The organism is Ralstonia pickettii, from assembly GCF_000607165.1.
GTDB classification, from domain to species: domain Bacteria; phylum Pseudomonadota; class Gammaproteobacteria; order Burkholderiales; family Burkholderiaceae; genus Ralstonia; species Ralstonia holmesii.
Map to the genome: position 1 here is coordinate 1 of NZ_JFZG01000002.1, position 113888 is coordinate 113888.

The 113888-nt window shown below is 64.6% G+C and carries 109 protein-coding genes (1 of these 109 running past the window's edge); 36 read left to right on the forward strand and 73 right to left on the reverse strand.

From position 1 onward, the window contains the following. Nucleotides 1–285: 285 nt before the first annotated feature. From BG83_RS0100005 to ubiA, 4 genes are all read left to right on the forward strand, one after another. Nucleotides 286–528: a hypothetical protein gene (locus BG83_RS0100005; protein WP_024974784.1), complete on the forward strand. Its 243-nt coding sequence runs from the start codon at nt 286–288 to the stop codon at nt 526–528. A gap of 174 nt (nt 529–702) precedes the next feature. Next, nucleotides 703–1203 (forward strand): Dps family protein, encoded by a 501-nt coding sequence (locus BG83_RS0100010; RefSeq protein WP_024974785.1) that lies wholly within the window; start codon nt 703–705, stop codon nt 1201–1203. A 127-nt stretch (nt 1204–1330) separates the two neighbouring features. Then, on the forward strand, nt 1331–3508 hold the full coding sequence (gene katG, locus BG83_RS0100015) for a catalase/peroxidase HPI (RefSeq protein ID WP_024974786.1): 2178 nt from the start codon (nt 1331–1333) through the stop codon (nt 3506–3508). A gap of 67 nt (nt 3509–3575) precedes the next feature. Beyond that, nucleotides 3576–4451 carry a 4-hydroxybenzoate octaprenyltransferase gene (gene ubiA / locus BG83_RS0100020; RefSeq protein WP_024974787.1) on the forward strand — a complete coding sequence of 292 codons (876 nt, stop codon included), beginning with the start codon at nt 3576–3578 and terminating at the stop codon, nt 4449–4451. 65 nt (nt 4452–4516) lie between these two features. Here ubiA and proC read toward each other — a convergent pair whose 3' ends face one another. Together proC and BG83_RS0100030 are read right to left on the reverse strand one after the other, a co-directional pair. Next, nucleotides 4517–5341: a pyrroline-5-carboxylate reductase gene (gene proC, locus BG83_RS0100025; RefSeq protein WP_024974788.1), complete on the reverse strand. Its 825-nt coding sequence runs from the start codon at nt 5339–5341 to the stop codon at nt 4517–4519. 30 nt (nt 5342–5371) lie between these two features. Further along, nucleotides 5372–6088 carry a YggS family pyridoxal phosphate-dependent enzyme gene (locus BG83_RS0100030; RefSeq protein ID WP_024974789.1) on the reverse strand — a complete coding sequence of 239 codons (717 nt, stop codon included), beginning with the start codon at nt 6086–6088 and terminating at the stop codon, nt 5372–5374. Nucleotides 6089–6210: 122 nt separating this feature from the next. Between BG83_RS0100030 and BG83_RS0100035 the strand changes: the two genes are divergently transcribed. The 9 genes from BG83_RS0100035 (at nt 6211) to BG83_RS0100075 (ending at nt 15656) form a co-directional block, all read left to right on the forward strand. Beyond that, the gene (locus BG83_RS0100035) at nt 6211–7254 is read left to right on the forward strand and encodes a type IV pilus twitching motility protein PilT (protein ID WP_024974790.1); all 1044 of its coding nucleotides are present in this window, start codon (nt 6211–6213) and stop codon (nt 7252–7254) included. Between the two features lie 66 nt (nt 7255–7320). Further along, on the forward strand, nt 7321–8460 hold the full coding sequence (locus BG83_RS0100040; RefSeq protein WP_024974791.1) for a PilT/PilU family type 4a pilus ATPase: 1140 nt from the start codon (nt 7321–7323) through the stop codon (nt 8458–8460). A gap of 197 nt (nt 8461–8657) precedes the next feature. Beyond that, nucleotides 8658–9095 (forward strand): type IV pilin protein, encoded by a 438-nt coding sequence (locus BG83_RS0100045; RefSeq protein ID WP_024974792.1) that lies wholly within the window; start codon nt 8658–8660, stop codon nt 9093–9095. An 8-nt stretch (nt 9096–9103) separates the two neighbouring features. After that, nucleotides 9104–9577 (forward strand): GspH/FimT family pseudopilin, encoded by a 474-nt coding sequence (locus BG83_RS0100050; RefSeq protein WP_024974793.1) that lies wholly within the window; start codon nt 9104–9106, stop codon nt 9575–9577. Further along, entirely contained in the window at nt 9574–10176 is a 603-nt protein-coding gene (gene pilV, locus BG83_RS0100055; RefSeq protein WP_024974794.1) for a type IV pilus modification protein PilV, read from the forward strand. The genes BG83_RS0100050 and pilV overlap by 4 nt, the downstream gene beginning before the upstream one ends. Next, nucleotides 10173–11210 (forward strand): PilW family protein, encoded by a 1038-nt coding sequence (locus BG83_RS0100060; RefSeq protein WP_024974795.1) that lies wholly within the window; start codon nt 10173–10175, stop codon nt 11208–11210. The genes pilV and BG83_RS0100060 overlap by 4 nt, the downstream gene beginning before the upstream one ends. Before the next feature lie 2 nt (nt 11211–11212). Next, nucleotides 11213–11782, forward strand: a complete 570-nt coding sequence (locus BG83_RS0100065; RefSeq protein ID WP_024974796.1) for a pilus assembly PilX family protein — start codon at nt 11213–11215, stop codon at nt 11780–11782. Nucleotides 11783–11812: 30 nt separating this feature from the next. After that, the gene (locus BG83_RS0100070; protein WP_024974797.1) at nt 11813–15061 is read left to right on the forward strand and encodes a pilus assembly protein; all 3249 of its coding nucleotides are present in this window, start codon (nt 11813–11815) and stop codon (nt 15059–15061) included. A gap of 97 nt (nt 15062–15158) precedes the next feature. Further along, on the forward strand, nt 15159–15656 hold the full coding sequence (locus tag BG83_RS0100075; protein ID WP_024974798.1) for a glutathione peroxidase: 498 nt from the start codon (nt 15159–15161) through the stop codon (nt 15654–15656). Nucleotides 15657–15663: 7 nt separating this feature from the next. On the opposite strand, the gene BG83_RS0100080 is transcribed toward BG83_RS0100075, so the two are convergent. The 11 genes from BG83_RS0100080 to BG83_RS0100130 form a co-directional block, all read right to left on the reverse strand. Then, nucleotides 15664–16362 carry a helix-turn-helix transcriptional regulator gene (locus BG83_RS0100080; protein WP_024974799.1) on the reverse strand — a complete coding sequence of 233 codons (699 nt, stop codon included), beginning with the start codon at nt 16360–16362 and terminating at the stop codon, nt 15664–15666. A gap of 41 nt (nt 16363–16403) precedes the next feature. Next, complete coding sequence (locus BG83_RS0100085; RefSeq protein ID WP_024974800.1) at nt 16404–16883, reverse strand: cupin domain-containing protein; 480 nt, start codon at nt 16881–16883, stop codon at nt 16404–16406. A 60-nt stretch (nt 16884–16943) separates the two neighbouring features. After that, complete coding sequence (locus BG83_RS0100090) at nt 16944–17339, reverse strand: VOC family protein (RefSeq protein ID WP_024974801.1); 396 nt, start codon at nt 17337–17339, stop codon at nt 16944–16946. A gap of 168 nt (nt 17340–17507) precedes the next feature. Further along, nucleotides 17508–18239 (reverse strand): LrgB family protein, encoded by a 732-nt coding sequence (locus BG83_RS0100095; protein WP_037031462.1) that lies wholly within the window; start codon nt 18237–18239, stop codon nt 17508–17510. Continuing rightward, nucleotides 18236–18613, reverse strand: a complete 378-nt coding sequence (locus BG83_RS0100100; RefSeq protein ID WP_024974803.1) for a CidA/LrgA family protein — start codon at nt 18611–18613, stop codon at nt 18236–18238. Before BG83_RS0100100 ends, BG83_RS0100095 begins: the two co-directional genes overlap by 4 nt. Before the next feature lie 52 nt (nt 18614–18665). Continuing rightward, entirely contained in the window at nt 18666–19910 is a 1245-nt protein-coding gene (glcF, locus tag BG83_RS0100105) for a glycolate oxidase subunit GlcF (RefSeq protein ID WP_024974804.1), read from the reverse strand. 12 nt (nt 19911–19922) lie between these two features. Further along, complete coding sequence (glcE, locus tag BG83_RS0100110) at nt 19923–21056, reverse strand: glycolate oxidase subunit GlcE (protein ID WP_024974805.1); 1134 nt, start codon at nt 21054–21056, stop codon at nt 19923–19925. 22 nt (nt 21057–21078) lie between these two features. Then, nucleotides 21079–22008, reverse strand: coding sequence for an ion transporter (locus BG83_RS0100115; RefSeq protein ID WP_024974806.1), 930 nt, complete (start codon nt 22006–22008; stop codon nt 21079–21081). Between the two features lie 11 nt (nt 22009–22019). Continuing rightward, nucleotides 22020–23519, reverse strand: a complete 1500-nt coding sequence (locus BG83_RS0100120) for an FAD-linked oxidase C-terminal domain-containing protein (protein WP_024974807.1) — start codon at nt 23517–23519, stop codon at nt 22020–22022. 161 nt (nt 23520–23680) lie between these two features. Beyond that, on the reverse strand, nt 23681–24571 hold the full coding sequence (locus BG83_RS0100125) for a LysR substrate-binding domain-containing protein (RefSeq protein ID WP_024974808.1): 891 nt from the start codon (nt 24569–24571) through the stop codon (nt 23681–23683). Nucleotides 24572–24598: 27 nt separating this feature from the next. Beyond that, entirely contained in the window at nt 24599–26017 is a 1419-nt protein-coding gene (locus tag BG83_RS0100130) for an FAD-binding oxidoreductase (RefSeq protein WP_024974809.1), read from the reverse strand. Between the two features lie 118 nt (nt 26018–26135). Between BG83_RS0100130 and BG83_RS0100135 the strand changes: the two genes are divergently transcribed. Beyond that, nucleotides 26136–26693, forward strand: a complete 558-nt coding sequence (locus BG83_RS0100135; RefSeq protein WP_024974810.1) for a cob(I)yrinic acid a,c-diamide adenosyltransferase — start codon at nt 26136–26138, stop codon at nt 26691–26693. A gap of 68 nt (nt 26694–26761) precedes the next feature. On the opposite strand, the gene BG83_RS0100140 is transcribed toward BG83_RS0100135, so the two are convergent. From BG83_RS0100140 to BG83_RS0100165, 6 genes are all read right to left on the reverse strand, one after another. Beyond that, nucleotides 26762–27664, reverse strand: a complete 903-nt coding sequence (locus BG83_RS0100140) for a mechanosensitive ion channel family protein (RefSeq protein WP_024974811.1) — start codon at nt 27662–27664, stop codon at nt 26762–26764. Between the two features lie 191 nt (nt 27665–27855). Next, on the reverse strand, nt 27856–30060 hold the full coding sequence (locus BG83_RS0100145) for a c-type cytochrome (protein ID WP_080693635.1): 2205 nt from the start codon (nt 30058–30060) through the stop codon (nt 27856–27858). 371 nt (nt 30061–30431) lie between these two features. Then, nucleotides 30432–31511: a 3-deoxy-7-phosphoheptulonate synthase AroG gene (gene aroG / locus BG83_RS0100150; protein WP_012762821.1), complete on the reverse strand. Its 1080-nt coding sequence runs from the start codon at nt 31509–31511 to the stop codon at nt 30432–30434. A 388-nt stretch (nt 31512–31899) separates the two neighbouring features. After that, nucleotides 31900–33363: a metalloprotease TldD gene (gene tldD, locus BG83_RS0100155; RefSeq protein WP_024974813.1), complete on the reverse strand. Its 1464-nt coding sequence runs from the start codon at nt 33361–33363 to the stop codon at nt 31900–31902. A 29-nt stretch (nt 33364–33392) separates the two neighbouring features. Further along, a complete protein-coding gene (locus BG83_RS0100160) occupies nt 33393–34262 on the reverse strand; it encodes a carbon-nitrogen hydrolase family protein (protein ID WP_024974814.1) in 870 nt (289 codons plus the stop codon). A 5-nt stretch (nt 34263–34267) separates the two neighbouring features. After that, on the reverse strand, nt 34268–38548 hold the full coding sequence (locus BG83_RS0100165) for a YhdP family protein (RefSeq protein ID WP_024974815.1): 4281 nt from the start codon (nt 38546–38548) through the stop codon (nt 34268–34270). A 175-nt stretch (nt 38549–38723) separates the two neighbouring features. Here BG83_RS0100165 and glnE point away from each other — a divergent pair, with 175 nt between their 5' ends. Together glnE and rrtA are read left to right on the forward strand one after the other, a co-directional pair. Continuing rightward, entirely contained in the window at nt 38724–41567 is a 2844-nt protein-coding gene (gene glnE / locus BG83_RS0100170; protein WP_024974816.1) for a bifunctional [glutamate--ammonia ligase]-adenylyl-L-tyrosine phosphorylase/[glutamate--ammonia-ligase] adenylyltransferase, read from the forward strand. After that, nucleotides 41564–42184: a rhombosortase gene (gene rrtA / locus BG83_RS0100175; RefSeq protein WP_024974817.1), complete on the forward strand. Its 621-nt coding sequence runs from the start codon at nt 41564–41566 to the stop codon at nt 42182–42184. The genes glnE and rrtA overlap by 4 nt, the downstream gene beginning before the upstream one ends. Nucleotides 42185–42272: 88 nt before the next feature. Here rrtA and mprA (BG83_RS0100180) read toward each other — a convergent pair whose 3' ends face one another. From mprA (BG83_RS0100180) to BG83_RS0100205, 6 genes are all read right to left on the reverse strand, one after another. After that, nucleotides 42273–44330, reverse strand: coding sequence for an MprA protease, GlyGly-CTERM protein-sorting domain-containing form (gene mprA, locus BG83_RS0100180; RefSeq protein ID WP_024974818.1), 2058 nt, complete (start codon nt 44328–44330; stop codon nt 42273–42275). A gap of 196 nt (nt 44331–44526) precedes the next feature. After that, nucleotides 44527–46506 carry an MprA protease, GlyGly-CTERM protein-sorting domain-containing form gene (gene mprA / locus BG83_RS0100185; RefSeq protein WP_024974819.1) on the reverse strand — a complete coding sequence of 660 codons (1980 nt, stop codon included), beginning with the start codon at nt 46504–46506 and terminating at the stop codon, nt 44527–44529. A gap of 190 nt (nt 46507–46696) precedes the next feature. Continuing rightward, the gene (gene mprA / locus BG83_RS0100190) at nt 46697–48340 is read right to left on the reverse strand and encodes an MprA protease, GlyGly-CTERM protein-sorting domain-containing form (RefSeq protein ID WP_024974820.1); all 1644 of its coding nucleotides are present in this window, start codon (nt 48338–48340) and stop codon (nt 46697–46699) included. A 263-nt stretch (nt 48341–48603) separates the two neighbouring features. Then, nucleotides 48604–49068, reverse strand: a complete 465-nt coding sequence (locus BG83_RS0100195) for a hypothetical protein (RefSeq protein WP_080693632.1) — start codon at nt 49066–49068, stop codon at nt 48604–48606. 93 nt (nt 49069–49161) lie between these two features. Next, entirely contained in the window at nt 49162–50868 is a 1707-nt protein-coding gene (gene recN / locus BG83_RS0100200) for a DNA repair protein RecN (protein WP_024974822.1), read from the reverse strand. Nucleotides 50869–51013: 145 nt separating this feature from the next. Further along, complete coding sequence (locus BG83_RS0100205) at nt 51014–51958, reverse strand: NAD kinase (protein ID WP_024974823.1); 945 nt, start codon at nt 51956–51958, stop codon at nt 51014–51016. Between the two features lie 111 nt (nt 51959–52069). Between BG83_RS0100205 and hrcA the strand changes: the two genes are divergently transcribed. Beyond that, nucleotides 52070–53128: a heat-inducible transcriptional repressor HrcA gene (hrcA, locus tag BG83_RS0100210; RefSeq protein ID WP_024974824.1), complete on the forward strand. Its 1059-nt coding sequence runs from the start codon at nt 52070–52072 to the stop codon at nt 53126–53128. Between the two features lie 41 nt (nt 53129–53169). On the opposite strand, the gene BG83_RS0100215 is transcribed toward hrcA, so the two are convergent. Beyond that, nucleotides 53170–53517, reverse strand: coding sequence for a carboxymuconolactone decarboxylase family protein (locus BG83_RS0100215; protein WP_024974825.1), 348 nt, complete (start codon nt 53515–53517; stop codon nt 53170–53172). A 131-nt stretch (nt 53518–53648) separates the two neighbouring features. Beyond that, complete coding sequence (gene hutC, locus BG83_RS0100220) at nt 53649–54362, reverse strand: histidine utilization repressor (RefSeq protein ID WP_024974826.1); 714 nt, start codon at nt 54360–54362, stop codon at nt 53649–53651. 154 nt (nt 54363–54516) lie between these two features. Between hutC and hutU the strand changes: the two genes are divergently transcribed. Genes hutU through BG83_RS0100250 form a run of 6 tightly spaced genes read left to right on the forward strand, consistent with a single transcriptional unit; the run spans nt 54517 to nt 61645 of the window. Continuing rightward, nucleotides 54517–56286: a urocanate hydratase gene (gene hutU, locus BG83_RS0100225; protein WP_024974827.1), complete on the forward strand. Its 1770-nt coding sequence runs from the start codon at nt 54517–54519 to the stop codon at nt 56284–56286. Nucleotides 56287–56312: 26 nt separating this feature from the next. Beyond that, nucleotides 56313–57869, forward strand: coding sequence for a histidine ammonia-lyase (gene hutH / locus BG83_RS0100230; RefSeq protein ID WP_024974828.1), 1557 nt, complete (start codon nt 56313–56315; stop codon nt 57867–57869). Between the two features lie 2 nt (nt 57870–57871). Next, nucleotides 57872–58849 carry a formimidoylglutamase gene (gene hutG, locus BG83_RS0100235; RefSeq protein WP_024974829.1) on the forward strand — a complete coding sequence of 326 codons (978 nt, stop codon included), beginning with the start codon at nt 57872–57874 and terminating at the stop codon, nt 58847–58849. Next, complete coding sequence (hutI, locus tag BG83_RS0100240) at nt 58842–60077, forward strand: imidazolonepropionase (RefSeq protein WP_024974830.1); 1236 nt, start codon at nt 58842–58844, stop codon at nt 60075–60077. Before hutG ends, hutI begins: the two co-directional genes overlap by 8 nt. A 57-nt stretch (nt 60078–60134) precedes the next feature. Next, the gene (gene hemH, locus BG83_RS0100245) at nt 60135–61250 is read left to right on the forward strand and encodes a ferrochelatase (RefSeq protein ID WP_024974831.1); all 1116 of its coding nucleotides are present in this window, start codon (nt 60135–60137) and stop codon (nt 61248–61250) included. Then, the gene (locus BG83_RS0100250; RefSeq protein ID WP_024974832.1) at nt 61247–61645 is read left to right on the forward strand and encodes an RNA-binding S4 domain-containing protein; all 399 of its coding nucleotides are present in this window, start codon (nt 61247–61249) and stop codon (nt 61643–61645) included. Before hemH ends, BG83_RS0100250 begins: the two co-directional genes overlap by 4 nt. 21 nt (nt 61646–61666) lie before the next feature. Here BG83_RS0100250 and BG83_RS0100255 read toward each other — a convergent pair whose 3' ends face one another. Next, complete coding sequence (locus tag BG83_RS0100255; protein WP_024974833.1) at nt 61667–61861, reverse strand: hypothetical protein; 195 nt, start codon at nt 61859–61861, stop codon at nt 61667–61669. 263 nt (nt 61862–62124) lie between these two features. Here BG83_RS0100255 and grpE point away from each other — a divergent pair, with 263 nt between their 5' ends. From grpE to rnk, 4 genes are all read left to right on the forward strand, one after another. After that, nucleotides 62125–62772, forward strand: coding sequence for a nucleotide exchange factor GrpE (grpE, locus tag BG83_RS0100260; RefSeq protein ID WP_024974834.1), 648 nt, complete (start codon nt 62125–62127; stop codon nt 62770–62772). Nucleotides 62773–62786: 14 nt separating this feature from the next. Next, the gene (locus tag BG83_RS0100265) at nt 62787–63212 is read left to right on the forward strand and encodes a thioredoxin family protein (RefSeq protein ID WP_024974835.1); all 426 of its coding nucleotides are present in this window, start codon (nt 62787–62789) and stop codon (nt 63210–63212) included. Between the two features lie 13 nt (nt 63213–63225). Next, the gene (locus BG83_RS28460; protein ID WP_235193141.1) at nt 63226–63366 is read left to right on the forward strand and encodes a hypothetical protein; all 141 of its coding nucleotides are present in this window, start codon (nt 63226–63228) and stop codon (nt 63364–63366) included. Nucleotides 63367–63542: 176 nt separating this feature from the next. After that, nucleotides 63543–63950 (forward strand): nucleoside diphosphate kinase regulator, encoded by a 408-nt coding sequence (rnk, locus tag BG83_RS0100275; RefSeq protein ID WP_024974836.1) that lies wholly within the window; start codon nt 63543–63545, stop codon nt 63948–63950. A 12-nt stretch (nt 63951–63962) separates the two neighbouring features. Here rnk and BG83_RS0100280 read toward each other — a convergent pair whose 3' ends face one another. Beyond that, nucleotides 63963–65258, reverse strand: a complete 1296-nt coding sequence (locus BG83_RS0100280; protein WP_024974837.1) for a phospholipase A — start codon at nt 65256–65258, stop codon at nt 63963–63965. Between the two features lie 264 nt (nt 65259–65522). Here BG83_RS0100280 and dnaK point away from each other — a divergent pair, with 264 nt between their 5' ends. The 3 genes from dnaK to BG83_RS0100295 all read left to right on the forward strand — a co-directional run bounded on the left by dnaK (nt 65523) and on the right by BG83_RS0100295 (nt 70802). Next, complete coding sequence (gene dnaK, locus BG83_RS0100285; RefSeq protein WP_024974838.1) at nt 65523–67478, forward strand: molecular chaperone DnaK; 1956 nt, start codon at nt 65523–65525, stop codon at nt 67476–67478. A gap of 134 nt (nt 67479–67612) precedes the next feature. After that, nucleotides 67613–68761: a molecular chaperone DnaJ gene (gene dnaJ, locus BG83_RS0100290; protein WP_024974839.1), complete on the forward strand. Its 1149-nt coding sequence runs from the start codon at nt 67613–67615 to the stop codon at nt 68759–68761. 151 nt (nt 68762–68912) lie between these two features. Continuing rightward, nucleotides 68913–70802: a bifunctional chorismate-binding protein/class IV aminotransferase gene (locus BG83_RS0100295; RefSeq protein ID WP_024974840.1), complete on the forward strand. Its 1890-nt coding sequence runs from the start codon at nt 68913–68915 to the stop codon at nt 70800–70802. Here BG83_RS0100295 and BG83_RS0100300 read toward each other — a convergent pair. The 9 genes from BG83_RS0100300 to BG83_RS0100340 all read right to left on the reverse strand — a co-directional run bounded on the left by BG83_RS0100300 (nt 70746) and on the right by BG83_RS0100340 (nt 78423). Beyond that, nucleotides 70746–71444, reverse strand: coding sequence for an energy-coupling factor ABC transporter ATP-binding protein (locus BG83_RS0100300; RefSeq protein ID WP_024974841.1), 699 nt, complete (start codon nt 71442–71444; stop codon nt 70746–70748). The genes BG83_RS0100295 and BG83_RS0100300 overlap by 57 nt on opposite strands. 51 nt (nt 71445–71495) lie before the next feature. After that, entirely contained in the window at nt 71496–72209 is a 714-nt protein-coding gene (locus tag BG83_RS0100305) for an ABC transporter permease (RefSeq protein ID WP_024974842.1), read from the reverse strand. A gap of 11 nt (nt 72210–72220) precedes the next feature. Then, entirely contained in the window at nt 72221–73039 is an 819-nt protein-coding gene (gene panB / locus BG83_RS0100310) for a 3-methyl-2-oxobutanoate hydroxymethyltransferase (RefSeq protein WP_024974843.1), read from the reverse strand. 56 nt (nt 73040–73095) lie between these two features. Beyond that, nucleotides 73096–73740 carry a deoxynucleoside kinase gene (locus BG83_RS0100315; RefSeq protein WP_024974844.1) on the reverse strand — a complete coding sequence of 215 codons (645 nt, stop codon included), beginning with the start codon at nt 73738–73740 and terminating at the stop codon, nt 73096–73098. A 29-nt stretch (nt 73741–73769) separates the two neighbouring features. Next, nucleotides 73770–74285, reverse strand: a complete 516-nt coding sequence (folK, locus tag BG83_RS0100320; protein ID WP_024974845.1) for a 2-amino-4-hydroxy-6-hydroxymethyldihydropteridine diphosphokinase — start codon at nt 74283–74285, stop codon at nt 73770–73772. Then, the gene (pcnB, locus tag BG83_RS0100325) at nt 74282–75844 is read right to left on the reverse strand and encodes a polynucleotide adenylyltransferase PcnB (protein WP_024974846.1); all 1563 of its coding nucleotides are present in this window, start codon (nt 75842–75844) and stop codon (nt 74282–74284) included. The genes folK and pcnB overlap by 4 nt, the downstream gene beginning before the upstream one ends. Before the next feature lie 12 nt (nt 75845–75856). Beyond that, on the reverse strand, nt 75857–76531 hold the full coding sequence (locus BG83_RS0100330) for an HAD family hydrolase (RefSeq protein ID WP_024974847.1): 675 nt from the start codon (nt 76529–76531) through the stop codon (nt 75857–75859). A gap of 51 nt (nt 76532–76582) precedes the next feature. Beyond that, nucleotides 76583–77284 carry a DnaA regulatory inactivator Hda gene (gene hda, locus BG83_RS0100335; protein WP_004631704.1) on the reverse strand — a complete coding sequence of 234 codons (702 nt, stop codon included), beginning with the start codon at nt 77282–77284 and terminating at the stop codon, nt 76583–76585. Between the two features lie 68 nt (nt 77285–77352). Next, complete coding sequence (locus BG83_RS0100340) at nt 77353–78423, reverse strand: AI-2E family transporter (protein ID WP_024974848.1); 1071 nt, start codon at nt 78421–78423, stop codon at nt 77353–77355. A gap of 164 nt (nt 78424–78587) precedes the next feature. On the opposite strand from BG83_RS0100340, the gene purM reads away from it, so the two are divergent. Further along, the gene (purM, locus tag BG83_RS0100345; RefSeq protein ID WP_024974849.1) at nt 78588–79643 is read left to right on the forward strand and encodes a phosphoribosylformylglycinamidine cyclo-ligase; all 1056 of its coding nucleotides are present in this window, start codon (nt 78588–78590) and stop codon (nt 79641–79643) included. A 71-nt stretch (nt 79644–79714) separates the two neighbouring features. Here the strand turns inward: purM and BG83_RS0100350 are convergent, their stop codons facing one another. The 23 genes from BG83_RS0100350 to mutL all read right to left on the reverse strand — a co-directional run bounded on the left by BG83_RS0100350 (nt 79715) and on the right by mutL (nt 98267). Then, complete coding sequence (locus tag BG83_RS0100350) at nt 79715–80155, reverse strand: hypothetical protein (protein ID WP_024974850.1); 441 nt, start codon at nt 80153–80155, stop codon at nt 79715–79717. 38 nt (nt 80156–80193) lie between these two features. Then, nucleotides 80194–80457 carry an Ada metal-binding domain-containing protein gene (locus BG83_RS0100355; RefSeq protein WP_024974851.1) on the reverse strand — a complete coding sequence of 88 codons (264 nt, stop codon included), beginning with the start codon at nt 80455–80457 and terminating at the stop codon, nt 80194–80196. A 6-nt stretch (nt 80458–80463) separates the two neighbouring features. After that, the gene (gene ada / locus BG83_RS0100360) at nt 80464–81549 is read right to left on the reverse strand and encodes a bifunctional DNA-binding transcriptional regulator/O6-methylguanine-DNA methyltransferase Ada (RefSeq protein WP_024974852.1); all 1086 of its coding nucleotides are present in this window, start codon (nt 81547–81549) and stop codon (nt 80464–80466) included. 95 nt (nt 81550–81644) lie between these two features. Then, entirely contained in the window at nt 81645–82544 is a 900-nt protein-coding gene (gene ccmI / locus BG83_RS0100365) for a c-type cytochrome biogenesis protein CcmI (protein WP_024974853.1), read from the reverse strand. Continuing rightward, entirely contained in the window at nt 82541–83011 is a 471-nt protein-coding gene (locus BG83_RS0100370; protein ID WP_024974854.1) for a cytochrome c-type biogenesis protein, read from the reverse strand. Before BG83_RS0100370 ends, ccmI begins: the two co-directional genes overlap by 4 nt. Further along, complete coding sequence (locus BG83_RS0100375) at nt 83004–83546, reverse strand: DsbE family thiol:disulfide interchange protein (protein WP_024974855.1); 543 nt, start codon at nt 83544–83546, stop codon at nt 83004–83006. The genes BG83_RS0100370 and BG83_RS0100375 overlap by 8 nt, the downstream gene beginning before the upstream one ends. Beyond that, nucleotides 83543–85561, reverse strand: a complete 2019-nt coding sequence (locus tag BG83_RS0100380) for a heme lyase CcmF/NrfE family subunit (protein WP_024974856.1) — start codon at nt 85559–85561, stop codon at nt 83543–83545. The genes BG83_RS0100375 and BG83_RS0100380 overlap by 4 nt, the downstream gene beginning before the upstream one ends. Then, nucleotides 85558–86028, reverse strand: a complete 471-nt coding sequence (ccmE, locus tag BG83_RS0100385) for a cytochrome c maturation protein CcmE (RefSeq protein ID WP_024974857.1) — start codon at nt 86026–86028, stop codon at nt 85558–85560. The genes BG83_RS0100380 and ccmE overlap by 4 nt, the downstream gene beginning before the upstream one ends. Next, nucleotides 86025–86177, reverse strand: coding sequence for a hypothetical protein (locus tag BG83_RS29625; RefSeq protein ID WP_200869016.1), 153 nt, complete (start codon nt 86175–86177; stop codon nt 86025–86027). The genes ccmE and BG83_RS29625 overlap by 4 nt, the downstream gene beginning before the upstream one ends. After that, nucleotides 86174–86959 (reverse strand): heme ABC transporter permease CcmC, encoded by a 786-nt coding sequence (ccmC, locus tag BG83_RS0100395; RefSeq protein WP_024974858.1) that lies wholly within the window; start codon nt 86957–86959, stop codon nt 86174–86176. Before ccmC ends, BG83_RS29625 begins: the two co-directional genes overlap by 4 nt. A gap of 4 nt (nt 86960–86963) precedes the next feature. Continuing rightward, nucleotides 86964–87632: a heme exporter protein CcmB gene (gene ccmB / locus BG83_RS0100400; RefSeq protein ID WP_024974859.1), complete on the reverse strand. Its 669-nt coding sequence runs from the start codon at nt 87630–87632 to the stop codon at nt 86964–86966. Next, nucleotides 87629–88261, reverse strand: coding sequence for a cytochrome c biogenesis heme-transporting ATPase CcmA (gene ccmA / locus BG83_RS0100405; RefSeq protein WP_024974860.1), 633 nt, complete (start codon nt 88259–88261; stop codon nt 87629–87631). Before ccmA ends, ccmB begins: the two co-directional genes overlap by 4 nt. Nucleotides 88262–88316: 55 nt before the next feature. Then, nucleotides 88317–88904, reverse strand: a complete 588-nt coding sequence (locus BG83_RS0100410) for a cytochrome c3 family protein (RefSeq protein ID WP_024974861.1) — start codon at nt 88902–88904, stop codon at nt 88317–88319. A 12-nt stretch (nt 88905–88916) separates the two neighbouring features. Further along, nucleotides 88917–89420, reverse strand: coding sequence for a nitrate reductase cytochrome c-type subunit (locus BG83_RS0100415; protein WP_024974862.1), 504 nt, complete (start codon nt 89418–89420; stop codon nt 88917–88919). A gap of 40 nt (nt 89421–89460) precedes the next feature. After that, the gene (gene napA, locus BG83_RS0100420; protein WP_024974863.1) at nt 89461–91977 is read right to left on the reverse strand and encodes a periplasmic nitrate reductase subunit alpha; all 2517 of its coding nucleotides are present in this window, start codon (nt 91975–91977) and stop codon (nt 89461–89463) included. Continuing rightward, nucleotides 91949–92293, reverse strand: a complete 345-nt coding sequence (locus tag BG83_RS0100425; RefSeq protein WP_024974864.1) for a chaperone NapD — start codon at nt 92291–92293, stop codon at nt 91949–91951. The genes napA and BG83_RS0100425 overlap by 29 nt, the downstream gene beginning before the upstream one ends. A gap of 89 nt (nt 92294–92382) precedes the next feature. Next, the gene (gene napE, locus BG83_RS28465; RefSeq protein ID WP_080693634.1) at nt 92383–92547 is read right to left on the reverse strand and encodes a periplasmic nitrate reductase, NapE protein; all 165 of its coding nucleotides are present in this window, start codon (nt 92545–92547) and stop codon (nt 92383–92385) included. A 159-nt stretch (nt 92548–92706) separates the two neighbouring features. Further along, the gene (locus BG83_RS0100435; protein ID WP_024974865.1) at nt 92707–93357 is read right to left on the reverse strand and encodes a DNA-3-methyladenine glycosylase family protein; all 651 of its coding nucleotides are present in this window, start codon (nt 93355–93357) and stop codon (nt 92707–92709) included. A 15-nt stretch (nt 93358–93372) separates the two neighbouring features. Further along, a complete protein-coding gene (gene alkB, locus BG83_RS0100440) occupies nt 93373–94029 on the reverse strand; it encodes a DNA oxidative demethylase AlkB (protein WP_024974866.1) in 657 nt (218 codons plus the stop codon). Nucleotides 94030–94039: 10 nt separating this feature from the next. Next, nucleotides 94040–94780 (reverse strand): 2OG-Fe(II) oxygenase, encoded by a 741-nt coding sequence (locus BG83_RS0100445; protein ID WP_024974867.1) that lies wholly within the window; start codon nt 94778–94780, stop codon nt 94040–94042. Nucleotides 94781–94860: 80 nt separating this feature from the next. Next, the gene (locus BG83_RS0100450; protein ID WP_024974868.1) at nt 94861–95385 is read right to left on the reverse strand and encodes a GNAT family N-acetyltransferase; all 525 of its coding nucleotides are present in this window, start codon (nt 95383–95385) and stop codon (nt 94861–94863) included. Further along, nucleotides 95382–96359 (reverse strand): tRNA (adenosine(37)-N6)-dimethylallyltransferase MiaA, encoded by a 978-nt coding sequence (gene miaA, locus BG83_RS0100455; RefSeq protein WP_024974869.1) that lies wholly within the window; start codon nt 96357–96359, stop codon nt 95382–95384. The genes BG83_RS0100450 and miaA overlap by 4 nt, the downstream gene beginning before the upstream one ends. Nucleotides 96360–96362: 3 nt before the next feature. Then, nucleotides 96363–98267 carry a DNA mismatch repair endonuclease MutL gene (mutL, locus tag BG83_RS0100460; RefSeq protein WP_024974870.1) on the reverse strand — a complete coding sequence of 635 codons (1905 nt, stop codon included), beginning with the start codon at nt 98265–98267 and terminating at the stop codon, nt 96363–96365. A gap of 126 nt (nt 98268–98393) precedes the next feature. On the opposite strand from mutL, the gene BG83_RS0100465 reads away from it, so the two are divergent. Continuing rightward, nucleotides 98394–99041 (forward strand): VTT domain-containing protein, encoded by a 648-nt coding sequence (locus BG83_RS0100465; protein ID WP_037031467.1) that lies wholly within the window; start codon nt 98394–98396, stop codon nt 99039–99041. Nucleotides 99042–99044: 3 nt separating this feature from the next. Here the strand turns inward: BG83_RS0100465 and BG83_RS0100470 are convergent, their stop codons facing one another. Both BG83_RS0100470 and murJ read right to left on the reverse strand, forming a co-directional pair. Next, entirely contained in the window at nt 99045–99890 is an 846-nt protein-coding gene (locus BG83_RS0100470; RefSeq protein WP_024974872.1) for a SirB1 family protein, read from the reverse strand. Next, nucleotides 99890–101443, reverse strand: a complete 1554-nt coding sequence (gene murJ / locus BG83_RS0100475) for a murein biosynthesis integral membrane protein MurJ (protein WP_037031472.1) — start codon at nt 101441–101443, stop codon at nt 99890–99892. Before murJ ends, BG83_RS0100470 begins: the two co-directional genes overlap by 1 nt. Before the next feature lie 315 nt (nt 101444–101758). Between murJ and rpsT the strand changes: the two genes are divergently transcribed. After that, entirely contained in the window at nt 101759–102025 is a 267-nt protein-coding gene (gene rpsT / locus BG83_RS0100480; protein ID WP_004631753.1) for a 30S ribosomal protein S20, read from the forward strand. 143 nt (nt 102026–102168) lie between these two features. On the opposite strand, the gene BG83_RS0100485 is transcribed toward rpsT, so the two are convergent. Then, nucleotides 102169–102492 carry a DUF3579 domain-containing protein gene (locus tag BG83_RS0100485; RefSeq protein WP_024974874.1) on the reverse strand — a complete coding sequence of 108 codons (324 nt, stop codon included), beginning with the start codon at nt 102490–102492 and terminating at the stop codon, nt 102169–102171. Between the two features lie 368 nt (nt 102493–102860). Between BG83_RS0100485 and argF the strand changes: the two genes are divergently transcribed. Then, nucleotides 102861–103787: an ornithine carbamoyltransferase gene (gene argF / locus BG83_RS0100490; RefSeq protein WP_024974875.1), complete on the forward strand. Its 927-nt coding sequence runs from the start codon at nt 102861–102863 to the stop codon at nt 103785–103787. Nucleotides 103788–103870: 83 nt separating this feature from the next. On the opposite strand, the gene argG is transcribed toward argF, so the two are convergent. From argG to murB, 3 genes are all read right to left on the reverse strand, one after another. After that, nucleotides 103871–105208 carry an argininosuccinate synthase gene (gene argG, locus BG83_RS0100495; protein ID WP_024974876.1) on the reverse strand — a complete coding sequence of 446 codons (1338 nt, stop codon included), beginning with the start codon at nt 105206–105208 and terminating at the stop codon, nt 103871–103873. Nucleotides 105209–105250: 42 nt separating this feature from the next. Beyond that, nucleotides 105251–105568, reverse strand: coding sequence for a pyrimidine/purine nucleoside phosphorylase (locus tag BG83_RS0100500; RefSeq protein ID WP_024974877.1), 318 nt, complete (start codon nt 105566–105568; stop codon nt 105251–105253). A 148-nt stretch (nt 105569–105716) separates the two neighbouring features. Continuing rightward, entirely contained in the window at nt 105717–106745 is a 1029-nt protein-coding gene (gene murB, locus BG83_RS0100505) for a UDP-N-acetylmuramate dehydrogenase (RefSeq protein ID WP_024974878.1), read from the reverse strand. Between the two features lie 106 nt (nt 106746–106851). Between murB and BG83_RS0100510 the strand changes: the two genes are divergently transcribed. Then, entirely contained in the window at nt 106852–107337 is a 486-nt protein-coding gene (locus BG83_RS0100510) for a YajQ family cyclic di-GMP-binding protein (RefSeq protein ID WP_009241389.1), read from the forward strand. A 66-nt stretch (nt 107338–107403) separates the two neighbouring features. Here the strand turns inward: BG83_RS0100510 and BG83_RS0100515 are convergent, their stop codons facing one another. Then, nucleotides 107404–109791, reverse strand: a complete 2388-nt coding sequence (locus BG83_RS0100515) for an acylase (RefSeq protein ID WP_024974879.1) — start codon at nt 109789–109791, stop codon at nt 107404–107406. Between the two features lie 159 nt (nt 109792–109950). On the opposite strand from BG83_RS0100515, the gene BG83_RS0100520 reads away from it, so the two are divergent. Further along, on the forward strand, nt 109951–110967 hold the full coding sequence (locus BG83_RS0100520) for a GlxA family transcriptional regulator (RefSeq protein WP_024974880.1): 1017 nt from the start codon (nt 109951–109953) through the stop codon (nt 110965–110967). Here BG83_RS0100520 and plsY read toward each other — a convergent pair. The 5 genes from plsY to BG83_RS0100545 form a co-directional block, all read right to left on the reverse strand. Then, entirely contained in the window at nt 110964–111584 is a 621-nt protein-coding gene (gene plsY, locus BG83_RS0100525) for a glycerol-3-phosphate 1-O-acyltransferase PlsY (protein WP_024974881.1), read from the reverse strand. The two genes, BG83_RS0100520 and plsY, sit on opposite strands and share 4 nt — an antisense overlap. 70 nt (nt 111585–111654) lie before the next feature. After that, the gene (ybaK, locus tag BG83_RS0100530; protein ID WP_024974882.1) at nt 111655–112146 is read right to left on the reverse strand and encodes a Cys-tRNA(Pro) deacylase; all 492 of its coding nucleotides are present in this window, start codon (nt 112144–112146) and stop codon (nt 111655–111657) included. Between the two features lie 22 nt (nt 112147–112168). Further along, complete coding sequence (gene xerD / locus BG83_RS0100535; protein ID WP_024974883.1) at nt 112169–113113, reverse strand: site-specific tyrosine recombinase XerD; 945 nt, start codon at nt 113111–113113, stop codon at nt 112169–112171. Beyond that, nucleotides 113110–113586 (reverse strand): methylated-DNA--[protein]-cysteine S-methyltransferase, encoded by a 477-nt coding sequence (locus BG83_RS0100540; protein ID WP_024974884.1) that lies wholly within the window; start codon nt 113584–113586, stop codon nt 113110–113112. The genes xerD and BG83_RS0100540 overlap by 4 nt, the downstream gene beginning before the upstream one ends. Nucleotides 113587–113646: 60 nt before the next feature. Next, nucleotides 113647–113888 carry the final stretch of a tripartite tricarboxylate transporter substrate binding protein BugE gene (locus tag BG83_RS0100545; RefSeq protein ID WP_024974885.1) on the reverse strand. The gene runs 736 nt beyond the window's last position, so only the last 242 of its 978 coding nucleotides appear in the window; its start codon lies beyond the right edge, outside the window; its stop codon occupies nt 113647–113649.

Here is a 113888-nt window from a genome sequence, read left to right on the forward strand (position 1 = left end):
CCGTCATTCATGGCGGTCATAGCGCACGCCTAATTGATAGATAAAAACAATCAAATATACGATTCGATAGCAAGAAGATAGACTGTCTTCCATCGTGAGCGCATCGCTTACTACTCAATCACCGTGGAGCCCGTCATGTCCTTGCCGCTTGCCTCGAACACCGTCGCGACCGTGCTGGAATGGCTCGCTGCCTATGGTGAATCGCACTGACCTGATGGATGCATGAAGCTGCCCGCGCTTGTCGTGCGGGCGTCAAGAACGCGCGGGGTCGCAAGGAGAAAAAGCATGGCAATGGTGCGGATGTTTGTTTCGGAATGGCAGGGGTTTGCGGGCACCGTGCGCGCGTCGCAGGCAGAGGTGCCGACGCTGTCCGGCATGCCCGGCAGCGCGGCCGGTAGGCTCGGCACCCGCGCTGCGGAATCCGCCCGCCTGCAACGCAAGTGGGTGCGCAAGCAGATCGGTCTAACGATCGTGGCTGCCGGCGCTATGATCGTGCTCCTGCACGGCATGGTGCAGCTCATGGTCTGATGACCGGCCTGATGCTCGGTTGCCATCCGCTCTGCGTTTCGTCATCGGACGCTGCGACGATCGGAACTTGCTGCGCGAGCGGCAACCGAAAGAAGGCTTGAAGCACGCGTGGCCCGACGCTGAATCAAGCGAAGGGCATCGCGTTTTTGCACACCACTTCATAGGGGAATCCAGATGGCAAAGAAGAACAACGGCGCGACTGCCGCAGCCCAGATCAACATCGGCATCGCCGACAAGGATCGCAAGAAGATCGCCGAAGGCCTGTCGCGCCTGCTGGCCGATACCTACTCGCTGTATCTGAAGACGCATTACTTCCACTGGAACGTCACCGGCCCGATGTTCAACACGCTGCATCTGATGTTCGAGACGCAGTACAACGAACTGTGGAATGCCGTCGACCCCGTGGCTGAGCGCATTCGCGCGCTGGGTTATCCCGCTCCGGGCTCGTATTCGGAGTTCGCCAAGCTGTCGTCGATTCCGGAATCGAAGGGCATTCCCGAGGCGATGGACATGGTGCGCGAGCTGGTAGCCGGCCACGAAGCCGTGACGCGCACCGCCCGCAGCCTGTTCCCCGATGTCGACAAGGCCGCCGATGAACCGACCGCCGACCTGCTGACGCAACGCATGGACACGCACGAAAAGACCGCGTGGATGCTGCGCTCGCTCCTGGCTTAAGGCTGGCTTGACGGCCGTTCGCCACGTTTGCGACAGGCGTTTCGACAGCAGCGAATTGCGCCCCTCCCGCGAACCCGTTGTGTTGCGGGTGGGGCTGCATCAACCCCATGACCTAAACGAGAGAATCATGACGACTGAAGCCAAATGCCCGTTTCCCGGCCATGCTCCCGCTGCTTCGCACGCCTTCGGTGGCGGTACGGCCAACAAAGACTGGTGGCCCAATCAGCTGCGCGTTGATCTGCTGAACCAGCATTCCGAGAAGTCTGATCCGCTCGGGTCGAAGTTCGACTACCGCAAATCATTCAATGCGATCGACTACGACGCGCTCAAGGCCGATTTGCGCCGCCTGATGACGGATTCGCAAGACTGGTGGCCGGCAGACTTCGGTCGCTATGGCCCGCAGTTCATCCGCATGGCGTGGCACGCCGCCGGCACGTACCGCACCGGAGACGGCCGTGGCGGTGCAGGGCGCGGCCAGCAACGATTCGCACCGCTCAACTCGTGGCCCGACAACGTCAACATCGACAAGTCGCGCCGCTTGCTGTGGCCGATCAAGCAGAAGTACGGCCAAGCCATCTCGTGGGCCGACCTGCTGATCCTGACCGGCAACGTGGCACTCGAAACCATGGGTTTCCGCACCTTCGGCTTTGCCGCAGGCCGTGAAGACACCTGGGAACCGGACAACGATGTGTACTGGGGCAGCGAGACCGCTTGGCTCGCGCCCACCAACAACCCCAACAGCCGCTACTCGGGCGACCGCAATCTTGCGAACCCCCTGGCCGCCGTGCAAATGGGCCTGATCTACGTGAACCCGGAAGGCCCGGACGGCAACGGCGATCCGCTGGCCGCCGCCCGTGATATCCGCGAAACGTTCGCCCGCATGGCGATGGATGACGAAGAAACCGTCGCGCTGATCGCCGGCGGCCACACCTTCGGCAAAACGCACGGCGCGGGCGCGGCAAGCCACGTTGGCGCCGATGTCGAAGCGGCTCCGCTGGAAGCCCAAGGCCTTGGCTGGGCCAGCACATATGGGACCGGCAAGGGCGCCGACGCCATCACCAGCGGGCTGGAAGTCACCTGGACGCAGACCCCTGCGCAATGGAGCAACTTCTTCTTCGAAAACCTGTTCAAGTACGAATGGGTGCAGGAGAAGAGCCCCGCCGGCGCGCTGCAGTGGGTGGCCAAGGACGCCGATGCGATCATTCCGGGCCCGACGCCCGATTCGCCCAAGCGCCGCCCGACGATGCTGACGACCGATCTGTCGCTGCGCTTCGATCCGGCGTACGAGAAAATCTCGCGCCGCTTCCTCGACAACCCGCAGGCGTTTGCCGAAGCCTTTGCCCGCGCCTGGTTCAAGCTCACGCACCGTGATCTCGGCCCGAAGTCGCGTTACCTCGGCCCCGAAGTGCCGCGTGAAGACCTGATCTGGCAAGACCCGCTGCCGGCGGCCACGTACAAGCCGACCGAGGCCGACATCGCCGACCTCAGGGCGAAGATTGCTGCTTCGGGCCTGACGGCATCCGAACTTGTTGCGGTGGCATGGGCATCTGCTTCGACCTTCCGGGGTTCGGACAAGCGCGGCGGTGCCAACGGTGCGCGCATTCGTCTGGCCCCGCAGAACGACTGGCCAGTCAACCAGCCGGTTGTCGGCACGCTGGCCAAGTTGGAGGAGATTCAGCGCGCCTCCGGCAAGGCTTCGCTGGCCGATGTGATCGTGCTGGCGGGCAGCGTCGGTATCGAACTGGCCGCCAAGGCAGCCGGCACGACGATCACCGTGCCGTTCACGCCGGGCCGCGTCGATGCCACGGCCGAGCAGACCGACGCCGCCTCGTTCGCGCCGCTCGAACCGGTGGCCGACGGCTTCCGCAACTACCAGAAAGCCGACTACGCGATGCCGGCCGAAGTGTTGCTGCTCGACAAGGCCCAGTTGCTGACGCTGACCGCACCTGAGCTGACCGTGCTGATCGGTGGCCTGCGCGCCATCAACATCAACGCGGATGGCAGCCAGCACGGCGTATTTACCGCCACGCCGGGCGCGCTGACCAACGATTTCTTCGTCAACCTGCTCGACATGGGCACCGAATGGAAGCCTGCCGGCGACATCTACGAAGGATTCGATCGCAAGACGGGCCAGCTCAAGTGGACGGGAACGCGCGTCGATCTGGTGTTCGGTTCGAATTCGATCCTGCGCGCGCTGGCCGAGGTGTTTGGCAGCGCCGACGGTAAGGAGCGCTTCATCAGCGAGTTCGTGGCAGCCTGGGTCAAGGTGATGAATCTCGACCGCTTCGATTTGGCCGCCGCCTAAGCTGCTTTCGGCGGGACTAAAATGGCGCCTTGCCTCGTGCAGGCGCCATTTTTCTTTGGTGATTTCCATGCAATCGTCCGCCGCCCAACCCAGCCGCCTCGTGCTCTATGCGCGCCTGATGCGCATGGACAAACCGATCGGCACGCTGCTGCTGCTGTGGCCGACGCTGTGGGCGCTATGGATGGCCGCTGATGGCCATCCGCCGGTGTCGCTGGTGGTGATTTTCACGGTCGGCACATTCCTGATGCGCTCGGCTGGCTGCGCCGTCAACGACTGGGCGGATCGCGACTTTGACAAACACGTCAAACGCACCAAGGAACGGCCGCTGACCGCTGGCCTGATTGCCCCGTGGGAGGCGCTGGCGGTTGCCGCGGCGCTGTCGCTCGTCGCCTTCACGCTGATCCTGCCGCTCAATGCGCTGACCAAGTGGATGTCGGTGGCGGCCATCGTGATTGCCGGCACGTATCCTTTCTTCAAGCGGTTCTTCGCGATTCCGCAGGCGTACCTGGGTATTGCGTTCGGGTTTGGGATTCCGATGGCGTACGCAGCGGTGCAGGATCAGGTGCCGGTGCTGGCGTGGCTGATGCTTGCCGGCAATGTGTTCTGGGCGATTGCCTACGACACCGCATACGCGATGGTCGATCGCGATGACGATCTGCTCATCGGCATCAAAACGTCGGCCATTACCTTCGGACGCTACGACGTGGCGGCGATCATGCTGTGCTACGTGGGGTTCTTTGGGATCATGGCCTGGGCTGGCCATGCGATGGCGCTAGGCGTGGCGTATTGGATCGGGTTTGCCGCTGCCGTGGCGTTGTCGCTTTGGTATTACCCGATGCTGCAGACGCGGGATCGGATGAAGTGCTTTTTTGTTTTCCGGCATAACAATTGGCTGGGGGCTTGTTTGTTTGCTGGGGTGGTGGGGGCGTATTTGCTGCGCTAGGGGGGTGGTGGTGCTTCACCTGTTTCAGCCCCGGCAGGGAACGAAACACAGATGGACCGACCGCCTCAATCCCGCCCAAACTCCTCCCCCATCTCCTTCCCACGAGCCGCCGCAGCATGCATTGCCCGCACAAAGGCAGCCTTAATATCGGCCCCTTCCATTGAAGTCAGCGCCGCATAGGTCGTCCCACCCTTGGACGTCACGCGCTCGCGCAGTACCTCAATCGGCTCAGAGGATTGGCCTGCCAGCGTGGCCGCGCCAATAAACGTCTCGACCGCCAACGTGCGCCCATCCTCTGCCGATAGCCCCAGTTCCTTCGCTGCCTGCTGCATCGCCTCGATGAAATAGAACACGTACGCCGGGCCGCTGCCCGAGATGGCGGTCACCGCATCAATCTGCGCCTCGGCGGGCACCCACACGCTCTTGCCGACAGCATTGGCGATGGCGCTGGCGGTTGCACGGTCGGCATCCGACAGGCCCGCATTGGCGGCCAAGCCGGTCATCCCCAGGCCGGAGAGCGCAGGCGTGTTCGGCATCGCCCGAACCACACGTGCGTGCCCATTCAGCCAACGGGACAGATCCTGGATCCGGATGCCCGCCGCCACCGACAGCACGAGGCTGTCACCCAGATGCGGTGCGAGTTGCGCACAGACCTCACGCATTTGCTGCGGCTTGACGGCCAGGACGATCACGTCGCGGTCGGCCAGTTCTGCGCCCGGGGAGGCGGCGGTGCGAGCGCCCCAGGTTTGTTCGGCGCGGCTGCGGGCAGGCTCGGTCGGGTCCACCACCACGATGTTGGCGCCGTGCGCGCCCTTGGCAATGAGGCCGCCGATGAGGGCCGCTGCCATGTTGCCGCCGCCGATGAAGCCGAGTTTCAGAGTGTCGAGCATGAGAATGGTGGTGTGAAAGAAAACAGGAATTCAGGCGGTTGCATACTGCCGCGCCCCGAAGATGGCGCTGCCGACGCGCACAATGGTGGCGCCTTCGGCAATCGCGTCTTCCAGGTCGGCGGACATGCCCATCGACAGCGTATCAAGCGGGATGCCAGCCTCGCGCAGCCGACCTGCCAGGGCACGCAGATCAGCAAACGGCTTGCGCTGCGCGGCAGGGTTATCGCTCGGCTCGGGCACGGCCATCAGGCCGCGTAACTGCAGGCGGGGCAGCGCCGAGACGGCTTGTGCCACGGCAAGCACTTCATCGAAATCGGGCAGCAGACCATGCTTGCTGGCCTGGCGGCTGATGTTGATCTCAAGACAGACCTGCAGCGGCGGCAAGGTGTCGGGGCGCTGGGCTGACAGCCGCTCGGCAATTTTGAGGCGGTCGACGCTGTGTACCCAGTCGAACTGCTCGGCCACGGTGCGGGTCTTGTTGCTCTGCAGGGGGCCGATGAAATGCCAACGGATCGGGTCGGCGCCCGTGCGCAAGTCGGACAGCGTGTCGATCTTGGCAACGCCTTCCTGCACGTAGTTTTCGCCAAAGAGGCGTTGCCCTGCGGCATGTGCGGCGCGTACGGCATCGGCGTCGAACGTCTTGGAAACGGCCAGCAATGTGACACCCGCAGCATCGCGCGAAGCCAGTGTGCAGGCCGTTGTGATCCGTTGACGCACGGCTTGCAAGTTGGCGGCGATTACAGACATAATCCGGCGACGTTTGTTACAAATAAACAAGGTTCCGGCACGTCAAATCAACGGCTCGGAGCGCGTCTGGAGGCGCCATTGCGACGCCCGGGCGACATAAAAAAGTCGGGGGTCATTATAAGATGGACATCGCGCAGCTTCTGGCGTTTTCCGCCAAGAACAAGGCGTCGGACTTGCACCTGTCGGCCGGACTGCCGCCGATGATCCGGATCCACGGCGACATGCGCCGGATCAACGTGCCGCCGCTCACGCACCAAGATGTGCACTCCATGGTGTACGACATCATGAGCGACGGGCAGCGCAAGGTCTACGAAGAGAACCTGGAAGTCGACTTCTCGTTTGAGATTCCAGGGCTCTCACGTTTCCGGGTCAACGCGTTCAACCAGAACCGCGGTGCTTCAGCGGTGTTCCGGACGATTCCGTCGAAGGTGCTCTCGCTGGATGACCTGAAGGCGCCGGCCGTGTTTGCGGACCTGGCGATGAAGCCGCGCGGCCTGGTGCTCGTCACGGGCCCGACCGGTTCGGGCAAGTCGACGACGCTTGCCGCGATGGTCAACCACCGCAACGAAAACGACATGGGCCACATCCTCACGGTGGAGGACCCAATCGAATTCGTGCACGAATCGAAGAAAAGCCTGATCAACCAGCGCGAGCTTGGTCCGCATACGCACTCATTCGCCAATGCGCTGAAGTCGGCACTGCGTGAAGACCCGGACGTGGTGCTGGTCGGCGAATTGCGTGACCTTGAGACCATTCGCCTGGCGCTCACCGCCGCAGAAACCGGCCACTTGGTGTTTGGCACGCTGCACACCAGCTCGGCCGCCAAAACAATCGACCGGGTCGTCGACGTGTTTCCGTCGGACGAGAAGGAGATGGTCCGGACCATGCTTTCCGAATCGCTGGAGGCGGTGATCTCGCAGACGCTGCTCAAGACGCGCGACGGTTCGGGCCGGATTGCGGCGCATGAAATCATGATTGCCACGCCGGCCATCCGTCACTTGATCCGCGAGAACAAGATCTCGCAGATGTACTCGATGATGCAGACGAGCAGCGGTATGGGCATGCAGACGCTCGACCAGTGCCTGTCGGAGCTGATCAAGCGCTCGGCGATCAACTACGCAGACGCGCGCGCCATCGCCAAGAACCCGGACGCGTTCGCGAGCTGACACGCGAACTGATGCGCTGACTGACACGTCGGCGCGCTTTCCAATTTTCTTCAGGAGGGGCACGCCATGCTGGACCGCGAAGCCGCCACCAAATACATCCACGAACTCTTGCAGTTGATGGTGAACAGCCGTGGCTCGGACTTGTTCATCACGTCGGAATTTCCGCCCGCGATCAAGGTGGACGGCAAGGTCACGCCGATCTCGCAGCAGCCGCTGAATGCCGTGCAGGCTGTCGGTCTGGTCAAGTCGATCATGAACGAGAAGCAGCTGCGCGAGTACGAAGACAGCTCGGAATGCAACTTCGCCATCACAGCGCCGGGTGCGGGGCGTTTCCGCGTGTCGGCGTTCATGCAGCAGGGCCGCGCCGGCATGGTGCTGCGGACCATCAACACGAAGATCCCGACGCTGGACGAACTGGATTTGCCGCCGAGCCTGAACGAGATCGTGATGAGCAAGCGCGGGCTGGTGATCGTGGTGGGTGCAACGGGCTCGGGCAAGTCGACCTCGCTGGCGGCGATGGTGGGCTATCGCAATGCGAATTCGTACGGCCACATCATCACCATTGAAGATCCGGTGGAATACGTGCACACGCACCAGAACTGCGTGGTGACGCAGCGTGAGGTGGGCGTGGATACGGAGTCCTGGCACGTGGCGCTGAAGAACACGCTGCGCCAGGCGCCGGACGTGATCCTGATCGGCGAAATCCGGGACCGCGACACGATGGAATACGCCATCCAGTATGCGGAAACGGGCCACCTGTGCCTCGCCACGCTGCACGCCAACAGCTCGAACCAGGCCATCGACCGGATCATCAACTTCTTCCCGGAAGAGAAGCGTCAGCAGTTGCTGATCGACTTGTCGCTGCACCTGCGCGCGATGATCGCGCAACGCCTGCTGCCGCGTCAGGGCAGGAAAGGGCGCGTACCGGCGGTCGAAATCATGCTGGCCACCCCGCTGGTGCAGGACCTCATCTTCAAGGGCGAGGTGCATGAGCTGAAGGAGGTCATGAAGAAATCCCGCGAGCAGGGGATGATCTCGTTCGACCAGGCGCTGTTCGAGCTGTACGAGGAAAACAAGATCACCTACGAGGATGCGCTGCGCAACGCGGACTCCCTCAACGATCTGCGCCTGCAGATCAAGCTGCACAGCAAGCGCGGCGGGCAGACAGATCTGTCTGCCGGCACTGAACATCTCAACGTCGTGTGATGTGTCGAAAGCGCTACACCATTTGAGGTAATTTGCGGCGCATAACGTTTGCGCCGCTCGGAAGGCCACCCGGCCGTCATGATCTTTCCTTAATATTTGCTGAGAATTGCCGTTTAAGCGGTGAGCGGGCCTGCCAAGTCATCGGCGGGCGCGCATCAAAACGATAAAAGCAACAGCAAATCCGGGTGGGTAAAAACGTGGCAAGCAAGCCGAGGTGTCAGCGCGCGCGGGCGGCGCGGGGCTTTACGCTGATTGAGCTGATGATCACAGTGGCCATTGTCGCCATCCTGTCGATCATTGCGTATCCCAGCTACGTCCAGTACATCGTCCGCTCCAATCGCGCAGCGGCGGAATCCTTCATGCAGGAAGTGGCGTCCGCGCAGGAGCGCTTCCTGCTCGACAACCGTGCCTATGCGCCGGACCTCACGACGCTGCAATACGCCAGCAATGTGCCGGCCAACGTTTCGCCAAACTACACCTTCACGTTGAGCGCCAGCAGTGTGCCGCCGTCCTACCAACTGGCGGCGACTCCGCAGGGCTCGCAGCAGGTGAACGACACCGCATGCGGCACGCTCACCCTGACCAACACTGGTGCCAAGGGGGCGTCCACTGGCGCCTCGAACTGCTGGAAGTGAGGCGAGGCATGAATATCCTGCGCAAGCCCATTCAAGGTTTCACGCTGACCGAGCTGATGGTCACGCTGGCCGTGCTCGCCATTCTCGTGACGATTGCCGTGCCGTCGTTCTCCGGAATGATTGCGACGCAGGCCACACGCAATGCGTCGTTTGATCTGTCGTCCGCCGTGTCGTTGGCGCGTGCGGAGGCGGTCAAGCAGAACGCCATCGCCACCGTCTCGACCACCAGCACGTGGGCGACCGGCTGGACGCTGACGGTGGGCACGCCCGCCACGGTGATCCGCACGTTCGGCCCGTACAGCGGCGTCACCATTGCCGCGAGCAACGGCAACACGCTGTCGTTCGGCAACGATGGCCGACCGACTGCAGGTGGCGTCACGTTCCAGGTCACGCCGACGAGCGCGTCGCAATCGGTCTCGTCGAGTTGCGTACAGGTGGGCGGCACCGGCCGCGTCGCCGTGGTTTCGGGAACGTGCTCATGAACGCCATCGCACATTTGTCACATCGCCGGTTACGCAAGGCCGGGCAGCGTGGGTCGACGCTGATCGAAATCCTGATTTCGGTCGTGATCCTGCTGGTGGCGCTGCTGGGCGCGGCCGGAATGATGGTTCGCTCGAACCAGTCCGAGATGGAGTCCTACCAGCGCGTGCAGGCCCTGACGCTGTTGCAGGACATGGCTGCGCGGCTCAATGCCAACCGCCAGGTGGCCTCGTGCTACGCCGTGGCCGGTGCGATCACCACGGCCGGCACGGGCGGTGTCTCGGCACCCAGTTGCACGACTGGCACGGCCGCGCAGCAAGCCACTGTCACCACCGATCTCGCGGCTTGGAACAATGCGCTGCTCGGCAATACGGAGACCGCCGCCAGCGGCACCGTTGCCCTGGGCGCCATGATCGGCGCGCGCGGCTGTATCGAGGCCGTCGACACGGTCAACCAGATCTATCGCGTGACCGTCGCATGGCAAGGCCTGGTGCAGACCGTGGCGCCGGCGCTGCCTTGCGGCAGCGGCAGCGGCAATTACGGTAACGACGCCTATCGGCGCGCCATCAGCGTGCAGGTGCGCATGGGGGTGCTGTCATGACGCCGAATCGCACCTTGCGACGTTTGCAGCGCGGGATGTCGCTGGTCGAACTGATGGTCGGCTTGGCGCTGGGGCTGTTGCTGCTGACCGCGTTGGCAAGCCTGTATGCGTCCACCTCGCAATCGCGCGTGCAACTGGGCAACAGCGCCACGCAGATCGAGAACGGCCGCTATGCGCTCGACATCATCAGCCAGGAAGTCGGGCTCGGAGGCTTCCTCGGTGATCTGAATCTGCTGGGAACCTCAGCGCTGGCCACGCCCGATGTGTGCGCAAGCGCCACCAACGCACTTGGCTTTACCAACAGCCCTGCCACGGTGCCCGTTGCCATCTACGGCTATGCCGCCAATACGAACCCGGCAACGTGTTTGCCGAACCTATCGCTCAATTCGGAAATCCTGGTGGTGCGACGCGTGTCAACCGCGGCCGTGTTGCCCAGTGCGATCGTTGCGGGTCAGACCTACTTGCAGGATTCGTTCTGCAGTACGGACACCGCCCCCTTTGTCTTCAGCAGCAACAGCGCGGACTTCGTGTTGAAAGACAAAACCTGTGCAAATCCGGCCCCGGTGCGCCAGGTGAGCATACGGGCTTTCTATATTGCTACGTGTGACCGCTGCAACGGCAGCGACAACGGGCTCAATACGCTCAAGATGGTCGAGTTCTCCAATGGCGCGCTGCAGCCGCCCAACTCAATCGCCCAGGGCATCGACGACTTGCATTTCGCCTATGGCGTTGACATGGACGGCAACGGTTCGCCCGATTGCTATGTCGCCAATCCGGGCATCGACAACAGCGCCGCGTGCACCAATGTGGCCGGCTACAACTGGACCGCATCCGCCGCCACGAACTGGAGCAACGTGACCGCCGTACGCATCAACGTGCTTGCGCGCACGCTGGGCGTGTCGCCGGGCTGGACGGACACGCGGTCTTACGACATGGGCCGCGGCACGCTCACCGCCCCTTTCAACGATGGCTATAAGCGACACGTCTATGCGGAACTCGCACGCGTCGCCAATGTAGCCGGCCCACGGGAGTAGCCATGCGGCGCTTATCGGTTCGCCAATCGGCACGTCAGTCGGGCGTGACCCTTGTTGTCACGCTGATTTTCCTGGCGATCTTCATGGGCATCGTCGTGATGATGATGAACTCGGGCGTGATCAACACCAAGATCGCCGCCAACCAGCAATACGGCCTGGAAGCGCGCAGCGCTGCGCAGCAGGGCATTGAGCAGGTCATCAGCGTCGATTTCACCTCGAACCCCGTCGCCACCAACGTGCCGGTGGACGTGAACGGCGATGGCAAGACGGACTACACGGCGCAGGTGGCAGCGCCAACATGTCTGGCGACCAAGCAGATCTCCAATACCCAGTTGACGTTAGACCCGACCAACCCGAATTTCGCCACCGATTCATCCTGCTTTGGTGGCGTCAACACCAATTCCGATACGGGGCTGCTGACCAAGGCGGGCACCCCTGGCGGCATGTCGAACTGTAGCGCGACGCAATGGGACGTCTCCGCCACCGTCAACGATGCGAACGCAACAAAAACGAACACCACATTACATCAGGGTGTCGCTGTACGGGTACTGACTGGCACGTTGTGCCCGTAAGCCCGAACGCGCCAAGCCAGGAAGACTGACATGCGCTCATTTGCCAAACGTATCGCCCTCACCGCAACGGCGAGCCTCATGCTCGCGCTGGCGGGATCGCCGCCAGCAGGTGCGGAGGATATCGATCTCTATACGGGGTTGCAGCAGAACGCTGGCAAGCCGAATGTGCTGATCATCTTTGATGACGGCGCCAACTCTGACGCTAACGCCCAGTTCACCTGCTCTGTGCAAGGCCTGACCGTCGCCAACCCAAAGAAAAGTTCCGGCGCAGAGCAATGTGCGTTGTATGGAGCCATCCAGTCGATCAACAGTACTTCGCCGCTGCTGGGTAACCTGAACCTCGGGTTGATGATGTTCGACCCGAAGAGCCCGGGCGGAATCTTCCGGTTCCCGTCTGCAAGCTCGCCGTCCGCGCAAGCCCTGCAGCTGATGGATGGCACGGGGGTGAACAGTTTCCTGTCGTACATGCAGAATCAGTTCCCAAGCGATCTGAACGGCAACAACGTCCAGACGTCGGGTGCGATGCAGGAGGCCTGGTCCTTTTACTATGGGTACCATTCCTCGCTCAACAAGATGATTGCGTTGTCGGGCAACCAGTACACGTCGCCCCTCACGGATCCGTGTCAGCGCAATTTCATCATCTACATCGGTAACGCCACCAACAGCGGGCATCCGGCTGAAAGCGACTCGCAGATGTACAACGCGCTGGCGGCCGCTGCGCCGACGCCGACTTCTGCACAGCTCCAGCAGATTGTCATCCCCACGTATAACAAGTATCAAAGCAACTGGGGAGACGAGTGGGCGCGCTTCATGTATCAGACCGATCTGCAGGGAACGGCCAATTCGGCCAATCCGCAGAACGTCGTGACCTACGCCATCACGGTCACGGATGGTAATAACCCCGACTACGTCGCGTTCGACAACAGCATGGCCACCAACGGTGGCGGCAAGGCCTACACCATCCAGCTCGGCGACGTGCAAGGGTTGCAGCAGGCCCTGTTGTCGATCCTGAATGAGATCCAGGCCGTCAACAGTGTCTTCGCATCGGTCAGTCTGCCTGCCGCTGTCAACACCCAGGGTCAGTTCCTGAGCCAGGTCTACATCGGTATGTTCCGCCCGGATGCCACTGCCGCGCCGCGCTGGATGGGCAACCTCAAGCAGTATCAGGTCGGCTACGACACGAGCGGCAATATCGTCCTGCAGGATTCTCTTGGGAATCCTGCCATCAGCAGTGCGGGCACGGGCTTCATCGCGCCAACAGCGGTGAGCTTCTGGACCCAGGATCCGCCATTGACGTTCGGTGCGGGCAGCTATGGGACATCGGGTGTATCCGGCTGGCCAACCAACGGTTTTTGGCAGAACAGTCCATCAGGCGTGGGCTGGAACCTCGATTCACCTGACGGCCAGATCGTCGAAAAGGGTGGCGCCGGCGAGATGATGCGTGCCCAGAACGTGACCAGCCAGTCAGGACGGACGCTCTACACGTGCAATGGCGTGGGCACCTGTCCGCTCGGCACGGCCATGCCGTCTTTCGATACGTCCAACAACTGGCTCACGGGCACCAACGGATTGAATGCGATCAATTCCGGCACCAGCGGCGCTCCCACGATCACCTCGGCGCAACAAAACTATCTGATCAACTGGGTACGCGGGCGCGACGTCTATGCGCTTGACGGTGGGGCAAGTACCGGCGCTGGGCAGGAGGCCGAGACCGGACCGGGCGGATCCGTGACCGTGCGCAGTTCGATTCACGGCGACGTGCTGCATTCGCGCCCTGTGGTCGTGAACTATGGGGGTAGCATCGGCATCGTGGCGTTCTATGGCGCCAATGATGGTGTGTTTCATGCCGTCAATGCGAACCAGACCATGGGCATCAACGGCGTCCGGCCGGGTGGTGAACTGTGGGGCTTCATTGCGCCCGAGTTCATCGGCAAGCTGAGCCGTCTCTACGCCAACTCGCCGGAAGTGCAGCTTTCCACGACGCCTAAAGGTATTTCGCCGACGCCGACGCCGCGCGATGATTTCTTTGACGGCAGTACGACCGTCATGCAGGACCAGCGGAATCCGGGAAACCCGCGCACGATCATCTTCCTGACCGCGCGTCGCGGCGGTAACTTGATCTACGCGTTGGACGTGACCAATCCGACGAGCCCGCAATACCTGTGGTCACGCAGCAATAGCGACATTCCGGAACTCGGTCAGACCTGGTCAAAACCGCGTCTCATGACGGTGGCGGGCTACTCCGGCCCACTGCTGATCATGGGGGCTGGCTATGACGCGTCCTCCGAGGACAGTGATCCCGCGCCCGGCACCGATACGGTGGGCCGCGGCATCATCGTGCTCGATGCCTACACGGGTGCGCCGGTGTGGAGCGCGCTTCCCAACTGCACCGGCATGCCTGGTGTATGCGTGAAGAACACCGGTCTGACCCGGTCGATTCCCTCTGACGTCACGGTGGTCGATCGCACGGGCAGCGGCTATATCCAGATGGCTTACGCCGGAGACGTCGGCGGCAATATCTGGCGCGTGGATTTCCAGACGGCCGCAGGCAACACTCCGTCCAACTGGACGATCACCCAGCTCGCTACCCTGGGCGGCGCAGCCAACACCAATAACGCGCGCAAGTTCTTCTATGCCCCCGACGTGGTGCCCACCTCCGCCTACAACGCCATCATGGCGGGCACCGGCGATCGGGAACACCCGCTGTATTCTTCCAACACGATGCCGGGTACGGCCTACAACGTAGTCAACCGGTTCTACATGGTGAAGGATTCGAATCTCGGCAGCATGCCCGCGAGCTGGACCCCCATCACCGAAGCCAATCTGTTCAATGCATCGACGCTGGCGTACGACGGATCGGGTTCGGGCTTCTACATCACACTGCCCAACCCGGGTGAGAAGGTGGTGAACGCTCCGCTGACGGTGGCCGGATACACCACCTTCGGGACGAACACCCCTGCCATTCCCACGGCAGGCCAGTGCTATCCCAACCTGGGTGTTGCGCGCGCCTACTCGGTCGGCTTCCTGACCGGTACCGGGCAGAATCCGAACCGCTCGGTTGTTCTCGACGGCGGTGGCTTCCCGCCCTCGTCGGTGTATGGCGTTGTCCTGATCAATAACGGCAACGGCACCACCTCGTCTGTGCCGGTGTGCTTCGGCTGCGGCAATCAGACGGGCACAAGTGGAGGCGGCTCCGCGCTGGCCCCCGTCCAAGTGACACCTAAGGGCCTCGGCAAACGCAAGCGCACATTCTGGTTCGCCGACACCGACAAGCATTGACCCGCATCGCCCCTCAACGGCCCGCCCAGCGCGGGCCGTTACAATTCCGGACAGATGCCGGAGCACCCCCGTTCCCGCAACCACCCGGAGAGTAGCCATGAGTGACGTCTACGCATTCGAGGCCGATTCGTTGACCGGCCAGCGCGTGCCGCTGTCGCAGTACAAAGGCAAGGTCCTGCTGATCGTGAACACGGCGAGCAAGTGCGGATTCACGCCGCAATACGCCGGTCTGGAGGCGATGTACAAGCGGCTGCATGAGAAAGGCCTCGAGGTGCTTGGCTTTCCGTGCAACCAGTTCGGCAAGCAGGAGCCGGGCGGCGAAGACGAAATCGGCGCGTTCTGCGAGAAAAACTACGGCGTCTCGTTTCCGATGTTCGGCAAGATCGACGTGAATGGTTCGAACGCGCATCCGCTCTACAAGTGGCTGACCTCGGAAAAGCCCGGCGTGCTCGGCATCGGAGCGGTCAAATGGAACTTCACCAAGTTTCTGCTGCGCCGCGACGGCACGGTCTACAAGCGCTATGCGCCCATGACCAAGCCGGAAGAGATCGCCGACGATATTGAGCGGCTGCTGGCGGAGCCGGATCCCGCCTGAGGTTGGGTCAGCCCGACGACCCCCGCACCTTGCGCATGAAATCCGCCAGCGAGCGCTCGGCGGATTCGGCAAAGTGGCGCTCCAGGATGTCGACCTTGACGCAGCGGTCGAGGCGGAAGGTGCGGTAGTCCTGACGGTGCTCGCACCAGGCGGCCACCAGCCAGACTTGTCCCCAGAAGAACAGGCCGAGCGGCTGGATACAGCGCTCGGTCAACTGACCTTGCGCATCCCGGTAAGACAGCCGCGCAACGGCGTGGCGGCCGAGCGCCGCATGCAGCGTGTCAAAGATCTGTTTGACCTCGCTGCCCATGCCGTAGCCGGGGGCGAAGATGCGTGTGGTCTCGGCTTCGTTGCGGCGCTCCGCAGGCAGGGCGCCCATCAGTTTTTCCAGTGCCGCTTCCACCGAGTCGGCCATGGTGCCGCCGCTCCACGCCTTGATCATCCGCGCGCCGGCCACCAGGGCCTCGACTTCATCGGCGGTGAACATGAGCGGCGCGATATCGAAGCCCGCGCGCATGCGGTAGCCGATACCGGCTTCGCCTTCGATCGGCACGCCCGAGACGGACAGGTCGCGGATGTCGCGATACACCGTGCGCTCGGACACGCCGAGGCGCTCGGCCAGCATCGCCGCCGTGGTCAAGCGGCGGCCTCGCAGGATCTGGGCAATCTGGAACAGGCGGTCGGCGCGGCGGGTCATGCGCGGCATTGTAGTGGCCTTCGGCCCGGGTGCAATGCGCGCCATATCCCCTACGCGCCGAAGGGCGTCAGCTCACGTTGCGGGTGGATGTCCACCACGTCGACCTGCTCGCCACGGCGCAGCATGCGCTTGCCCAGTCGCGGGAAATCGGCAATCTCGATGTTCAGATGTTCGCCGCCGCACAGATAGACGAGGTCTTCCTTGCCGCAGTTGCGCAGGTGGTGCGCGATGCCCGTGGGGAACGCCATGAAATCGCCGGCGCGCACGGTGAACATGCTGTCTGCGATTTCAGCCTGCGCTTCGCCAGAGAGGATGTAGATCCATTCCTCTTCGCGCTGGTGCGAGTGATAGACGAATGATTCCTTGCCCGGCGGCACGCGCGCGAAATTCACGCCGGTGCGCTTGAGCCCGAGTAGCCGGCCCATCATGGTGCCGTGGATTTCCGACAGGCTGTTCCAGGGGTGCGAAAACGACTGCGTGCGCGCGGTGACATCCGCTGCACGCATGAGATACGGGGATTGGCTCGGCATGGTGTTCTTCTTCTCTGTCTCGTAGTGAAGGCCGGCGCCCGCGCACCGGCCTCGGGGGCGTTACTGCTGTAGCAGGTACGCCTGTGTCTTGGCGTCCGGTTCGTGCAGGCCGACGCGGTTGCCTTCGGTGTCGACGATGTGGGCGATGCGGCCCATGTGGTCGGGCAGCGTCATCGGGCCGAATACGCATTGGCCGCCACTGCCGTTCACGCGTTCCAGCACCGCATCCAGATTGGGTGCGTTCAGGTAGACCACGCTGCCCTTGTCGGACGGCGCAAAGCCTTCGCCCTTGACCAGGGCACCATGGACGGTCGTCTCACCGGCCGGAAACACGCCCATGGTCAGATCGCCCATGTCTTCCTGCTTGAGCTGCGTGTCGAAGACGTTCTCGTAAAACTTCACCGCGCGCGGGAAATCGTTAGCGGGGATTTCAAACCAGTTGATCACGCTTGCCATGTTGTCGCTCCGGTTGATGAGGCAGGCGGTTGGGGGAACCTGTCTCGTTAAGGTGGAGCGATTCTGGCGGGGGGCTCCTGACAGCGTTCTGTCAGGAGCATTCAGGAGGACTGCGGAGTGTGTTGAACATTGCCCAGGCAGTGAACTCCGGGCGGAGGGGGAAACAGTTCAGTGCGGAATCCAGCCCGCCAGCAGCGGCACCAGCACCGCCGTCAGCACGCCATTCAGGCCCATGCCAAGCGCGGAGAACGCACCCGCCTCCGGATTGACCTGAAACGCGCGCGCCGTACCGATGCCATGCGCCGCAATGCCGGTAGCAAATCCGCGCACGCTGTACTCGCGCACGCGCAGCAGATTCAGCAGCCGCGTCGTGGTGGTCGCACCGACAATGCCGGTAATGAGCACCAGCACCGCCGTAATGGTCGGTGCGCCGCCGATCTTCTCCGAGATGCCCATCGCGATCGGGATCGTCACCGATTTCGGCGCCATGGAGCGTAGCGTTTCGGGCGATGCGCCCAGCAGCCATGCGATGCCCACGGCTGACACCACCGCCACGATCGACCCTGCCAGCAGCCCGCCCACCAGCGGCAGCGCGTGGCGGCGCAGCTTCGCCCATTGCTGGAACAGCGGTACGGCCAGCGCGACGGTGGCCGGGCCCAGCAGAAAGTGCACGAACTGCGCGCCGTCGAAGTACGTCTTGTACGGCGTGCGCGTGAGCGTCAGCAGCGTGCCCAGGATGACGACCGCAATCAGCAGCGGATTGACCATCGGGTTGAAGCGGCTGCGCTCGTGCAGGCGCACGCCGATCAGGTAGGCAATGAGCGTGGCGGTCAAGCCCAACAGCGGGCTGGCGGCCAGGTAGACCCAGAGCTGGTGCAGGTTGGGAGCCATCGCGTTCATGGGGCCAGCTCCTCGTTGCCTTCGCCGCTGTCACCCATGCGGCGCATCAGCGCGCGGGTGACGAGCGCACCGGCGGCGATCGATAGCCACGTCGACACAACGGTCGCCACGACGATCGGCAGCCACTCCTGCCCGATGCGGTTCAGTTGCGTCATCACGCCCACGCCGGCCGGCACGAACAGGATGGTCAGATGTCGGAGCAGGTCACTGACGGTGCCCTGCATGACTTCGAGCACGCGGCCCTTGTCTACCAGCAGGTAGATGACCAGCAGCACCATGCCGATCACCGGGCCGGGCACCGGCAGGTGCAGCGAATACGTCAACAGCTCTCCCACCGACTGGAACGTCAACAGGATCGCGAAGGTTTGCAGCATGGGGCCTCCGGGTGAAACGAAGCGCCAAGTATAGAACCCGGCTGCGTTCGTTTCAGCCCAGCATGCGGTCGACCAGTTCGATCCAGTGTTCGACCGGCGTGTCTGTGCCGCTCTGCAGATGCGTCACGCAGCCGATGTTGGCGGTGACGATGCGCTCGGGCTGCGTCGCTTGCAGCTTGGCGAGCTTGTCGTCGCGCAGGCGGTAGGCGAGCTCCGGTTGCAGCACTGAATACGTGCCCGCCGAACCGCAGCACAGGTGGCTGTCGGCGCAGAGCTTGACGTCCACGCCCAGCGAAGCGAGCAGCGTTTCGACCGCGCCACGAATCTGCTGACCGTGCTGCAGCGTGCAGGGCGGGTGCCACGCCACGCGCGGCCGTTGCGCTTCCGGTTTGGCCTTCTGCAGAAGCTGTTGCGAGAACGCTGGCAGCACCTCGCACAGGTCGCGCGTCATGGCGGACACGCGCGCCGCACGCTCGGCATAGGCCGGATCGTCGCGCAGCAGGTGTCCGTATTCCTTGACCATCGCGCCACAGCCCGAGGCGGTCATGACGATGGCCTCGGCGCCGGCTTCGATATGCGGCCACCACGCATCGATGTTGGCGCGCATGTTGCCGAGGCCGCCTGCGTGGTCGTTCATGTGATACCGGATGGCGCCGCAGCAGCCCGCGCGGTCTGCGCTGATGAGCTGCACGCCCAGCTTGTCGAATACGCGCGCCGTGGCTGCATTGATGTTGGGAGACATGGCGGGTTGTACGCAGCCTTCGAGCAGCAGCATCTTGCGTGCGTGCGCGGTGTTTGGTCGCACGCCAGCGTGGGGCTGCTTGGCCGGGACCTTGTTGCGCAGCACTTGCGGCAACATCGGCCGCACTGCCTGCCCGAGCTTGAGCGCGGAGCCAAACAGCGCCGGCCGTGTCAGCCCCTCGCGCAGCGCCCAGCGCACGGCGCGTTCGCCCAGGGGGCGCGACTCTCCTTTCGCGTCGAGCTGGTCATCGACGATCTTGCGGCCGATCTCCACCAGGCGCCCGTAGGTCACGCCGGATGGGCAGGTCGATTCGCAGTTGCGGCAGGTCAGACAGCGGTCCAGGTGCAGACGCGTTGCCTCACCGGCGGGTTGGCCCTCCAGCACCTGCTTCATCAGGTAGATGCGTCCTCGCGGGCCGTCAAGCTCATCGCCGAGTAGTTGGTAGGTCGGGCAGGTGGCCGTGCAGAAACCGCAGTGCACGCACTTCTGCACGATGCTTTGGGCTTCTTCGCCCTGAGGGGTGTTGCGCAGGAACGCCGCGAGCGTGATTTGCATGATGGGCTTGCGTTAGAAGTCGGCGTACAGACGGCCCGGGTTGAAGATGCCGTGCGGATCGAAGCTGTCCTTCAGGCGCTTGTGCACAGCCATCAATGGCGTGGCGACAGGCGTGAAGATGTCGCTGGCGCGGTCGCCGTTGCGGAACAGCGTGGCGTGGCCGCCGGCCTTGCTTGCTGCGTTGCGGATAACGTCAGCCGAGGTGTTGGCGGTGTCGATCCACCAGCGCTGGCCGCCGCCCCATTCGACGAGTTGCTCGTCGGCAGACGCATGGCCGAGCGCCAGTGGCGGCGTAGCCGGGGGCAGGGCGATGCGCCACAGCGGCAGGCTGCCCTGCACGGCACGCGCAAAGAACGCATGCGATTGCTCGCGCAGGTCGCGCCAGAACGTCGCGCCTTCTGCGTCGTCAACGCGCTCGCCGCCGAGCTTGGCAATGGCTGCGCGCACCGCCGCATCGGCACCGCTCAGGCGTACCCACAGCACACCGTCGATCCACGCAGACGCCGCGATCGGCAGCGGCTGGCCGCCCCAGCGGTTCAGGGTATCGATGGCTTCGCCTTGCGCCATGGCAAAGCGCAGCGTTGCATCGCAGGACGGTATCGGCAGCACCTTGAGCGACACCTGCACGATCAAGCCGAGCGTGCCGAGCGCGCCGGCCATCAGACGCGAGACGTCGTACCCGGCCACGTTTTTCATCACCTGGCCGCCGAAGTTGAGTATGTCGCCGCGGCCATCCATGACGACGGCGCCGAGAACGAAATCGCGCAGCGCGCCCACCGACTGCCGGCGCGGGCCGGACAGGCCGGATGAAAACGCACCGCCGACGGTCGCCTGCTTGCCATCCGCGGCAAAGTGGGGCGGTTCGAACGCCAGCATCTGCCGGTGCTCGGCCAGCGCGGCTTCGATCTCGACGAGGGGCGTGCCGCTGCGCGCCGTGATGACGAGTTCGGCGCAGTCGTAGTCGACGATGCCGGACCATTCGCGTGTGTCGAGCACGGTGCCGTGGGGTGCCGGTGCGCGGCCGTAGAAATCCTTGGTACCGCCACCACGCAGGGTGAGCGGCGTTCGGCTTTCGGTGGCCTGGGCAACGGCGTCACGAAAGCGCGAGAGCGCGGGCGAAAGGGCAGTGTCTGGGGTGGTTGGCATGTCGAACTTTCTGGCGGGCAGCTCACTGGCTGCCAGCTGTCTCCGTTGGAAGCTGTGGGAGCCGGGTGCCGCAGCGCTTGCAGAATGCGGCGTCTGTATCGTGACGGTCGAGCGTGCAGCCGCTGCACGCGCGGGTCTGCGGTGGGGTGGCGGAGCCGGAGCCTTCACGCATGGTGTTCACCAGTTCCGCGCCGATGATGCCGGTGGGAAACGCGATGATGCTGTAGCCGAGGAGGATGGTGAGCGAAGTGATGAACTGCCCCAGCGGTGTCTTCGGTACCAGGTCGCCGAAGCCAGTGGTGGTGAGTGTGACCACCGCCCAATACATGCTGACCGGAATGCTGGTGAAGCCATGCTGCGGGCCCTCCACCACGTACATCACGGTGCCCAGGATGATGGTGATGATGAAGACGGTGCCCAGGAACACGAAGATCTTGTGCCGCGCGTTCAGCAGCGCACGCAGGAGGATCTGCGCCTCTTCAAAGTAGACCGTGATCTTCAGTATCCGGAAGATGCGCAGCAGGCGCAGCAGCCGCACATCGAGCAGGTAGGCCAGTTCGGGCACAAAGATCGCCAGCCACGTCGGCAGGATCGAGATGAAATCGATGACGCCGTAAAAGCTGAGCACGTAACGCCACGGCCTGCGTACCACGAGGATGCGCATGACGTATTCCGCCGTGAACAGCAGCGTGAAGAGCCACTCGAGCACCGTGAACAGCGTGCCCGCGCGGCCGCTGACGCTCGGCAGGCTGTCGAGCATCACCACCAGAACGCTGGCGAGGATGGCGCCAAGCAGGGTCAGGTCGAACAGCCTGCCGGCGCGCGTGTCGGCTTCGAAGATGACGCTGTACCAGCGTTGGCGCCAACCGCTCTCGGGCTTGCCAAGATGCTCGCCAAGGCGCGCGTTGTGGGCGTGCCAGCGGTTCCGGGCGGTACGGGGCGGATTCGTCATGACTGCGGGCTTCAGAAGCGCGGCAAATCGGGATGCGGCAGCAGGCCGTTGCGCACGTGGAGCTTGCCGTATTCGGCGCAGCGCGCGAGCGTGGGGATGGCCTTGTCGGGGTTCAGCAGGCGTACCGGATCGAAGGCCGCCTTCACGCGCAAAAAGGCGTCACGTTCTTCCGTCGAGAACTGCACGCACATCGAGCTGAGCTTTTCCACGCCCACGCCGTGTTCGCCCGTCACGGTGCCGCCCAGTTCCACGCAGGTCTCCAGGATGTCGGAGCCGAACAGCTCGGCGCGGTGCCACTCGTCCTGGTCTTCGCCGTTGAAGAGGATGAGCGGGTGCATGTTGCCGTCGCCCGCATGGAACACGTTGATGCAGCGCAGGGCGTACTTCTGCTCCATCTGCTGGATGCGCCGCAGCAGCGTGCCGATGTGCTTGCGCGGGATGGTGCCGTCCATGCAGTAATAGTCCGGCGAGATGCGGCCGGCTGCCGGAAACGCGTTCTTGCGTCCGCTCCAGAACTTCAGGCGCTCGGCTTCGCTTTGCGAGACCTGGATGCGCGTGGCACCCGAGGCGCGCAGCACTTCGCTCATGCGCGCGATTTCTTCGGCCACTTCTTCGGGGGTGCCGTCGGACTCGCACAGCAGGATGGCTGCCGCATCGAGGTCGTAGCCGGCGCAGACGAATTCTTCAACAGCGGCGGTGGCGGGCTTGTCCATCATTTCCAGCCCCGCCGGGATGATGCCTGCGGCAATCACGTCGGCCACGGCGTTGCCGCCGGATTCCACATCGTCGAAGCTCGCCATGATCACCTGCGCCAACTGCGGCTTGGGGATCAGGCGCACGGTCACTTCCGTCACCACGGCCAGCATGCCTTCGGAGCCGACCACCGTGGCCAGCAGGTCCAGGCCGGGTGCGTCGGGTGCTTCGCTGCCGAATTCGACGACCTCGCCATCCATCATCACGGCGCGCACGCGCAGCACGTTGTGCACGGTCAGGCCGTATTTCAAGCAGTGCACGCCACCCGAGTTTTCATTGACGTTGCCGCCAATGGTGCAGGCAATCTGCGACGACGGATCGGGTGCGTAATACAGCCCGTGCGGATTGGCGGCTTCAGAGATGGCGAGGTTGCGTACGCCCGGCTGCACGACCGCCGTACGCGTATAAGGATCGACCTTGATGATGCGTTTGAACTTGGCCAGCGACAGCACCAGCCCGCCCGGCGTCGGCATTGCACCGCCCGAGAGGCTCGTCCCCGCGCCGCGCGGCACCACGGGCACGCCCATGCGGTGGCACACACGCAGGATTTCGACGACCTGCGCCTCGGTATCCGGCAGCACCACGGCCAACGGCACCTGCCGGTAAGCGGCGAGGCCATCGCATTCATACGGGGTGGTGTCTTCGCGCTCCCAGAGCAGCGCGTCGTCGGACACGATTCGGGACAGCGCGGCCGTCAGCTCGGCCTGCAGGGCAGATTGATCGCGGGCGGTAGCTGACAAAGACGATGGCGCATTCATGGGGTGTCTCTCATGGTTCTGCCCGCCAGCGGTGGCCGGGGTGGGAGGCACTATAGCCCGGCCGCCGCGCCGCGCGGCGTGTTAAGGACTTTTGCTGCGATGAATTTGGCTCGCCGGGGCGGCCAATGTGGTTCATCGCGATGCAGCAATACGAAGCGCGGCTACCAATCCAGCCCAAGCAACCAATCGACAAACTGCCGCGCCTCGGGCTTCATCGGCGCCTGTTCGCGCTGGACGATGTAATAAGCATGTGGCGAGGCCGACTCGATGTCCAGTAGCCGCACAATCTGCCCCGAGCCCAGCCAGTTGCGCGCCATCGCCTGCCGCACCAGCGCGACGCCCTGGTTGGAGGCCACCGCTTCGAGCATCAGGCCGATGTCGTTGAACAGCGAGCCGGTGGCGGGCTCCGCCGCGTCCAGCCCCGCCGCCTCAAACCAGGGGCGCCACGGCTCCAGCGGACTACGCAGCAGCGTGAGGTTCAGCAACTGCGACGCTTCGGTGATGGTGTTGCCGCTGATCTGCTCAAAGTAGCCCCGCCCGCATGCCGGGAACACCGGCTCGTTGAGCAGCAGCGTCGTCTTCAGGTCCGGATAGCGGCCGGTGCCGTAGCGGATCTCGACATCGGTGTCCTCGGCTTTCACGTCAAGGAACGGGATGGAGAGATGCAGTTCCAGATCAATGTGCGGGTACAGCGCGTTGAATTCCGGCAGACGCGGCACGAGGTGCTGGCGGCCGAACGTGGGTGGGATCGCCACGCGCAGCCGCGCGCGCTGCTTGCTGAATTCCGGCCGCGCCAGTTCGTGCAGCGTGTCGAGCGCGACTTGTACGCTGCGCAGGTAGCGCGTGCCCGCGGCGGTCAGCCGCAGCGCGGTGCCGGTGCGCACGAACAGGTCTTCGCCCCATAGCTCTTCGAGGTTCTTGATGCGGTGCGATACCGCGCTGGGCGTGACGGACAGTTCTTCGGCCGCACGCGCGAAGCTCGCATGGCGCGCCCCCGCCTCAAAGGCAATCAGCAGATGCAGCGGAGGAACGCGCTTGAAGACGGAGGACATGCGGGCGGTCGCTGGTGGGTGAGTCGGTTACAGGTGGAAGATCTTGCCGGGGTTCAGGATGTGCTTCGGGTCCAGCGCCTGCTTGATGCTGCGCATCAGGTCGATCGCATCGTTGCCGTGTTCGGCGATGAGGAAGTCCATCTTGTGCAGGCCCACGCCATGCTCGCCCGTGCAGGTGCCGTCCATGGCGATCGCACGCGCAACGATGCGCTGGTTGATGCGCTCGGCTTCTTCCAGTTCTTCCGGCTTGTTCGGGTCGATGAGCAGCGCGACGTGGAAGTTGCCATCGCCCACATGGCCGACGATGGGGGCGGGCAGCTGCAGCGCGCTGGCGAGCAGATCCTTCTCGGTTTCCACCACGCAGTCGGCCAGGCGCGAGATCGGCACGCATACGTCGGTGGTGACGGCGCGGCAGCCGGGCTTGAGCTGCAGAAACGCAAAGTAGGCGTTGTGGCGGGCGTTCCACAGGCGGCTGCGGTCTTCGGGGCGCGTTGCCCATTCAAAGCCTTGGCCTTTGTGTTCAGCGGCGATCTGCTGGACGGTCTCGGCCTGTTCCTGCACGCCGTGCTCCGAGCCGTGAAACTCGAAGAACAACGTCGGCATCTCGGGCAGCGTGAGCTTGTCGTACTGGTTGATCGCGCGGATGGCGAGCGCGTCGACAAACTCCACGCGCGCGATCGGCACGCCCATCTGGATGGTGTCGATCACAGCGGACACCGCATCGCCCATGCTCGGGAATGCACACACCGCCGCAGACACGGCTTCGGGCTGCGGATACAGCTTCAGCGTGATCTCGGTGATGATGCCAAGCGTGCCTTCGCTGCCGATGAAGAGGCGCGTGAGGTCGTAGCCCGCCGACGATTTGCGTGCACGGTTGGCCGTCTTGATGATGCGGCCGTCAGCGGTGACCACCGTCAGGTTCAGCACGTTCTCGCGCATCGTGCCGTAACGCACGGCATTGGTGCCGGACGCGCGTGTCGCGCACATGCCGCCGATGGACGCATCCGCGCCCGGGTCGATCGGGAAGAACAAACCGGTATCGCGAATCTCGGTATTGAGCTGCTTGCGCGTGACGCCCGGCTCGACCGTCACCGTCAGGTCTTCGGGGTGCACCGACAGCACGTGGTTCATCTGCGAGAGATCCAGGCTCACGCCGCCGGCCACGGCCAGGAGATGGCCTTCGAGCGACGACCCGGCGCCATACGGGATCAGCGGAATCTCATGTTCAAAGCAGAGTTTGGCGACGGCGGCGACTTCCTCGGTGGTCTGCGCGAAGACGACGGCGTCGGGCAGCATCGGGTCGTAGGCGGATTCATCGCGGCCGTGGTGGGCGCGTACGGCTTCGGTGGTGGAGATGCGATCGCCGAAGCGGGTGCGCAGCGCGTCGAGCATCGCAGGCGGAATCGGTTTGCGGATGCTCTGGGAGGGAGGGGCTGGGTGGTTCATGGCGTCTCGCGTGGGGCGGCGGTCTGAAGCCGGCTCGGGCTGTCATTCTAACGCCGGGGGCATGCCGCCCTTGCGATAATGGCGCCACCAACATTGACGCTATACAGGGAGACGCACCGTGGGCAACCGCCTATCCAAAATCGCTACCCGCACCGGTGACGACGGCACGACCGGCCTCGGCGACGGCAGCCGCACGGCCAAGGACAGCCTGCGCATTGCCGTCATCGGCGACGTCGACGAACTGAACTCGCACATCGGCGTGCTGCTCACGGAGACGCTGCCCGAGGGCGTGCGCGCCGCGCTCACGGCCATCCAGCACGACCTGTTCGATCTGGGTGGCGAATTGTGCATTCCCGGCTACACGATGGTGACGACTGCGCACGTGCTGCGGCTCGACCAATGGCTGGCCGATTACAACGCCGATCTTCCGCGGCTGGCCGAATTCATCCTGCCCGGCGGCAGCCGCGCTGCGGCACAGGCGCATGTCTGCCGCACCGTCGCGCGCCGTGCCGAGCGCAGCATCGTCGCTTTGGGCCGCGCAGAGACCATCGGCGAGGCGCCGCGCCAATACGTCAATCGCCTGTCGGACCTGTTGTTCGTGCTGGCGCGCGTGCTCAATCGCGCAGATGGCGGCACGGACGTCCTGTGGAAGCGAGACGAGCACAAGCCGACCTGATCGCAGTCGGCGCACCAAACAAAATGGCCCGGTTGCGTACCGGGCCGTTTTGCTTTGCAGCGCGTGGATCAGTTCACGCTGGTCGGCGTGGTCGTGGTTTGTGCCACGGCAGCCAAGCCTGCCAACTGCCCCGGCGTCGTGATGGTCAGCGCCTGTGATGGCGTCGGCGCCGGGAAGCCGCCTTCGGCCAGCGCTTCCTTGATCGTGCGGTTGGTGTCGAAATAAACCTGCCAGTAGCTGTCGTTGTGCGTGTACGGGCGCACGGCCAGCACGGGCCCCACCAGGTTGAACTCCAAAATCTCCACGTCGACGGCCGGATCGCTCAGCACGTTCGGAATGGCGGAAACCTTCTCCTTGAGCAGCGCGATGGCGGCGCGGTGGTCGGCGCTTCCGGCCAGTTGCGCCTTCAGCTCGACGCGGCGGTAGGGGTTCAAGGTGTAGTTCTGGATCGTGTCTGCGAAGATCTTGCCGTTGCCGACCATCGTGACCACGTTGTCCGGCGTATTGATCGTCGTGGCAAACAGGCCGATCTCCTTGATCGTGCCCGTCACGCCGCCGGCCGTCACGAAGTCGCCCACCTTGAACGGCCGCAGCACGATCAGGAATGCGCCCGCCGCAAAGTTCGACAGCAGGCCCGACCACGCCATGCCGATGGCCACACCGGCTGCGGCAATCAGCGCCGCGAACGTCGTCGTCTGGATGCCGAAATAACCCAGGATGCCGATCACCAGCAGCACGTTCAGTGTGACGGTAATGATTGAGCCCACATAGCGCAGCACGGTCGGGTCAACCTTCTGCCGGCTCAGCGAGCCTTCCACCATGCGCACCGCCAGATTGATCAGCCAGCGGCCGACTACCCAGAAGACGATGGCGCCGAGGACCTTCATGCCGACGTCGGCGGCGTATTGCGCCACGATCGCCTGGTACTTGTTTGCGGTGTTGACGGCGGTGTCCGCCAGGGTGTCTGCCATGGATGCCTCCGGGGGAGCAGGGGGAATCCACCTACGATATGTCAAAGACAACGCACTTGTGTGACTTTGGTGCGTCTTGCTCACATTTGTTATATGTTGCGCCGCACCAGTGCCCGCACCGGCAACAGAAGGCGCCCCCGACGGCCTTTGCCGTCATTTCATGGCGCCTATGTTGCATAGGAGGGCCGTGGTCAATAGCGAGCATCGCCGGGTTTCTTATCCTTCGGCCAGTCATTGACCTTGGGCGCAAAATCCGGGCGGGGCATGTGTGAGAAGAACTGCGCCACATCCACTGCCTCTTGATCCGTCAGCCCGCCTTGACCCAGTGGGAAGCGATTGTGAAATGCGATCGGCATGTTGTGCTTCACAAAGGCTGCCGCAGTGTAGGTGCGCGCCATGCCTGCGCCAATGTTGAACGACTGGTCACCCCAAAGCGGCGGATAGACATATTGGCCTTGCGCGTTCGTGATGCCTTCTCCGTTGGCACCGTGGCACAGCGCACACTGGGCCGTATAGATGTTCCGTCCATTTTCCACATTGGGCACCAGACTCTTGTCGATCTTGCCCACGCCGCGTCCAGGGACCTTGTCTTCCGGCTTGGTCTCGCGCTTCATCCAGTCGAAATAGGCGACCATGGCTTTCATCTCTTCGGAATTCACCGGCAAAGGCTTGCCGTTCATCGAGCGAAGGAAGCAACCATTGATGCGCTCTTCGAGCGTTATGACACGCCCGGCGCGCGGTGCGTAGCTGGGGAAGAAGGCAGAGATTCCGACATAGGGCGACCCGTCGGCAACCGTGCCTGCATTGAGGTGACAACTGGCGCAATTGAGCTTGTTGCCAACATTCTTGGGCAGCATGTTGTGCGTATCGATGTTCAGGCGCGCGCCTAGCACCAACTGCTTGGCGTTGGGTTCATCAAGCACGGCGGCCAAGCGCGGTGTTTCGAACGGGGTGGCATCCAGTTTCCTGACCTCCAGTTCCTTGCGTGCCTTGCCCACGTCGGATGCAGCCACTTGTTGCTGCTTGGCGCTGCCCCAGCTTTCGCGCGTGAAGTTCACGATCTCGGCGATTTCCTGGTCGCCCAGCCGAGCAAACGAAGGCATGGTTAGCACTCGGGCATGGCTGACCGTCTGTGCAGTGGCAGAGCCAGTCAGCAGAATATGCAGCAGCGTGGCCGGGCTGCTCTCGCCCAGTACCGGGTTGCCTGCCAGTGGCGGGAACACGTTGGGCACGCCATCGCCGTTGCTGCGGTGGCAATCGGCACAGAACTGCAGATACCCCAAGCCGCCGCGGCTGGTGTAGAGATTTGGCGGCGGGTTGGGCGCGCCGGTGGCATGCTGCACCGGCTGTGTCGATGCCCCTGAGGCAGGTGGGACGATCACGGGCGCAGGACCTTGCGCAATCTGCATCGGCTTGTCGATTTTGCTGGTGGGCAAGGACTTCAGGTACTCGCCAATCGCCAGCAAATCGCCGTCCGTCATGTACTGCGTGCTGTGCTGTACTACGTCCACCATGTTGCCCGAGACGGCGCCATGGCGGTTGCGCCCGGTCTTGAGCATTTCAGCGACATCCTGCGGTGTCCAGAGGCTGCGCAGACTCAGGGCACGCCAGCCTTCGACCGTTTCACCGGCCAGGAAGTATCTGCCGTTGGAGTCGGCCTCGGTCATGGTCTTTTCCTGAAAGCCGATACCGCGCGGCGTATGGCAGGCGCCGCAGTGCCCCAGGCCTTGCACGATGTAAGCCCCCCGGTTCCACTCCTGAGATTGCGAAGCATTCGGCCGGAACGGCTGGCTATCCAGAAAAGCCCAGTTCCACAGCGACAATCCCCAGCGCTGGTTGAAGGGAAACGACATACCCAGCGGCCTGTTGGTCTGCTGCACTGGCGCCACACCCTTCATCAGATAGGCGTACAGCGCTCGCATGTCCTCCGGCGTCATCTTGGCGTAGGACGGATACGGCATGGCCGGATACAGGTTGTGACCATCCGCGGCGATGCCCCTACGCATCACGCGATCAAACTGGTCAAAGGTATAGCGCCCGATGCCTGTTGTGGCTTCTGGCGTGATGTTGGTCGAATACAGCACGCCAAACGGCGTCTGCAGTGCAAGCCCGCCGGCCATCGGCTTGGATTTATCGCTGGTATGACATGCGACGCAGTCGCCCAGCCGCGCCACATAACGCCCTCGCGCCACTTGCGCGCGCGTCGCATCGTCCATGTTCTTCGCATCGCTCGCAGGCAGGTCGTCAATCACCTGGGGCAACTGCGTATGGGCAGCGGCGATGGTATGAGCCGCGGGTGTCGTCGTACCCAGCGAAGCGCCAGAGGCATGCGTAGGCGCGACCGGCTGTAGTTGGGCTTGCGCCCCGCACTGCCACGCGGCAAATGTCGCGGTCATGAGCATGAACTGCAAAAGCCGCTTTTTCGTACGCTTGGCTGCGTGGGAGTTGGGCATGCTGACTTGTTCTTCCGGGGGGGGGAAGGGTGGACTTAAGGGGGAGTCACCATTTTATTAAGAGGGGTAACCGTAAGATCACATCGTGCTCGCTTCTATTTGATCTATCGCACGATTGCCCCGTTGGGTGGGTTGCTCACTTCAAGCGCGGGGATCGGGAGCCGATCCAGGTGCGGCAAGACGACAGAGAGAACAACTTGCCCATCGCGGTTCTGGTCAGCCTCCGGATCGCCCCGGTTTGCAGCGTTCGTCCTGCGCGGAAACAAAAAAAAGGACGCCCTAAGGCGCCCTTCTTTGCGTCACTCTGGCGTGACTCAGTTGCCGCTGCCCGGCACCAGACGGCGCTTGCGCACGGCGTCGGCCAGCGTTTCCAGCACCTTCACCGAATCGTCCCAGCCGATGCACGCATCGGTCACGCTCTGGCCGTAGGCCAGGTCCGACACCGGCGTGCCCTGCACGTGGTCCTGGCGACCAGCGTTGATGTGCGACTCCACCATCACCCCCACGATGCGGTTGTCGCCGGCAGCCATCTGGCGGCCGATGTCTTCGCACACCGGGATCTGGTTTTCATGCTTCTTGCTGCTGTTGGCGTGCGAAGCGTCGATCATCAGGCGCGCGGCCAGGCCCGACTTGGAGATGGCGTCGCAGGCTTCCTGCACGCTGGCGGCGTCATAGTTGGGCGCTTTGCCGCCGCGCAGGATGATGTGGCAGTCCTCGTTGCCCGCCGTCGACACGATGGCCGAATGGCCGCCCTTGGTGACTGACAGGAAGTGGTGCGGCTGCGATGCGGCCTTGATGGCGTCCACGGCGATCTTCACGTTGCCATCGGTGCCGTTCTTGAAGCCGACCGGGCACGACAGACCGGAAGCCAGCTCGCGGTGCACCTGCGATTCCGTCGTGCGCGCGCCGATTGCGCCCCAGCTCACCAGATCAGCGATGTACTGCGGGCTGATCACATCGAGGTATTCGGTGCCGGCGGGCAGGCCCAGCTCGTTGATGTTCATCAGCAGCTCGCGCGCGGTGCGCAGACCGTCGTTGATCTTGAAGCTGCCATCCATGTGCGGGTCGTTGATCAGACCCTTCCAGCCGACCGTGGTGCGCGGCTTCTCGAAGTACACGCGCATCACGATTTCCAGCTCGTTTTTGAAGCGCTCGCGCTGCTCGACCAGGCGGCGGGCGTAGTCCATCGCTGCCTTGGTGTCGTGAATGGAGCAGGGGCCGATGATGACGATCAGGCGATCATCCATGCCGTGCAGGATGCGGTGCATCGCGTTCCGGCTTTGGTAGATCAGGTCGGACACGGTGTCGCTGCACGGGAATTCGCGGATCAGATGCGACGGCGGCGTCAGCTCTTTCAGTTCGCGAATGCGCAAATCATCGGTGTTCTTCGGCATGGAAAGCTCCGGGGATGTGTCTTGAGTTCTATTGGAAACGTCTACTGTGTTCGGATCGTGTTTCGCGTCGGTGCCGGGGTGGGGCAGGTGACTGGGCGAAAAAAAACCGCCAGGGTCGCTGGCGGTTTTCGGTATCTGCTGGGTGCTTTATTTTTGCTGCAAGCGCCCCTCTCCTTCCGCCAGCGGTGCGAGATGCCAAAAGTAAAAGTAAAAAAACTTGGCGAAGGACATGAGAGGAAAACGCGTCGATGCAGGAAAAATTGTGGCGCAGAGGTGACTTGAAACTACTGCGCCGCACCAATCGAACCGTCTTTATAAACCCTTTCTTTGAGGGCTGCAAGCGCGGATTTTCCGGGCCTGCGGCGCCAAAACGACGGTTTCAGGGCAATCAGGCCGTGCCGCCCACCGTCATGTTCTCCATGCGCAGGGTCGGCTGACCGACGCCCACCGGCACGCTCTGGCCTTCCTTGCCGCACACGCCAATGCCCGAATCGAGGCGCATGTCGTTGCCGATCATGGTCACGTGCTTGAGCGATTCCGGGCCGCTGCCGACCAGCGTCGCGCCCTTGACCGGGGCGGTGATCTTGCCGTCTTCGATCAGGTAGGCCTCGCTGGCCGAGAACACGAACTTGCCGTTGGTGATGTCGACCTGACCGCCGCCGAAGTTGACCGCATACAGCCCCTTCTTGACGCTGGCGATGATCTCTTGCGGGTCCTTGTCGCCGCCGAGCATGTAGGTGTTGGTCATGCGCGGCATGGGCAGGGCGGCGTAGCTCTCGCGGCGGGCGTTGCCGGTCACGGGCATCTTCATCAGGCGCGCGTTGAGCGTGTCCTGCATGTAGCCCGTGAGGATGCCGTCTTCGATGAGCGTGTTGCACTGCGTGGGGTTGCCCTCGTCATCGAGGTTGAGCGAGCCGCGGCGGTTGGCAAGCGTGCCGTCGTCCACCACGGTGACGCCCTTGGCGGCCACGCGCTCGCCCATGCGTCCGGAGAACGCCGACGAGCCCTTGCGGTTGAAGTCGCCTTCCAACCCGTGGCCGATGGCCTCGTGCAACAGCACGCCGGGCCAGCCCGGGCCGAGCACCACGGTCATCGTGCCAGCCGGGGCCGGCTTGGCTTCCAGGTTGACGAGTGCGGAGGAGACTGCCTCGTCCACGTATTCCCGCAGCAGTTCGTCGGTGAAGTAGCCGTAAGCATAGCGGCCGCCACCGCCGGAACTGCCCATTTCGCGGCGCCCGTTCTGCTCGGCAATGACGGTCACGGAGATGCGCACCAGCGGGCGCACATCTGCCGCGATCACGCCGTCGCTGCGCGCGACCAGCATGACGTCGTATTCACCGGCCAGGCCGGCCATCACCTGCACGACGCGCGGGTCCTTGGCGCGGGCAAGCTTTTCGATCCGCTCCAGCAGGGCGACCTTCTCGGAGGCTGTCATCGAATCGAGCGGGTCGTTCGGCGCATACAGCGAGTGGCTGCCCGGGGTGCTCGCCAGGCTGCTCGCCACCTTCACGCGGCCGGCGCCGGCCTTGCCAATGGTGCGCGTGGCGCCGGCGGCCTGCATCAGCGCGGGCAGGCTGATATCGTCGGAATAGGCAAACGCGGTGCGGTCGCCCGAGACGGCGCGTACGCCCACACCCTGGTCGATGCTGAAGCTACCGGATTTGACGATGCCTTCTTCCAGGCTCCACGCCTCGTTGCGGGTGTACTGGAAGTAGAGGTCGGCATAGTTCACGCGGTGCGTGAAGATGTCGGCCAGCGCGCGCTGCAGGTGCGCTTCATCAAGGCCGTAGGGGTCGAGCAGCACGCGGCGCGCGATGGACAGATTCTGGATGGCGATGTCGCCTGCGTTCATGATCGGTTCTCGCAAAAAATTCGATTGGCTTACATCACGCGGTGCTTGAGCGCCGGCAAATCCCGGCGCACTTGTGCGATGCGGGCGGGGTCCATGTCGCCGATGGCAACGCCTTCGCCCTCGGGCACGGAGGCGATGACTTCGCCCCACGGGTCGACGAGCATTGAATGGCCCCAGGTACGGCGGCCGTTTTCATGGCGCCCGCCCTGAGCGGCGGCGAGCACGTAACACTGGTTCTCGATGGCGCGGGCGCGCAGCAGGATTTCCCAGTGCGCGGCGCCCGTCACGTAGGTGAAGGCCGCCGGCATCAGAATCAAGTTCAGGTTGCCTTGCGACGCCAGCGCCCGGTACAGCTCAGGAAACCGGAGGTCGTAGCACACCGACATGCCCACGCGGCCGCACGGCGCATCGAAGGTGACCGGCGTGGCGCCGGGCTCGATGGTACGGGCCTCGTCGTAGCGCTCTTCACCGCGGACGAAGTTGAACAGGTGGATCTTGTCGTAGCGCGCGACACGCAACCCGGCCGGGTTGAATGCGAGCGACGTATTGCGCACGCGCTGTTCGTCTTCGCACCACATCGGCAACGTGCCGCCGACGAGCCACAGCTTGTGGCGGCGCGCGGCATCGGCGAGGAAGGCCTGGATCGGGCCCTCCTGGTCGTCCTCGCGGATGGCGACCTTGTCGCTGTCCTTACGGCCCATCATGCAGAAGTATTCCGGCAGCAGCGCGAGTTGCGCGCCCTGGGCGGCCGCCTCGGCAAGCAGCGCATCTGCGCGCGCCAGGTTGGCGTCCACGTCGACGGCCGTCACGGTCTGGATGGCGGCGACGCGAAAAGGTGCATCGAAAGGCGCATCCATACCGGATGCGACGGGGGCCGGGGCAACGGTGGTCGAAGTCATGGGGGCTATTTTGCCGAGGTTTGCGATTGGCTGCCCGAATTACCGTTGGATGCGACTTTCTCGATCTTCGGATCAGCCCAGCTACCGGTCACGTGGTACTGCGTGACGAATGCCTTCGACAACTGATCGCCCAGAACCAACTGCGCGGCCAGCGTGCCCAGCCCGAGGGCCGGATTGATGAACGCCGCCGCCAGCGAGGCCGACGTGGCGTCCACCTTGGGCGTGACCTTCACGCGCAGGTCCTGCGTTTCATCGAGGATGTTGGCCGAGCCTTGCATGGCCACCTGGAACTGCGGGCCCTTGACGGCGAAATCTTCGGTGTGGGCAACGCCGCTGGCGATGGTGCCGGTGGCTGCCACGCTCTCGAACGGCGTGCCACGGCCTGTGGCGCTGCGCAAGTCGGTTGCGAAATGCAGTAGCCCCTGCAGGCTCAGCACGCCGGCCAGCTTGGCCAGGCCCGGATCGACTGGCAGGAACTGGCCGCGCTCCAGGTTCAGCGCCATGCGGCCGTTGAGCGTGGGATAGTCGATCGACATGGGCGAGCCGCGCCAGACCACGCGGCCTTCGAGCTTGCCCTTGGCACCGTCGATCACCTTGGCGAAGCCCATCTTCTGCAGCAGGTCTCCGGTGTCGCGCAGGTCGAGGTTGAAGTCGAGCAGCGTCCGACGCTCAGGATCATCGCCACCGCCACGCAGGCGTCGCGGGATGCGCCACGTGCCGCGTGCCGTCAGCGTGGCGGCGGGCTGCTCGATCTTCAGCGTCTCAAGCGTCCAGACGGGCGCGCCGTCGGTGATCTGGTTGCGCGCCTTGATCTCCAGCTTGCCGAGCGCCTTGCCACGCAGGTCGAATTTGTCGGCAACGAGGTCGACCGATGGAATTTCGTGCGAGCTGCTGGCCAGCGATTCGGTGAGCGCAGTCTCTTCCTTCGCATCCGGGATGCTCATGCGCGACAGACGCATCGTCAGCTCGCCGAAGGGCACGGCGGCGCTTTCGGCGTGCCAGCGCGCGCTGCCTGCAATTTCGCGCGAATCGATGGTCGATTGCCAGTTGGGGCCGTCGCGCGTGGCATCGATGCGCACGGCGTTGAAGTCGCGGCCCAGGATGCGCAGCGTTTGCGCGCGGGCGCTCAGGTGGCTCGGCAGATATGCGCTATGGCTGTCGGAGGCGTTGGCGGCATTGGCCGCATGTTCGGCCGCAGTCTGGCTGGCGCTCTTGTCGGCAGCGGGCGCGGCAAACACCTGGCGCCAGGCGTCGATGTCCAACTGATCCAGCGCCAGGTTGGCCTGCACGCCTTCCTGGGGCTGCGGCACGGGCTGCCGTATGCCGATGCCGCCTCGCAGCACCTCGGTGCCGTTGCCCGTGCTGCGTTGTTCGTAACGCGCGCTGACGATATTGCCGATCTGCAAAACGATTTCGTCGATGGCGTTGTTGGAAGCCAGCGGCTGCATCTCGAAACGCACCGGCAGCGGCTGCCCGGCGGCCTTGTTCAGCGGTGCCGGCAAACGCACCGTCATCGGCGTGAGGTCGGACTGCACCTGGATGAGCGGGCGATGCTGCTTGACGCTGATGGTCGCGCTGTATGGTGCGCTGCCCTCCAGCGAACGGGCGATGGCGGCCACCGGGCTGTTCTCCGGCGTCGTGTCCCGCAGCCCTTGCGCCGATGCGGTGCCCGCCACCTGGATGCGGATCGTGCCGTCGGGTGCGGTGCCGCCCGTGGGGCGGATTTCGCCGCCGGCAAAGCGCGCGCGCAGGTTGTCGAAACCGATGCCTTTTTGCGTAAAGGTCAGCGCGCCGTTGACGTCGGTGAGCGGTGGCGCCTGCGGAACAAGCGTGACGTCATTGCGCACGAACGTGACGCTACCCTGGGCGCGCGTCGAATGCATCTCGTGCAGCGGCAGGTCCAGCTTGAGCGCCAGCGTGGCGTTGCCCTGGGCGTGTGCGTCCTTGGTGAAATGCCCGATCCACTGGCCGATGGGGCTGGCCTCGACGTATTGCAGGAAGTTTTGCGTGGCGCCATCGCCGCGACCATCGATGGTGAGCAGCGGGCTGCGGTCGCCCATGTCGGGCAGGCTGCCATTCACGTCCTGCAGATTCACGCCCATTACCTTGGCGCGCGCCACCTTGAACGACAGGGATGCCCGATCGAAGATCACCGTGCCGTCGATGTTGGTGAACGCCGGCCAGTCACCCGGGTGCGTGGGCACGCGGCCCGGCGGATTATGCGCGGCTTCGGGCGGCGCCGATTGGTACGTCACGTCCTGGATCGGCACTTCCACGCGGAAGACGCCCTTGTGCGGCGGCCGGAACGGGAAGTCGTGCAGATCGCCCGCCAGTGCGAAACCGACGTTGTTGGCCGTGCCGGCTTGCAGCGCACCGCCCAGGTAGTCACGCAGATGCTGTCCGATCGACAGCGGCAGGTAGCGCGGCACACGTGGAACGTTAGCGCGGTCCAGCGTGCCCTTCAGATCGATGGTCCCGAGATGGCTGGTGTCTGGCGCGTGACGATAGCTGCCCGTGATGCGCGCCGACAGGTCGTCGTTGGAGAACGCAAGGTTGTCGCTGGTGACGACCAGTTCCTGCTTGCGATACGTCCAGTTGAACGTGCCTTGCAGCCGGTCCAGCGGCACACGGGCGTCGGCAAAGGTGCCGGGCAGCAGCAGCGCGGTGTCATTGGACTCGATGCGCAGCGTGCCCTTGTCGTTGGAGAAGACCGCGTTGCCGGAGATGTTTTCAACGCCGGGCACGGCTGGCTCGGGATGCTGGCCCGGCGGCACCGCGGGCAGCGCGCCGGGGCCGAACGACACCTGGCGCATCGTGGCGCGGCCCGTGAAGTGCACGGGCGCCGGCGCATTTGGCCGCCAGCGGGAGACATCGCGCTGCCAGTTGATGTCGAGATCGTCGATGCGGCCGGACGGTTGTTTGGTACGCAGCGGTTCGAGCACGCCGGCGGGCAGCGGCAGCGCAGTGGCGATGTTGCGCAAGTCTGCCAAATCCAGTGTCGTGGCTTTGACTTGCAGGCTGCGCAGCGCATTGCGCGAGTCGAGCGCCCACCCCACGGTGACATTGCGCAAGCCACGCGGCGTGCCAGCCGGGTTGGCCGGCGCCTGGATGCCGGGTCCTGCCAGTTCGGGCGCCGACGGCGGTTGGGCGGGTGGATTCAGCGGCTGCCAGAGCAACGTGTCGACGCGCAAGGTGTGCTCGCCGCGCGCATTGCGCTGATGCGTGGCCAGCGCCTGGAGGCTGCGCAGCTGCAGCGGGTCCAGATCCTTGCGGACCTGCAGATCGAGCTGCTGCCCCGTCAGCCGAGCCTGGCTGCGCGTGAATACGCCGTCGGCAAACTCCACCGACCCGTCGGAGGTGAGCGTGCCGCTTTTTGCGGCGGCCAGCACGGGCACATAGCGCTGTACGGAAGCCAACTGCAGCGTATCGACCTGCCAGGAGGCCTGGCCGCGCCAGTGGCGCCAGTCGCCTGGGCGGGCCAGCAGGTCGTGACGGAAATCGGCGTGCAGTTTGATGGGGCCGTTGAACAGCGTGGGCGAGGTCCCGCTGGCCTCCAGCCGGTGCCGCGTCGGGCCGCTGCGTAGCTGCACCCGCACATTGCCCAGCGCCACTTCGGGCACCTTCTGCTGCTCGTCGAGCCAGCGGACGGCGCCTTGCTGGAAATCGATGTCTCCTTGGGAGAGGAGCTGGTCGAGGAAATCGCTGTCGCCGCCGGTGTCCGGGCCGAGTGGCATGCCTGCGACGAGCAAGGCGCCCTGAGCGTTGCGCCGTACCAGCACGTCGGCCTGGCTGGCGTGCAGGGAGGCAAAGGTGATCTGCATGCGCAGCAACGAGCGCCAGGACAGCCGCGCCTGCACGTCCTGTACCGCGAAGGTGCGACGGCCGGCAGTGTCGTGCGCGTCGATGCGCTGGGCGCGGAAGGCCGGGTGCCAGCCCTCCCAGTAGGTCTCAAGCGAGCCGATGCCGACGGTGGCGTGCAGTGCGCTGGACGCCTCGCGCTCCATCCATTCGCGCGCCAGGCTTACGCGCGGCCACAGGATGAAGCGCACCGCCAGCATGCCCACGATGGTCAGGACGGCCAGCGCCGCCGCCGTCTTCCAGAGCACGCGCCACAGCTTGCGCCAGATCGGGGCGCGCAAAACAGTCCCAACGCCCGTGCCGATCCGGCTGACGAATCGCACCAACCACGCCCAGGCCGTGGGCCGGCCCACCCCGCGTGTGGACAGGGTGCTGGCGTGTCCACCATCGGACTTCGGCGATTCTGGGGGCTGGGACGGGCGAGGCATGATGCGGATTATCCGATATTCAGGAGGCGGCGCCACATTTGGAGTTGGGCGTCGCGCCTGCCCAGCGGCAAGCACGCCCAATGCCCATGAACGTTGGTGACCACGGATTGCCCTGCGTTTATCGGCGCGCATTTCAGCGAGAATGGATGTTTCCGCCAATGCTCGATGCGTCCGCATGACTGATTCCGCCTTGTCCGCCCAGCCATTTCTGCAAGCTCCGGCCCGCGTGCCGGAGGCTCCCGCCGCTGCGCTGCCTTTTGCACTTGCGTATTCGCGCTATCTCCAGCGCCAGGCGCAAGCGCGTGAGGGCTGGGCCGAGCGCGTGCAGGCCGGCGCAGGCCACCCGATTGACGTGACGTGGCTGTCGGCGCGCTTTACCGAGTTGTTCGACACCAAGGCCGTGGAGGTCGAGACTGCGCTCAAGCGCGCCTTGCGCCTGCTGCGCAATGAAGTCTTCGGCGCACTGGTTGAGCGTGACCTGTCCGGCGCCGCGACGCTCGATGAGGTCACGGGCACGATGACCGACCTGGCCGAGTTTGCCGTGCGCATGGCCATTTCCGTGATCGGCCAGGAACTGAGCGCGCTGCACGGCCAGCCGATCGGGCAATCCTCGGGCGAGGTGCAGGAACTAGTGGTGGTTGGCATGGGCAAGCTGGGCGGGCGCGAGCTGAACGTCTCGTCCGACATCGACCTGATCTTTCTCTACGACGATGACGGCGACACGCAGGGCGGCCCGCGCCCGCTCTCCAACCACGAATATTTCACGAAGCTTGGCCGGCGGCTGATCAACGCGCTGGCCGATGTGACGGAGGACGGCTACGTCTTCCGCGTCGACATGCGCCTGCGGCCGAACGGCGATGCAGGGCCGCTCGCGTGCAGCCTGGGCATGCTCGAGGAGTACTTCGTCGTGCAGGGCCGCGAGTGGGAGCGCTACGCCTGGATCAAGGGCCGCGTGATCACCGACCCGGCCAGCCCGCATGCGGCCCGGGTGATTCAACAGTTGGAGCGCGTGACGGGCCCGTTTGTCTTCCGGCGCTATCTCGATTACGGCGTGATCTCCGCCATTCGCGCGCTGCATGCGCAGATCCGCAACGAGGCCGCCAAGCGCAGCAATGGTGCCAACCAGCAGCGCGATAGCACGGGCCACCTGCAGGCACGCTCGCCCAACATCAAGCTCGGGCGGGGCGGCATTCGCGAGATCGAATTCGTCGCGCAGGTGTTTCAGCTCATTCGCGGCGGGCAGGATTTCGGGCTGCGCGTGCGGCCTACGCTGGAGGTGCTTCGGGCGGCGTCAGAGCGCGGCCTGATCGACGCCGAAGCCGTGGCGCGCCTGACCGAGGCCTATCGCTTCCTGCGCCAGCTTGAACACCGCCTGCAGTACATCGAAGACGCGCAAACGCACAACCTGCCGGGCTCCCCGGAAGATCAGCTGCGCGTGGCACGCATGATGGGCTTTGACGATTATGCGGCGCTGGTCACCAAGCTTGAGGCGTATCAAGACGAAGTCGCCCAGCATTTCGATCAGACCTTCTCCGACAAGCAGGACAGCCAGCCGCCGTGTGCCGAAGTCTGGCATGCAGATCTGCTCGACGAGGAGCACACGGAAACCGCCCGCGCACAGCTCGCCGAACTCGGCTACGCGAATCCCGACAGCGTGCTGGAGCGGCTGCGCGCGACGCGCAATTCGCCGCGTTATCGCGCGTTGTCTGAAGTCAGCCGCCAGCGTTTTGACTTGCTGATCAACCGCGCGCTTGACCAGGCATCGCGGCAGACAGATGCCGATGTCACCATCGCGCGCTTTCTCGATTTCTTTGACGCGATCAGCCGGCGCTCGTCGTATCTGTCGCTGCTGAGCGAATACCCGCAGGCCATGGAGCGCGTGGCCCACACGCTGCACGCGTCGCGCTGGGCGGCGGACTACCTCACGCGCCATCCGCAACTGCTCGATGAGCTGCTCGACGTGGAAGCGCTGTCCGCCGAGCCCGATTGGCCCGCCTTCCGTGCGCGCGTGCGAGACCGTCTGCAGGCAGCGTCCGACCATGTCGAGATGCAGATGGACATCCTGCGCCAGGAGCACCATGCAGAAACCTTCCGCGTGCTGCTGCAGGACCTGCAGGGCATGCTGAGTGTCGAGCACATCAGCGACCGGCTTTCCGATCTGGCAGATGCCGTGCTGGACCTGACGCTTGAGACCGTCTGGCAGCAGGTCACCACGCGTCACCGGGAGGTGCCGCGCTTTGCCGTGGTCGCCTACGGGCGGCTCGGCGGCAAGGAACTCGGCTATGCGTCAGACCTCGACGTCATCTTCCTCTACGACGACGATGACGAACGCGCGCCCGATGTCTACGCGTCATTCGCGCGCAAGCTCATCACGTGGCTGACGAGCCATACCGCTGCGGGCATGTTGTTCGACGTCGACACGCGCTTGCGCCCGAACGGCGCGGCGGGCTTGATGGTCACGCACTTCGAAGCCTTCCGCCGTTATCAAATGCGCGAGGGCGACAACGCGGCGTGGGTGTGGGAGCACCAGGCGCTTACGCGCGCACGCTTCTGCGCGGGCGATGCGGAAATCGGCGAGCGCTTCGAGGCGCTGCGCACCGCCGTGTTGCGCCAAGCGCGCGAACCCGGTCCGCTGCGCGACGAGATCGTGGCAATGCGCGAGCGCGTGGCAGAAGGCCATGCGAATCCCACGGGGCTGTTTGATCTCAAGCACGATCGCGGAGGCATGGTCGATATCGAATTCACCGTGCAATTCCTGGTGCTGCTGCATAGTGCGGCGCATGCCGAGCTGACCCTCAACAAGGGAAACATCGCGCTACTGCGCATGGCTGGCGAACTCGGGTTGATCGATGCGACAGCCGCCGCGCAGGTGGCCGATGCCTATCGGGACTTCCGCGCGCGCCAGCACAAGTTGCGGCTCGACGGGCAATCCGTTGCGCGCGTACCGGTCGACACCTGCGCGGACGAGGCCGCGCACGTACGTGCGTTGTGGGAGCAGGTGTTCGGGCCTGCGCAATGAGTGCGCATCGGCAAACGCTGTACACGTGGGGCGCATGCGCCGGTGTGGCCGCGCTGTCGGCGGCCTTCTCTTTCGTGCCGTGGCTGTACGCGGTCGGGCTGTATCAGCGCGAGGCTGTGCGCGCGGGTCAGTGGTGGCGCATCGTCACCGCCATGTGGGTGCATCTAGACACGTGGCATTGGTTGGCGGATGCGATGGCGGCGGTAGGGCTCATCCTGCTGCTGGCGCGTGTGTTGCGGCCGCAAGTCATCGTTGGCACGCTGGTGGTGTGCGGGGTGCTCGTGCAGATCGCACTGCTCAATCAGCCGACGGTGCAGTGGTACGGCGGGCTCTCCGGCGCGCTGCATGGCCTGGCGGCATGGGGCGGGCTGCGGCTGCTGAAGCCGTCTGCGGACGGGGCGGAGGATCGTTTCTCACGCTGGATTGGCGTGGCGCTGTGCGCAGGCGTGCTGGTGAAGGTGTGGCTCGAACAATCGTGGCTGTCGCCCATCGCCTATGACCCGCACTGGGGGTTTGGCGTGGTGCGCATCGCGCATGCATTTGGCGCGGCCAGCGGGTTGCTGATTTGGGTGTTGGGGGAGTGGCGCGCGCAGGGCAGGCGGCAGGCGCACGGTTGATCGCCTGAGCGATCGCATTCGCATGCATGAAAAAACGGACACGCTGGAGGCGCCAGCGTGTCCGTTTTGCGTTTGCACGATAGCTCGATCAGGCTTTGCGACGGCGGAAGGCGAGCGCTCCTCCGACGAGCAGCAGGCCTGTAAGCCACAGTGGGAGCGCACCACCGCCGCCGCTCTGGTTCAGCGGACCTGTGCCGCTCGTGCCACCGCTGAAGGGCAGGGTGCCCGAGCCGGTGCCGGGAGTGGTAGTCGGCGGTGCCGTGACCGTGACGGAAGTCGAGGCCGATGCCGTGCCGCCCAGGTTGTTCGTCACCGTAATCGTGAAGCTGTAGGTACCTGCGGCGCTCGGGGTGAATGTGGCAGTGACGTTGCCGTTGCCATCCGGGCCGGCCACCGTCGGAGTCACGCCCGGCCCGCCGGTCTGCGCCCACTGGACACCCCCACTGGGCAGCGTATTGCCAAAGCCCGCACCAACCACGGCTGTCAGCGTGACAGCGTTGTTGGCCACAATGGTGCTCGCCGAGCTCGATACGGTGACCGTTGGTGTGCCGACCGACAGTGCGATGGCGGCTCCGGCGTCCAGCATGCCTGCCCCACAGATACCCGGGTTCTGCGTGCAGAACGTACCCGCCGGGAATGCGCGCGCCGATTGGCTCAGGATCGCCTGGACATCGTCCACGCTCAACGTTGGCTTGTGGGACAGCAACAACGCAGCAACGGCAGCCACGTGCGGCGTGGCCATCGAGGTGCCCATCTCGGTGGTGTAGTAGCTTGTGCCTGCGTCCGGCGTGGTGAGGCTCTGATTGGACAGCGACACAATTTGTCGGCTGGTGACGGCGCCATTGCTGCCCGTATTGATGATCGCACCAGGGCCGCCTCCAGGGGCACTGAGCGTCGTGCCGCTGCCCACATTGGCGTAGACGGCGAGGTCGCCATCGACCGTATGCGCCGTCACTGCAATCACACCCTTGCAGTTTGCCGGCGAGCTGATGGTATTGAGACCGTCATTGCCCGTCGCCACCACGATGGTCGCGCCACGGGCGCGGGCCGCGCTGATGACGGCTTGTTCTGCACTCGAGCATGCCCCTTGACCGCCCAAGCTCATGTTGACCACCTGCGCCATCGGCGAATTCGGTTGCAGGGCCGTGCCGCCAGCGCCCGGTACATTGCTCGCGCCGGTCACCCAGGCAAGGGCATCCATGATGTCCGAGGTGACACCACCGCACCTACCCAGCGCTCGGGCCATCTGGATTGTCACGTTGGGTGCAATGCCGGCAATGCCGACAGAGTTGTGCTGCGCGACGATCTGGCCGGTGACGAACGTGCCGTGCCAACTGCTGTCGGAAGCTCTGCCGCAATAGGTCGGATAGTCGGTTGCGTTCTGGGTGGTCACCCAGTCGCCGGGGTCCGACGGGTTGGTGTCGCGGCCGGCCGGCGTGTCCAGCGGGTCGTTTTCGACGAAGCCCAGCGGCACCGTCTTGTGACTGGCCGGGTCGGGCATCGCGTTGTAGGCATCGTTGCTGATGAAGTCGTAGCCCGGGCGGATATTGGCGCCCACGAAGTCCTCGTGGTTGGCTAACAGACCCGTATCGATAACGGCGACGTTGACTGTACTTGCGCCCTTGGTCGAATCCCATGCGGTCGTGATGTTGGCTCCGCCGACAGCCGTGGTGGCAGGGCCGTTGGCGACAACGGTACTCGGCCACAGGCTCCATTGGTCGACGAACTTCGGATCATTGGGCACGGAGCTAGGCCGCATGATGCGGTCCGGCGACACATACTCGAACTGGCCACTGGCCTCCATCCGTTGGGCCACCGCCTGCGCGTCGGCAACCGACATCGTGCTCGGCAGCGTAACCACGTGTGCGCCGCCCGACATCGCACGCTTATAGGTCACCGGCAGTTGTGCTGCGACCGACCAACGTTGCACTGTCGCAACGTCCGCGCGTGCAATGGGGGCGCCGACCGCAACCGATTGCGTCTTCAGCCCACTGCTTTTCTCTTTGACGATGAGTTGCGTCACCCATTGCAGTTGCGGTGCAGGGCTGGTGGTCCTACCCCCTGCCACCGCCGGCACTGCGTGATACGACACCAGCGCGAGCGCTACCAGCGCCCGAGCCACACCCCCTGAAACCCCTGTCTTCATGCGGACCGCCCCGATTGTTTTTGTGGACTTGTGAAATTTGCCAAGGCATTTTCCTGAAGGATTTCCGGGGCCGCGAACGTGTTTTGGGTTTAAGTAGAAACCCTAGTTTCGTTGGCCGGGGCAGGTATGTTGCCGTCCATCGGGGTGAAAAAAAACCGCCTCACAAGGAGGCGGTTTCGCGATGCGCAGGTCCGTGTCAATGCGAAAGCGAACGCCGCTTCCAACCTGTCAGCCCCCCGGCCACCAGCAGACCTGCAACCCACAGTGGGAGCGCGCCACCGCCACCGCCACCGCTACTGCTAGTCGCAGTACCGCTACCCGTGCCTGAGCCCGATGTCGCCGCCGCCGCGGTAGTAGTCACGCTGACCGTATCTGACGCAGTTGCGCCCGAGCTATTCGTCAACGTCACGCTAAAGCTGTACACGCCCGCGACGCCCGGCGTGAACGTGGCGGTGCTGACGCCGTTGGCATCGGGGCCAGTCGTCGTCAGGGTGATGGGCGTCCCGGCGGTCTGGGCCCAGACGGTGCTGCTGGTCGTTTTGTTATAGCCGGCGCCTCCTATGGACGTCAGCGTGACGGCCGTGTTGGCGGTCACGCTCGACGCCGATGCCGTGGCATGCACGGTCGGCGAGCCTTGCGCCTGCGCGACGGCTGCACCGGCGTCCAGCGTACCGGCACCGCACACGCCAGCGTGTGTTGCGCAGTAAGTGCCGGCCACGAACGGTCGGGCAGATTGCCTGATGATCGCCGTGATGTTGTCTGGGGTCAGTGCCGGCTGAACCGACAGCATCAGCGCTGCGGTCGCGGCCACATGGGGCGTGGCCATCGACGTGCCGATGTCCTGCGCGTAGGCGTCGCCTGCGGGAGATGCCACCGGTGTTGTCGTGCCAGTATTGGACAGCGACACAATTTTGCTGGCGGAGCCGGGAATGACCGTGCCCGCACCGCCGCCAGGGGCGCTGATCACCGTCTGCGCGCCGACATTGGCGTAGAACGCGTTGTCGCCTTCCTGCGAGTGTGCCGTCACGGCGATGGTGCCAGTGCAGTTGGCCGGCGCATCCACGGGCCCAGCTTCGTTGCCGGTGGCCGCCACGATGGTGACGCCCAACGCACGCGCTGCGGTAATGCTGTTCTGCTCGAGTGTCGAGCAGCTTCCGGAACCGCCCAGGCTCATGTTGATGACTTTGACGGGCGTCGGGTTGTTGGTTACGCCCGGCACCGAGCCGCCGGACAGCCACGTCACGGCGTCCATGATGTCGGAGGTTGCGCCGCCGCACTTGCCCAGTGCCCGCGCCATTTGCACACGCACGCGGGGGGCGATGCCTGCGATACCGATGCCATTGTTGCGCTGCGCCCCGATCTGGCCGGCGACGAAGGTGCCATGCCAGCTGCTGTTGCTTACCGAGCTACCGCAAAACGTGGGATACAACGCGGCGTCGCTGCTGGTCACCCAGTCGCCGGGGTCGGAGGGATCGGTATTCGTGAGCGTGTTGTTGGCGCCGTTGTTGACGAAACCGGATGGGATCGTATTGCCCGTCTTCGGATCAGAGCTGCCGGTCATGGCGCTGTTGCTGACGAAGTTGCGGCCCGTGCCGAAGCTCAGCCCAACGAAGTCGGCATGGTCTGCACGGATGCCGGTGTCGACAATGCCAACGCCAACGGTATTGACGCCGGTCGTGGTATCCCACGCGGCTGTCACGTTGGCGCCGCCGGGCGCGCTGGCCGTCGGCGCCAGCAGGTTCCATTGCTGTCCAAACAGCGGATCGGTGGCGAGTGCCATCGGCCGCATGATGCGGTCGGGCGACACATATTCAAACTGGCCGCTGGCCTCCATCCGCTGCGCGACGGTCTGGGCGTCTTCCAGCGTCATGACGTTGGGCAGCGTCAATACGTGGGCCCCGCCCGACATCGGGCGCTTGTATGTCATCGGCAACTGCGCTGCCGCCGACCAGCGTTGCACGGTCGCCACGTCTGCGCGAGTTGCCGCGCCGTCTGTTGCAACCGATTGCGTCTTCAACCCCGTGCTTTTCTCTTTTACGACCAGCTGCGTCACCCATTGCATCTGCGTATTGAACGTTGTGGATTTCTCCACGGCCAGCGCTGGCGCAACGTGATACGACACCAACCCAAGCGCTAACAGCGCCTGTACTACACCCCCGGCAACCATTGTCTTCATCGGAGCAGTCCTGTCTTTTTGTAAGGGATTACAAAGCTTGCATTTGCATTGTCCAAAAGGATTGAGACAGCGTGCAGTAGATCGTATTAGGTATAAACCCTAGTATCTGGCGACGGAAGGGGTGTGCAGGAGCACCACAAATGAAAACCGCCTCCAGAGGGAGGCGGTTTCGGTCAAGCCAAAGGCCGCGTCAATGCGGTAACCCACGCTTGCGCCGACATGCAACCCCCAGCGCCAACAGCAGCGCCGCGCCAACTAGCGGGATGGCTCCGCCGCCTCCGCCACCACCGCTGCTCGTACTCCCGGTCGATCCCCCCGACCCCGTCGTGCCACCACCCGAGCCGGCCGGCGCCGTGTTCTGGGCATAACTGACGGCACCGGCGGTATCCAGCAGGCCAGCGCCGCAGATGCCGGTGTTCACAGCGCAGAAGGTGCCGCTCGGGTGCGGCCGCGCGGTCTGCTTCAGGCCAGCCAATACCTGCGCGTTCGACAGCTGTGGTTGCACGCTCAGCATGAGCGCGATGGTGGCGGCTGTTTCCGGTGTCGAAAAGCTCGTGCCTGCCACCGACTTGACCGTGGGGTTGCCGACAGTCTGTGCACCATCGTTGGAGTCGGCCTGGATAACGGAAACGGGCTCTGCACAAGTCGCCGGAGTTGTACTCGTGACGACTTTCGAGTTGCCGCAGCCACCGCCCGGCGCGGACAACGCCACCTGGGGTCCCACGTTTGCGTAGCTGGCGTTCTCGCCGCTGTCGACGTGCGCAGTGACGGCGATGGCGCCCGTGCAATTGGCCGGCGCATCAACGGTCTGCGCGGCTTCATTGCCGGCGGCCGCCACCACGATGGCGCCGCGTGCGGCCAACTGGTTCACCGCGTCCTGTTCTGCCGCAGAGCACTGTGTTGTGCTGCCCAGGCTCACGTTCACCACCCGTGCCGGGTTGGCGTTGGTCGGCACGCCAGACACGTTGATGCCGCCTGCCCACAGCATGCCGTCCACCGTATCGGATAGCAGCGCGCCGCATTTGCCCGACACGCGCACCGGTACGATCGGTGTGTTCCAGCCTACCCCTGCAATATCGAGGGTGTTGTTTGTCTGGGCGGCGAGCACGCTGCTGACCTCGGTACCGTGCCAGCTGCTATTGGCGATGTCGCTGCTGGTGCAGCCGGAAATGTTCGCGACATCCGTGCTCGTTACGCCATCGCCCAGGTCATGCGCGTCCGTTCCGCGGCCGAAGGTGTTACCGGCGCGGGCTGGGTCGGAAATGAAGTTGTAGCCCGGCAGGATCTTGGCTGACAGGTCGGGGTGATCGGTATAGCCGGTATCGACCACTGCCACCACGATGCCCGTGGAGCCCTGCGTGATGCTCCACGCCGCGGCCGCGTTGATGCCGCCAGGTACCAGCGCCGGCGCGGCCAGGTTGTTCTGCGTGGCGAACAGCGGATCGTTCGGAATGGTGTTGGGCCGCAGGATGCGATCAGGCACCACGTAGGCCACGCGGGCGTCCTGCGCGATCTTGTCGACGGTAGCCTGGATGCTGGCGGCATCGGTCAGCCCTGTGCGCATGAGCTGCGCGTTGGTGCCCAGCGTGCGCTTGACCTGCAGCGTGCTGCCCGCCGCTTGCGCTACCGACAGCAACCGGTTGTTCGCCTCGCTGGCGGAGAGCGTCTTGCGCGCGCCGCTCGTGTCGTCGCGCCATTTGATGATCAGGTCACCGGTGTATTGCGGCAGCGGCGCGGCAGCTGTAGCGACCTGGCTGCCCATCACCCAGGCAAGACAGGCAAGGCTGGCGCCCGCGCGGAGCCAAGACTTCAACCGGAAGAGGGAGGGGGTCATCAGCGGGTGCTCCGTGGGGTCTCGTTGTAATGAGAAACGTCGTCAGGATGTGATCGTTGACATACCGTTACACAAAACCAAAGGTAGCACGCGACTTGTCCGCTTGGTGTGGCGGCGATGGCCGATCACGTTTGCGAGGGGAAAAAGGCCGGTTGTGAGTTGCTGCTGAAGCAGAATGCGGGCCTGGCGACGGAACGTGGAGCAGGAAACCGGACGCCACGCGGCGCCCGCTCTTTCACAGTGTGGAGCGGTGTCGCGGTGGTTCAGCGTTGGATTTTCATGATGCGATCCGGGTCGGCCGAGGCGATGCCGGGCGTGCTGCGCAACGCCGTCACTGCGCCATCCAGCGTGGCCGATGCATCGCCCGAGCTGGCGCGCACCACCCAGAACCCGCCCGACATCGGACGTACCACCGCAAAGGCCAGGCGCGGCGTTGCGCGTGCGCCCGCGGCATCCAGCACACCTTGCACCGTGGTGGACGAGGTGGTCGGCGTGCTCAGGCCGATGATGATGTCGCCCAGATTGTGCGCAGCCGACACGGAGGCTGGAGGCTGGGTGTTGGCCGAGGCCGGGTCCATGGCAGGCGGTTTTCCCGGGTCAATGGCCGGCACGGACTTGCACGCGGTCAGCAAGCACAGGCCGAGAGCTATCGCCAGTGCAGGCTTGGCGGACGACAGCAGGGATCGAGGGCGGGCAGCCGGTTGGATCGTGCGGGCCATGCGGGCCATGAAGTTCTCCTTGGATTCGGTAGAGGATGTTTGTCGCGTCTGCAGCCGGAACATTCGTGCCAACCCTGGCAGCAATGGTTCCGGTATAGGCGATCACTGTGCCGCGCGGCGGGATTTCCGCGCCGTAGATTCCGGTGCCAATTGCGCACGGCCCGCGGCGAGCATCTCGTCTGCGTGGCGGCGCGTGGTCTCGGTCAGCGATGCGCCGCCCAGCATGCGGGCAATCTCATCCACGCGGCCCGTGGCGTCCAGCACCACGAGGTCGGACCGCGTGCTGCCGGCCACCGTCTGCTTGGCGACCTGGATGTGGTGATTGGCGAGCGCGGCCACTTGGGGCAGGTGCGTGACGCACAACACCTGGCGGCGCATGCCGAGTTCGCGCAGGCGCCGGCCCACGACTTCTGCCACCGCACCACCAATGCCGGAATCGACTTCGTCGAAGATCAGCGTGGGGGTCGGGCTCGCTTCGCTGGCAATTACCGAGATGGCCAGGCTGATCCGCGCGAGCTCGCCGCCCGAGGCGACTTTCGCCAAAGGCCGCGGCGACACGCCCGCATGCCCCGCGACGAGGAATTCGACCTGCTCCAGCCCCGCCGCGCCGCCGTGTTCCAGCGCGTGCAGCGCGATGTCGAAGCGCCCACCGGCCATCGAGAGGCCTTGCATGGCGCCGGTCACTGCGTCAGCCAGCTCGCGCGCGGCCTTGGCGCGGTCGCGCGACAGCGATTGCGCGACCGTCATATACGCGGCGTGGGTTTGCGCTTCCTGGGCTTGCAGCGCATCGAGATCGGATGCAGCTTGCAGCGCGGCGAGTTGCGCCTGACGTTCAGCCAGTTCAGCCGGCAGCGTTTCGGGAGCGACCCGGTACTTGCGCGCCATGGTGTGCAGCGCCTGCATGCGCGCGTCGACTTCTGCCAGGCGGTCCGGGTCCAGCTCTGCTCGATCGGCATAGCGAGCGAGCGTGTGCACGGCTTCCTGGATTTGCACCTCGGCCGGTTCCAGCGCGGCCAGCACATCAGCCAGCGCGGGGTCGATCTCGGCCAGTTCACGCAGCGTATGGAGCGTCGCGCCCAGTTGCGTGAGCACCGCGCCTTCCGACTCGGACAAACCATCCAGCGCCTCGCGCGTGCCTTCGATCAGGCTGGCAGCGTGCGACAGGCGGTGGTGCTCGGCCTGCACGTCTTCCCACTCGCCCGGCTGGGGACCAAGCTTCTGCAATTCGTTGACCTGCCATTCAATGCGCTCGCGTTCGAGCTGGACTTCGCGCGACTGCTGCTCGGCAGCTTCGCGTGCGCGCACCACGGCGTGCCATTCCCGGTAGTGTTCGCCGACCACGCGCACAGCACCTTCCAGGCCCGCGTGGGCGTCGAGCAGGCTGCGCTGCGCATCCGCCTTGAGCAGCAGTTGATGCGCGTGCTGGCCGTGGATGTCGACCAGTTGCTCGCCCACTTCGCGCAGTTGCGCCAGCGTGACAGCCGCGCCGTTGATGAAGGCTTTGCTGCGGCCTGCGGCATCGACCGTACGGCGGAGCAGGATCACGCCCTCGTCGTCGTGCAGTTCATGCGCCTCCAGCCATGCGGCCACATGCGGATGCACGTCGAACTCGGCGGTGATGTCGGCGCGCGGCGCGCCTTCTCGCACGACGGCCGCATCGGCGCGCTCACCCAGCGTGAGTGCAAGTGCATCGATCAGGATGGATTTGCCCGCGCCGGTCTCGCCCGTAAACACGGTAAAACCGTCGGCCAGATCGAGATCCAGCGCGTGAACGATGACGAAATCGCGGATGGTGAGGCTGCGCAGCATGGAAGCGGTGGGCGTGGAGTTTTAGAACCTGCTCATGATTCGTAGCGAGCGGCTCGAGGTTGAAGCGAGAAGCGCAGCCGTACATGCGTACGGCGAGCATCGCAGGTTCAAGATCGGGCCGCGCAGTAGGATCATGGGCAGGTTCTTAGAGCCGGTTGTCTTCGGTCGGATACTCGTGCCAGTGCAGCTTCTTGCGCAGCGTGGCGTAGTAGTTGTAACCGATCGGGTGCAGCAGCCGCACCGTGCGCTCCGAGCGGCGCACCACAATGCGGTCGCCGGGCAGCAAGGACGTGAGCGACTGCATGTCGAAGTTGACGCTGGCATCGCGCCCGCTGGTGACCTGGATGACCACCTCCGCGTCTTGCGGAATGACGATCGGGCGGTTCGACAGCGAGTGCGGTGCGATCGGCACCAGCACCAGACCCGAGAGCGCCGGATGCAGGATCGGCCCGCCCGCAGACAGTGCATACGCCGTCGAGCCCGTGGGCGTGGAAACGATCAGGCCGTCCGAACGCTGGTTGTACATGAAGAAGCCGTCGACCGACACGGCCAGCTCCACCATGCCCGAGGTGCCCGAGCGGTTGACCACCACGTCGTTGAAGGCGAGGGCGGAGAAGATGACTTCGTCGTCGCGCACGACCTGGGCCTGCAGCAGCGTGCGGGTTTCGGCCTCGTAGCGGCCCGATAACATGTCGGGCAGCACGGTGTGCACGTCGTCGAACGGGATGTCGGTCATGAAGCCGAGCCGCCCGTGGTTGACGCCGATCACGGGGACGCTGGCACCGGCCAGGTGGCGCCCGATGCCGAGCAGCGTGCCGTCGCCGCCGAGCACGACGGCCACATCGGCGTGGCGTGCCATCTCTTCGGGCGGCAGGGCAGGGTAATCCTGGACGCCGATGTTGAGCGCCGTGTCTCGCTCGAACACAATGTCATGCCCGCGCCCGGCAATGCACGACGCCAGTTCCATGAGGGGACCGGCAATGTTGGCGGCCGAATACCGGCCGACCAGCGCAACGGTCTTGAAAGGCGAAACAGGCGAAGGCGAGGCGGCGGGAGCTTGCGGGGCCACGGCGGACGGGGGAATCGACATGCGCGCATTACACCATATCGATATGGCCGTCGCCACGTCGGCGCGTGTTTAGTGGAGAAACGCCGACATCACCCGTAGATTGGCGCCGATTTTGCGTAAAATTGAAGAATCATGGACAAGCGCGCAACCATCCTTCTCAAGACCCTGATCGAACGGTATATCGCCGAGGGCCAGCCCGTGGGCTCGCGCACCTTGTCGAAGTATTCGGGGCTCGATCTTTCGCCGGCCACCATCCGCAATGTGATGTCCGACCTGGAGGAGATGGGTTTCATCGCCAGCCCGCACACCTCGGCCGGGCGCGTGCCGACGCCGCGTGGCTATCGCCTCTTTGTCGATACGATGCTGACGGCCAGCCCGCTGGATGTGCTGAGCACGCACGACCGCATGGCGCAGCAGATGGTCGGCGCGATTGCAGAGCAGGTGCGCACGCAGATGGCGTCGCATGGCTCGGAATCGTCGCAGCGGGTGATTGCGGCGGCGGCGCAAACCTTGTCCAACCTCTCGCAGTTTGCCGGCATCGTGATGACGCCGCGACGCACGCATGCGTTCCGGCAGATCGAATTCCTGAGGCTGTCGGAGTCCCGCATCCTGCTGATCGTCGTCACGCCCGAAGGCGACGTCCAGAACCGCATCATCCATACCGATACGCCCTACACCCCGTCGCAATTGGTCGAAGCCGCCAATTACATCAACGCGCATTACGGCGGCCAAACGTTCGATGCGGTGCGCGAAAGCCTGCGCGGCGAGTTGTCTGCGCTGCAGGCCGACATGACCGCGCTGATGCAGGCGGCCGTGGAGGCGGGCAGCAGTGCCGTGTCGGAGGAAGAACCGGTCGTCATCTCGGGCGAGCGCAAGCTGCTGGAGGTGGAAGACCTGTCCTCGTCCATGGACAAGCTGCGCCGGCTCTTTGCTGTGTTCGAGCAGAAGACCGGATTGCTGCAGTTGCTGGACGTATCCAGCCGCGCCGAGGGCGTGCAGATCTTCATTGGCGGCGAGAGCAGTCTCGTGCCGCACGAAGACATGGCGGTCATCACCGCGCCGTACGAGGTGGACGGCAAGATCGTCGGCACACTGGGCGTGATCGGGCCGATGCGCATGGCGTATGAGCGCGTGATCCCTATCGTGGATATCACGGCCAAGCTGCTGTCCAGCACACTCAGCCAGTATTGAGGCAGCGTAGCCTGCAGCGGGCGAAGCGGCCCGCCAATGTCTCAGGCCGAGAATTGCTCAAACGCCGCCAGCGCATGCGTGGCGTACATCATCGAAGGGCCGCCGCCCATATAGACGGCTGTTCCCAGTACCTCTTCCAGTTCGGCACGGGTTGTGCCGAGCTTGACCAGCGCCTGGACATGGAAGCCGATGCAGTCGTCGCAGCGGCTGGCGATGGCTATTCCCAGCGCCACCAGTTCTCGGGTCTTTTTGCTCAGTGCGCCATCTTTTGTGCCGGCTGCCGCCAGTTGGCTGAATGCCGTCATCAACTCCGGCTGCGATTCGCGCAAGCTGCGCATGTGCGCAGACACATCTTTGACCACGCTTTTGAATTCGGGCATGCCGCTCATGACAGTGCTCTCCTGGGCCGGGTGTGGAGTGAGGTAGCGGGCTGGGCATATCGGCATAAGCCGCCGCGCATCCTTTCGAGCATTCTCGTCCGCGCCCAGGGGCAAGGTCATGATGTAGCGCAACGACGCGCTCAGAAACTGCCCGTGAATTGATACCGCCCACCCGGATGCCACATGGTCGCCAGCGATGCGACCTGGCCTTGCGATAGCGTCTTGCGCCGTAGCATCAGACACGGTTCGCGCACATCCATCTGGAGCATTTCGGCGATCTCGCGCGGAGGCAGGCGGGCCTCGATGCCGTAATCCACGCCCTGCAACGGGGCGGCACGCATGAGGTAGGCGTTTGGCGTGGTCTGCGTGAAATCCTGCTGCATATAGTCGGGGGCCAGCTCGGCATTCACCCAGCGGTCTTCCACCTGGATCGGCAGGTCATTCTCGAAGTGCACGATCAGCGAATGGAACAGGGCACGCCCCACCGGCACGCCGAATGATGCGGCCATCGCATCGTTGGCGCGTGCACGTTCGAGCTTGTGCAGTTCCGCACGGTGCCTGTGGCCGCGTGCGGCAATTTCCTCAGCGATATTGCGGATGGCCACCAGCGTTGCCTGGTACTTCTGCTGCGCGACGAACGTTCCCAACCCCTGCACCCGCGTGAGGATCTGCTCGGCGGTCAGCTCGCGCAGCGCGCGGTTGACCGTCATGCGCGACACGCCAAAGGTCTGCGCGAGCGTGGTCTCCCCCGGAATCATTTCGCCTTCTTGCCACTCGCCGCTGCGGATGCGCATGAGGATGTCTTCCTTGATGCGCTGGAAGGCGGGGGTGCTGGCGGACGGGTCGTGTGGCATGGACGTGGCTTGCGGTGCGGTTTGGGCGGCCGATGTGATGTGCGGATGGCGGTCATCATCAGGGTTTGCTCTTAGCTTGTAAAGTTTTCTTGCCTAAGTTGTATATACAACATAAGATGCGCTCCATGACAAAGGAGTTCGCAGGAGACCTCACATGAACGCCCCGACCAACGCTGCCCACCTGACCAACGACCCGCGCTACGACGCCTCGCGCGAAATCCGCGCCCCGCGCGGCACCGAGCTGCACTGCAAGAGCTGGCTGACCGAAGCCGCTTACCGCATGCTCCAGAACAACCTCGACCCGGACGTGGCCGAAAACCCCAAGCACCTCGTCGTCTACGGCGGCATTGGCCGCGCAGCGCGCGACTGGGCCTGCTTCGACAAGATCCTGGAAACGCTGCGCGAGCTGAACGATGACGAATCGCTGCTCGTGCAATCGGGCAAGCCGGTGGGCGTATTCAAGACCCACCCGGATGCGCCGCGTGTCCTGATCGCCAACTCCAACCTCGTGCCGAAGTGGGCGAACTGGGAACACTTCAACGAACTGGATCGCAAGGGCCTGTTCATGTACGGCCAGATGACCGCTGGCAGCTGGATCTACATCGGCAGCCAAGGCATCGTGCAAGGCACGTACGAGACGTTTGCCGAAGCGGGCCGCCAGCATTATTCGAACAGCCCCTCGCCCTTGTTGGCACAAGGGCGGTCTCCCGAGGGGACGAGCGGCAACCTCGCCGGCCGCTGGATCCTGACCGCCGGCCTGGGCGGCATGGGCGGCGCGCAGCCGCTGGCCGCTACGCTGGCCGGTGCCGTGTCGCTGAACATCGAGTGCCAGCAATCGAGCATCGATTTCCGGCTGCGTACCCGCTACCTCGACAAGCAGGTCAAGGACATCGACGACGCATTCAATCTGATTCGCCACCATTGCGAGCGCGGCGAGGCCGTGTCCATCGGCCTGCTCGGCAATGCGGCGGAAATCCTGCCAGAGCTGGTCAAGCGTGCCCGCGCTGGCGGCCTGAAGCCGGATCTGGTGACCGACCAGACCTCGGCGCATGATCTGGTCAACGGCTACCTGCCGGTTGGCTGGACGGTCGAGCAATGGCGTGCTGCGCAACGCGATCCGTCGCAGCACGCCCGCCTGACCGACGAGGCCGCGAAGTCGTGCGCCGTACACGTGCAAGCCATGCTCGACTTCCAGGCCATGGGTATTCCGACCGTCGACTACGGCAACAACATCCGCCAAGTCGCGTTCGACCAGGGCGTAAAGAACGCCTTCGACTTCCCGGGTTTCGTGCCGGCCTACATCCGTCCGCTGTTCTGCGAGGGCAAGGGCCCGTTCCGCTGGGTGGCACTGTCGGGTGATCCGGAAGACATCTACAAGACCGACGCGAAGATCAAGGAACTCTTCCCGCACAACACGCACGTGCACCGTTGGCTCGATATGGCGCGGGATCGCATCGCCTTCCAGGGCCTGCCCGCACGCATCTGCTGGCTGGGCCTGGGTGAGCGTCACTTGGCCGGTCTGGCCTTCAACGAGATGGTCAAGAACGGCGAGCTGAAGGCACCGATCGTGATCGGCCGCGATCACCTCGACACCGGCTCTGTCGCCAGCCCCAACCGCGAAACCGAAGCCATGCGCGACGGCACCGACGCCGTGTCGGACTGGCCGCTGCTCAACGCGCTGCTCAACACAGCCGGCGGTGCGACGTGGGTGTCGCTGCACCACGGCGGCGGCGTCGGCATGGGCTATTCGCAGCACTCGGGCGTGGTGATCGTCGCCGACGGGACGGACGCTGCGGCAAAGCGCCTGGGCCGTGTGCTCGTCAACGATTCGGGCTCCGGCGTCATGCGCCATGCAGATGCCGGCTACGAAACCGCCATTGCCTGCGCCAAGCGCAACGGTTTGAACCTGCCGATGATCGGCTAAGTTAAAGACATCCTGCTCGTATTGCTATGAACACCATGACCACGCCCCCCATCCTCACACTGCAACCGGGCGAAATGTCCTTTGCAGATCTGCGCCGTGTATGGCTCGCCCCCACGCCTGTCGCCCTGTCCGGCGACTGTGCGGCCGCGATCGAAGCATCCGCTGCCACCGTGCAGGCGATTGTCGCCAAGGGCGCGCCTGCCTATGGCATCAACACCGGGTTCGGCCTGCTGGCCAAAACGCAGATCGCTACGCACGAGTTGGAGCGCCTGCAACGCAACCTGATTCTGTCGCATGCAGTCGGCACCGGCGCAGACCTGAGCGACAGCGTGGCGCGCCTCGTGTTGCTGATGAAAGCGGCCAGCCTCGCACGTGGATATTCGGGCGTGCGCCGGGTCGTGATCGACACCCTGCTGGCGCTGCTGAACGCAGGCATCGTGCCGTGCATCCCGTCCAAGGGTTCGGTGGGCGCGTCGGGCGATCTGGCACCGCTGGCGCACATGACGCTGGCGCTGCTGGGCGAGGGCGACGTGCGGGTGAATGGTGTGCGCACGCCGGCACGGGCGGCACTGGCTGCGGCCGGGATCGAGCCGATTGCGCTGGCCGCCAAGGAAGGCCTGGCGCTCATCAACGGCACGCAGGTGTCGACCGCGCTGGCGCTCAACGGCCTGTTCCTGGCCGAGCGTCTGCTCCAGGCGGCCACCGTGTCTGGTGCCTTGTCGGTGGATGCCGCCAAGGGCAGCGATGCGCCGTTCGACCCGCGCGTGCACGCCGTGCGTGGCCAGCCTGGGCAAATTGCCACCGCCGCGGTGTACCGCAACCTGCTGGCCGGCAGCGCCATCCGCCAGTCGCACCTCGTGGGCGATAAGCGCGTGCAAGATCCGTACAGCCTGCGCTGCCAGCCGCAAGTCATGGGCGCGTGTTTCGACCTGATCCGTCAGGCCGGCGCCACCCTACTCACCGAAGCCAATGCGGTGACCGACAACCCGCTGGTCTACGCTGACGCCGGTGAAGTGATTTCGGGCGGTAATTTCCATGCCGAGCCGGTGGCGTTTGCTGCCGACATGCTCGCGCTGGCGATTGCCGAGATTGGCGCGTTGTCCGAGCGCCGCATCGCGTTGCTGATCGACTCCACGCTGTCGGGCCTGCCGCCGTTCCTGGTCGAGCAGCCGGGCCTGAACTCGGGCTTCATGATCGCGCACGTCACTGCGGCCGCGCTGGCATCGGAAAACAAGACGTTCGCCCACCCGGCCAGCGTTGACAGCCTGCCGACCTCCGCCAACCAGGAAGACCACGTCAGCATGGCGACCTTTGCCGGCCGCCGTCTGCAGGACATGGCAGAGAACACGGCCACCATCGTCGGCATCGAAGCGCTGGCGGCAGCGCAGGGCATCGACTTCCACAAGCCGCTGGCGACGTCCGACACGCTGCAGAAGGCGCATGGCTGCATCCGCGCGCGTGTGGCGTACTACGGTGAAGATCGCCTGTTCGCCCCCGACATCGAAGGCGCCCGCCGCCTCGTGCTCGACGGCGATCTGGGCGATTCGTGCCGCACGCATATCAGCGAACTTTCGCTCGGTTGATCATGCTCGCCCAAGCTGAATCGAACGTCTGGCAGGGCCGCGTCGACGCGGAGGAGGGCCCGCTAGGCTTGCGTTGGCACCAGACCGTGCGCCGCATCGATGCATCCACGCCACTGGCCAATACCGTCGCCCTGGCGGGCTTCGCCTGCGACGCGGGTGTCGCGCGCAACCACGGGCGAACCGGTGCACAGGCGGGCCCCGCAGCCATCCGCAAGATGCTCGCGAACTTGCCCGCGCGTGCCGGGCGGGTTGTCGTCGATGCGGGCGACGTGACCTGCCAGGGCGATGCGCTGGAAGATGCGCAGAGTGTGTTGTCCGGTGTGCTGCATGATCTGCTCGACCGCGGTGCGTTCCCGATCGCGCTCGGCGGCGGGCATGAGATTGCATGGGCATCGTTTGGCGGCTTGGCGCGGCATCTGGCAGCGAAATCCGATCAGCCTCCGCGCATCGGCATCCTCAATCTGGATGCACATTTCGATTTGCGTGCGGGCGAGCGCGGCAGCTCGGGCACGCCGTTCCGCCAGATCGCCGAAGACTGCGCGCGGCGCGGCTGGCCGTTCCACTACGCCTGCCTGGGCGTGAGCACCTACGCCAACACCGAAGCGCTGTTCGCGCGTGCGCGGCAGCTCGGCGTGCGCTGGATGCACGACGATGAGATGGACGTCATGCAGCTCGCCCACGTGCTGAAGGTGGTCGAGGTGTTCTTGAGCCAGGTCGACCATGTCTATCTGACGATGTGCCTGGACGTGCTGCCGGCCGCTGTTGCCCCCGGCGTGAGCGCGCCATCCGCGCGCGGCGTGGGGATGGACGTGATCGAGCCCATCGTCGATCGCGTCGTCAGCTCGGGGAAGCTAAGGCTGGCGGATGTGGCGGAGCTGAACCCGTCGCTCGACATTGACAATCACACGGCACGTGTCGCTGCCCGCCTGGTTGCGCGGGTGGCAGACGGCATTGGCCTGCAAGGAACTGCTCATGGCTGATCCGGCCAACCCGCACTGGGATGCGCTCTGGACCAACGTCCACCTCGCCACGCTCACGGCCGACGCTGACGGCTACGGCGAGATCCGCGACGGTGCCATCGCCGTCAAGGACGGCCGCATTGCGTGGCTGGGCTACCGCGCCGATCTGCCCGCCAATGCCCGCGCCATGCGCGAGCACGACGGCGGCGGCGCGTGGCTCACGCCCGGCTTGATCGATTGCCACACGCATCTGGTCTATGCTGGCAACCGCAGCAATGAATTTGAAGCGCGCCTGAACGGCGTGCCGTACGAAGAGATCGCGCGGGCGGGCGGGGGCATCCTCTCCACCGTCCGCGCCACGCGTGCGGCCAGTGAGGCGGCGCTTGCAGAAGCGAGCCTGCCACGCCTGAACGCACTGCGCGCCGAAGGCGTTACCACCGTCGAAATCAAATCCGGCTATGGCTTGAATCTGGAAACCGAGCGCCGCATGCTGCGTGTTGCCCGCCGCTTCGGCCAGTCGTTGCCGGTGCGCGTGCGCACGACGTTCCTCGGCGCGCACGCCGTGCCGCCGGAATTTGCTGGCCGTGCGGATGACTACATCGACCACCTCTGCGCCGATGTGCTGCCCGCTCTCGCTGCAGAGGGTCTGGTCGATGCCGTTGACGCCTTTTGCGAAACCATCGGCTTCACGCCTGCACAAACGGCACGCATGTTCGATGCCGCGCAGCGGCTGGGTCTGCCGGTCAAGCTGCACGCCGAGCAGCTCTCCGATCAGGGCGGCGCGGCATTGGTCGCGCGCTACGGCGGCCTTTCTGCGGATCACCTCGAATGTCTGACCGAGGCCGGCATCGCAGCCATGGCACGGGCCGGCACGGTGGCCGTGCTGCTGCCCGGCGCGTTTTACTGCCTGCGCGAAACGCGCCTGCCGCCGATGGCCGCGCTGCGTGCCGCCGGTGTACCGATGGCCGTGTCGACCGACTGCAACCCCGGCACGTCGCCGCTGTCGTCGCTGCTGCTGGCGATGAACATGGCGTGCACGCTGTTCCGTCTGACGCCACTGGAAGCACTGACCGGCGCCACGCGTCACGCTGCCGCTGCGCTGGGTCTGTCCGGCACGTGTGGTGTGCTTGCCCCGGGCTGCGCGGCAGATTTCGCGCTCTGGCGCATCGACCGGCCTGCCGATCTGGCCTATGCGATGGGGCTCAACCCATGTACCAGTGTGGTCAAGGATGGCGTGGTGGTGGCGTAAGGCACACCCGATGACTCGGCTCGTATAATCGGCCGGGTCTATCGCGAACCCGCGCCCATGCCTTTCTTGCCCGAACCCCTGTTCCAGCACGGTCAGCCCGATCGCACGGCGATCCTGCTCGTCAACCTCGGCACGCCCGACGGCACGTCGCCGCGCGAGGTGGGCCGCTATCTGCGTCAGTTCCTGTCCGACCCACGCGTGGTGGAGATTCCGCGCGCTGCGTGGTGGTTCATCCTCAACGTGCTGATCGTGCCGTTGCGTTCGCGGGCGTCGGCGCACAAGTACGAGAGCATCTGGCTGCGCGAGGCCAACAAGACGGGCTCGCCGCTGCTGGTCTATAGCGAGCGGCAGGCGCACGCGCTGCAGCAGCTGCTGAACGCCCAGGGCCACGATGTGGTGGTCGCCTGCGCGATGCGTTACGGCAATCCGTCGATCTCGTCGGTCATGCAGGCGCTGCGCAAGCAGGGCGTCGAGCGCATCCTCGTGTTCCCGATGTATCCGCAGTATTCCGGCACGACCACTGCCACGGCCTTCGACGAGGTCTTCCGAGTCCTGGGCGAAATGCGCAATCAGCCAGAGTTGCGACTGGTCAAGCATTTTCACGATGACCCCGCTTACATCAATGCGCTGCACCAGCAGGTGGGGGCGTATTGGGCACAACATGGCGCGCCCGATTTTGCGCATGGCGACAAACTGGTGCTGTCGTTCCATGGCGTGCCGCGGCGTACGCTGGAGTTGGGGGACCCCTACCACTGCGAATGCCTGAAGACAGGCCGCTTGCTGGGCGAAGCGCTCGGCCTGCAGCCGGGGCAGTACCTGGTCACGTTCCAGTCACGCTTTGGCCGCGCCGAATGGCTACAGCCGTACACCGCGCCCACTCTGGAAGAGCTTGGCCGCGTTGGCACCAACCGCGTCGACGTGTTCTGCCCAGGCTTCCCGGCCGATTGCCTGGAGACGCTGGAAGAAATCGCCATGGAGGGGCAGTCGACCTTCCGTGTCGCCGGCGGCAAGGAATTCCATTACATCCCGTGCCTGAACGACAGCGAAGCGTGGATCGCCGGCATTGCGGACATCGCGCTGGCGCACCTCCAGGGCTGGCCGCTCACGCTCACGCATCCGCATGTGCTGGAAGCCAGCCGCACACGTGCGCAGAGCAAGGGGGCCGCCGCATGAAGGTGAGCACCGACGCGGCCGATCGCGTGCGCATCGACAAATGGCTCTGGGCGGCGCGCTTCTTTAAGACACGGTCGCAGGCGACGGATGCGGTGGAAAGGGGGCGCGTGCAGATCAACGACCAGCCGGTTCGCCCCGCCAAGGATGTCAAAATTGGCGACCGCGTGCGAGTGCACGCGCATGAACAACAGTGGGAAGTAGAGGTGCTGGCGCTGGCCGAAGTACGCGGCCCAGCTTCCGTTGCACAAACGCTCTATGCCGAGACGGACACCAGTCGCTTAAAACGCGAAGAGAACGCCGACAAACGCCGGCTGTATCGAGAACCCGCCACACAAATTGCTGGCCGGCCGACCAAGCGAGACCGGCGACGCATCGACAAACTCGGCGGAGAATGACGCATGCCGCGCGAGTGTGTGCTAACTTGATACGCTCAAGCCGCGCGACATCTGCTGCATTTGCGCAGGCTTGATGATGTAGTGCTTGAAGAATGCCTTGCCGCTACCGTACTCCGTATAACGCGGTGTGACGGCGCCAGACAGGCAAATGAACGTTGTGGCTGCGGTCAGGGTCAACAGCAGGAGCACGGTCAGAACGGGCAGCTTGTTGTGCATGGTACGAACCCTCAAAGAAGCTCGCGCCCCCCAGTTTTTTCTTGCATCATAGGCGGCCCATAAGGGCCTCGCAATTGCTGTGCCGTTGCAGTCTGATGAAAGTTGTAACCCCATATTTCGTGATGCACGGCGCACAGTTGCCGCGCATCCGGCGCCCTTGAAAAGCGCGCCAAATGCCCCATAACGGGGACAAATCGTTTGTAAAAATCCAGCGGATCGTCTTCAGGCACATGCCGTGCGTCGATTCCCTTTTATCCAGCGCTATGAAACACACTCCGGACACCCCCTCGAACTCGGACATGCCAGCGGACACCCAAGCCACCCAGCCGAACCAGTCGGCGACGGGCCAGGCGGCCCACGCTTATTCGAGCCAGGCTCAGCGCGCAAGCGCCGACGCTCAGGCTGTCGCCGGTGACGAAGCCGCCGTGGCAGAAGCCGTGGCCGACATGGACATCGCTGAACTGCGCCGTCAACTGGAAGCCGCTGAAGAAAAGGCGCGCCAGAATTATGAAAACTGGGCGCGCGCCACGGCCGAAGGCGAGAACATCCGCCGCCGCGGTCAGGACGATGTGGCGAAGGCCCACAAGTTCGCCATCGAAGGTTTTGCGGAATACCTGCTGCCGGTGATGGACAGCCTTCAGGCCGCTTTGGCCGACACGTCGGGGGATGCCACCAAGCTGCGTGAGGGCGTTGAACTTACGCTCAAGCAGCTTTACGCCGCGTTCGAAAAGGGGCGTGTGACCGAGCTGAACCCCGTGGGTGAAAAGTTCGATCCGCATCGTCATCAAGCCATCTCGATGGTGCCGGCCGATCAGGAAGCCAATACCGTGGTGACGGTGCTTCAGCGCGGCTACACGCTGGCCGACCGCGTGCTGCGCCCTGCCCTCGTGACGGTGGCCGCGCCCAAATAAGCCAGCCGCCCGTGATCCTCCAGAACGCAACCACTTCGCAAGACGCCAACGGCGCGATCCCGGTCGATAAGACCGCGTTCGCGGCGTTTGGCATGCGCGAAGTGAATACCGGGACCTTCGACGCGGCCATTGTGGCGGCGGGTGATGCGCTCGTGTGCGTATTCTTCTGGGGCGTGGATTGCTTCAACTGCGAGATGGCCAAGAAAGCCATGCTCGCGCAACCGGCCGCTGTGCGCGAGCTTGGGCTGAACTGGCTGCATGCCAACGTCTACGCGCACCCGGAGCTGGGCCAGCGCTTTGGCCTGCACGGTATTCCCGTGTTCATGTTCTTCCATCGTGGCAAGAAGCTTGGCCGGGCGACCGGTTGGCATGGCCACGCGCAGTTTGCCGCCGCCGTTGCCAATGCGCGCAACAAGCTGGCGGGCAAGCCGCTTATCTGAGGCAGCGACCATCATGACGTCGATGCCGATGGCTGCGGCCTTCCTTATCGTTTCGTCCGTCCGTGCCGTGCGCCGCAAGCGTGTGGCGCGCACCTCGCCGCGCGCCGCCCAGGCGATGACCGCGGCCCTTGCCGCCGCCCGGCGGTTGTTCTAGTGCCCTTGCGGCACGTTGCCGCCGGGCTCTCTTCACTCCCACCGAAGTTTCAGTTTCGTATCACCGCCGGCCGGCCCGTGCGCCCGCTGGTTTTCTTGCCGCTGCGTTGCATTGGCCCGGGAGGCTATCGGCAGCGGCTTTGCCTAGTGTTGAACATTGACCTGTAGGAGATCGTCATGTCCAAAGCAGCCACCATCTACCTGACTGAGCTGGACCTCACCCGTCTGGAAAATGCCGCCACCCGCGCGGGCAACAACTCGCCGCTGGCCGATCTGGTCGATGACCTGATTACCCGTGCCAACGTGGTGCCCGGCAACAAGATTCCCGCCGATGTGGTGACCATGAACTCCGTCGTCTGCGTGGTTGATGACGCCGGCGCAGAGCAAGAGTGGACGCTCGTCTACCCGGAAGACGCCAACGTGACGTCGGCCAAGCTGTCGGTGCTCTCGCCGATGGGCACAGCGCTGCTGGGTGCGCGTGCGGGCAAGTCGATCAAATACTCGGCGCCCAATGGTGCCGAGCGTTCCTTGCGCATCGATCGCGTGGCGTTCCAGCCCGAGGCCAGCGGCCAGCACACCCTGTAAGCCGGCCGCGTCCTATCGCGAGAGGCTGTACCCGACACGCAACTGCGAGCCCAGCTTGTGGTTGTAGTCGAGCAGGCTCTCGCCGTAGCCGGTGAAATACTGGATGAACAGGTAGCCGGCCGTGCCGGTGAAGATCCGGCTCATCGGATACGTCAATTGCGCGTCGACGCTGCCGTAGGCCTTGCGGGTGCCTTTGCGCAGCGTGGCGGCCAACTCCCAGCCGTTGGGCGCGCCGTAGGACACGCGGAAATCCCCAAAACCACGGTAGTGCGCGATATCGGTGTTGCCGGTGCGCGTGAGGTACGCGTAGAGCTTCGGCTCGAACTTCCAGTGGTAGTCGTTCAGATCACCGAAGTGGAACGTCGGGCGTACGAACACGGTGTTGATGGCGCGTGAGGCGTCGCCGTCGCGGCCATTCGATTCGTGCTCGATGCCGCCTGCGAACGATAGCCGCGTGAGGGCGCCGCCATGGATGCCCGTATCGGGCCGGTAATAGAACACGCTGGGCCGGTAGTTCGTATCGCGGAACGGCGCCGATTCCTTGCCCACATCCCACAGCGAGAACTGCGTATAACCGAAGTACACGTTATCCAGCAGTGCTGCCGATGCCGGGTTCTCTGGCTGAAAAATCCGAAATTTGAAGCTCAATTGGAACTTGGCGTTCAGGCCCCCGTGCGCGCCCACTGCGGCGAACATGGGTTCGTGGAAAGTCAGGCGCGCGGTGTCTTCGGGCGGGCGGGATGCCTCGCCACTGCCAGCCACTGCCACGGGAATGGGTGAGGTAGCGGCTGCATTGGCAGGGGGCGCACTCGGGTTGGTGCCCAGTGCCCCCCCGGGGCGGGTCGCTTCGGCGGCGGCGTTGCGGGCGGCGCCAGTGGGGGCGCCATCGGCGGCAATCTGCGGGGCGTCTGCACCGCGCACGAGTGTCACCAGAACCGGCGCCGCATCCAGATCCGGCACATCGATCCGAACCGTACCGCGCAGCACCTCGGGCAGCGTGCCGGTGTAGGTGACGGTGCGGACCTGGCCCGGACGCAGGTGAAGGGTTTCGGCGCCGGCATTGTGTCGATCAAGAATCACTTCTACCGGACCCTGCAGATCAGCGCTGGCCGTTACGCGCAGCTTGGCCGGGACGGCATAGCTGCGCTGAGCGGCATCGCCCGAAATGACGAGGGTCAGGGTGAAGGGCTGGTTGGCGTTGACGCGGCGGGAGGGCTGGAGCAGGGCAACGGCGGCATCGGCGGAGGGCACGGCGCATGCGGCAAGCAGGGCAGCGCCAAGAATGGCTCGGAGAGGGTGCAAAGGCATGGGCGCAAAAGCCGGGTTGGCGTCCGGCGAGTGGCAATGCGCGCAAGGGTACCACCCACGCCTTTTGTGCCCGGTTTGCGGCTCTGGGCGTTCAAAACACGCGTTTTTGCCTGGGAGCGCACGTTTTCGGGTGCTTTCCCAAGAAAAACCGGCCAAAATGCTCAACTTTTCAAAATTCGGCCTTGAAAAGCCGGACGGCACTCCCACATCCGATCCAAGTTTGTATTCAGTGCAGTCCTGACACCAGATTCGAGGAGCAAGAACATGGGCAAAATCATCGGTATCGACCTTGGTACCACCAACAGCTGCGTCTCCATCATGGAGGGCAACACCCCCAAGGTGATCGAGAACGCAGAAGGCGCTCGCACCACCCCGTCGATCATCGCTTACATGGAAGACGGCGAGATCCTGGTCGGTGCCCCGGCCAAGCGCCAGGCGGTGACCAACCCGAAGAACACGCTGTACGCTGTCAAGCGCCTGATCGGCCGCAAGTTTGAAGAGAAGGAAGTCCAGAAGGACATCGGCCTGATGCCGTACACCATCACCAAGGCCGACAACGGCGACGCCTGGGTGGAAGTGCGCGGCCAGAAGCTGGCACCGCCGCAAATTTCGGCTGAAACCCTGCGCAAGATGAAGAAAACCGCCGAGGATTACCTGGGCGAGGAAGTGACCGAAGCCGTGATCACGGTGCCGGCCTACTTCAACGATTCGCAGCGCCAAGCCACCAAGGACGCCGGCCGCATTGCCGGTCTGGACGTCAAGCGCATCATCAACGAGCCGACCGCGGCTGCGCTGGCATTCGGCCTGGACAAGAACGAGAAGGGCGACCGCAAGATCGCGGTGTATGACCTGGGCGGCGGTACGTTCGACATCTCGATCATCGAGATTGCCGACGTGGACGGCGAGAAGCAATTCGAAGTGCTGTCGACCAACGGCGATACGTTCCTGGGCGGCGAAGACTTCGACCAGCGCATCATCGATTACATCATCGGCGAGTTCAAGAAGGAGCAGGGCGTTGACCTGTCGAAGGACGTGCTTGCGCTGCAACGCCTGAAGGAAGCCGCTGAAAAGGCCAAGATCGAACTGTCGAGCACGCAACAGACCGAAATCAACCTGCCGTACATCACGGCCGATGCCTCGGGCCCGAAGCACTTGAACCTGAAGATCACGCGCGCCAAGCTGGAAGCGCTGGTCGAAGACCTGATCGCCCGCACGATCGATCCGTGCCGCACCGCTATCAAGGATGCCGGCGTGAAGGTGTCGGACATCCACGACGTGATCCTGGTCGGCGGCATGACGCGTATGCCGAAGGTGCAGGAGAAGGTGAAGGAGTTCTTCGGCAAGGAAGCCCGCAAGGACGTGAACCCGGACGAGGCCGTTGCTGTGGGCGCCGCCATCCAGGGTCAGGTGCTGGGCGGTGACCGTACCGATGTGCTGCTGCTGGACGTGACGCCGCTGTCGCTGGGCATCGAAACGCTGGGTGGCGTGATGACCAAGATGATCGGCAAGAACACGACCATCCCGACCAAGTTCTCGCAGACTTTCTCGACCGCCGACGACAATCAGCCGGCCGTGACGATCAAGGTCTACCAGGGCGAGCGCGAGATGGCTTCCGGCAACAAGATGCTGGGCGAATTCAACCTGGAAGGCATTCCGCCGGCACCGCGCGGCACGCCCCAGATTGAAGTGTCGTTCGACATCGACGCCAACGGCATTCTGCACGTGGGCGCCAAGGACAAGGCGACCGGCAAGGAAAACAAGATCACGATCAAGGCAAGCTCCGGCCTGTCGGAAGCCGAGATCGAGCGCATGGTGAAGGACGCCGAGGCCAACGCCGAGGAAGACAAGAAGCTGCGCGAACTGGTCGACTCCCGAAATCAGGGTGAAGCGCTGGTGCACTCGACCAAGAAGGCACTGGGCGAGTACGGCGACAAGCTGGAAGCTGGCGAGAAGGACAAGATCGAAGCCGCGATCAAGGAACTTGAAGAGACCCTGAAGGGGACCGACAAGGCCGCGATCGACGCCAAGACCGAAGCGCTGGCAACCGCCTCGCAGAAGCTCGGCGAGAAGGTCTACGCCGACATGCAAGCCAAGGGCGAAGCCGGCGGTGCGGAACAAGCCGCTGCCGGTGCCCAGGCAGGCGCGCAAGCCGGACAAGGCGCACCGCACGACGATAACGTCGTCGACGCCGAGTTCAAGGAAGTGAACGACAAGAAGTAAGCCACATCGTCCGCCAGGCGGACGTGAGGGTACGCCGGGCAGTGATCATCGGGTTGTGCGGGACGCACCTGATGTCACGCTCGGCTTTTTTGCTATTCGACACGCAGTAAAAACAGGCGACGACTGAAGCCACCATGGCAAAACGTGATTACTACGAAGTGCTCGGGGTGGGTAAGAACGCGAGCGACGACGAGATCAAGAAGGCGTATCGCAAGCTCGCGATGAAGTACCACCCGGACCGCAATCCGGACAGCAAGGAAGCGGAAGACAAGTTCAAGGAGGCCAAAGAGGCCTACGAGATGCTCTCCGATGCCGAGAAGAAGGCTGCCTACGACCAGTACGGCCATGCGGGTGTCGACCCGAACATGGCCGGCGGCTTTGGCGCAGGCGGCGCAGGTTTTGGCGGCGGCTTTGCCGAGGCCTTTGGCGACATCTTTGGCGATATTTTCGGCCAGGCCCAGGGCCAGGGCGGCCGCCGCGGTAGTGGCCCGCAGATGTATCGCGGCGCTGATCTGCGCTACAGCATGGAGATCACGCTGGAGCAGGCTGCGCATGGCTACGACACGCAGATTCGCGTGCCGCACTGGGACGAGTGCGACCACTGTCACGGCAAGGGCGCCGAGCCAGGTTCCAGCGTGGAGACGTGCCCAACGTGCCACGGCGCCGGTCAGGTGCGTGTGTCGCAGGGTTTCTTCACGATGCAGCAGACTTGCCCGAAGTGCCACGGCAGCGGCAAGTACATCCCCAAGCCGTGTACCAAGTGCCACGGCCAGGGCAAGTTGAAGAGCCAGAAGACGCTGGAAGTGAAGATTCCGGCCGGCATCGACGAAGGCATGCGCATCCGTTCCTCGGGCAACGGCGAGCCGGGGATCAACGGCGGCCCCCCGGGCGACCTGTATGTGGAAATCCACATCAAGCAGCACGCAGTGTTCGAGCGCGACGGCGATGATCTGCATTGCCAGATGCCGATCTCGTTTGCAACGGCAGCCATTGGCGGCGACATCGAAGTGCCGACGCTGGGCGGTCGCGCTTCGTTCACGGTGCCGGAAGGTACGCAGGCCGGCAAGACGTTCCGCCTGCGCGGCAAGGGCATCAAGGGCGTGCGTTCGGGCTATGCAGGCGATCTTTACGTGCATATCAACATCGAGACACCCGTCAAGCTGACGGAGCACCAGAAGGATCTGCTCAAGCAGTTCGACAAGTCCGTGCACGAAGGCGGCTCGCGGCACAGCCCGCAAGAGCAGTCGTGGCTAGACAAGGTGAAGAACTTCTTCTCCTCGTAAACTCTGCAAAGCTACTGCGCGCCCCGATCTTGATCCTGCGATGCTCGCCGTACCCATGTACGGCTGCGCTTCTCGGACCAACCTCGGGGCGCTCGCTACGCTTTTCAGAGCTTCCGAAAGCGGCAGATTATTGATAACCGAGGACATCGTCATGCAGTTGCCGGAAGTCGGCGCGCCGTTTGCGCTGCTGGACGATGCCACCTCGGGTGGCGCGCCGTGCTCGCGCTGGTACACCGGTTATGCTGGCGAGTTCTTCCGGCCGGTCGGCATGCTGGATGGGCTGGACGACGATCTTCGCGCTGCCTGGCGCCAGGGTTTGCATGCCCTGATCGTTGCGCCGTATGAGTTTGGTGGGCCGTTGGTCGGCCTGCCGGCTTCCACCGAAACCTCTTCCTCATTGCCTGGCCACGACGGCCGCCTGCGCGTGCTGCTGTTTCGCGCGATGCAGGTGCTGTCGCCGGCAGAAGTCGATACGTTGTTCGACGCGTGGCCCGATGCAACGGGCGCAGCGGGCCTGTTCGACTGTGCGGCCAGCGTCGATCACGCCACCTACACCGACGCCATCACGCGCATCCACGACTGGATTGCGGCGGGCGATACCTACGAAGTCAACTACACGTACCGCCTGCGCATGACTGCGTTTGGCGCACCGGCGGCGCTGTATCGGCGCCTGCGCGCGCGCCAGCCCGTGCCCTACGGCGCATTCATCGCGCTGCCGGAGGGCGGTGCGATTCTGTCGTGCTCGCCGGAGCTGTTCTTTTCGCATCACGCGGGCCAGCTTGTCGCGCGGCCGATGAAAGGTACTGCGCCCGCCACAGGCAATGTCGAAATCGACGAAGCCCGTGCCACTGCGCTGGCCGCCGACGAGAAGAACCGCGCCGAGAACCTGATGATCGTCGACCTGTTGCGCAATGATCTGGGCCGCCTCGCGCGTGCCGGTTCCGTGCATGTGCCGGCGCTGTTCGAGGTGACGCCGTTCGGCAGCGTGCTCCAGATGACGTCGACCGTGAAGGCAGAGATCCCGCCCACCACCGGCCTTGCTGATTGCCTGCGAGCGCTGTTTCCGTGCGGCTCCATCACTGGGGCGCCCAAGCGGCGGACGATGGAGATCATCGATATGCTGGAGCCCGAGCCGCGTGGCCTGTACACCGGTGCCATCGGCTGGATCGATGCGCCTGCCGATGATCGCGCGATGGGCGACGCATGCTTCTCGGTGGCGATCCGCACGCTGGTGCTCGGTGCGCCCGGCACCGACGGCCTGCGTCGTGGCGAACTCGGCATCGGCTCCGGCATCGTGCATGACAGCATCGCCGATGAAGAGTACGCGGAGTGCCAACTGAAGGCGCGTTTCGTGACGGCGCTCGATCCAGGGCTGTCGTTGTTTGAGACGATGCGCGCGACGCGCGATGGTGTGGCGCTCCTGGATCGGCATCTGGCGCGCCTGGAGCGCTCTGCGGCCGCCTTCGGTTTTCCGTTCGATCGAACGGCAGTGGCGGCTGACGTGGCGCGCATGTGCGCATCGCTGGAAGGCGATGGTGCTTATCGCATGCGCCTGTTGCTGACGCCGGACGGTGCGGCGAACGTATCGGCGGTGCCCCTGTCGCCGCTGCATGCGAGCTGGGATGCGCCTGTACGTCTGCTTGTTGCCGCGCAACCGCGCGAGGTCACGCACAGTCTGCCGACGCACAAGACCACGTTGCGGGCCGGCTACGACGCTGCCTGGCAAGAGGCCGAACGCGCAGGTGCATTCGATACCGTGTTCTTCAACGCCGATGGCACGTTGGCCGAAGGCGGGCGCAGCACGTTGCTGGTCAAGCTCGATGGTGCGTGGTGGACGCCGCCGCTGTCCGCGGGCGTCTTGCCGGGCGTGATGCGTGCCGTGCTGTTGAAAGACGCTTCACCGTGGCTTGATGGGCCGCTGCAGGAACGTTCGCTCACGCGCGCCGATGTTGCCCGCGCCGAGGCCGTCGCCGTATGTAACGCCCTACGCGGCGTGGTGCCCGCGCATTTCGAGCCGCCCCTGACCGTCGACGTGCTCTAACTTCCAGCGGGCCACGCCGGGCAGGTTGATCAGTTCGCGGTCGTGGCAGACCATCAGCAGCGAGCGGCCTTCCGCTGCCAGTTCTCCCACCAGTGCAATGACTTGCTCGCGCGCGGCGCCGTCCAGGTTCGAAGTCGGTTCGTCGAGCAGCAGCACATCGGTGTGCAGCGCGCGAGCCCGCGCCAATGCGAGGCGCTGTGTTTCGCCGCCGGACAGGCGCTCGGGCGGCACATCGACCACGTGCTGCAGGCCCGCCCAGCGGAGCGCATCTTCGACACGCTCGGCCAGCTCCGCGTGCGCCACGCGGTGTGCGCCTGTGGTCAGCCCATAGGCAAGATTCGCGCGTACCGACGTGCGGAACAGATAGGGGTGCTGGTGCACGTAGGTCAGCCGCGCGCGCAGCTCGGCCGGGTAGGGCGACAGCGCCTGCCGCCCTTGCCCCATATCGACGGTCGCGCCGTTGGCGGGTGCAAGCCCGGCCAGCATGCGCAGCAGCGTTGTCTTGCCGACGCCGTTTGCGCCCGTGATGACAATCGCGTGCCCAGCCGACAGCGCCAGGCGCGGAATCTCGAACAGCACGCGCGCGCCGTGCTGGCAGCGCAAGCCTTCAAACACCATCGCGGGTTGCGACGTTGTGTTCATGCGGCCGCCTCCCGATCCGTCTTGATCGTCCGGTCTGGGTGGTGTCTGCGCTTACTGCGCATGCCGGCCCCCGCCATAGTTGCCGGCGCCCTGCAGCCACGCCAACCCAAGGTTGACGAGCAGTGCCAGCACGATCAGCACGATGCCCAGCGCGATGCCCTGCGCGAATTCGCCCTTGCTTGTTTCCAGCGCAATCGCCGTGGTCATGGTGCGCGTGACGCCTTCGATGTTGCCGCCGACCATCAGCGCCGAGCCCACTTCGGCGATCACGCGCCCAAAGCCGGCCACCACGGCCGCCATTAAGCCGAAGCGCAATTCACGAAAGACGGTCAGCAGTAACCGGACGCGTCCGGCGCCAAGCACACGCGCTGTCTCGGCGAGACGCGGATCAGCGCGTTCAAGCGTCGTCAGTGCAAACGCGACGATCACCGGCAGGCCAAGCACCGCTTGCCCGAGGATCATCCCACACTGTGTGAACAGCAGTCCGAAGCTGCCCAGCGGCCCCTGCCGCGAAAGCAGCAGATACAGCAGCAGCCCGATCAGCACTGTCGGAAACGACAGCGATGCCTGCGCCAGCACCACCAGCGCACGGCGCCCCATAAACCTGTGCATGGCGATGAGGTAGGCGATGAGTAAACCCGGGGGCGCCGCCAGCAGCAGCCCCGCAATCGCCACCTTCAGCGATACCCAGACGATCAGCCACAACGCCGCGTCACCGCTGGCAAGCAGGGCGAAGGCGTCGACGGTGGCCGACCAGATTTCCATGCGGGTGCCGCTCAGGCGAAAGTGTGTTCCGGGCCGGGGAACGAGCCGTCCTTGACGGCTGCCACATAGGCGGCGACGGCGCCATCGATGGTGGTCTGCCCGTCCATGAAGTTGCGTACGAACTTGGGGCGATGCCCCGGGAACACGCCCAGCATGTCGTGCATCACGAGTACCTGGCCCGAGCACTCCAACCCGGCGCCGATGCCGATGGTGGGAATGGCCAGCAGGCGCGTGACTTCGCTGGCCAGCTCGGCCGGGATGGCTTCCATGACGACGAGCTGCGCGCCGGCATCCTGCACGGCCAGTGCGTCGGCCTTCAGTTGCGCGGCCGCTTCATCGCCGCGACCCTGCACTTTGAAGCCGCCAAACGCATGCACGGATTGCGGCGTCAGGCCGATGTGCGCGCACACCGGAATGCTGCGTTCCACGAGGAACTTGATCGTAGGCGCCAGCCACACGCCGCCCTCGAGCTTGACCATCTGCGCGCCCGCCTGCATCACGCGCACCGCGCTGTGGAAGGCCTGTTCGGGCGTGCCATACGTGCCAAACGGCAGGTCCGACACGAGCAGCGCTTTGTCGATGCCGCGCGACACGCATTCGGTGTGATAGACGATGTGATCGAGCGTGACCGGCAGCGTGGTCTTCTGACCCTGCATCACGTTGCCGAGCGAATCGCCGACGAGCAGCACGTCGGTGCCGTTGCGATCCATCAGGGCGGCGAAGCTGGAGTCGTAGGCCGTCAACATGGCGATGCGCTCGCCGGCGGCCCGCATGGCCTGCAACGAAGTCACCGTGACGGCCTTGCGGTTCGATTCCTGGAGATAGCTCATGGGCTGAGACTCATTGGGGCATCGCGAGCGCCCACGCAGACCATGCGGTGCGTCGACTAGCGCGTTGCCAGCTTGATGAATTCCTTGGGCCCGCGCATCGCGTCGATGCGGGCGAGCAAGGTACGGAAATCGTCGTCGTTGCCTGCGGGGTCGAAGGCAGCGGTGTCGACGATCATCGTCGGTGCGGCATCGTAATACAGAAACAGCTCGCCGTATGCGGCGCAGATGCGTCCGAGGTACTCGGCATCGATGCCCGTTTCGTAAGGAACGGCGCGACGGGCGACGCGTGGCAGCAGGTCTTCTGCGCGCGCTTGCAGGCAGATCACGAGGTCGATGCGCTGTTGCGGCAGGGCCAGCGCATTGGCCATCGCGTCGTACAGCGCGAGTTCGTCGGCCGGTAGCGTGAGGTGGGCGAACAGGCGGTCGCGTGGCAGGAAGCTGTCGGCGACGATGCGCTCACCGGCGAGCGTCGCCTTATGCCATGCCTTCAGGCGCTCGGCACGCTGCAGCAGGAAGCGCAGCTGCACCGGCAGCGCATAGCGCGCGGGGTCTTCGTAGAAGCGGGCGATGAAGGCGTTTTCGGCGGGCGTTTCGAACAGCGTCGACGCACGCAGATGGTCGGCCAGACGCTGGGCCAGCGCGGTCTTGCCTACGCCAATGGGCCCTTCGACAACGATGCGGCGCAGGTGATCCAGTGCCATCGGCGGGTGCTTGTCCGTGGTTCGGGTGATCAGGCGGCGGGCTGCTTGGCGCGCATGCACTGGCACATCGTGGTCTTTTCGATGCGCTGGTCGGACACGCCGGGCAGCAGTGCAGCCACGGCGCCAATGCCCGGAATCACGAGATCGGGCGCCAGTTCATGCAGCGGCAGCAGGGTAAAGGCGCGTTGGCCCACGCGCGGGTGGGGCACCGTCAGCTCGGGTGAGGTGAGCACGTGGTCGCCGTAGAGCAGCAAGTCCAGATCGAGTGTGCGCGGCGCATTGTGAAACGGGCGCTCGCGGCCAAACTGGTCTTCGATGTGGTGACAGATGCGGAGCAGTTGGTCAGCAGTGAAATGCGTATCGATGCGCACCACGGCGTTGATGTAGTCATCGCCGCTGGATTCCACGGGCGCGCTGCGATACAGGCTCGATTTGCCGGTGACGGTGATGCCGACCTGCTGTGCGAGGCAGACCACGGCGTCTTTCACTGCCTGGCGTGCGTCGCCCAGGTTGGCGCCGATGCCGATGTACGCCACTGTCTTCACGTTTCCTCCGAACTTCCCGGATTGACGTCACCGACTGTATCCGATTTTGCCGGACCACGTCGGCGGCGACGCCGCTTGCCCGGGCTGGCCGAACCGGTATTTGCGGAGGGGCTCGGGGCGTGCTTGGCTTGTGCCATGAGGGCTTCGCGGGCTTCGCCGTCACCGTTCTGGAAGTCGGTCCACCAGTCGGCGAGTTCTTGCGGCAATTCGCCCGAGGCACAGCGCAGCGCAAGGAAGTCGTAGCCGGCACGGAAGCGCGGCGACTCCAGCAGCCGATACGGCATGCGGCCCGAGCGCTTTTCAAAGCGCGGTTGCATGCTCCAGATTTCCTTCATATCGGAGGTGAAGCGGCGCTGGATGGCGAGCTGCTCGGTCTGGCGGTCGAGCACTTCATCCATGGCGGTGTGCAGCGCGGGGATCAGCGGCTCGCCGGCAGCGCGGCGGCGGTTCCAGTGCTCGACCACGTGATGCCACAGCAGCGAGGCAAACAGGAAGCCCGGCGAAACCGGCTTGCCGACCTTGACGCGATCGTCGGTGTTGTCGAGGGCAAGCTGCACGAAGCGCTGGCCCATCGGCTGCTCCAGCGCGACGTCCAGCAGCGGCAGCAGGCCGCTGTGCAGGCCCGCCTTGCGCAGCTCCTGCAGCGAGGCCCAGGCGTGGCCCGACATCAGCAGCTTCAACATCTCGTCGAACAGGCGGGCGGCCGGCACGTTGTGGATCAGCGGGCCCAGCTCCGCGATCGGCGCGCGCGTGTCGGCGTCGATGTCGAAGCCCGTCTTGGCCGCGAAGCGCACCACGCGCAGCATGCGTACCGGATCTTCGCGGTAGCGGGTGTGCGGATCGCCGATCATGCGCAGCGTGCGTGCGCGCATGTCTTCCATGCCGTGATGGTAGTCATGCACGGTTTCGTCGGCGGGGTCGTAGTACATCGCGTTGACGGTGAAGTCGCGGCGGGTGGCGTCTTCGGCCTGGGTGCCCCAGACGTTGTCGCGCAGCACACGGCCGCTGGCGTCGATCGCATGCGTGTGGTGGTCCAGCTCGGTGCGCTTGACGCGCTTGCCGGCAGGCACCTGCTCGGCGTCGACCGCGTCGACAAGCGCGCGGAAGGTCGAGACTTCGATGATTTCCTGATCGCGTCCGCCATAGAACGTGACGTGCACGATCTGGAAACGGCGTCCGATGATGCGCGAACGGCGGAACAGCGCCTGTACCTGCTCGGGCGTGGCGTTGGTCGCCACATCGAAATCCTTCGGCTTGATGCCCAGCAGCAAGTCGCGCACGGCGCCGCCGACGATGAAGGCGCTATAGCCGCCTTCCTGCAGCGTGGACGTGACCTTGACCGCGTTGCGCGAGAGCAGCTTCGGATCGATGCCGTGCTCGTCCACGCTCCACACGCGCGCCTGACGCGGTACGCCGCCGGCGGACTTGGTGCGCGCCTTGGCCGTCTTGGGTGCCTTGGGCGTGCGGGCCTTCCTTGCGGCGGGTGCTCCCGGTTCTGCCGGGGCGTGGGGCTCTGCGGAGGTCTTGCCCAGCAGGCGATTGATGAGTTTCTTGATCACGCCGCGCCTTGCTTAGAAGAGATCCATGATGCGCCAGTTGCGCGCGGCTGCCAGATTGCGCAGCGTATCGTCCGGGTTGGTGGCGACGGGGTCGGTCACTTCCTCCAACAGCGGCACGTCGTTGGCCGAATCGCTGTAGAAGGTGCTGTGCTCGAAATCGCTCCAGCCGCGGCCCATGTTGGCCAGCCACTCGTGCACGCGCGCGACCTTGCCCTCGCGAAAGCTCGGTGTGCCCGCCACGTCGCCGGTGAAGGCGCTGTCCGGGCTGCCGTCGGCGGTGGCCGGTTCGGTGGCGATGAGGTGATCGATGCCGAAGGCCTCGGCAATCGGGCGGGTGACGAAGCTGTTGGTGGCGGTCACCACACAGCACAGGTCGCCGGCGTCGAGGTGCTTGTAGACCAGCGCTTGCGCCTGCGGCGTGATCTTCGGACGGATCACGTCGTGCATGAACTCGGCGTGCCACTGGGCGAGCGTGTCGCGCGGGTGGGCGGCCAGCGGCGCCAGGGCAAAGCGCAGAAACGCGTGGATATCCAGCGTGCCGGCTTTGTAGTCGGCATAGAACTGATCGTTCTTGCGCTGGTATTCGGCTTCATCCACCACGCCGCGGCGGATGAGGAAACGTCCCCACTCGTGGTCGCTGTCGGTGGGGATGAGGGTGTGATCGAGGTCGAAGAGGGCCAGATTCATGGGGCGCGATTTTACCCGAACGTTACATCACTGGCCCGCGAGCCCCCGGATTCACTTCATCAGCGCGAGCATGTCGCGCACGAGCGGCAGGGTGACGGCGCGCTTGCGGGCCAGCGAATAGGTGTCGAGGGCGTCCAGCAGGGCCATCAGGCTCGGCATGTCGCGGTAGGAGTGCGTCACGAGCCACTGCGGCACGTCGGCCGAGAGCTGCATGCCGCGTTCGCGGGCGGCTTGGCGCAGGGCTTCCACTTTGTCGGCGTCGGACAGTGGGCGCAGCCAGTAGACCAGGCCCCAGCCGAGGCGGGTGCGCAGGTCTTCACGCAGCGGCATCGCCATCGGCGCGGCGGCCCCGGAGATGGCGATGGCGGCATGCGGATGCGCGCGCACTTCATTGACGAGGTTGAACACGGCAATCTGCGCCCATTCGTCCAGCCGTTCGGCGTCGTCGATGGTCCAGACGGTGATTGTCGGGTCGAATTCGAAGGCTTCGGGCGGGGCGTCGGGTTCCAGCGTGCGGACTTCGTAACCGCCAGCCTCGGTCTGGGCGCAGATGGCCTGCAGCAGATGGCTGCGGCCGCTGCCTTCTTCGCCCCAGAGGTAGACCAGGCGATCTGTGGCGGTACCGTCCACCACCTGTGGAATCAAGGCGCGCAGGCGCAGCACCGCCTCTTCGTTGCCGGTGGCGACGAAGTTGTCGAAGGTCGGGGCGGGTGTCGCACCGAGTTCGAGCGGGAGCTGTTCGGGTGTGGCCATGAAACGTGGAGTGGAGTCGCCGTACTTTTCAGTTGCCTTCAGTTGCCTTCAGTTGCCTTCAGTGGCTTTCAGTCCTGGTAGAGCCGGCTGCCCAGGTAAAGCTGCCGAATTTGCCGCAAACCGACCAGCAGCACAGCACTCATCGGTAGGGCGAGGAGGATACCGAAAAAACCGAACAATTGGCCAAAAGCCAGCAAGGCGAGGATGACCGCCAGCGGGTGCAGGCCGATGCGTTCGCCCACCAGACGCGGCGTCAGGTAGAAGCTTTCCAGGAACTGGCCGATGCCGTACACCACGGCGACTGCCAGCAAGCCGTAGAGGTTGCCGAACTGCAACAGTGCGGCAAGGATGGCCAGTGTGAGCCCTACGCCAAAGCCGATGTACGGAATGAACACCGCCAGCCCCGTGAAGATGCCTACGGGCAGCGCCACGTCAAAGCCGGCCAGTGCCAGCCCCGCCGAGTAGTACACCGCCAGCATCAGCATCACGATGATCTGGCCGCGCAGGTACTGCGAGAGCAGGCCATCGGTTTCGGCGGCCAGTTCGCGCGTTTTTGGCAGCCAGCGGCGCGGCACGGCGGTTTCGATCCGGCGCATGAGCATGTTCCAGTCCATCAGCAGGTAGAACATCACGATTGGGACCAGGAAGAAGATGCCCAGCACCTGGATGGCTGCCGAGCCCGACACGCGCAGATAGGTCAGCACCCGGGTCACCACGTCGTCCGGGCTGGCGGCGAGCTGTTCGGTGAGCAGCGCGCGCAGGCCCGGAAAATCAAAGCTGACATGCAGACCCAATTCGTCCAGCTTGGGCGACAGAAATGCGTTGAGCTTGGCGAGCATGCCGGGCAGTTGCTCCCGGATAGCCGGAATTTCCCGCTGCAGCACCGCCAGGATCAGCAGCATCAGCGCCACGCCCACCACCGAGAGCACCAGAATCATCAAAAACACGCCCAGCACCCGCGGCACGCGGCGGCGTTGCAGCCATTCCACGCCCGGGTGCAGGATGTACGACAGGATGAACGCGAAGACGAAGGGCGTCAGCGTGGGCGCCAGCGCCTTGAGCAGGGCCAGGAAGACAAGCGCCACGGCGATCCAGGCGAGCGTGCGCTTGGTTTCCTGCGACAGCACGGGGGCGTTCATGGGGGGCGACGGTTCCGATGGCGGGGTGGACGAGTCGGAAAAGCGGCCATCGGGGTGGCCGCATCCGGTAAAATCGCGATTTTACTGGACGGGCGGGTCCGATTTTTGTGACTTCCCGCCGCCGTCTCGCTTTCTTTCCCGGTTTTTTCAATTCAGACGACTGTATGAGCGCTTCCGAAACCCCATCCGCATCGACCGGCCTGTCTTACCGCGACGCGGGCGTCGACATCGAGGCGGGTGACGCCCTTGTCGACCGCATCAAGCCGTTTGCCAAGCGCACCATGCGCGAAGGCGTGCTGGGCGGCATCGGCGGCTTCGGCGCGCTGTTCGAGCTGTCCAAGAAGTATCAGGAGCCGGTGCTGGTGTCCGGTACCGACGGCGTGGGCACCAAGCTCAAGCTGGCCTTTGCGCTGAACCGCCATGACACGGTTGGCCAGGATCTGGTCGCCATGAGCGTGAACGACATCCTGGTGCAGGGTGCCGAGCCGCTGTTCTTCCTGGATTACTTCGCCTGCGGCAAGCTGGACGTCGACACCGCCGCCACCGTGGTCAAGGGCATCGCCCAGGGCTGTGAGCTGGCCGGCTGCGCGCTGATCGGCGGCGAAACCGCTGAAATGCCGAGCATGTATCCGGACGGCGAATACGACCTGGCCGGCTTTGCCGTCGGCGCCGTCGAAAAGCGCAAGATCATCGACGGCACGACCATTGCCGAGGGCGACGTGGTGCTGGGCCTGGCATCGTCGGGGGCGCATTCGAACGGCTACTCGCTGGTGCGCAAGATCATCGAGGTGTCGCGCCCGGACCTGAATGCGGATTTCCACGGCCAGCGCCTGCAGGACGCCATCATGGCGCCGACGCGCATCTACGTGAAGCCGCTGCTGTCGCTGATCGACAAGCTGACCGTCAAGGGCATGGCGCACATCACCGGCGGTGGTTTGACCGAAAACGTGCCGCGCGTGCTGCAAGACAACCTGACCGCCGTGCTGCACAAGGACGCATGGACGCTGCCGCCGCTGTTCCAGTGGCTGCAGAAGGCCGGCAACGTGGCCGATGACGAAATGCACCGCGTGTTCAACTGCGGCATCGGCATGGTGGTGATCGTGTCGGCAGCCGACGCGCCGGCCGCCATCGCGCACCTGAAGGACGCGGGCGAGACGGTCTACCAGATCGGCGAAATCCGCGCACGCCAAGCGGGCGAAGCGCAGACGATCGTGGTCTGACGCGAGGTTCGCACCAAAAAAAACCGCCGATGCATTCGGCGGTTTTTTTATGCGCGTCGTCTTGCGGGCGCTTATTTCAGCGGGACGTATTCGCCGGTGGCCGGGTCGTCCTTCTGCAGTGCGCCGGTGTTCTTGTCGATGAGCAACGTGACGACGCGCGGTGCGGTGTTCGGGTCGCCGCCGCACGCCGGCGTGTGGTTTTCCAGCACTTCGACGCTGTTGTGGGTGTCATCGGCCCGGTCTACCAGGAACGACAGGCACTCCTGCGGCAGGGTGGTCAGCTTGTATTTGTCGATGGCGGCGCGGGCCAGATCGACGGCCTTGGTCTGTTCCGCTTCACTGACGGCGGGCGCGCTGGCGGCCGGCGCATTGGCCGCGCTGGATGCACCGGGGGCCGAGGCTGTAGGTGCGGAAGCCGGAGCGGGCGCGGCAGGCTTGTGCGCGTCGTCGGAGCGGCCACAGCCCGCCAGCGCGAGAGCGGTGAGCGCGGCAAGCAGAAGGGGTTTGGTCATGATGTGCGGAGCGTGTCGGCGATGTTCAGCCCACGACTTTACCCGGAACTGACCGATCGTTTCCATGCCGCATACGCCTGCGGCATGCACACCGCGCAAGGCCGGTAGCTTGCGGCACGCGCGTCGGCTTCGTTGAGGAAGAACACGCGATGGCGCACGTAACCGCCGCGTGCAATGGCCCGGCGTGCAGCCGCGCAATCGAGCCGGCCATAGATACGTGCCCGCCGATGCCCGCCCAGCGTGCCGGGCGCGGCGCTCTCATAGGGTTGGCCGCTGGCGCCGATGAGGGTCCACGTTTTCACGCGGTTTCATGCGGCGGATTGCGCTTCGCGCTCCAGCAGCGCCAGCTTGCGCTCCACGCCCCAGCGATAGCCCGAGGTGTTGCCGTCTCGGCGGATCACGCGGTGGCACGGGATGGCCACCGCAATGTGATTGGCCGCACAGGCCTGCGCCACTGCGCGTACCGCCTTGGGTGCGCCGATGCGCGCGGCAATCTCGGCGTAGCTTGTGGTGCTGCCCGGCGGGACTTCGCGCAGCGCTTGCCACACGCGTTCTTGGAACGCAGTGCCGCGCACGTCCAGCGGCAGCTCTAGCCCGATGGATGGCGCTTCGATCAGCCCCACCACGCGAGCCACGAGGTCTTCAAAGCCCGCATCGCCACCGATGAGTTCGGCCTTCCGGAACGTGTCCTGCAGATCGCGCACGAGGGCGTCGGGGTCGTCGCCCATCAGGATCGCGCAGATGCCGCGATTGCTCTGCGCCACCAGGATCGAACCGAGCGAGCATTCGCCCACCGCGAAGCGGATCGTCGTTTGGGCGCCGCCTGCGCGGTAGCGGCTGGCTGTCATGCCGAGCACGTTGTCGGACGCCTCGTAGAAGCGGCTGCTCGCGTTGAACCCGGCGTCGTAAATGGCCTCGGTGACGGTGCTGCCGCGCCCGAGTTGCGCTCGCAGCTTGCGGGCGCGATGCGCATCGGCGTAGCCCTTGGGCGTGAGGCCCGTGACGCTCTTGAACAGGCGATGGAAGTGATACGGGCTCAGGCCGGCGTCTTGCGCGAGCGCGTCGAGCGTGGGCGGTGTGTCGGCTGCCTCGATGCGGCGGCAGGCCTGCGCGACAAGCGCGGTTTGCTGCGCGCGCACGGTGGTCTGATCCGGGGCAGCGCGGCGGCTCGGACGGTAACCGGCGGCTTCTGCGTCGGCAGGCGTGTCGAAGAATTCGACGTTTTCCGGGCGCGGCAGGCGCGACGGGCTGCTCGGCTGGCAATACACGCCAGTGGTCTTCACCGCATAGACGAATTGCCCGTCGGCAGAGGCATCGCGCGCCAGCACGCGAGCCCAGCGCGGGTCGTGTGCAACGAGGGGGTTGTCCGATACGGGGCGGGCGGAGGTTTGCATGGCGTCATCCAGTGGACTGCGATGACTGTACTGTAGGTACGTCCGTCTGGCCGGGCACTCCGGGTCTTGCGGTCAAATTCGAAGCACCGCTCGCGTCACTTGCCGCCGGGTGCTTTTTGCTGATCGGCGCGCGCGGCGGCCAAGTTGGCGGCGATCTGTTTGGCGCCGGCAGATTCGGGCGGCAGCAGCCGGTACAGGTGTTCCCACTGCGCGATTGCATCGCTCACGTCACCACGTTCGACGGCGGCGGAAGCAGCCAGTGCCAGCGCTTTGGGCTCGTCCGGGTCGGCCTTCAGGGCGAGGCGCACCTGCTCCATGGGCGCACCAGCGAGGGCGCCGCCCTGGGCGGTAGCGAGTGCGTCGGCGTAATCGGCACGCAGGCTGGCGACGTCGGGGGCAAGGGCCACCGCCTTCGCATAGGCGGCGACGGCGTCGGCGGGGCGCTCCATCGTGCTGTAGGACCGCGCGAGCAATGCCCAGCCGGGTGCGTCGTCGGGCGTGTCGCGCAGCCGTTGCGCGAGGCTGTTGACCATCGATTCGATCTGCGCGTCTCCACCGGTGTGATCGCTGCGAGCGGCGGTCATCATGTCGCCCGGCATCCACAGCGAGGCGGGCTTGCCAAGGTGCTGGTAGAGCAGCACGGCGGACGTGGGCAACGCAGCCAGCAGCACTGCAGCGAGCAGAACGGCGCGGCGGTCGGGGCGCACCTGCGAGGTGCTGGCGGTGTCGGCCGTATCGTCCAGCAACCGCCGGCCAAGCTCTGCGCGTGCGTGTGCGTGGCCCGCCGCATCGATAGCGCCGGTGCGCAGGTCGGCATCCAACTCGCGCAGCTGGTCTTGGTACCAGCGGATCATCTGGCTGCGCGCGGTGGGGCTCTGGATGAACGTATCGCCCACATCGTTGCGCGCGCGTCGCAACAACGGCGTCAGCAGAACCGCCATGGTGACGGCTGTGAGGGCGGCCGCCAGCAGCCAGAACAAGGTCATCACGGTCATGGGCGGGGGTCTTCCGGTGGCGACCCTGCAAGCAGGGCGGCGAGGCGCGCTTGCGCGTCAGCGTCCATCTCGGCAGGGGGCGCCTTCTGCTGTTTGCGGGACGACACGATGCCGAATACCACCGCCATCAGCAACAGTGCTGGGCCGAACCACAGCAGATAGGTCAGCGGCTTGACGGGCGGCCGGTACAGGACGAAATCGCCATAGCGCTGCACGAGGTAGTCCTTTACGGCGGCCTCGGTGGCGCCGGCACGGAGTTGTTCTCGAATCTGGCGGCGCAAGTCGACGGCCAGGTCGGCGTTGGAATCGGCGAGGGTCTGGTTCTGGCACACGAGGCAGCGCAGTTGCTCCGACAGCGCGTGGACACGGGTGTCGAGATCGACGTCCGCCGCTGCGGCATAGGCGGGCATTTGCAACGCGAACGCCGCGACGCCTGCTATAACGAGCGCGGCCAGGCGCTTATGCATGATCACCTTCCTGCTCCAGTTGCTGCAGAAGCGGCACGATCTTGCGTTCCATCGACTCGGCCGTCACGGGGCCGACCTGCCTGTAGCGGATCACGCCGGCGCGATCGATGACGAAGGTCTCCGGCACGCCGTAGACGCCGTAGTCGATGCCGACCTTGCCGTCTGCGTCGATGAGTGACGCGACATACGGATCGCCCATGTGTTTGAGCCACGCGCGTGCAGCGTCGGCGTCGTCCTTGTAGTTCAGCCCGTAGATCGGCACGGAGGATTGCTTGGCGAACGCGTTCAGCACGGTGTGCTCTGCGCGGCAGGCGGTGCACCACGACGCCCAGACGTTGAGCATCCACACCTTGCCGCGCAGGTCTTGCGGCGTGATCGGGCCGGCAGTCGATTCCAGTGCCGTCAGCTTGAACGCCGGGGCGGGCTTGCCGACCAGCGGCGAGGGCAGTTCACGCGGGTCACGCGACAGCCCCGCCGCCAGCGCAATCACCAGAACGAAGAACGCTGCCAGCGGCAGCACGTAGCGCAGCTTCACCGTGGCTCCTCGGTCGCCGGTATCGCCAGTGATGGGCCGGCCAGTGCAGCGTCGGGTGTGGTGCGCGGCGCTGTGGAGCGGCGGCGCAGCCGGTAGCGGCGATCGCACACCGCCAGCAGGCCGCCCAGCACCATCAGCACACAGCCGCCCCAGATCCAGCTGACGAAGGGCTTGATGTAGATGCGCATAGCCCAGTTGTCTTGTCCGAGTGATTCGCCCAGCGCGACATAAAGGTCTCGTGTGATGCCGGTGTCGATGGCGACTTCGGTCGTGGGGGTTTCCTGGCTGCGGTACAGGCGCCGCTCGGGCAGCAGCGTGGCCACCGGTTTGCCGTTGTGGCTGACTTCGACGTGGCCACGCAAGACGTCGTAATTCGGGCCCTGCGCCGGCGCAACGTTGGTGAGGTGGAACATGTAGCCACCCACCTCAACTGTGCCGCCCACGCGCACCGGCAGCTCGCGTAGCGTCTCCTGGCTGAGCACCAGCGTGACGCCTGCGATGAACACCCCCACCCCTGCGTGCGCTACCAGCATGCCGAAGTAGCTCGGCGGCAACTGTCGCAGCGTCATCAGTCGATTGCCGGGCTGGCGAAGTTTTTCGGCCAGACTGGCCAGCGCACTCGCAAGACACCATGCGGCCAGCGTCAGCCCCAGGCCCGCCAGCGCGGACGTTCCATAAAACACCGCCAGCCCAAGTCCCACGGCAACACTAGCCGCCGCCGCCCAGCGCAGCCGCACGGCCATCGACGGCAGCGCGCCGTGACGCCAGCGCGCCAGTGGCGCCGCGCCCATCAGCAGCACCGCAGGAGACATCAGCGGCACAAAGACTTGCTCGAAATACGCCGGACCGACCGAAATCTTGCCCAGCTGCAGCACATCCAGCACCAGCGGATAAAGCGTGCCAAGCAGCACCGTGGCGGCAGCCACCGCGAGGAGCACGTTGTTGGCCAGCAGAAACGATTCACGCGCGAACAACGAGAACGTCGCACCTTCCGAGGCGCCGCTGGACAACCGCTTTGCGCGCCACGCAAACAGAGCCAGCGCACCGCCCGTCACGATGCCCAGCAACGCCAGGATGAACAGACCGCGCTTTGGGTCCACCGCAAAAGCATGCACTGACGTCAGCACGCCCGAACGGACGAGGAACGTGCCGAGCAGGCTCAACGAGAACGTGAAGATGGCGAGCAGCGCCGTCCACGCGCGGAACACGCCGCGCTTCTCCGTCACCGCCAGTGAATGGATCAGCGCCGTGCCTGCCAGCCACGGCATGAACGAGGCATTTTCGACCGGGTCCCAGAACCACCAGCCGCCCCAGCCGAGTTCGTAGTACGCCCAGGCGCTGCCGAGCATGATGCCGGTCGTCAGGCATGCCCAGGCGGCGGTTGTCCAGGGCCGAGACCAGCGCGCCCAAGTGGCATCGAGCCGACCCGACAGGAGCGCGGCCATCGCAAACGAAAACGCCACCGCAAAGCCCACGTAACCCATGTAGAGCATGGGCGGATGCGACACCATGCCGGGGTCCTGCAGCAGCGGGTTGAGGTCGCGCCCTTCCATGGCCGGCGGCAACAGGCGCAGGAACGGGTTGGACACCAACAGCAGGAAAAGCAGCAGCCCCGTGCTGATCGCGCCCATCACGCCCAGTACGCGCGCCACGACGGGCAACGGCAGTTGTCGGCTGAACAACGACACGGCCAGCGACCACAGCGCCAGCATCGTCGTCCACAGCAACATCGATCCCTCGTGGCCGCCCCACACTGCGGCCACGCGATAGGGCAGCGGCAGCGCGCTGTTCGAGTTGGCGGCGACATAGAGCACGCTGAAGTCGTTGCTGACGAAAGCCCACGTCAGCGCGCTGTACGCCAGCAGCACCAGCGCGCACTGCATGCGCGCAGCGGGACGCGCCACGGCCATCCAGCGCTCGTTGTCGCGCGCCGCGCCAACCAGCGGCAGCACGGATTGCATGACAGCAGTCAGCAACGCCAGGATCAACGCGAAGTGGCCCAGCTCGGCAATCATCGCGACGCGCTCCGGGCAGATTCCTTCGCCATTTGTTCGTTGACTTGCGCGGCGCGGCGTAAGGCATCAGCGGCTTCGGGCGGCATGTAATTTTCGTCGTGCTTGGCGAGCACCTCATTGGCGACGAAGACACCATCCTCGCCAAGCCGCCCGCGCGCGACCACGCCCTTGCCTTCGCGGAACAGGTCTGGCAGCAAGCCGTGGTAGACGACCGGCACACCGCGCGCTGTGTCGGTGACGATAAAGCGGATGGTCATGCCGTCACGTTCGCGTTGGATGGAGCCGCGTTCGACCAGGCCACCCAGTCGAAAGACCTGTGCAACAGGCGCTTCCTTGGCGGCGATCTGGCTTGGGCTGAAGAAGAACACCAGATTGGAGCGGAACGCATTCAGCGTGAGGGCGGTAGCCGCACCCGCGCACACCAGCGCGGCGAGCAGGATGCCGAGGCGGCGTTGTCTGCGTGTCATTGGTCGCTGCCGTCAGGATGCGAGTGATGGGTGCGATTGGCTGCGTGCCAGCGGCGAGCGAGCAGCAGCAACTCGGCCGCGATGCAGATGGCGGCCACGGCAAACGCGCCCGCAATATAGTCGACGTGGTTGACGGAGAACTGGCTCATGCCGGCGTGCTCAGATTGTGGTTATCGTCGGCGCGCTCGCGCATGATGCAACGCACGCGAATCAGCGCCACGCAGATGCTGTACATCCAGCACGCGAGCGTCATCAGCAACATGCCGAGCAGCATCGTCATCGCCATGGACGGAGCCGCCGTCAGGCTGATGGACGCGCCCTGATGCAGCGTGTTCCACCACTGCACCGAGAAATAGATCACGGGGATGTTGACCACGCCCACCACGGCAAGCACGGCACAGGCGCGTTCGGCGCGGCGCGGGTCTTCAATGGCGCTCTCCAGCGCGATGAAGCCGAGGTACAGAAACAGCAGTAGCAACTCCGACGTCAGCCGCGCATCCCACACCCACCACGTGCCCCACGTTGGCTTGCCCCACAGCGCGCCTGTCCACAGCGCAATGGCGGTGAACAGCGCGCCGGTGGGCGCCAGCGCCGAGGCCATCATCGACGAAAGCCGCGTGCGCAGCACCAGCGCCAGCGCGCAATAGCCGGCCATCACCAGATAGATGAACATCGACATCCATGCAGCCGGCACGTGCAGGAAGATGATCCGGTAGACCTCGCCCTGTTGCGCATCGGTTGGCGCCACAACAAAACCGACGTAGAGGCCGGCGACGAGGAACAGGAGTGCGGCCACACCAAACCACGGCGCCAACTTGCGCGCGAGCGGATCAAACCGCACGGGCGACGCATACGCGAGCCAGTTCCAGCGTCGGAAAACAGGTTGGCGCGCAGCGATGGAGGTGCTGTGGAGTCCGGAGCGGTTCGTCATCGGGTCATTCCACGGCAATGCGCAGCCCGGCGGCGGCAGCCAGCGGGCAGACAAACAGCGATAGCGCCAGGCAAGCGCCCAGCAGCGAGAAATGCGGCATGACATCAAGCCCCGCATCGGCCGCCGAACCCGCGCCCGCACCAAACACAAGCACGGGCACACACAACGGCAGGACGAGGATGCACAGCAGCGCTGCGCCATTGCGCACGCCCAGCGTGAGCGCTGCACCAACGGCGCCGATCAGCGCAATGGCAGGCGTGCCGATCAGCAGCGTGGCTGTCAGCAGCAGCGTTGCATGCAGCGGCAGGCTGTACTGCTGGGCCAGGATGGGCGTCAGCAGCAGCAACGGCAAGCCGCTCGCGAGCCAGTGCGCGGCAATCTTCGTCAGCACAATCAAGGCAAGCGGGTGTGGCGACAACAGCAATTGATCGAGGCTGCCATCAGCGTGCTCCTGCGCAAACAATCGAGAGAGCGAGAGCATCGACGCCAGCAGCGCCGCGACCCACAGGATGCCCGGCGCAAGCATGCGCAACTGTTGCGGGTCGGGGCCGATGGCCAGGGGGAAGAGGCTCGCCGCAATGACGTAGAACACCACGCCACCGACGAGGTTGCCGCGCCGCCGCCATGACAGCGCCAGATCGTGCCGCAGGATGGCCATCAGCATCGGCTTCATGCGGTGCCCCCAAGCCGAAGCACGCGATTTGCCCCGTGCGGACGCGACAGCAACTGATGCGTGGCCATGATTGCCATGCCGCCTGCACGCAGGTGCGCATCGAGCTGTGCTGTGAAGAGGTCGGCTGCGCGGTCGTCGAGCGAGGCGATCGGTTCGTCGAGCAGCCACAGTGCGCGCCGCGCGAGCAGTAAGCGCGCCAGCGCCACTCGCCGACGCTGGCCTTGCGAAAGCTTGCGCACGGGCGTGGCGGCCAGCTTGCCGAGTTCGAGCGCTTCCAGCGCTTGGCCGACGCAAAACGGCTCGGATGCCGAATCGTGCGATCCGGCCAGTTGCATGGCCAGACGCAGGCTCTCCGTCACAGTGAGATCTGGGTCGATGCCGTTGGTGTGGCCAACGTAGCAAAGCGCATTGAGGAAGGCGGGGTCGCCGCTGCGTACGGGCGCACCATGCCACGTGAGCGCACCGCTTGCCGGTGCCAGAAGGCCGCAGAGCACGCGCAGCAGGGTGGTCTTGCCGCTGCCGTTCGCGCCCGTTACCTGCACCAGCTCGCCCGCCGACACCGAGAGGTCCAGCTCGCGGAAGATCCGACGGCCGGCGCGCGAAAACGTCAATTGGCTGGCAACAAGCACGGCATTGGGGGGCTGAGTGAAACGGGGTCTAGCGCCGGCAGCACGTTCACGTGCTTTACTCGGTCTTCATCTTCGACATGTCGGGCAGATGGTGCGCAATACCCTTGTGGCAGTCGATACAGGTTTTCTCTTTGCTGCCCAGATATTGGGCGTGCATGGCCGACGCGCGCGGGCTTTGCCGCGTGAAGTCCATCGAGTCGTAGTTGTGACAGTTACGGCATTCCAATGAATCGTTGGCCTTGAGTCGATCCCATTCGTGCTGGGCCAGCTCAAGCCGGTGCGCCTCGAATTTCTCGCGCGTGTCGATCGTGCCGAAAATCTTGCCCCACACTTCCTTGGATGCCTGCATCTTCCGTGCAATCTTGTTCGTCCAGGCGTGCGGAACGTGACAGTTGGAGCAGATGGCGCGCACACCGCTGCGGTTGGTGTAGTGGATCGTGCTCTGTAGCTCTTGATATACGTTGTCGTGCATTTCGTGGCAACCCGTGCAGAACGCCTCGGTGTTGGTCACTTCCATCGCGGTGTTGAACGCACCCCAGAACACCACGCCGGCAACAAAGCCGCCCAACGTCAGAAAGCCCAGGCTGAAATACGCGCTGGGCCGGTTGATGGTGCGCCAGTAGCGCTTGATCAGGTCGAACATGGCTGCACCGCCTCAGTTCTTGCCAACGCTCTTGCCATCAGGCTTGCGTTTGAGCAGTTCATCGACATCGACAAACGTATTGGTGATAAGCGGCTTGGCGTCGGCCTGCGGCACGTGGCATTGCGTGCAGAAGAATCGGCGCGGCGAAACGTCGGCCAGTTGATGGCCATCGCGGTCAACGTAGTGCGTGGGGCTGATCGCAATAGCGCGCATCTCTTCGGCCTTCGTACGCGCATGGCAGGACAGACAACCGTTGTGGTCCTTGTTGATCTGATACATGTACGTCCCGTCGATCTTGTGCGGAATCGTCGGCGGTTGCCCGGTGTAGTTGCGCTCGCGGCGCACGTCCCTGTTCTCGGTGGGATACAGGATCGGCGGTGTCGATTCGGCGGTGATCGGCGTCGAGCCGCGCATGGCGTCGACCACGCCTTGAGCCTGCGCGGGCAAGTTGGCAAGGGTCGCCAGCAACAGCGCGCAGATGGCGGCTGGCAGTCCCAAGAGTCGGCTGAGCTTCATGACATTTTCCTGTTGCGCGTGTGTCGTCTGCCCGTGCTCGTTAGACCTTCACGATCTTGACGGCACATTTCTTGAAATCCGTCTGCAGCGAGATCGGGCAGGTTGCATCCAGTGTGACCTTGTTGATGAGCTGGCTCGCATCGAACCAGGGCACGAACACCAGGCCCTTCGGCGGCTGATTGCGGCCGCGCGTTTCAATGCGGGTGCGCATCTTGCCGCGCCGCGAGATCACCTCGACCTCGACACCACGTCGCAGCCCCAGCGCCTTCGCATCTTCCGGATGCATGAAGCAGACCGCGTTCGGGAAGGCGCGATACAGCTCGGGCACCCGGCGCGTCATCGAACCCGAGTGCCAGTGCTCCAGCACGCGGCCGGTCGACAACCAGAACGGGTATTCCTTGTCCGGCACTTCCGGCGGTGCCTCGTAGGGCAGGGCGAAGATCACCGCCTTCCCGTCCGGGTTGCCGTAGAACTGGTAGCCGGTACCGGCCTTGACGTACGGATCGCTGCCTTCTTTGTAGCGCCAGCGCGTCTCTTTGCCGTTGACTACCGGCCAGCGCAATCCGCGCGCCTTGTGATAGTCGTCGAACGGTGCCAAGTCGTGGCCGTGGCCGCGTCCGAAGCTTGCGTACTCCTCGAACAGGCCCTTCTGGAGGTAGAAACCGAATGCCTTGGCTTCGGCATTGTTGTATTCCGGGTCGACATCCTTGAGGGGGAACTTGTCGACGTTGCCGTTGCGGTAGAGCACGTCGTAGAGCGTCTTGCCGCGCAGCTCGGGCTTCTTGGCGATGAGTTCTTCGGGCCAGACTTCTTCAACCTTGAAGCGCTTGGAAAACTCCACCAACTGCCACAGGTCGGAACGCGCCTCCCCCGGTGCATCAACGAGCTGATGCCAGAACTGCGTGCGGCGCTCGGCGTTGCCGTAGGCGCCTTCCTTCTCAACCCACATCGCGCTCGGGAGGATCAGGTCGGCGGCCAGCGCGGTGACGGTGGGGTAAACGTCGGAGACAACGATGAAGTTCTCCGGATTGCGGTAGCCCGGGTAGCCTTCCTGATTGATGTTGGCGCCGGCCTGTATGTTGTTGTTGACCTGCACCCAGTAGGCGTTGAGCTTGCCGTCCTTCAGCATGCGGTTTTGCAGCACGGCGTGATAGCCCGGCTTTGCCGGGATCGTGCCCGCCGGCAGCTTCCAGATGTGCTCCGCTTCTTCGCGGTGCTTCGGGTTGGTCACCACCATGTCGGCCGGCAAGCGGTGCGAGAACGTGCCCACCTCGCGCGCGGTGCCGCAGGCCGAAGGCTGGCCCGTCAACGAGAACGGGCTGTTGCCCGGCGTGGCGATCTTCCCTGTCAGCAGGTGCAGGTTGTAGATCATGTTGTTCGCCCAGGTGCCACGGGTGTGCTGATTGAAACCCATGGTCCAGAACGACACGACCTTGATCTTCGGATCGGCATACAGCTCAGCGAGCTTCTGGAGCTGCTGCTTGAATTCCTTTTCCTTGCTCTTGTCCGGGTTCGCCAGCTTGGTGGTGTAGTCGAGGTCGTACGTCGAGACGAACTTCGCAAACTCGTCGAACGATATCGGCTTGGAGTCGCCCACCTTGTCGGCGTTCTTGGCGGCCTTCTGCAGCGGATTGTCGGGCCGCAGGCCGTAGCCGATGTCGGTCACGCCTTGCTTGAAGACGGTGTGCTTGTTGACGAAGTCTGTGTTGACCTTCTTGTTGGTGATGATGTAGTTCGCGATGTAGTTGAGCATCGCGAGATCGGCCTGCGGCGTGAAGACGATGGGAATGTCGGCCAGATCGAACGAGCGATGCGTGAACGTCGAGAGCACCGCGACCTTCGTCTTGGGTGCGGAGAGGCGCCGGTCTGTCACACGCGACCACAGGATCGGGTGCATCTCCGCCATGTTCGAGCCCCACAGCACGAACGCGTCGGCGACTTCGAAGTCGTCGTAGCAGCCCATCGGCTCGTCCATGCCGAAGGTGCGCATGAAGCCGGCCACCGCCGAAGCCATGCAATGGCGCGCGTTGGGGTCGAGGTTGTTCGAGCGGAAGCCCGCCTTCATCAGCTTGACTGCGGCGTAGCCCTCAAAAACGGTCCATTGACCCGAGCCGAACATGCCGACAGCGGTGGGGCCCTTTTCCTTGATGACGCGCTTGAACTGCGCCGCCATCTCGTCGAACGCGCGGTCCCAGCTCACGGGCGTGAAATCGCCGTTCTTGTCGTATTTGCCATTCTTCATGCGCAGCAGCGGCTGGGTCAGCCGGTCCTTGCCGTACATGATCTTCGAGAGGAAATACCCCTTGACGCAGTTCAGCCCCCGATTGACCTCGGCCTTCGGGTCGCCCTGCGTGGCCACCACGCGGTTGTCCTTGACGGCGACTTCAACGCCGCAGCCCGTGCCGCAGAATCGGCAAGGCGCCTTCGACCACTTGAGCTGCGTCAGCTCTTTGTCGGTGACAAGGTTGGCGGCGCCAGCAGGAAGCGTGACGCCAGCTACCGAAGCGGTGGCGGCGGCGGCGGTCTGCTTAATGAACGCGCGGCGAGAGACTTTCATCGTCCATTTCCTCATTCATGGCGTCGGCCATTTCGTTGTGCTGATAGATCAGGGCGGTGTTCAGCACACCGTCGATCTGTTGAATGAACGTCAGGTGGGCTGCGATGGCGCGCGAGCTGGGCGCCTCAAGCGTGACCACGAGCTTGCCGTTATCGCTGGCCGCATGGATTTCGCTGCCCGCGATGGCTTCGATGGCCTTGCTTACGGATGCAATATGGGTTGGCCGCGTCTGGACCAAGACGCCGGCGATATGCCACTCGTCGTCATCGAGCGGCGCCGGCCGAACAGGGATATCTATTTTTCTTGTGTTTCGCATGACGCTGTTTTGGCGATGCACGCCTTTTTCTAATCAGTGCTGCGCGAACATACAACCCGGCTTGCCCTCGGAACCCCCCCGGGCGTATATCAATGCGTTGGCGGACCGCTCAGCAATTGGGACGCCCAGACGATAAAGCCATATCCGGCCACGATAATGACGGACAGAACCGGCACCATGACGGCCGTCAGAAACAGGAAGCTCCGCAGCTCTTCGGATTTACGTTGCGCGTCGACGTTTTGGGACTGTTCCACGATGACTCGACCAATGAGGGCGGCGCAAATGGCGCGCGAACGTTTTCCAGTAAAGCGAACGTCGCACGGGAATTCAAGGTTTTCGCATGATCCCGGCGTGACATATGTCGCGCAAGCGATATGTTGTTGGGGCCTGATCTAGCGCAAGACTTGCGGAATTCACGCGCCTGAAACATTGACGGGTACCCGCCATAAATACCAGGCCGCGACGGTTCGATATGGGCTCCATGCAAGGCCGAGCGTTTCCATTTGCTTGCGCGTGGGCGTAGTGTCGAGCCGCTTCAGACGGCGATAACCGTCGCGTACGCCGAAATCATCTGCAGGCAGGATGTCGGAGCGCTCCAGCGTGTAGATGAGCAGCATTTCGACCGTCCACCGGCCTACCCCGCGCAGTGTCACCAGCCGATCGACGAGCGCTTCGTCTGACATGGTCAGCGCATGTTCGCGCGTGGGTACGACGCCGTCGAGGGCGGCTTGTGCAATGCCGCGAATGGTCGCCAGTTTGGTCGCAGAGAAACCGCAGGCGCGCAGCGCTGCCTCTTCTGTGGCGAGCACCTGCTGCGGTGCGGGAAAAGCGGCGGCCGGATAGAGCGCGAGGAAACGGCCGAGGATGGCGTCACCGGCCTTGGCGTGCAGCTGCTGATAGGCGATCGCGCGGATCAGCGCTTCATAAGGTTCGCGCCCAGGCTTGGCGGTGTGGCGGCAGGGGCCGATGGCAGCAATATGGCGGGCCCAGTCTTCGTCCAGCGTGGCCAGGAAGGTTGTGGCTTGCCGGTAGGCGCTCTCGGACAGGTCTGCTGCAATGGACATGAGCTGGTTTGCCGGTCAGCCGGCCTTGCGGAACGTGAGGTTGATGCGCTGGCTGCCCAGCAGTGCGTGCGGGTGGTCTTTGACCGGCGCAACGCCGTGATAGCGCAGGCGATCCGGGCCACCCCAGACGACGACATCGCCGTGAAAAAGGGGAATGCGCTGCGTCTTGTCGGCGCGGCGATGTCCGCCAAACAGGAAGACTGCTGGCATGCCGAGCGATACCGAGACGATGGGTGCGCCGTAATCCTGCTCGTCTTTGTCCTGATGCAGCGACATGCGGGCGCCGGGCACATAGCGGTTGATGAGGCACGCGTCTGGCGTGAAGCCGGGGAAGCCCGCTTCAGCAGCGGCGTTGTACGCCAGGCGCGCGAACACATCGGGCAGTGGCGGCCACGCGGCTCCCGTGAGCGGGTCGAGCGTGGCATAGCGGTAGCCGCGGCGGTCTGAGGTCCAGCCCAGGGTGCCACTGTTGGTGAGCGCGACCGACATCTCGAAGCCGCCCGGCGTGACCATGTGGCGGAACGCGGCCTGCTGTGCGATGGCGTCCACCGCCGCCAGCAGGGCCGGCGCATCCGCCAGCGCAAAGCCACGGAAAATAAAGGCCGCCTCGCCGAGCGCGATGCGCGCGTCATCGGCGGGTGCGTGGTCGGCAAACAGATCGCCGGTCGTCATGGTGAACTGGCTATAGCGCGTCGTGGAAGATGATGCCCACAGTATGCCGTCGGCCCGAACGCAGGCGGCTCACACCGTGGCGCAGGTTCACGCGATACGTACCGCGCGTGCCTTGTACAGGGCGATGGTGCACCGCAAAGACCACTGCATCGCCCTTGCGCAGTGGCACCACCTCAGGCCGCGATTGCATTCGTGGGCGCTGCTCCGTCATGACGAATTCGCCGCCGGTGAAATCCAGGCCGGGTTCGGACAGCAGGATGGCCACCTGCAGCGGGAAGACGTGCTCGCCATAGAGATCTTGATGCAGGCAGTTGTAGTCGCCAGGGCCGTATCGCAGGATCAGCGGCGTGGGGCGCAACTGGCCGGCTTCGTGACAGCGGCGCAGGAAATCGGCGTGCTGGGCCGGGTAGCGCACGTCGATGACCATGGCTTGGTTCCAGCGGTTGGCGATGGTCGCCAGCGGCGGGTAGAGCGACGTGCGCAACTGCGCGACCAGGTCCGGCAGCGGATAGGCGAAGTACTGGTATTCGCCGCGCCCGAAGCCATGGCGCTCCATCACCACGCGCGAGCGGTACAGGCGATCCTGCGGATACAGCGCTGCCAGGGCGTCGCACGCATCATGGGTGAGCAGGCTGGGCAATACGGCGCTGCCGAGCTCATTGAGGGCGTCCTCAGCGGCATGCCAGTCAATGCCATCAAGATTGGGAAGGTGCCCCGGGCTGACATGCGCGGCGGCGGAGGAAGGCGGCATATGCGCTCCTTTCGGAGATTCAATATGCCAAGCCTACGCTCACGGGAGTGCGCGTGGCACTCCGGAGCTTGCGGTCAAATTCAGGCTTGCGCGGCGAGGCCGGCGGGCATGTTGGTGGCGGCCAACTTCGTCAACGCGTTGCCGGTGGCGCGGCAGATGCGCCACTCTGGCAGCACATCGGCGCCCATGGCCTCGTAGAAAGCGATGGACGGCGCGTTCCAGTCGAGCACGCTCCACTCGAAGCGGCCGCAGTCGCGCTCTTGTGCCAGGCGCGCGAGGTGGATCAGGAGTGCCTTGCCGATGCCCAGGCCGCGGTACTCCGGCTCCACGAACAAGTCTTCCAGATACAGGCCCGGCTTGCACAGGAAAGTCGAGAAATTGTGGAAGAACAGCGCAAAGCCCACGGCCCGGCCGTCGACTTCTGCCAGCACCGCTTCGCAATACGGGCGCGGCCCGAACAGCATCGTCGCCAGCGCTTCAGGCGTGGTTTGCACGAGGTGCGTGAGCTTTTCGTACTCGGCCAGCGCAGAGATCAGGCGAACGAGCGAGGCGCAGTCGTCGGGTGTGGCAGGGCGCAGAGTGAAGCTGGTCGCTGTGGTTGTCATTGTGGCTGCGATTCCAGTGAGGTTTGGACCAGGCGCGCGACCTGGTCGACGTAATCGGGCGCGAGGCAATCGACCACGTGCCGCTCGGGCGTGCTGCGCAGCCAGGTGATCTGGCGCTTGCAGAGCTGGCGCGTGGCGGCGATGCCTTGTTCGCGCAGAGCCGCCATGTCGATTTCGCCGTCGAGGTACGCCCATGCCTGGCGATAGCCGACGCAGCGGATGGATGGCAGCGTGGGGGAAAGATCGCCACGGCGGCGCAAGCGTTCCACCTCGTCGAGCAGGCCGCCGGCGAGCATCGCATCAAAGCGCTGTGCGATGCGCGCGTGCAGCACGAGGCGGTCGGAGGGCTCCAGCGCGATCGTCAGATACGGCGCAGCTGCATCGTGCTGCTGGAACGCATTCGCGCCAACCTCGCGGGCGAGCAGGGCGGACATCGGCTGACCGGTCAGCCGATACAGTTCGAGCGCACGCTGGATGCGCTGCGCATCGGTCGCGTGCAATCGCGCAGCCGTCACCGGATCGACCAGTGCGAGCTTGGCGTGCAGCGCCGGCCAGCCGTCGCGCGCCGCTTCGGCATCGATTTCCGCGCGGATGGTCGGATCGGCGCCTGGCAAATCGGAGAGGCCTTGCGTAAGCGCCTTGTAGTACAGCATCGTGCCGCCGACGATCAGCGGCAGCCGGCCGCGTGCGCGGATGGCGTCGATCAGCGCGCTCGCATCATTGGCAAACTGCGCGGCGGAATACGCATCGAGCGGATCAATGATGTCGATCAGGTGATGCGGCGCGATGGCCTGTTCTTCGGCGCTGGGCTTGGCCGTGCCGATGTCCATGCCGCGATACACCAGCGCGGAATCCATGCTGATGATCTCCACCGGCCAGCGTTCGGCCAGCTTCAATGCGGCGGCGGTTTTGCCGGACGCGGTGGGCCCGAGCAGGCAAATCGCGCGCGGTGCGCTTGCAGCAGATGCAGTCATCGGTTATTGACCGCGCAGGAACAGGCGATCCAGGTCCGCCACGGTCAACTGGATCCACGTCGGGCGGCCGTGGTTGCACTGGTCGGCGCGTTCGGTGGCTTCCATCTGGCGCAGCAGTGCGTTCATCTCGTCCAGGTTCAGGCGGCGGTTGGCGCGCACTGCAGAGTGGCACGCCAGCGTGGCGAGCAGCTCGTTCTGGCGTTCGGCCAGCACGCGCGAGCCACCGTAGGCCTGCAGATCGCGCAGCACGTCGCGCGCGAGCGCCTGCGCATCCGCCTTCTGCAGCAGCGTTGGCACCGATCGCACGGCCAGCGTGGTGGGCGACACGGCGGAGATATCGAAGCCGAGCAGCGTGAGCGTGTCGCGAAATTCCTCCGCGGTGCCGATCTCCACCGGGCTTGCGGCAAACGTGACCGGAATCAGCAGCGGCTGCACTTCGACGCGTTTGGTTTCCAGCGCGGTCTTGAGCTGTTCGTAGAGGATGCGCTCGTGCGCGGCATGCATGTCGACGAGCACCATGCCGCGCGTGTTCTGCGCCAGCACGTAGATGCCGTGCAACTGAGCCACGGCAAAGCCCAGCGGATAAGCATCGTCGTCATCGACCTGTGGCGCAGCGGGCGGTTCTGCAACGGCCAGCGCTTGCCCGGTCGCGGTGCCGCCGTCGAATAACGTTGCGGCGCTCGGCACATCGGTCATCCACGCGGGGCGGCTGGACGGCATGGGCGCGCTATCCCCGCGCATCATTGACAGGTATTCCGCACGCGGCTGCGCAATGCCGAGCGACGTCTGCCGCGCGGCCATCTGGTTGATCCAACGCGTGGTGTTGTCGGCAGGCGAGGGCGCGGTCGCGACCCCAGCAATCTCGGGCGCATCGGCGATGTCGGTGCGCAGGCTGTCGCCCTGTTCACCGGCGTGGCGGGACAGCGCGCGTTGTACCGCGTGATAGACAAACTGGTGCACCGCGCGGCTGTCGCGAAAGCGCACCTCGATCTTGGATGGATGCACGTTCACGTCCACCGCTTCGGGCGGCAACTCCAGGCACAGCACGTAGGCGGGGAAACGGTCGCCGTGCAGCACGTCTTCATAGGCGCTGCGCACCGCGTGCGTGAGCAGGCGGTCGCGCACGAAGCGGCCGTTGACGTAGAAAAACTGATGATCCGCCCGCCCGCGCGAGGCGGTTGGCAGGCCGGCAAAGCCGAACAGGCGCAGCTCGCCGGCTGATTCTTCGAAAGGCAGGCGCGCGCGCGCGAAGTCGGCGCCAAGCACGGCCGCCGAGCGTGAATCCGCCTGCGTGGCGTTCCAATGCTCCAGCGGCTTGCCGTTGTGATGCACGGAGATGGCCACGTCAGGCCGTGCTAGCGCGGTGCGGCGGATGACCTCCATGCAGTGGCCCAGCTCGGTCTGCTCCGTCTTCAGGAATTTGCGGCGCGCCGGCGTGTTGAAGTACAGATGCTGCACATCGACCGTGGTGCCGACGCCGCCCGAAGCTGGCTGCGCCCGCCCGGTTTGCGCAATGATTTGCGTGGCGTGAGCGTCGTTCGCTGTGCGCGACGTGAGCGTCAGTTCCGCCACCGAGGCAATCGAGGCCAGTGCCTCGCCTCGAAACCCCAGCGTCGCTACCGATTCCAGCTCTTCAAGCGAGCCGATCTTGCTGGTCGCATGCCGCATCAGCGCGACGGGCAGTTCGCCCGCCGGAATGCCGCCGCCATTGTCGGTGATGGCAATGCGCCGCACGCCGCCTTCCTCCAGCTTGATCTGAAGCTGCGTGGCGCCGGCATCCAGCGCGTTTTCCAGCAGCTCCTTGACGACGGATGCCGGCCGTTCCACCACCTCGCCGGCTGCGATCTGGCTGATCAACTGGTCGGGAAGCGGGCGGATGGGGCGGCGGGAAGTCGAGGCGGAAGTCATCGCGGCATTATAAATGTCACGCCCTGTGCGGCGCACCGACGCAAGCCCGGCAAGCGCAAGGGGAAAATTAATTGACATCCGGTATCATTCTCCGCTGCTCAATCGGGGGTTGGTTTGGATATCGTGATGCAACTGGTCGACATTGTTCTGCATGTCGACAAATCGTTGGGACTGCTCATTCAGCAGTACGGCGCGTGGGTCTACGTGCTGCTGTTCGCCATCGTCTTTGCCGAGACCGGGTTGGTGGTGCTGCCCTTCCTGCCGGGCGACACGCTGCTCTTCATTGCTGGCGCGATGTGCGCCACGGGCCAGATGGACGCCTGGCTGCTCATCGTGCTGCTGGTGACTGCCGCGGTAACAGGCAATACCGTCAACTATTTTGTCGGTTCGTGGATCGGGCCCAAGGTATTCGACGGTCACATTCGATTCCTTGATCACCAAGCGCTGCTTAGGACACACGCCTTCTACGAGCGCCATGGCGGCAAAATGCTGGTGATGGCACGCTTCATTCCGGTGGTGCGCACGTTCGCGCCGTTCGTGGCCGGAGTGTCGAAGATGACGTTTGCCAAGTTCCAGCTCTTCAATATGATCGGCGCTGTGCTGTGGGTCGGCTTGTTGGTGCTGACCGGCGACCTGTTCGGCAACGTGCCCATCATCCGCGAGCATCTGAACACCATTGTGCTGATCGGTCTGGGCGCGGCGATTGTGCCGCTGATGCTGGGCGGGCTGTGGAAGTTGCTCAAGCGCCGCCGCGGCGCCGTCGCGCAGAAGTAAGCGTCAGTTCAGGTTCTTGCTCATGGCGCGCAGCGTTGGCATGCGCTCCTTGAGCTTGGCCGTATCGGCTGCATCTGGCCGCGCGTCCACGTAGGCTTCCAGGTCTTCCAGCGCGGGTCGGAAGCACTCCAGGTTGGCGTAGGCCAACCCCCGGTCGCGCACTTCCTCGATCGAATCGGGCAGCAGGATCACCAACCGCTGCTGCACCGCCAGCAGGCGCTGCCAGCGCGATTCCTGCAGATAGATCGCCTTCAGATTGCGCAGCATGCGCGCGATGATCTCGCGGTGCGTGGCCACCTGCAGGAACACCCCGAGCGGCACCGAGTTCGGGTCTTCGATGCCTTCCTTCTCCAGGTACGGGTCGAGCATGTCCTGCAATTCTTCCTTCGACAGTGTCTGCCCTGTCAGCGGATCGAGCACGACCTCGCCTGCAGGAATGCTCATGCGTACCAGGAAGTGGTTGGGAAAAGACACGCCCTTGAGGGGCAGGCCAATCTGCTGGCCGATCTCCATCAGCAGCACCGCCAACGAGATCGGAATGCCGCGCCGGCTCTGCAGCACGGTATTCAGATAGGAGTTCTCGGGATCGTAGTAATCGTTTGCATTGGGCCCGAAGCCCAGCTCGCGATAGAAGAACTGATTGAGCAGGCGCAGGCGCTGGATGGCCGGCGTGCCGTCGGCGATGCGGTTTTTGATCCGCGCGACCAGCACGTCGATGGCGGCCAGCTCTGCCTGCAGGTCCAGATCCGGATACGCGTCCTGCGCAATCGACAGGGCGGTTTCTGTGAGGGGAATGCTGTCGTCGTCCGCGACCAGGGCCGAAAAATAATCGAGGACTTTAGTGGTCATCAGATGGCCTTTTTTCGGAACGTGGAAAACTTCAATCCAGTGAGCCACAGTGTACCGAAATAGACCACCGCGCACAGGACCAGACTTGCCCCCAGCAGCGCGATGCGCACGAGCGGTTTGGCGCCCAGTCCGACCCAATCAAAATTGTGGGCAAGCCACAGCAGCACGCCCGCCAGCAGCAGTACAGCTGACATCACCTGCGCGAGGAACAGCCCCCAGCCCGGCAGCGGGTGGTAATAGCCGCGCCGCCGCAGGCCAAAGAACAGCAGCGCCGCATTGATCGTCGCGCCAAAGCTGATCGACAGCGCCAGCCCCGCGTGTCCGAGAATCGGCACGAAGACATAGTTGGACAGCTGGGTCGCCACCAGCACCACCAGCGCGATCTTCACCGGCGTGCGGATGTCCTGCCGCGCATAGAAGCCTGGCGCCAGGATCTTGATGACGATCAGCCCGATCAGCCCCACGCCGTACGACGTCAGCGCCTGACGCGTCATCTCGACGTCCATGCCGGTGAATTTGCCGTAGTGGAACAGCGTGGCCGTGAGTGGTGCGCCAAACACGAACAGCCCCACTGCCGACGGCACTGCCAGCAGCACCGTCAGCCGCAGGCCCCAGTCGAGCAGCGACGAGTACTCTTCACGGTTGTTGTCGGCGCTTGCCTTCGACAGGCTTGGCAGCAGGATCGTCCCGAGCGCCACGCCCAGCAGTGCGGTCGGGAATTCCATCAGCCGGTCTGCGTAGTTCAGCCACGACACGCTGCCCGTCGGCAGGCGCGATGCAATGTTGGTGTTGATGATCAGGCTGATCTGCGCGACCGACACCGACAGCGTGGCCGGCAACATCTGCTTGAGCACGCGCCGCACGCCCGGGTGGTGCCACGCTGCGCGCACGTTGAACGACACGCGCGGCAGCATGCCCACACGGCGTAATGACGGAATCTGAATGGCCAGCTGCAGGATGCCGCCCACCACCACCGCATAGGCCTGCGCGTAGATGGGCGTTTCAAGATATGGCGCCACAAACACCGCGGCCACGATGAACGACAGGTTCAGCAGCACCGGCGTGAAAGCGGGCACCGCAAATTGCCGCCACGTATTCAGAATGCCCGACGCCAGCGCCACCAACGACACGAGCCCGATGTACGGAAACATCACGCGCGTCATGAAGATCGCCGAGATATAGGCTTGGTTCTCGTGCGCCTTGAAGCCCGTCGCGACAGCGGTGACGATCAACGGCGCGCCGATCACGCCCAGCGCCGAAATGATCACCAGGAACCACGTCATCACCGTGGCCACGGAGTCGACCAGTGCGCGTGTTTCGGCCTCCCCCTGCCGGTTCTTGAATTCGCCCAGGATCGGCACGAACGCTTGCGAGAACGCGCCCTCGGCCGAAAGACGACGCAGCAGGTTCGGGATGCGGAAGGCGACGTTGAAGGCATCGGTGTAAACCGAGGCACCGAAGGCGCGGGCGATCAGCGTCTCGCGAATGAGCCCCGTGATGCGCGAGAGCATCGTTAGGCCGCTGATCGTGGCGAGTGTTTTGAGGAGATTCAAGATGAATGCGTGGTTGGGCGCCGTCTGGGAGGCAAACACGGCGATGGCGGTCTGACCGACGGCGCCATGCGGGGTTCGCGCCCGGCGTGACAGACGTGACCGGAGGGCACAATTGCGGCCGTATTATAGGGACCGGCTCGTCATGCGCCCAAAAGTGCCGCAAAAGCCGCAAACTGCGGTCATCCGGGCGATTTCACAACAGGGTTTGCGTTGGGCGCAGAAGTCTGCGTATAATTGCCGTCTTTCACCAATTTGCGCGCTTCGGCCTTCCGTGTCTCCCGGGGCGCTTGCTACCGTTTCTTCAGGGATTTTTCCATGGCAAACACCGCACAAGCACGCAAGCGCGCACGCCAAGCCGTCGTTCAGAACGCTCACAACTCGGCTCTGCGCTCGCGTCTGCGTACTGCAATCAAGGGCGTCCGCAAGGCCGTGGCCGCTGGCGACAAGACTGCAGCCGCTGCTGCATTCAAGACCGCCCAAAGCACGATCGACAGCATCGCTGACAAGAAGATCGTCCACAAGAACAAGGCTGCACGCGCCAAGTCGCGTCTGTCCGCTGCCATCAAGGCAATGGCTGCCTAAGTTCGGGTGATGCCGGCTAGGCCGGCATGGCGCGGCACGCAATGTCGCGCTCCGGCGATAAAAAAGCCCGTCTTCGGACGGGCTTTTTGCATTCTGTGCGCGCCCCCATGGGCGAGGCGCGGCATCGGATGGACCTGGGAAAACTAGCTTTTCGCGGGCGTGCCGCCTTCGGGCAGGATGCAGGCTTCCACGAGCTGCAGATTGTTGTCGTGCGCGAAGTTCAGCACGAAATCCAGCGCTTTGGGCTCGATGTCGCGCAGGCGCTCGTCGACGAAGACGCTGCGGATGCCGCCTGACATGACCGGGCGCACATAGGGGGAGTAGGTGAAGCGGGGGTCTCCGGTATCACCGGCGGGGCGGAACTGCGCCATCACACCGCACAGCCGATCGGCCCAGTCGCTCGGGCGGAAGGTCTTTCCGTCGCGGGTGACGCCCTGGATAAAGAATTGGCGAGGGTTGGCTGCCATGGACTGCGTGGGGCTGTGGAGATTTGCAAACGACTTCGACCGTGCGGGTGCCGCAACGTTCGAGCGGGGTGCACTTGTGGTGCGGATGATGCGCCTGCCTGGTTGCCGATTCATGAACCGGACGGACCGGCTTGTCGTACCGGTTTGCGGGCGGTCAGGGCATCCGAAGCAGCCAGTATTATATCTTATATAAGACTTTCATCGGCCTTTCACCCGAGCCTTTGTGCTAGCGGGCCCGCGGGGCGTGAAACTCGCCAAACCGGTGGCGATCCCGTATGATGGACTGAATCTTCAACAGGCAAGGCGGCTAGGGCGACGTGCAACGGGATGTTCCCGGTGCGTCATCTGCAGGCCGCCTTCGTTGTTTTATGAACCCACCAAGCTCGATCAAGCACTACCTGCAGTTCAAGGACTTTTCGCTGGAAGAGTACGAATACCTGCTGGACCGTTCCGCGATCCTCAAGGCCAAGTTCAAGAACTACGAGACGTGGCACCCGCTGCACGACCGCACGCTCGCCATGATCTTCGAGAAGAATTCCACGCGTACGCGCCTGTCGTTCGAAGCCGGCATTCACCAGCTCGGCGGCCACGCGGTCTTCCTGAACACGCGCGATTCCCAACTGGGGCGCGGTGAGCCGATTGAAGACGCCGCGCAGGTCATCTCCCGCATGACTGACATCATCATGATCCGCACCTTCGGGCAGGAGATCATCGAACGTTTTGCCGCGCATTCGCGCGTGCCGGTCATCAACGGGCTGACCAACGAATATCACCCGTGCCAGGTGCTGGCCGACATCTTCACCTTCATCGAACAGCGTGGGCCCATCAAGGGCAAGACCGTCACGTGGGTGGGCGATGCCAACAACATGGCGTACACGTGGATCCAGGCGGCTGAGATTCTCGGCTTCCGCTTCCATTTTTCTGCACCGAAGGGCTATCAGCTTGATCCGGCCATGGTGGCTGATTCCGCTTTGCCGTTCGTGCATGTGTTCGAAAGCCCGCTTGAAGCCTGCGATGGCGCGCACCTGGTGACCACCGACGTGTGGACCAGCATGGGCTACGAAGCCGAGAACGAAGCGCGCAAGAAAGCCTTCGGCGACTGGATGGTCACCGAGGCGATGATGCAGCGCGCGCAACCGGATGCGCTGTTCATGCACTGCCTGCCCGCGCACCGCGGCGAGGAAGTCGAGGCGGCCGTCATCGACGGCAAGCAGAGCGTTGTGTGGGATGAGGCGGAAAACCGCCTGCACGTGCAGAAGGCGCTGATGGAATACCTGCTCTGCGGGCGCTATTGAGCCCAGCGGCCAAGCCCGCAGCCATGAAAAAGGCCGCTCCGATTGACGTCGGAGCGGCCTTTTTGCCTTGAAGCGGCAGGCGGTTACTTCTTGCCGCCGTCGAGCTGGGGCAGTGCGTTGGCGGTACCAAGCGACAGCAGGCCGGCCTTCGAGTAGATCGACAGCTTGTCGCGCGTGTCCATCAGGTCCAGGTTGCGCATGGTCAGTTGGCCGATGCGGTCGGCGGGGCTGAACGGTGCGTCTTCAACCTTCTCCATCGACAGACGCTCAGGTGCGTAGGTCAGGTTCGGCGATTCGGTGTTCAGGATCGAGTAGTCGTTGCCGCGGCGCAGTTCCAGCGTGACGGTGCCGGTCACGGCGCGGGCCACCCAGCGCTGGGCGGTTTCGCGCAGCATGATGGCCTGCGGATCGAACCAGCGGCCCTGGTACAGCAGACGGCCCAGGCGCAGGCCGTTGATGCGGTACTGCTCGATGGTGTCTTCGTTGTGGATGCCGGTCACCAGGCGCTCGTAGGCGATGTGCAGCAGCGCCATGCCCGGGGCTTCGTAGATGCCGCGGCTCTTGGCTTCGATGATGCGGTTTTCGATCTGATCGCTCATGCCCAGGCCGTGGCGGCCGCCGATGCGATTCAGCTCCAGGAACATCTCCACCGGGTCGGCGATTTCGCGGCCGTTGACGGCGACCGGACGGCCTTCGTCGAAGGTGACCGACACTTCTTCCGCCTTGACCTCGACTTCCGGCTTCCAGAACGCCACACCCATGATCGGGTTGACGATGCGGATGCCGCTGTTCAGGTGCTCCAGGTCCTTGGCCTCATGCGTGGCGCCCAGCATGTTGCTGTCCGTCGAGTAGGCTTTTTCGGCACTCATCTTGTAGCCGAAACCTTCCTTGGTCATGAAGGCCGACATTTCGGCGCGGCCGCCCAGCTCGTCGATGAAGGCCTGGTCCAGCCAGGGCTTGTAGATTTTCAGTGCCGGGTTGGTCAGCAGGCCGTAGCGGTAGAAGCGCTCGATGTCGTTGCCCTTGAAGGTCGAGCCGTCGCCCCAGATGTTGACGTCGTCTTCCTTCATGGCAGCGACCAGCATGGTGCCGGTTACGGCGCGGCCCAGCGGCGTGGTGTTGAAGTACGTGATGCCGCCGGTGCTGATGTGGAAGGCGCCGGCCTGGATGGCGGCAATGCCTTCATTGGCAAGTTGCGGGCGGCACTCGATCAGGCGAGCCTTCTCTGCACCGTACTCCATGGCCTTGCGCGGGATGGCATCGTAGTCTTCCTCGTCGGGCTGGCCGAGATTGGCGGTGTAGGCGTACGGCAGGGCGCCTTTGTTCTTCATCCAGCGCAGCGCGGCGCTGGTGTCGAGACCGCCGGAGAAGGCAATGCCGACTTTCTGGCCGACGGGAACGTGTTGCAGGATGGTTTCCATACTCTTTCTCTTCAGATGATCGCTGCTGGCGCTTAGGCGCGCTTAGGCATAGTGGCAGATGTAGTGGTAGGCCTCGGTCACCCGAATGTCGAACTTCGAGTTGGCCGGAACCTGGAAGCTTTCGCCGGCGCCGGACGTCTTCCACTCATCGGAGCCGTCGAGCTTGTATTCGCACGAACCGCCCACGCACTCCATGATCTCGGCTGCGGCTGTCCCGAAGGTCAGCGTGGCCGGCAGCACCACGCCCACGGACTTCTTGGTGCCGTCGGGCAGGGTAAAGCTGTGACTGACGCACTTTCCGTCAAAGTACACATTGGCCTTGGTGGTCAGGCGGACGCCGTCAAAGGTTTCGGTGGTCATGAAATGGAACGCGAAAAGGGAAGTCGTAGGGTCAAACCAGCCATTTTAGGCCATTGGGTCGACCGCGGGTACGTCAAGCGAGGGGCAGGCCGGGTCCAGACGGACGGGATGTGGCGCAAGGCTCTCAAGAAGCCGTCCGCCGGGCTATTTACACCACCACGGGTTCGGGTTCGATGCGTACGCCAAAGCGCGTATGAACCGCGTCCTGGATCTCGCGCGCCAGCGTCATCAACTGGACCGCGCTGCCGCCGCCACGGTGCACCAGCACCAGCGCCTGCTTCTCATACACGCCCACAGCGCCGCTCTGCCGACCCTTGAAGCCGCATTGATCGATCAACCAGCCGGCGGCAAGCTTGTAGGTGCCGTTCGGCTGTGCATATCCGACCAGATTCGGGAAGCGCGCAACCAGCGCATCGCGCGTAGCGGCATCGACGATGGGGTTCTTGAAGAAGCTGCCCGCGTTGCCGATCTCCGCCGGGTCGGGTAGCTTGCGGCGGCGGATAGTGACCACCGCATCGAAGATGTCCTGCGCAGTCGGGCTGGCGATGTTTTGCGCGGCCAGCTCGCGTGCGAGTTCGGCGTAGTGCGTGTCGGGCTGCCAGTCGACCGGCAGGGCGAAGGTCACCTCGGTGATGACGTAGCGATCGGCACCGGCGCGTTTGAAGACGCTGTCGCGGTAGCCAAAGGCGCAATCGGCGGCGGTAAGGGTGACGAACTCGCCGGCGTGGCGGTCGTATGCGCACAGGGAGTGGAAGCGGTCCTTGATCTCGACGCCGTATGCGCCGATGTTCTGGATGGGGGCCGCGCCCACCGTACCGGGAATCAGTGCGAGGTTTTCCAGCCCAGGCAAGCCATGGGAGACGGTGTGAGCCACCAGGCCGTGCCACGATTCGCCGCCGCCTGCGGTGACGGTGTGGACTTCGCGGCCCTCGACCGTGCTTTGGCCGGCGGCGATGCCCGGAATCTCCATCAGCAGCACGAGGCCTTCGAAATCGCGCGTGAGCACGACGTTGCTGCCGCCACCCAGCACCAGAACAGGCAGGCCCTGCACGCGCGGGTCGGCCAGCGCGGCGGGAATGTCTTCCGGCGTGCGCACGTGCGCGGCGTAGCGGGCGGTGGCCTCAAAACGGAACGTGTTGTGCTGGCCTAGGGGATAATGCGTGTCGAGCAACGCCATGGCGCCAAATCTGCTGGGAAAGCCGAGATTATAGAAGCCATGGCACACGCGGCACCCGCAGCGAGGCGCCGCAGCAACCCGAATTCAAGTCTGCAAGGAGAACAGGATGCCGTCGTTTGACGTGGTATGCGAAGCCAACATGGTGGAAGTGAAGAACGCCGTGGAACAGGCCAACAAAGAGATTTCGACGCGATTCGACTTCAAGGGCTCGGACTCCCGGGTCGAGCACAAGGAGCAGGAACTGACCTTGTTTGCCGATGACGATTTCAAGATCGGCCAGGTGAACGATGTGCTGATGAACAAGCTCGCCAAGCGCAACGTCGACGTGCGCTTCCTTGACTACCAGGACAAGCAGAAAATCGGCGGCGACAAGATGAAGCAGGTCGTCAAGATCAAGAAGGGTGTCTCTGGCGACCTGGCCAAGAAGATCGTCAAGACGATCAAGGACAGCAAGATCAAGGTGCAGGCAAGCATTCAGGGCGATGCGGTGCGTGTGACCGGCGCCAAGCGCGATGACCTGCAAAGCGTGATTGCCATGCTGCGCAAGGACGTGAGCGACACGCCGCTGGATTTCAATAACTTCCGCGACTGAGCCCGTCGCGCTTCCAAGCAAAACGCCCCGCACGAGCGGGGCGTTTGCATTTGCAGCGGCAAAACCTCACTGCGACAGCTTGGTCACCTTGAGTGCAGGATCCGCGGCGATGGCGGCTTCCGAGAACGGCAGCCGGTTCCAGCGCTTGGCAGAGAACTCGCGCATCTGGTCGAACGCATGCGACGATGCCGGATCGGTCGATTCACCGTAGGTCAGCAGCGCATCGGCCACGGGGCCCTGATCGTCGAACGTGACGGTCTGGATGTAGCTGGTGCCGAAATACACCTGCAAGCCCTTCGGCCCGATCGGCGTGCTTTGCAGCTTGTTCAGCACGCCTTCGTATTCCTCGCCGCCATGCAGGGCGATGTCGCCGCCCGGCGCGTGGGCCGCTTGGACAGTGCCCAGCGGCGCATCCAGCGCAAAGCCGGCGGTGCGGACGGCGCCCACGGCATCTTTCAACGCTTTGAACACGGCCGTGCGCACGGTTGCATCGCTCATGCGCAGGTTGCGCGGTGTGTGGATCGGATCAGCCGGGTTGAAGTCGACCGCGTAGACATGGGGGATGTCCTTGGCGCGCATCCAGAACTCGCGGAACAGGTGCGCGGCGCGGGCGTCGACGTTGTCCGTGAGGTTCCATTGCGCGAGGGCAGCGCAGCCGTCGCGCACATCGGCATCGAGGTTGGCCGTGGCCTTGCAGGCGGCCAGTAGATCGTCGCGCACGAGGTGGCCGGCGAGGTTGGCATCGCGGAAGATCATCGCCTGCAGGTTCGGCAGGTTGACCTTGTTGCCGGGCAGCCCGTCGGTGCCGGCGAGGCGGCGCTCGATCTCGATCAGGCCGATGCGGGTGCGCAGGCGTTGCGGCACGTCGGTCGAGCCCATCACCGGCGAGAAGCCCGTCAGCTTCTGCGCCGGATTGCTTAGCCACGAGCTGTCGTTGCTGTTCGCGACGTAGTCATCGCGCTCCAGCACCGGCATGCGTGCGGGGGCCACCAAGCCTGGCACCGGCGACGCCGGATCGACCCGCCAGTTGCACGCACTGCGTGAGCCATCGAGCAGCACCAAGCCCACGCCCTTGAAGAGCTTGTCGGCCAGCGGAGAGGGCGCACAACGCTTGAGCGCTTCAGCCGACACATCCGGCGTGGTTGAAACGTCGGCAAACAGCGCACGGCCGTTGCGGTCGGTGGCAATGGTGTTCACCCAGGGGATGCCGAGGTTGCTGATGGCCTGCCGGATGCCCGCCACGTCCTTGGCCTGCGCGATATGCAGCCACGTATCGATGGAGCGCGTGTTGTTGCGATTGACGTCGCGTAGCGTGTAGGCCTTCTGTGTGGTCCACGGCATGCCGCCGGCCGGCATCGACAGCACCGGCCCGTACACCGTGTTGTAGAAGGTGTGGGTGCGATGCTCGATGCGGCCGTCCGGCAGCTTCACGTCAAAGGCCACGGTGCGCGTGGTCATCTTGTGCGGCTTGCCGTCGATCAGGTAGGTGGTCGGATCGCCCTCGGCAAGCTTCAGTTCGAACAGCGTGAAGCGGCGGCCGGTGGAAACGGTGTGCGTCCATGCCACGTCTTTGTTGAAGCCGATGCTGACGACGGGGAACGCGGCAATCGACGCGCCCATCACGTCCAGCTTGCCCGGCACGGTCAGGTGGACCTGGTAGAAGCGGTTGGTGGTTGTCCACGGGAAGTGCGGGTTGCCGAGCAGCACACCCCGACCGGTATCGGTGGCGGCCTTGCCGAAGGCCCAGCCGTTGGAGCCGATCGGCATGTCGCGCAGTTGCAGGTCGCGGTCGAGTGCAGCGGTGTCGACGGCATGCGGTGGAACGACCGCTGAGGCAGGCGCGCCGCCCGGCGGCTGCGCGGCGACGATGCTCGCCAGCATGGCGCCCGCGCTGGCCTGGATGGCCTTCTCTTCGCCCATCAGCATCATGTCGGCCACTGTAAGCGGGCGCACCCATTCCGCATTGCGGCAGGCTGCCGGGCGGTTCGCGGCCGGCGTGTCTTTCAGATAGCGGTTGTAGCCCGCGATGTAGCCGCGCAGCAGCTCGCGCGCTTCAGGCGACATCTGTGCATAGCCAGCGCGCAGGCCAGCTTCATCAAACGCACTCTTGAAGAAAGCGTCGGCTTGCGTGTTGGGCACCGGCTTGAACGACACCACGACGGTGCCGTCCGGCCCGAATGTCTTCGAGCGCTCGCCGTTGACGGTGACGACCTGGTCGGCGAGCAGGCACACGTTGTCCTGCGCATAGGCATAGGCCATCCCGAAGCCGAGGCTGGCGTAGTCGTTGGCCCGGATGTGCGGAATGCCGAAGCGGGTGCGGCTGATTTCGGCCGAAAGGCCGGTGTCCGAAGGCGTGGCCCAGCCGCTGTCTGTGCTGGCGCAGCCGGCCAGCGCCGCAAGCGCGGCCGTGGCAAGCGTGGCGCGCAATGCGAATCCCTGCATGAATCGCTGCATCGTGCGTTGTCTCCTGATGTCGGTGTTGTTATGGCGGTCGCGTCTGCGCGCAGCCGTCGCCGCATCGTCAATCGGGCCAGTCCTATTCGAAAGAGGTATTCCCGCCAAAGTTGGGGTCGATATCGCCACGTGGATTGCAGCCCGCGCCTATACTCGCGCATGCCCAGAATCGACCTGCTGACCTATCCCGACGTCGCCTTTTCCACGTTGGCGACCGCTGCCGACACGCTTGGCGTGGCCAATGCGCTCGCCTCCATGCAGGCGGGCAAGCGGGCCGATGCCGCCAAGACGCCGGTGTTCGGCTGGCGACTCATTGCGCGGGACCCGTCGCGTTGGCAGGCTGCGGCAGAAACGCTCGCGTGCCCTTGTGACGCACTACCGGAAGACGACACGCAGCTCGGTGATGCGTTGATCGTCCCCCCGCTGCATTTCGACCACATTGGCACGCTGGAGCAGCGTCTGGCCTTGCTGGAAGTGGAACGCGCCACGATCCGCCGTTATCTGGATGCAGGACGGCTGGTGGCGTCATCCTTCACAGGTGTGGCGATGCTGGCCGACGTGCTGCCCGCCGGCCAACGGTTGACGGTGACATGGCTCATTGCAGGTTGGGTGCAGGGCTACTTTCCGCATTTGAAAGCCGCGCCGGCGCAGGCCATCGTCAGCAGCGGCAACGTCATCACCGCGCGGGCGATGGAGCATGGCGTTGCGCTCATGCACCGCGTGGTCGCACGCCTGGCTGATGCGCGGCTCGCGCGCACGCTGGGCAATACGGTGCTCGACCACCCCTCACGCGGCGAGGCCATCGGCATCTGGCTGCGCAGCAAACCAGCCATCCGCGACAGCGTCGTGCTGCGCGCACGGCGTTATCTGCAGCAGCATCTGCACGAACCGTTTGATCTCGGAAGACTTGCTGCCGTCGCCTCAACCAGCGAGCGGACGCTGCTGCGGCATTTCACGAAAACGGTGGGGATGTCGCCGCTGCAATTGCTGCACCGGCTGCGCGTGGAACGCGCGTGCCACCTGCTGGAAGTCAGCACGCTGAGCCTGACGACGATTGCCGAGCAGTGCGGCTATCAGGACATGTCCGCCTTCCGACGGTTGATCCGGCGGCACACGGGCCGGCCGCCAGGCGAACATCGGCGCGCGCATTCGGTGCGCGCCGAGTTGCGCAATTAAGCGGCTTTTTTCTTCTCGCCGATGCGGCTTTCCTTGCCGGCCAGCAGCTTGGCGATATTGGCGCGGTGGCGCGCGATGAGCAGCACCGCCATCAGCCCAACCGCACCGGCAATCCAGTCGAAGCCGTTCATCAGCACGTAGAAGAACGGTGCGAACACCGCCGACACCAGCGCCGCCAGCGACGAGTAGCGGAAGAACACGGCGATGATGAGCCACGTGGCCAGCGTTGCCAGCCCAAGCCACACGTTCAGCGCCAGGAGAATGCCCGCCGCCGTGGCGACGCCCTTGCCACCCGCAAAGCGATGGAACACCGGATACAGGTGCCCCAGGAACACGGCGATCACCACCAGCGCGATGCCGGTCTCATCTACGCCAAAGCGCGGCGCCAGGAATAGCGCCAGCCACACCGCCAGCCAGCCCTTGGCCGCATCACCGAGCAGCGTGAGGATGGCCGCCTTCTTGTTGCCCGAGCGCAGCACGTTGGTGGCGCCGGGGTTGCCCGAGCCGTAGGTGCGCGGGTCCGCCAGACCCATCGCGCGGCTGACCACCACGGCAAACGAAATCGAGCCGATCAGGTAGGCGGCTACGGCAAAAATGACGGTTGCGACTGGTGACATATGGAATGTGAGAAATCAGGCTGCGGGATTGTAGCGTGGTCGCAAGCGTGCCCCAGCGGCGGCGTTCGTTTCAATCGGGGTTTGCACAATTGACGGGCTGCGCGTTCAGCACCGACGTCAGCACGCTGGGCGCCAGGCTCACCAGAAAGCCGCGCCGCCCCCCGTTGATATAGATGCGCTCCAGCTCCAGCACGCTCGCCTCCACATACACCGGCATCGCCTTACGCACGCCAAACGGCGACGTGCCCCCGACGAGGTAGCCGCTATGCCGCTGCGCTACCTCGGGCTTGCACGGCTGCACGCTCTTGCGGCCGGTCTGCCGCGCGAGGTTCTTGGTCGAGACCGAGCAATCGCCGTGCATCAGCACGATGAGCGGCTTGGCGTGCTCGTCTTCCATGACCAGCGTCTTGACGACGGCGTGTTCGTCCACGCCGAGTTGGCGGGATGATTCGGTCGTGCCGCCCTTGTCGACGTAGTCATAGGTGTGTTCAGTAAAGGCCACGCCATGCGCCTTGAGGTACTGCGTGGCGGGCGTCTCGGAAACGTGCTTGGACTTGCTCATACGGGGCAGGGAAGAACGATCGCTATCCGCGCGGATGGTGCTGCGCATGCAACGTGCGCAGCCGCTCGCGCGCGACGTGGGTGTAGATCTGCGTGGTGGAAATATCCGCGTGGCCGAGCAGCATCTGCACCACGCGCAAGTCTGCGCCGTGGTTGAGCAGGTGCGTGGCAAACGCGTGCCGCAGCGTGTGCGGCGACAGCGGCGCGTGAATGTCGGCCAGCAGCGCGTAGCGCTTGATGAGATACCAGAACGCCTGGCGCGTCATGCCTTCGCCGCGCGTGGTGACGAATAGCGCGTCAGTCGTACGCTCGCCGAGCAGCGCCGTGCGACCCGTTTGACGATCCTGCAGGTACCGCCGCAGCCAATCGCTGGCTTCGGCGCCAAACGGCACCAGACGATCCTTGCCGCCTTTGCCGCCAACCACGCGCACCACACCTTCGTTCAGGCCGACTTCCACCGTTTTCAGCGCGACGATTTCCGACACGCGCAGCCCGCTCGCATACATCAGCTCGATCATCGCGCGGTCGCGTAGGCCGAGCGGCGTGTCCACATCCGGCGCGTTGATGAGCGCCTCGACTTGCGTTTCGGACAGCGTCTTCGGAAAGCGCGGCGGTTGCTTGGCCGTCGGCAGCAGGCGCGACGGATCGGTGCTCACAACGTGCTCGCGCAGTGCCCACTGGAAGAAGCGCTTGAACACGGTGCGGCGCCGGTTGGCAGACGATGCGCGACTCTCGGCATGGCGTGCGGCAAAGTAATCGGCCAGGTCGCCGTCTTCGGTTTCGGCGATGGACTTGCTGCGCTCGGCCAGCCAATGCGCGTAGAGCGTCAGGTCGCGCCGGTACGCATCGAGCGTATTGCGAGCGAGGCCATCTTCCAGCCACAGCGCGTCGCAAAAGCGCTGGATGGCATCTGCGCTTTGTGGCGGCAAGGCCGGGGCTTCGGCGTCTTTCAGTGCAGCCTTTCTCATATCAGCATCACGCCTTCGTGGCGCAGCAGCCAGTGCTTGATGTTCAGCAGGTAGCCATCCGTGTGGTGCGAAAACCCGCCGATGCCGGACGCGCTCACCACGCGGTGGCAAGGGATGAGGATCGGGAACCAGTTGTCACCGCATGCCTGGCCCACCGCGCGCGGCACGCTGCCGATCTGTTGCGCGATGGTGCCGTAGGTGATGACGCTGCCGCATGGGATGGCGCTGATGGCCCGCCACACGCGGTGCTGGAAATCGGTGCCGGCGGGGGCGAGCGGGATATCGAAAGTCGCGCGTGGGTCGCTGTAGTACGCCTCGAGCTGGCGGGCCAGTCTGGCGATCAACGCGTCTGATGAATCGACGAGGGGCGTGCTTTCGGGCAGGTAGACGAGTTCACGCAGGGCGCCTTCGGCCACGCGCACGCCCAGCTTGCCGAAAGGCGCTTCCAGAACGGCGTCGAAAGGGGATGGCATGGCGGGGCCGGCGCTCAAAAACAATCCTGCGAATCTAGCACAGGCCCCAGGCGGGCAGCGTTACTGATCCAGCTTGATGTTCTGCTGCTTGACCAGCGTGCGCATCTTGTCGAATTCACGCTTGATCTCGGCCGTGTATTGCTGCGGCGTATTGCCGACGGGCTCGGCACCGGCACCTCGGAATCGATCGACCAGGCCTGGGTCTTTCAGCGCCTTGACCGAGGCTTCGTTGAGCTTGCGGATGATGTCGTCGGGCGTGCCGGCCGGCGCGACAAGTCCGTACCACGCCGGGTCATTTGCGT

Bases quoted from the DNA above. Each gene is read 5' to 3' on its own strand.
- BG83_RS0100005 (WP_024974784.1), top strand. From the start codon at position 286: ATGGCAATGGTGCGGATGTTTGTTTCGGAATGGCAGGGGTTTGCGGGC.
- BG83_RS0100010 (WP_024974785.1), top strand. From the start codon at position 703: ATGGCAAAGAAGAACAACGGCGCGACTGCCGCAGCCCAGATCAACATC.
- katG (WP_024974786.1), top strand. From the start codon at position 1,331: ATGACGACTGAAGCCAAATGCCCGTTTCCCGGCCATGCTCCCGCTGCT.
- ubiA (WP_024974787.1), top strand. From the start codon at position 3,576: ATGCAATCGTCCGCCGCCCAACCCAGCCGCCTCGTGCTCTATGCGCGC.
- proC (WP_024974788.1), bottom strand. From the start codon at position 5,341: ATGCTCGACACTCTGAAACTCGGCTTCATCGGCGGCGGCAACATGGCA.
- BG83_RS0100030 (WP_024974789.1), bottom strand. From the start codon at position 6,088: ATGTCTGTAATCGCCGCCAACTTGCAAGCCGTGCGTCAACGGATCACA.
- BG83_RS0100035 (WP_024974790.1), top strand. From the start codon at position 6,211: ATGGACATCGCGCAGCTTCTGGCGTTTTCCGCCAAGAACAAGGCGTCG.
- BG83_RS0100040 (WP_024974791.1), top strand. From the start codon at position 7,321: ATGCTGGACCGCGAAGCCGCCACCAAATACATCCACGAACTCTTGCAG.
- BG83_RS0100050 (WP_024974793.1), top strand. From the start codon at position 9,104: ATGAATATCCTGCGCAAGCCCATTCAAGGTTTCACGCTGACCGAGCTG.
- pilV (WP_024974794.1), top strand. From the start codon at position 9,574: ATGAACGCCATCGCACATTTGTCACATCGCCGGTTACGCAAGGCCGGG.
- BG83_RS0100060 (WP_024974795.1), top strand. From the start codon at position 10,173: ATGACGCCGAATCGCACCTTGCGACGTTTGCAGCGCGGGATGTCGCTG.
- BG83_RS0100065 (WP_024974796.1), top strand. From the start codon at position 11,213: ATGCGGCGCTTATCGGTTCGCCAATCGGCACGTCAGTCGGGCGTGACC.
- BG83_RS0100070 (WP_024974797.1), top strand. From the start codon at position 11,813: ATGCGCTCATTTGCCAAACGTATCGCCCTCACCGCAACGGCGAGCCTC.
- BG83_RS0100075 (WP_024974798.1), top strand. From the start codon at position 15,159: ATGAGTGACGTCTACGCATTCGAGGCCGATTCGTTGACCGGCCAGCGC.
- BG83_RS0100080 (WP_024974799.1), bottom strand. From the start codon at position 16,362: ATGCCGCGCATGACCCGCCGCGCCGACCGCCTGTTCCAGATTGCCCAG.
- BG83_RS0100085 (WP_024974800.1), bottom strand. From the start codon at position 16,883: ATGCCGAGCCAATCCCCGTATCTCATGCGTGCAGCGGATGTCACCGCG.
- BG83_RS0100090 (WP_024974801.1), bottom strand. From the start codon at position 17,339: ATGGCAAGCGTGATCAACTGGTTTGAAATCCCCGCTAACGATTTCCCG.
- BG83_RS0100095 (WP_037031462.1), bottom strand. From the start codon at position 18,239: ATGAACGCGATGGCTCCCAACCTGCACCAGCTCTGGGTCTACCTGGCC.
- BG83_RS0100100 (WP_024974803.1), bottom strand. From the start codon at position 18,613: ATGCTGCAAACCTTCGCGATCCTGTTGACGTTCCAGTCGGTGGGAGAG.
- glcF (WP_024974804.1), bottom strand. From the start codon at position 19,910: ATGCAAATCACGCTCGCGGCGTTCCTGCGCAACACCCCTCAGGGCGAA.
- glcE (WP_024974805.1), bottom strand. From the start codon at position 21,056: ATGCCAACCACCCCAGACACTGCCCTTTCGCCCGCGCTCTCGCGCTTT.
- BG83_RS0100115 (WP_024974806.1), bottom strand. From the start codon at position 22,008: ATGACGAATCCGCCCCGTACCGCCCGGAACCGCTGGCACGCCCACAAC.
- BG83_RS0100120 (WP_024974807.1), bottom strand. From the start codon at position 23,519: ATGAATGCGCCATCGTCTTTGTCAGCTACCGCCCGCGATCAATCTGCC.
- BG83_RS0100125 (WP_024974808.1), bottom strand. From the start codon at position 24,571: ATGTCCTCCGTCTTCAAGCGCGTTCCTCCGCTGCATCTGCTGATTGCC.
- BG83_RS0100130 (WP_024974809.1), bottom strand. From the start codon at position 26,017: ATGAACCACCCAGCCCCTCCCTCCCAGAGCATCCGCAAACCGATTCCG.
- BG83_RS0100140 (WP_024974811.1), bottom strand. From the start codon at position 27,664: ATGGCAGACACCCTGGCGGACACCGCCGTCAACACCGCAAACAAGTAC.
- BG83_RS0100145 (WP_080693635.1), bottom strand. From the start codon at position 30,060: ATGACCGCGACATTTGCCGCGTGGCAGTGCGGGGCGCAAGCCCAACTA.
- aroG (WP_012762821.1), bottom strand. From the start codon at position 31,511: ATGCCGAAGAACACCGATGATTTGCGCATTCGCGAACTGAAAGAGCTG.
- tldD (WP_024974813.1), bottom strand. From the start codon at position 33,363: ATGAACGCAGGCGACATCGCCATCCAGAATCTGTCCATCGCGCGCCGC.
- BG83_RS0100160 (WP_024974814.1), bottom strand. From the start codon at position 34,262: ATGACTTCGACCACCGTTGCCCCGGCCCCCGTCGCATCCGGTATGGAT.
- BG83_RS0100165 (WP_024974815.1), bottom strand. From the start codon at position 38,548: ATGCCTCGCCCGTCCCAGCCCCCAGAATCGCCGAAGTCCGATGGTGGA.
- glnE (WP_024974816.1), top strand. From the start codon at position 38,724: ATGACTGATTCCGCCTTGTCCGCCCAGCCATTTCTGCAAGCTCCGGCC.
- rrtA (WP_024974817.1), top strand. From the start codon at position 41,564: ATGAGTGCGCATCGGCAAACGCTGTACACGTGGGGCGCATGCGCCGGT.
- mprA (WP_024974818.1), bottom strand. From the start codon at position 44,330: ATGAAGACAGGGGTTTCAGGGGGTGTGGCTCGGGCGCTGGTAGCGCTC.
- mprA (WP_024974819.1), bottom strand. From the start codon at position 46,506: ATGAAGACAATGGTTGCCGGGGGTGTAGTACAGGCGCTGTTAGCGCTT.
- mprA (WP_024974820.1), bottom strand. From the start codon at position 48,340: ATGACCCCCTCCCTCTTCCGGTTGAAGTCTTGGCTCCGCGCGGGCGCC.
- BG83_RS0100195 (WP_080693632.1), bottom strand. From the start codon at position 49,068: ATGGCCCGCATGGCCCGCACGATCCAACCGGCTGCCCGCCCTCGATCC.
- recN (WP_024974822.1), bottom strand. From the start codon at position 50,868: ATGCTGCGCAGCCTCACCATCCGCGATTTCGTCATCGTTCACGCGCTG.
- BG83_RS0100205 (WP_024974823.1), bottom strand. From the start codon at position 51,958: ATGTCGATTCCCCCGTCCGCCGTGGCCCCGCAAGCTCCCGCCGCCTCG.
- hrcA (WP_024974824.1), top strand. From the start codon at position 52,070: ATGGACAAGCGCGCAACCATCCTTCTCAAGACCCTGATCGAACGGTAT.
- BG83_RS0100215 (WP_024974825.1), bottom strand. From the start codon at position 53,517: ATGAGCGGCATGCCCGAATTCAAAAGCGTGGTCAAAGATGTGTCTGCG.
- hutC (WP_024974826.1), bottom strand. From the start codon at position 54,362: ATGCCACACGACCCGTCCGCCAGCACCCCCGCCTTCCAGCGCATCAAG.
- hutU (WP_024974827.1), top strand. From the start codon at position 54,517: ATGAACGCCCCGACCAACGCTGCCCACCTGACCAACGACCCGCGCTAC.
- hutH (WP_024974828.1), top strand. From the start codon at position 56,313: ATGAACACCATGACCACGCCCCCCATCCTCACACTGCAACCGGGCGAA.
- hutG (WP_024974829.1), top strand. From the start codon at position 57,872: ATGCTCGCCCAAGCTGAATCGAACGTCTGGCAGGGCCGCGTCGACGCG.
- hutI (WP_024974830.1), top strand. From the start codon at position 58,842: ATGGCTGATCCGGCCAACCCGCACTGGGATGCGCTCTGGACCAACGTC.
- hemH (WP_024974831.1), top strand. From the start codon at position 60,135: ATGCCTTTCTTGCCCGAACCCCTGTTCCAGCACGGTCAGCCCGATCGC.
- BG83_RS0100250 (WP_024974832.1), top strand. From the start codon at position 61,247: ATGAAGGTGAGCACCGACGCGGCCGATCGCGTGCGCATCGACAAATGG.
- BG83_RS0100255 (WP_024974833.1), bottom strand. From the start codon at position 61,861: ATGCACAACAAGCTGCCCGTTCTGACCGTGCTCCTGCTGTTGACCCTG.
- grpE (WP_024974834.1), top strand. From the start codon at position 62,125: ATGAAACACACTCCGGACACCCCCTCGAACTCGGACATGCCAGCGGAC.
- BG83_RS28460 (WP_235193141.1), top strand. From the start codon at position 63,226: ATGACGTCGATGCCGATGGCTGCGGCCTTCCTTATCGTTTCGTCCGTC.
- rnk (WP_024974836.1), top strand. From the start codon at position 63,543: ATGTCCAAAGCAGCCACCATCTACCTGACTGAGCTGGACCTCACCCGT.
- BG83_RS0100280 (WP_024974837.1), bottom strand. From the start codon at position 65,258: ATGCCTTTGCACCCTCTCCGAGCCATTCTTGGCGCTGCCCTGCTTGCC.
- dnaK (WP_024974838.1), top strand. From the start codon at position 65,523: ATGGGCAAAATCATCGGTATCGACCTTGGTACCACCAACAGCTGCGTC.
- dnaJ (WP_024974839.1), top strand. From the start codon at position 67,613: ATGGCAAAACGTGATTACTACGAAGTGCTCGGGGTGGGTAAGAACGCG.
- BG83_RS0100295 (WP_024974840.1), top strand. From the start codon at position 68,913: ATGCAGTTGCCGGAAGTCGGCGCGCCGTTTGCGCTGCTGGACGATGCC.
- BG83_RS0100300 (WP_024974841.1), bottom strand. From the start codon at position 71,444: ATGAACACAACGTCGCAACCCGCGATGGTGTTTGAAGGCTTGCGCTGC.
- BG83_RS0100305 (WP_024974842.1), bottom strand. From the start codon at position 72,209: ATGGAAATCTGGTCGGCCACCGTCGACGCCTTCGCCCTGCTTGCCAGC.
- panB (WP_024974843.1), bottom strand. From the start codon at position 73,039: ATGAGCTATCTCCAGGAATCGAACCGCAAGGCCGTCACGGTGACTTCG.
- BG83_RS0100315 (WP_024974844.1), bottom strand. From the start codon at position 73,740: ATGGCACTGGATCACCTGCGCCGCATCGTTGTCGAAGGGCCCATTGGC.
- BG83_RS0100330 (WP_024974847.1), bottom strand. From the start codon at position 76,531: ATGAATCTGGCCCTCTTCGACCTCGATCACACCCTCATCCCCACCGAC.
- hda (WP_004631704.1), bottom strand. From the start codon at position 77,284: ATGGCCACACCCGAACAGCTCCCGCTCGAACTCGGTGCGACACCCGCC.
- BG83_RS0100340 (WP_024974848.1), bottom strand. From the start codon at position 78,423: ATGAACGCCCCCGTGCTGTCGCAGGAAACCAAGCGCACGCTCGCCTGG.
- purM (WP_024974849.1), top strand. From the start codon at position 78,588: ATGAGCGCTTCCGAAACCCCATCCGCATCGACCGGCCTGTCTTACCGC.
- BG83_RS0100350 (WP_024974850.1), bottom strand. From the start codon at position 80,155: ATGACCAAACCCCTTCTGCTTGCCGCGCTCACCGCTCTCGCGCTGGCG.
- ada (WP_024974852.1), bottom strand. From the start codon at position 81,549: ATGCAAACCTCCGCCCGCCCCGTATCGGACAACCCCCTCGTTGCACAC.
- ccmI (WP_024974853.1), bottom strand. From the start codon at position 82,544: ATGACCGTGATGACCTTGTTCTGGCTGCTGGCGGCCGCCCTCACAGCC.
- BG83_RS0100370 (WP_024974854.1), bottom strand. From the start codon at position 83,011: ATGCATAAGCGCCTGGCCGCGCTCGTTATAGCAGGCGTCGCGGCGTTC.
- BG83_RS0100380 (WP_024974856.1), bottom strand. From the start codon at position 85,561: ATGATTGCCGAGCTGGGCCACTTCGCGTTGATCCTGGCGTTGCTGACT.
- ccmE (WP_024974857.1), bottom strand. From the start codon at position 86,028: ATGACACGCAGACAACGCCGCCTCGGCATCCTGCTCGCCGCGCTGGTG.
- BG83_RS29625 (WP_200869016.1), bottom strand. From the start codon at position 86,177: ATGAGCCAGTTCTCCGTCAACCACGTCGACTATATTGCGGGCGCGTTT.
- ccmC (WP_024974858.1), bottom strand. From the start codon at position 86,959: ATGACGAACCGCTCCGGACTCCACAGCACCTCCATCGCTGCGCGCCAA.
- ccmB (WP_024974859.1), bottom strand. From the start codon at position 87,632: ATGAAGCCGATGCTGATGGCCATCCTGCGGCACGATCTGGCGCTGTCA.
- BG83_RS0100410 (WP_024974861.1), bottom strand. From the start codon at position 88,904: ATGTTCGACCTGATCAAGCGCTACTGGCGCACCATCAACCGGCCCAGC.
- BG83_RS0100415 (WP_024974862.1), bottom strand. From the start codon at position 89,420: ATGAAGCTCAGCCGACTCTTGGGACTGCCAGCCGCCATCTGCGCGCTG.
- napA (WP_024974863.1), bottom strand. From the start codon at position 91,977: ATGAAAGTCTCTCGCCGCGCGTTCATTAAGCAGACCGCCGCCGCCGCC.
- BG83_RS0100425 (WP_024974864.1), bottom strand. From the start codon at position 92,293: ATGCGAAACACAAGAAAAATAGATATCCCTGTTCGGCCGGCGCCGCTC.
- BG83_RS0100435 (WP_024974865.1), bottom strand. From the start codon at position 93,357: ATGTCCATTGCAGCAGACCTGTCCGAGAGCGCCTACCGGCAAGCCACA.
- alkB (WP_024974866.1), bottom strand. From the start codon at position 94,029: ATGACGACCGGCGATCTGTTTGCCGACCACGCACCCGCCGATGACGCG.
- BG83_RS0100445 (WP_024974867.1), bottom strand. From the start codon at position 94,780: ATGCCGCCTTCCTCCGCCGCCGCGCATGTCAGCCCGGGGCACCTTCCC.
- BG83_RS0100450 (WP_024974868.1), bottom strand. From the start codon at position 95,385: ATGACAACCACAGCGACCAGCTTCACTCTGCGCCCTGCCACACCCGAC.
- miaA (WP_024974869.1), bottom strand. From the start codon at position 96,359: ATGACTGCATCTGCTGCAAGCGCACCGCGCGCGATTTGCCTGCTCGGG.
- mutL (WP_024974870.1), bottom strand. From the start codon at position 98,267: ATGACTTCCGCCTCGACTTCCCGCCGCCCCATCCGCCCGCTTCCCGAC.
- BG83_RS0100465 (WP_037031467.1), top strand. From the start codon at position 98,394: ATGCAACTGGTCGACATTGTTCTGCATGTCGACAAATCGTTGGGACTG.
- BG83_RS0100470 (WP_024974872.1), bottom strand. From the start codon at position 99,890: ATGACCACTAAAGTCCTCGATTATTTTTCGGCCCTGGTCGCGGACGAC.
- rpsT (WP_004631753.1), top strand. From the start codon at position 101,759: ATGGCAAACACCGCACAAGCACGCAAGCGCGCACGCCAAGCCGTCGTT.
- BG83_RS0100485 (WP_024974874.1), bottom strand. From the start codon at position 102,492: ATGGCAGCCAACCCTCGCCAATTCTTTATCCAGGGCGTCACCCGCGAC.
- argF (WP_024974875.1), top strand. From the start codon at position 102,861: ATGAACCCACCAAGCTCGATCAAGCACTACCTGCAGTTCAAGGACTTT.
- argG (WP_024974876.1), bottom strand. From the start codon at position 105,208: ATGGAAACCATCCTGCAACACGTTCCCGTCGGCCAGAAAGTCGGCATT.
- BG83_RS0100500 (WP_024974877.1), bottom strand. From the start codon at position 105,568: ATGACCACCGAAACCTTTGACGGCGTCCGCCTGACCACCAAGGCCAAT.
- murB (WP_024974878.1), bottom strand. From the start codon at position 106,745: ATGGCGTTGCTCGACACGCATTATCCCCTAGGCCAGCACAACACGTTC.
- BG83_RS0100510 (WP_009241389.1), top strand. From the start codon at position 106,852: ATGCCGTCGTTTGACGTGGTATGCGAAGCCAACATGGTGGAAGTGAAG.
- BG83_RS0100515 (WP_024974879.1), bottom strand. From the start codon at position 109,791: ATGCAGCGATTCATGCAGGGATTCGCATTGCGCGCCACGCTTGCCACG.
- BG83_RS0100520 (WP_024974880.1), top strand. From the start codon at position 109,951: ATGCCCAGAATCGACCTGCTGACCTATCCCGACGTCGCCTTTTCCACG.
- plsY (WP_024974881.1), bottom strand. From the start codon at position 111,584: ATGTCACCAGTCGCAACCGTCATTTTTGCCGTAGCCGCCTACCTGATC.
- ybaK (WP_024974882.1), bottom strand. From the start codon at position 112,146: ATGAGCAAGTCCAAGCACGTTTCCGAGACGCCCGCCACGCAGTACCTC.
- xerD (WP_024974883.1), bottom strand. From the start codon at position 113,113: ATGAGAAAGGCTGCACTGAAAGACGCCGAAGCCCCGGCCTTGCCGCCA.
- BG83_RS0100540 (WP_024974884.1), bottom strand. From the start codon at position 113,586: ATGCCATCCCCTTTCGACGCCGTTCTGGAAGCGCCTTTCGGCAAGCTG.